Below are 84,737 nucleotides of genomic sequence, written 5' to 3'. Positions count from 1 at the left end.
TGCGTGCCAGTTCGGAGGCTAGTTGCTTTTGTTCTTTACCCTGGCGGATGCCGTCCTTGACATATTCAAGAACTTGGAAGTCGCTCATATTTTGAGCCATTAAGGGAGAACAAACTCCCAGTATCAAAAATAGAAAAAAAGTACGAAAAAGCGTTTGTATTTTCATCGATCAATTCAAATTAGAAAAATTAGCCCACATGAATGTCTGCAGATTCAACATAACCAATAGGCATATCTACACAGGCACAGCCAAGCATATTCAACCGAACTGCAATTTTACTTTTACCATCAACACTGACCAATTCACCAACCAGTCCAGTCAAAGGTCCTTTCACAACACGAACTTTTTCGCCACGTGCCAAAGGAGAGCTATTCATACAAATAGCTTCTTCTGAATAATCAAGCATAAAACGGAAACGAGCCATCTGTTCATCAGGAATCACTGCCGGAGTACTTTCTCCACGCATCACCATATAACGGCTCACTGTAGAAAAGCTTAGAACTTCTTTACGTTCAGATGGATCAGCATGAACAAATACCATCATTGGAAGAAGAACAGATTCAACCATCTTACGACGGTCGCTCCATTGATGAATTTCCTGCTGAACGGGAACAAAAGAATCAATTCCCATCTTAGATAAACGCTCGGCAACTTTCTTCTCGTGATGCATTCGAACGAGTGCTACATACCAGCGTTTTGAGTGTGCTACGCCTTCCCCTGTCCCACTACTAGGCCCGGCATTTACTGATTTCGGTTTTGTTAAAATCATATTTTTTTACCCCATGTTCATCTGTTACTTCTTAGGTAACGGACAATACATACACAAAACATACACTACTGGAAAAATAGAAATCACACACATGACAAAGGCGTAAAATATGGAAAAGCCTAATACTCAACTAGAAATAGTTGGGATCAGGCAATAAAAAGCATAGAGCATGAAAATAAAATTATTTCATGTTCGGATAGTTTTTTGCCCTATGTTTCAGATAAAACGAAAAAAAGTGGAGGAATATTTGTTTTCTATTTGTGTTTTTGTCTATCTTTGCGTCAATTTTAAATCCGTTACCTAAGAAGTAACACACATATTTTACTTCTAATTATCAACACTTTAAATACAAATCACTTACTAATATTGCAGTTCCTAACGTAAGATAAATTCCCTTTATTTACCTCTGTACGTTCTTTAAGCCCGAAGCCTTTTAAATAGATTTGTGTGGTTTTTATAGATTTGTGTCCCAATGATTCACTAATCATTTCAATCGATACTCCCCGATACTTCGCGGTCGTTGCCCAAGAATGGCGAAGTGTGTAAGAAGTGACAGGAGACTTCAAACGTAAAGCTCTCGCTAAGTCCTTTAAACGGTTGTTGAATCGACGAAGGGCAGACTGGTATTCCCGATAAGCTCTTTCATCCGTCCTTTTTTTATCGCTACGAAGAATATCAAACAGATAATCCGGAGAATCAGGATGAGAATCCTGGTTACTACGAAGCCGGTTAATCATTTCCTTTGCAGTATCAAGTATTTCCACACTCATCGGAGTTTTAGTCTTGATACGGTTATACCGTAACACATTCTGATCTAAAGCTGATTTCTCCAGATGAGCTAAATCCGCGAATGACATTCCACAGAATTGAAACATCAGGGCAGCAATAGCCTGCGTTCGACGCAAACGCTCCGATTTGGGATCCTCATACAGAAGTCTACGTAATTCACCGATAGGCAAAGCTTTCTTTTGGCGAACATCTACTCCCGTATAAACATCATGAAACAACCGAGGCACATAAGGTGCACTACCCGCTTCTACTCCCCGGTTATAAATACTACGAAGCATACGCATATACGTAGAAATCGTATTAGGCTTCAAACCACACTCATAAAGATACTGCCCGTAACGTCGTAAACGTTCGCGGGTGACCTGTCTGAACGACACATTGGACGTGCCACAAAATTTGCTAAAAGAGAAAATAGCATTCTTATAGACATGCGCTGTAGAATGCCTCCCTTCCTTCCGCAAACGACCGATGTAGAACTCTGCACATCGGCTAAATCCATTTTTGTTCATCATTTGCATCACTAGTTATTTTATATATATACCATTTGGCAAGCGGCAAAAAAACAAATCTTTTTGCATACCTGGCACACGCTTACCAAATGTAGACTTATTTTTTCAGCATTATTAACTTTGTTAAAATTAGCAAATTATGGCTAGTAAAAAAACAACTCACAGAGAGTCTAAAACACAAGTAGAAAACGGTGCTCAAAACCTGAAAAAAGAGGGAAGAGCACATCAGAAAGGGGAAATCATCAGAAGAGTCAAACGGGAACAGTTGGAAGAGGAAAAAAGACAGGCGAAAGAGAAAGTATCAAGCACCAGGAAAGTATATCATTGCTGCGCTGACGAATAAACGGTAAGAGAATTAAAAAATATCCGGATGCCCACAAAAGGACACCCGGATATCACTCTCTTTTTACCTTCTGACTAATTACCTTTCTGAATAGTTTGCCAGATTGTAACATACCGGCTTAGTGCTATTACCTACACGGTAGATACCGAACTTGAAGTAATAACCATCATCGTCGTTACGTCCAATCATGATTTTTTCATTGTCTACAATGTGTTTACTAACCTTTTTCCCCTTTTCCTGATAGTCCATCTGCACATCGAGCATGCCCGGTTTTACAATCGTTTCCGCCTCTTTGCCATAAACTGTCCAGTCAATATGAATGCGGAATGTAATCCAGCAGTCTTTCGGAAAATCGGCATAAGGCATTTTGTAAGCAATGGTCGATGCTTTATAGTCTGATGTTACAGGTTTCATAATCGGTGTTTTTTCGGGATTTGCGTTGCAACGGTCGTCTTTATCCGTCAGCCACTTACGGTCGGAATTTGCTTTGATATAGAACCATCCGCCGGAGAACCCGAACGCCAATGGAGGATAGCCTCCTTGTTCCACGAGCCATCCGTTAGCCTTTCCGGCCTGATATACAGGATTTCCTTGCTTGTCTTTTAACGGGTTACCTTGTTTATCCAGCTTGGCAACTTTCTCGTGCCCTTCATTCTTTTTGAAAATCGTAGTCTTTTCCAGTTCAACGAACTCGTCAATCGTCAGTTTTTTCACTTCACCCTGTGGAGTCTGTACCAATGTACGATCCGGCATTCCATGCCATTGAGCAAAAATTGTCGAGACATCACTACCCAATGAAGAAGGAATATATACGGAAAACTCATAGTCGCGGGAAGCTCCTTGCGGACAAATGCCTTTCCCATGATGATATACGGTTTTAGTGATCTGCGCTTTCTGATAAACATCGGCAGGCAGACCTTTGAAATCATCGGAAGTTGCATAACAATAAGAGAATTCCGCACGCCCTTTTGTTTCCCCTTTGGCATATCCTGACAGGGTGTTATCATCTTCCTTCAATTCAAAACGATAAGAAGGCTTACCATTGAACAGACGTGTAAAGTCGCGTTGAATTGCATGAGACTTTTTCGTCCCTACTGCTACCCAGCAATCGTCTATAATTTGATTGACGCGTGCCGAATCCGCCTGCACATTTACCCGTTCGGTAAGCGGAACCAATGTTTGTGTATCTTTGGTTTGAGCGGTCAGTGCCGTACATCCTACTGCTACCACACAGATAGCAAAAATGTTTTTCTTCATTCTATTCGGTATTAAGTTTGTTGACGGTGCAAAAATACGAAAGGCAACCCCATCGGCTGCCTTTCTTTTGTCTCAAATGTTTTCACATTTGTGCAATTTTACTGTCAACACCCGCCTACAAGCCTAATTGGGCGCTTCGTCGTTATAATCTTCTTCAAGCATATCCACTTTCTGTATACTCATTTTTCCATCAGCGGTGACCGTTATGGAAAGCGGCATATATAAATCTGTCTGCGGATAACAAACACTCGCAGCGTAGACAATTCCCTGCGGAGTAGTCTTGTCATACACAATGCCTTCCAATATGGACTTAGACAGGAAGTTCGCATCAACTACCGATGAAAAATCATTCTTGGTAAAGGTCTTGTTCAACACGGTTTCGTTACCACGCGTCAGGTGCAACACTATTTTATTGTCGACATAAGTATCTCCCATCTCGTTTGTCACATGGGGCAGATTTTCATCCGGAGTACGCGAAACGAGGGAATGATAATCTTTTCCCTTAAACTTAAAGTCGGTTTCGCTCTTAGACGTCTGCATACGCTGCAATCCGTGAGCATCCACACTATCCATCATTGCCAGTGTCGACTTATTATCTGAAGATCCTTTTTTACCGCCACATGCACTCACAGCCACTGCCAACGGCAATAAAAGCCAATAAATTAGTTTTCTCATATGTAAGTTTTCTGTTTATAAATAGATAGCAAAGGAACAAAAAGAGCGGGATATTTACAAGTGTAACCGACATTTTTCCTACATTTGCAAGAAAGAAGGAATACTTTTACAACAATTACAGATTTAAAAACCTGCAAACCTAACACCATGCGCGAACGAATTACAACAATTCTTTTTCTCATCCTTGTCTACTGTACCAGTGGCAATGTATATGGGCAAAAAGTAAATTATCAGCAATTCGACAACATCTATCTCGGGACTGAAGCTTCGGTGATCAGTTGCTTCCTGCAAGATAGCGAGGGACTGATATGGGTGGGTTCCAACAAGGGGTTATTCAGTTATGACGGTTATTCCACACAACAGCATTTCACGTATGGAGAACGCACTAACACACGTATCTACTGCGGTATTATAGCAGACAATACTTATTTATATCTGGGAACAGATAACGGGATTCTTATTTACAACTATCGAACAGACCAATATGAGCAACCGGATACTGATTTTCCAACGGATGTCCGTACCATGGTGCTTCAGGGAGATACGTTGTGGATAGGTTCGTTGAACGGATTATATACTTATCAGTTAAAAAGCCGTCAACTGAATCACTTCGATAGCAAACAGAGTGGGTTGTCTCATAACACCATCTATTCCATCATTCAGACAAAGGACAATCAAATTTATATAGGTACTTACAACGGATTATGCCGCTATGTACAGGCAAGTGGAAAATTTGAAAACATCCTTTTGCCTGTTAACCGGGGAGGCAGCAATTTGTTTGTCAATTCTCTGTTGGAAGACACCACCCGACAATGTATCTGGATCGGGATGGAAGGTTATCTCTTCCAATACAATCCCACTACAGGAGAGATGAAGGCGATAGAGGTATTTCATAACAACTCCATCAAATCACTGGCACTGGACGGAGATGAAAATTTGCTGGCAGGTACAGACAACGGGCTTTATGTATACCAGAATGACAAAGAGCCTTTGCAGCATATCATTCACGATTCACGCAATATCCAGTCACTAACCAACAATATTATCTGGAACATATTCTCGGATCAGGAACATAATATCTGGCTGGGAACAGATTATGGCATTTCCCTGTCACGCTATAACAGTGCGCTGCAATTTGTACCGATTTCTCAAATCACAGGTACGGGAGACGGGAATCAGTTCTATTCCCTGTTCCGGGACTCCAAAGGATTCTATTGGTTCGGAGGTACAAACGGAGTGATCCGGTTCACCCATCCTGCAGGCAATAAACACGATGCTATCTGGTATAGAATGGGAGATAAAAAACATCCGTTATCCCACAACCGGATACGGCACATCTACGAGGATAGAGAACAGCAGTTATGGATAGCCACAGACGGAAGTATCAACCGCTATGACTATAATACCCATCAATTTGTACACTACAACATCGTAGACAGTACAGGAACTTATAATACCAACTGGGCTTATTACCTGTTTGAAGATACTGACGGGAAACTTTGGATCGCCACCTGTCTCGGAGGTATCTTTGTTGTGGACAAACATAAACTGATACAATCTGCCGGAAAATCGTATGTGGCCGATCAAAATTATTCCATTCATAATGGGCTGTCGGGGATGTTCATTAATCAGATTGTCCCTGATGCGGAAGGTAATGTATGGGTATTGTTATACAACAGCAAAGGGATAGACAAAATCAATGCCCGTACGCGACAAGTGACAAAGCTGTTTGCCGATGAATTAAGTGGCGAGAAGAGCCCGAACTACCTTTTACGGGATGAAGACGGCATGCTTTGGGTAGGATTTCACGGAGGAGTGATGCGTATCAATCCCAAAGACTCGAGTCAGCAAAGTATCTCTTTCGGCAATTTCAGCAATAACGAGATTCTGTCTATGACCTCTGTAAAAGAACACATCTGGGTTTCCACCACTAACGGACTTTGGATCATCGACCGGAGAACAATGGATGCCCGCCAGCAAAGCCTGACGGATAAACGTTTCACCAGTCTCATGTTTGATCCGGAAGATGGAAATATCTATCTGGGGGGTGCAGATGGGTTCGGCATATCCCGTCCCGAAATACAAGCCATGAGTCAGCCGGAACACTCCATTTTACTGACTGCCTTATATATCAACAATCAACTGATGTCTCCGCATACCGGAGAGAATATTCCCAACATCCGCTATACCGATGCTATCGAACTAAAATACGACCAGAACAACCTGGCTTTCGAACTTTCAGACCTCCCCTACTCGCTGGAAGAAAAACATGAATTCGTCTATCGGCTGGAAGGTATGGACAAAGAATGGAATTTCCTGCAATCCAACACGAATCGCATTACGTACAGTAATCTGGGTTATGGGGATTATCAGCTGGTAATCAGCAAAGTAGAAAAGAGCGGTTCTCCTTCCGAGCATCCATATATCCTGAATATTAAAATTCTCCCTCCATGGTATTACACACTTTGGGCAAAGATAGTCTACATTCTTTTATTCTTGAGCCTCATTGCCTGGGTTATCAATTTCTTCCGTGTCAAGAATCGTCTGAAAATGGAACGGATGGAAAAAGAGAAGATTCTGGAGCAATCACGCCAGAAAATGGCTTTCTTTACCAATTTGTCAAATGAATTAAAGACACCGCTTAGCCGGATTATCGCTCCTGTCAGTCAATTGCTCCCCGTTGCAGAAGAAGTGCATGAGAAACAGACACTGGAGGAGGTGCAGCGTAATGCAATGAAAATAAACTCATTGATTCATCAGGTATTAAACTTCAACCGGATAGAGGATAATAAAGATTCGCTGCTGATTTTGTCGCGCATCGAACTTGTGTCATTCAGCCATAGCCTGTTTTCTGTCTATGAGGAAAACAAACGGATCACATTCCATTTCGAAACGAATAAAGCCAAGATTTATGCTGATATGGATGCCATCAAACTTGGAGTGATTTTAGATAATCTGCTTTCAAATGCCGTCAAATTCACCCCGGATGGCGGAAGCGTCCGTCTGTCTCTTTTCTATCGTGAAGAAACGGAATTGTTGGATATTTGTGTTTCAGATACAGGAACCGGAATCCCGCAACAAGATATTCCCTATATCTTCCAGCGTTTTTTCCAGTCTCCACATTCCGGCAATAAGGAAGGTACGGGTATCGGACTTTATCTGGTCAAGACTTACACGGAGCTTCATGGCGGTCACATCAGCGGAGTCACCTCGGACGAAGGAAAAGGAACTTCCATTGGCCTGAATATTCCAGTTATCGCTGTAGAGAAAGAAGAGATTCCGGCAACACTGGTGAAAAAGCAGTTGGAATCGTTGCCTGTGCTTAAACCAATCGAAGCTGAATCGCAAGATGAGAAATTTCTGTCGAACATTATCCGCCTGATTGAGGACCATCTTTCTGAATCAGAATTGAATGTGAACGCACTTTGTGAATTATCCGGTATCAGCAATAAGCAGATTTACCGGAAAATCAAACAACTGACCGGAATGTCTCCAGTAGAATACATCAAGTCGATCCGTATGAAAAAGGCGGCCATGTTATTGCAACAAAAGAAATTTACCATTGCCGAAGTGATGTATATGGTAGGCTTTTCCAATCATTCTTATTTCTCCAAATGTTTTCAGGCAGAATTCGGAAAAACGCCACGTCAGTACCTTAATGAAGACCTGTAGAGGCATTTTGGGGCATTTCGTCCTATTTTTATCCTTATATGTCCAATCTGTGCTTTTATTGAAATGACCAATAAATTACTTTTGTTGCTGTCAATAAACCGATAAATTTGATAGCATGAAAAGACTGTTGATCCTTACCTTTATTTGTTTGATATCTGCCTTTGTCAAAGTGCAGGGCAAATCATCCTCTACACCTATTATATATATAGATGGAAATGGGGTGATGCGTTGGAGTGACACCCGCCGGGAGGCTTCCTTTTTCGGTGTTAATTATACGCTGCCTTTCGCCCATGCTTACCGTGCCATTGGATATTTGGGACTGGACCGCAAAGCTGCCATAGATAAAGATGTATATCATATCTCCCGTCTGGGACTGAATGCTTACCGTATTCATTTATGGGATGTGGAACTGACAGACGGACAAGGAAATCTCCTCGAAAACGAGCATCTCGACCTGATGGACTATCTGATTGCCAAACTCAAAGAGCGCAATATTCATATTGTGATTACCGCACAGACCAACTTCGGGAACGGATATCCCGAACGAAACATACAGACGGGCGGTTTCTCCTATCAATATGATAAATGCGATATGCACTCCCATCCGGAAGCTATCGTTGCACAAGAAACCTATCTTCATGGTTTGGTGAAGCACGTCAATCCATATACGGGGTTAGCCTACAAAGACGACCCTTCCATCGTAGGATTCGAGATCAATAATGAACCTTGTCATTCCGGTACGAAGAAAGAGGTAAAAGCCTATATCAACCGGATGCTCAAAGCGATCAATAAAACAGGAAACCGCAAACCTGTATTCTATAATGTAAGCCACAACGAATATGTAGTAGAGGCTTATTATGAAACTGCCATTCAGGGAACTACTTATCAATGGTATCCCATCGGACTAGTATCCGGACAGACACAGCAGGGAAATTTCCTTCCATCTATAGACCGCTATGATATTCCCTTTTCCGATAAAGTGAAAGGATTCGATAAGAAAACACGGATGGTATATGAGTTCGATCCGGCAGATATCATGTATTCTTATATGTATCCGGCCATGGTACGTACTTTCCGTACAGCAGGCTTCCAATGGATTACCCAGTTTGCGTATGATCCGATGGATATCGCTTATGCCAATACGGAATATCAGACTCATTTCTTGAATCTTGCCTATACGCCTCATAAAGCTATCAGTATGAAGATAGCCGCCGAAGCTGCACGCAGTCTGAAAAGAGGTGAATCATACGGCAGTTATCCACAGGACACTTTATTTGGTGACGGTTTTCGTGTCAGTTATACAGAGGACTTGAGCGAATTTAATAATGGAAAGAAATTCTATTATTCCAATCATACCGACACCCAGCCCAAAGATGCGTCACAACTTGTTTCCATTGCCGGTTGTGGCAGTTCTCCGATTATTCGTTATGAGGGAACAGGTGCTTATTTCATGGATTGCCTCGAACCGGGAGTCTGGAGACTGGAAGTGATGCCGGACGCGGTAGTAGTGAACGATCCGTTTGCCAAACCGTCACTTGATAAAGAAGTGGTTACCATCGCTTATGGTGCTTGGGACATGGCTCTGCAAATACCTGATTTAGGAATGGAATTTACCTTTACGGCCCTCAATCAAGGAAATCAGCAGAAAGGAGATGTGACAGACGGGATTATCCGCGGACTTTGTCCGGGTACCTATCTGCTGAAACGTAAAAACTGTACGCCCAAACAGAACTGGCAGGCAGACTCTCAATGGAATTCCATCCGCATCGGAGAATATGTGGCTCCTACTCCACGTGTGACGGATTATAAAGTCGTTCATACTCCATCGGAAACCACTGAAGCAAATAAGGATTTAACGATTAGTGCACAGGTGGTAGGAACCGAATTCCCGGATTCTGTGATTATCTACACCGATAAGATATCTTTTTGGAATGAGCACAATCCATATATCAAGATGAAACGTACAGGCGGATATACCTATCAGGCAACGATACCCGCTACAGAAATAAAGGATGATTGTTTCAGGTATAACATCATCGTATGCCGGGGCAACAGCACTCGCACTTATCCCACAGGAAATTCCGGTTACAGGAATTCATCATCGGGAATAAAGGGAAATCCACTGGACTGGAATTATACTTCCGGAGCCTATTGGACTACTCGTGTTGTTGCCCCAGATAGTGCGATACCACTATTGACTATTACGGACGCAGATAGCCGGATAGAAGCATACACGCTTCCCGAATGGAATGATCTCCAACGTACTTTGGTTGATTCTTCTCCGGTGGAAAAACCTTTGCTCCGGTTCCGGTTTACTCCTAAAGGAGAAAATCCGCACTATTTCCTCCGCACGTTCGTAAAGAACCTGATTGAAGAAAGAAAAGAAAGAGTAAAGGATTGTAGCGTTCTCTGTATCCGGGTAAATCGCACGAAAGCACTTCCGGAAGGATTCAGTGCCGGTTTCGTAACGTCAGACGGATATACTTATAAAAGCCCTTGTCCTGCTCCATCATCGGAGGGAATCATACGGATACCGTTGAAAGATTTACGCCAGACAGACACGGCATTGTTGCCGGTAGCTTATCCGACATTCTTGAAACAGTATTTCCATCCGGAAACGGAAATCGCATTTTTACCGGAAAGGATTGAGAAGTTGGAGCTATCAATGTCAGGAAACAAGAAAGGTTTAGTTGAGATTGAACTAGGAAATATCTGGCTGGAATAATCGTTCTTAAAGTTCCCCGGTGTCGAAGCCTTCGTTCCTCGGTGAGGAAAGGGTCGTTCATCGGTGAGGAACAAGGTCTTCCTCGGTGAGGAACGAATCTTCCGTCTGAGCCACGTTTGAAGCCTTCTGAAAGGGGGTAGCAAACGGAAGAGACAGAAAGAGAAAAGCCGCTGATTTTTAAATAAAAAGTAAAAATAAATCTATTATCAATAACACAGTAATTATGAACAGGAATATCTTAAATCTACGCCATCTGACTGTACTACTTATGTTATGTACAGCCTTTTTAGGAGGCATCATTCCTGCCTTCGCCCAACAAGGAGGCAAGAAAATCACCGGACAAGTGATTGACGAGAACAAGGAACCGATGATCGGAGTAAGTATCCTCATTGTCGGTACTTCTACCGGAACAGTGACCGATTTCGACGGTAATTATACACTCAATGTGCCACAGGGCAGCAAAGAGTTGCAATTCTCTTATGTAGGATATGAAACAAAAGTAGTACCTGTTCCTGCCAACAGTACTACTTTGAATGTCCAGCTGAAAAGTGATTCACAGGTATTGAGCGACGTTGTAGTAATCGGCTATGGTACGCAGCGTAAAAGCGACCTGACAGGTTCGGTGACTAACGTCAGCAGCAAGGATTTCAACCTGGGATTGGTCAGCTCTCCCGAGCAACTGATTAATGGTAAGATTTCCGGTGTGCAAATCATGTCCAACAGTGGTTCTCCTACTGCGGGAAGTACGATCCGTGTGCGTGGTGGTGCTTCACTGAACGCTAGTAATGACCCTTTGATCGTACTGGACGGCGTTCCTTTGGAACAGGGAGGCATCAGCGGTAATGACGGAAACTTCCTTAGCCTCATCAACCCGAACGATATTGAAAGTATGACCATTCTGAAAGATGCTTCTTCGACTGCCATTTACGGTTCGCGTGCATCCAACGGAGTTATTCTGATTACTACCAAGAAAGGAAGTTCGGATAAACTGAAGATTACATTCAGTACGACAAATTCCATCCAGACACGTACTAAGCTGGCTGATATGCTAAGTTATGGCCAATTTGTCAACACCATCCGTACGCAAGGAACGACTGCCCAACAATCTCTACTCGGCACAGCCCATACGGACTGGAATGATGAAATCTATCAGAATGCTTTCGGTACGGATAATAATCTTAGTATTTCCGGAAAAATTGCTAAAAACTGGCCATTTCGTATATCAGTAGGTTATTACAATCAAAGTGGTTTATTACGCACAGACAACGCAGAACGCTACACGGGAAGCATCATGGTAACCCCCTCTTTCTTCAAAGACCACTTGAAACTGAATATTAATGCGAAAGGGTCTATTAATAACAATACATTTGGTAACACGAATGCTATCTGGGCAGCTTCTACAATGAACCCAACCATCCCCGTTTATTCAGGACTGGATACTTTTGGAGGATACACGGAAGCAATAGACAATACAGGTGCACCAGCCAACGGTGCTGTAATGAACCCGGTAGGACTTATCAAAATGAATGATTCCCAAAGTAACGTAAGACGTTTCATCGGAAATATCGATGCGGACTATCGTGTTCATTTCTTCCCCGACTTAAAGCTGCACGCTACATTAGGTTACGACTATGCACAAGGTAAGGGAAGTGTATATGTTCCGGCAGAAGCTGCACAGAATTACACCACTTCCGGTCTGGATTACAGCTACGGTCCGCAGAAGAAAGAAAATCGCCTGCTGACTTTGTATGCCAACTACAACAAATTGGTAGAATCGATTAAAAGTAGTTTTGACGTAACAGCCGGTTACGATTATCAGTACTGGAAAGCTACGACTCCTCTTTACTACGAAATGAACACGCTGGGAGAAATACAAAAGACTTCAAAGGCTAAAGACGAACGCCATGTACTACTTTCATACTACGGTCGTCTGAATTATTCGTTCGATTCACGTTATATGTTAACCACCACCATCCGCCGGGACGCTACTTCACGCTTTGCCAAGAATGTACGTTGGGGTACTTTCCCCTCTGTAGCCTTGGGATGGAGAGTGACGGAAGAATCTTTCCTGAAAGATAATAAGGTATTGAGCAATCTGAAAATTCGTGCCAGTTACGGTGTGACCGGACAACAGGACGGTATTGGTAACTACAATTATCTACCTATCTATACTCAAAGCCAAAATGGTGCGGAAGGTATCATGGGAAATGAATATATTCATACGTACCGTCCCAGCTCTTACGTCCCTGACTTGAAATGGGAAACCACTACTTCATGGAATATAGGATTCGACTTCGGCTTTCTGGAAGACCGTATTACCGGTAGCTTTGACTACTACACTCGCCAAACTAAAGATTTGATTGCAACAGTTCCCGCCGCAGCAGGTACCACCTTCGACCGTAACATCACCACCAATGTGGGAAATGTGGACAGTCAGGGTATTGAATTCAGCGTAAATGCAACTCCTGTACAGACAGAAGACTGGAACTGGGATGTCAGCTTCAACATGACTTGGCAAAAGATGAAGGTAAAAAATCTGTCTTTATCTGCCGGAGCTGTCGCTACAAATACTTCAGTAGGTCCATATATCGACAGTTACCAAGTACAAACGTTAAGTGAGGGATACGCCCCTTATATGTTCTACGTTTATCATCAACTCTATGATGAAAAAACAGGAAAACCGGTAGAAGGTGCCTATCTTGATGTGAATGGAGACGGACAAATCAACTCTTCCGATTTATATCGTTACCACTCTCCCGCTCCGGATTACATTCTCGGTTTCAGTACTTCACTGCGCTGGAAAAAATGGACTTTGAGTACAAGCTTGCGTGCAAACATCGGCAACTATGTCTATAATGCCATGGCTATGAATGCCGGAGCCTGGGAAACAGTAAGCTACAACTCCTATCAATTGAATAACCTGTCTACAAGTTATCTGAAAACCGGATTCCAGACCCGTCAGTACTTGTCCGACTATTATGTAGAAAATGCTTCTTTCCTGAAAATGGATAATCTATCGTTGAACTATAATTTCGGTCAAATCTGCAAAGGATGTAGCCTGAATGTGAGTGCTATGGTTCAGAATGTATTCTGTATCACCAAGTACAGCGGTGTCGACCCGGAGGTTCCTAATGGTGTGGATAATTCCTTCTATCCACGTCCGCGCACCTTCTCACTGAATGTAGGTTTCAACTTCTAACTATTTAAAAACAAGCGAATCATGAAAAAGATATTATATACAGCCTTCTATTTTTGCAGTGCATTATTGCTGAACTCCTGCATAGGCGACTTAGACCAATATCCGCATGAAGACGAAACATCTTCTACGATATATACCAATGCTGAAAACTATAAAGCCGTTTTAGGTAAGATATATGCTGCCATGGTGACCACCGGACAGGAAAAAGGGGGTGATCCGGACTTGAGCAGTAACAGTGGACAGGATTATATACGTTGCTTCTTCAACCTGCAGGAATGTGGAACAGACGAGGTGGCCTCTACCTGGTTGTCGGGTGATAATGTGAGCGGATTGACTTATTTAAGTTGGGATGCTAATGATCCTTGGGTATCGGACATGTACTATCGGATTTATTATAACATAGCATTATGCAATGAATTTCTCCGTAACGCAACCGATGAAAAGCTGGCAGAATTTAGCGAACAGGATCAAACTGAAATCCGCCATTACCGGGCTGAAGCTCGTTTCATGCGTGCTTTATTCTACTACCATGCAATGGACTTATTCCGTAATATCCCGTTCATAACAGAGAATGACCCGACTGTCGGTTATCTGCCTCCACGTTATACGTCTGCACAAATTTTCAGTTATATAGAATCTGAATTAAATGCCATTACAAATGATATGCTTAGCAAAGGGAATTGTCCTTATGGACGTGCTTCACAAGGAGCCGCCTACACATTGCTTGCCAAACTTTATCTGAACGCAGAGGTGTATATTGAAACGTCGAAGTATACAGAATGTATCGCTGCCTGTCAACAGGCTATCGCACAGGGATATTCATTGGAAGATGACTACAGCAAACTATTCAATGCGGATAATGATAAGCGTACTGCCAACGAAATTATATTCACCTTACCTGTGGACGCCACACATACCGTATCTTGGGGTTCTTCCACATATATTGTCTGTGGTGCCGTAAGCAATACTTCCGACAAACAGATTCCTGAAAATTATGGTGTGAAAAGCGGTTGGGGAATGTTCCGTGTACGCGGAGAAATTCCGGCCTTATTTAGTGGAACTGATGATAAGCGCTATATGTTCTTCACTGACGGACAAACACAATACCTGGATGTGATAGATAATCAGGCAAACGGATATTTTGTAGAAAAATGGACTAACCTGACAGATGCCGGAGCAACCGCTTCCAACACTGCAGATGGTGGTGTAAATACAGATTATCCTTTATTCCGTTTGGCAGACATATATCTGATGATGGCGGAAGCTGTGGTACGTGGCGGAACGGGTAGTGATAAAGGAACCGTATTGGGATATATCAATAAGCTGCAAGAACGTGCTTATGGCGACGACTCTCATAATAAAGCGGAAGCCGACCTGACACTGGACTTTATCCTGAAAGAACGTGCCCGTGAACTTTATTGGGAAGGATACCGTCGTACCGACTTAATCCGTTTCGGGATGTTCACTACCGACAAATATCTGTGGCAATGGAAAGGTGGTGAAAAAGGTGGCGTAGCTGTAAATAGCAAGTATAATATCTATCCGATACCGGCTACCGAACTGACGGCTAATCCCAATTTATATAATGAAAATTATTAATCATCCTCTAATACAAACGATATATGAAAACAATAAATAGTCTGTTCCTTTCATTGGCGGCTCTCTTTATATTGAGTGCCTGTGAAGATGACGCAGATAAATATTATTTATCGAGCCTGACAGAAAATGAATTGATAGCTTCTACAAACAACATTGTATTGACGGAAGATATCGCACAAAAAAATGTTCTGTCACTGGCATGGACCGACCGGACATTGGCTATCAACAATCCGGATTTCAAACCAACCAACTTATTGAAAACAAGTATACAGGTTGCATTAAACGAAGATTTCTCCGGAACGATCGTTGAGTCTACCGAAACCTCTCTTTCCAAGACTTACAATGGAGCTGAATTAAATATTGTCACCAATAATCTGGGGGGTGAAGCCAATGTAGCCACTAAATTCTATTTCAGACTGAAAGGAACAACGGGAAACAACATCGAACCGGCATATAGCAATGTGGAAGTAATCACCATCACTCCTTATGAACTGGATATGCGTTTTGCCAGCATGCTGGATCAAAACGGCACAGACACCGGTATGAGTTTATTTTCAGTAAATACAGATGGTGTATACAAAGGATTTGTAGGAGTAAATGCCTGGTACAACTTCCTGATTAAAGAAGCCAACGGAACGATCTGGAGAAATGACAACGAAACCGGAATGCCGTTCCTACTAACTACAGCAGGGGATTGGAAATGTTGGTTCCCAGGAGTTGGAGGTTGCTATTATATCACAATTGACACGAATAATAAGCAATGGAACGGAATACAAATACCAACATTGAACGTCAGTGGAGATATCGATGCAACAATGGAATTTAACCAAACGAGCAGAAAATGGACAGCTACATTCAATGCTAATGCAGCCGGAAGTATGACTATCCAAATCAGTGGAACGGGGAAATTATACGATCATACATGCGCCAATCCGAATGATAACGGTGGATACGACATTGATGACACGAAGGCTAAAGATACTCCTATGGCATTCAGCGGCAGCAGCACAGCGTTAAATCTCGGAGAAACAGCCGGAGACATAACAGTTAATGTGCCACAGGCAGGAGAGTGTACGCTTTCTATCGATCTAAGTAACCCTCAACAATGGACTGTATCAGTAGAAGAAGGTTCTGCAGAACCGGAGCCGGAACCGGAAGAGGGACAATATTTGTATTTACCGGGAATTGGCCAAGGTAGCGACTGGACATACGATCATAAAATTGAAGTGTACTATAAGGAAGAACAAAAATATGCAGGTATAGTGGATGTCAACTCACAATGGGGAAGTTATGCAATGACCCTGTTCTCATCAGGAGATGCATGGGACACCAGTAAAATGTACACCATCGCCAATGATGATTCGGAAAGTACGGCAGAAAATGGAACTCTTGTAAATGAAAGTGCAAAGAATATTCCTGCACCTGCTGCCGGTCTTTATCTGTTTGACGTTTCATTAAAAGAGCTGACTTATAAAACTTATGCAGTTGGAAATAACATCTATTGTTATTATGGAATAGAGGGGGATAACAATTTATATCCTATCGCCACAACAGGAACTGCCGGAGAATATTCGGGAACGATTACGTTATCACAAGATTCTAACTGGGGAATCAAGTTTTATATAAAAGATGACTGGACCGGAGCGTATGGAGGAAGCAATGGAAAACTATATTATAACAGTAACGAGGGTATCCCATTGACTGCCGGAACTTATACTATCACAGTCAATCTGATAGACGGCACTTATTCCGCTTCTAATAAATAACCTTTAGATAACAGTATATAATTATGAAACGATTCAAAAATATATTGATGGCTTCCGCACTACTGTGCGGAGCCTTCTTCACAGCCTGTGACGACAATGATGATAAACCGGTATTTCCGGAAAATCAAGATCAAGCCTATGACATGTCCGGTTTTGCCAAAGGAGCCGATGTCAGTTGGTTGACAGAAATGGAAAAGGAAGGTTACAAATTCTATGATGCTGAAGGAAACGGACATGAATGTATGTCACTACTCCGAGATCTGGGCATGAATGCCATCCGTCTACGTGTATGGGTAAATCCCGATCAGGGATGGTCGGAAGAGGAAGGTTTCTTTAATCCGGGAGGATGGTGTGATAAAGACGATGTAGTGACTAAGGCATGGCGCGCCCACAACTTAGGCTACCGTATTATGATTGATTTCCATTATAGTGATATTTGGGCGGATCCGGGACGGCAAGAGAAACCGGCAGCTTGGGCCGACCTATACTTTGATGAATTAAAACAAGCAGTAGCCGACCATACCACTGAAGTATTAAGTGCAATCAAAGCAAGAGGCATCGATGTGGAATGGGTGCAGGTGGGCAACGAGACACGTACAGGCATGTTAAAACCCGACGGAGCTGCTAGCAGCGGAAAAACTGCCAACTTCGCTCAACTGGTAACAGCAGGATACGATGCCGTTAAAACAATCTATCCGGAAGCTAAAGTTATCGTACATATTGATCAGGGCAATAATCCCAATCGATATATCTGGCTGTTTGACGGTCTGAAAGCTGATGGGGGAAAATGGGATGTAATCGGTATGTCTCTTTATCCGGAACCGGATACCGAAGACTGGCGACAATTAAACAATGATTGTATTGCTAATATGAAAAGCCTGATTGAACGGTATCATACACCTGTCATGATGTGTGAGCTTGGTATTTACTGGAATTATGAAGAAGCTGAAGAGTTTTTTACCGATTTCATGACTAAAGCTAAAGAAATAGATCAATGCCTCGGTGTTTTCACTTGGGAACCTCAAAGTTACGGTGGTTGGAAAGGCTATCACAAAGGCTTGTTTGACGATACCGGTAAACCCACTAACGCATTTAATGCTTTCAAGAGATAAGATTATTGAATCATTTTTTATAACTTTACCCCGAATCCAAAATATTTTATACCTGAAAAGCAAAAATGAACATGAAACACCAAAAACAGTTATTAGCTGTACTTTTGATGGGCACCGCTTGCACATTGCAAGCGCAACGCAGTGAGACGCTGCTCGAGAAAAACTGGAAATTCAGTAAAGGAGATTTTAAAGAGGCTAGCCAGCCGGAGTTTAATGACACAAAATGGGAGTCGGTTGTTATTCCACATGACTGGGCGATTTTCGGTCCATTCGATATGAATAATGACCTGCAGAATGTAGCTGTGACACAGAACTTCGAGAAAAAGGCTTCCTTGAAAACAGGACGTACCGGTGGGCTCCCTTATGTAGGCACCGGATGGTATCGAACCAGTTTTGATGCTCCTGCCGATAAGGAGGTGACACTGCTCTTTGATGGCGCCATGAGCGAAGCACGTGTCTATGTAAATGGAAAAGAGGCTTGTTTCTGGCCTTTCGGCTACAACTCTTTCCACTGTAATGTGACGCCCCTAATGAATAAAGACGGAAAGAACAATACGCTGGCCGTACGTTTGGAAAATCGTCCGCAGTCCTCGCGCTGGTATCCGGGAGCAGGTTTGTATCGCAATGTGCATCTGATCGTGACAGACAAAGTGCATGTGCCTGTATGGGGAACACAAATCACAACTCCTCATGTTAGTAAGGACTTTGCAGCCATACGTCTTCAAACGAAGATTGACAATGCGGGTGAGAAAACACAAATCCGTGTAGAGACAGAGATTCTTTCTCCGGACGGAAAAGTGGTTACCAGCAAAGAGAATACGAACCGCATTAATCACGGACAACCATTCGAACAAAACTTTATTGTAAATGCGCCCGAGCTCTGGTCACCGGAAAGTCCGTCGCTCTACAAGGCTGTTTCCAAAATTTACGCAGATGATAAACTGGTGGATACTTACACGACCCGTTTCGGTATCCGCAGCATTGAATATATCGCTGATAAGGGTTTCTATCTGAACGGAAAACACCGCAAATTCCAAGGGGTATGCAATCATCATGATTTAGGTCCGCTGGGTGCCGCTATTAATGTGGCAGCACTTCGCCATCAGCTTACATTGCTGAAAGATATGGGATGTGATGCTATCCGTACTTCTCATAATATGCCGACTCCCGAACTCGTAGCGTTGTGTGACGAAATGGGATTTATGATGATGATTGAACCGTTTGATGAATGGGACATCGCCAAGTGTGAAAACGGGTATCACCGTTATTTCAATGAATGGGCGGAACGTGATATGGTAAATATGCTCCATAATTATCGGAATAATCCATGTGTGATTATGTGGAGTATCGGTAATGAAGTACCGACCCAATGTAGCCCCGTCGGCTATAAAGTGGCTAAATTCCTGCAAGACATTTGCCACCGAGAAGATCCGACACGTCCTGTCACCTGCGGAATGGATCAGGTTACTTGTGTACTTGCGAACGGATTTGCAGCAATGATTGACATTCCGGGACTTAATTACCGTACCCAACGCTATAAAGAATCTTATGACCAACTCCCGCAGAATCTGATTCTGGGTAGTGAGACTGCTTCTACTGTCAGTTCACGTGGGGTATACAAATTCCCGGTAGAGGATAAGAAAAGCGCCAAATATGAAGACCATCAATGTTCATCTTATGATGTGGAAGCCTGTTCATGGTCAAATATTCCGGATGAGGACTTTGCACTGGCCGACGATAACCATTGGACAATCGGACAATTTGTATGGACAGGATTTGACTATCTAGGTGAACCATCACCTTATGATACGGATGCATGGCCCAATCACAGTTCCATGTTTGGTATTATCGACCTTGCCAGTCTGCCTAAAGACCGCTATTACTTGTATCGCAGTGTATGGAACAAGGATGCGGAAACCTTGCATATTCTGCCTCACTGGACATGGCCGGGACGTGAAGGTGAAGTGACTCCTATATTTGTATATACCAACTATCCTACAGCCGAACTGTTTATCAACGGTAAAAGTTATGGTAAACAAAGCAAGAATAATAGTTCGTTGAAGAACCGCTATCGTCTGATGTGGATGGATGCTGTATATGAACCGGGAGAAGTAAAAGTAATAGCCTATAACAAAGATGGAAAAGCAGTAGCGGAAAAAGTGGTTCGCACTGCCGGAAAGCCTCATCACATCGAACTGGTCAGCAACCGTAACGAATTGACTGCAGACGGAAAAGACTTAGCGTATGTGACTGTGAAAGTTGTAGACAAAGATGGTAACCTATGCCCTACTGATAATCGTCAGATAAACTTCTCTGCAAAGGGAACCGGTAAATATCGTGCTGCAGCCAATGGCGACCCGACAAATCTGGAACAATTCCATCTTCCGAAGATGCATACTTTCAACGGAATGTTGACAGCTATCATACAAGCTGGTGAAACTGCCGGAGAAATTGTATTTACAGCCAAAGCAAATGGAGTGAAAGCCGGAAATATTCGTATTCAAACGAAATAAGGCATACGCTTTATAATATCTGATAAGCCACCGGATTTCTTGACTAAAGAGAAGTCCGGTGGTTTTCATATATAATATACTGGACTTTTCACTTTTACGAGAAAAGAGGCAAGTAAATACAGGTTAATGTCTATCTTTGCCAAAGAAAACGTTACAGATATGTCGCACAGGATTCACTTCCTTATTTTTACAGGTCTTTTACTGATGTTCTGTTCATGCCGGAAAGAAAACAGGTTTGAATGGCAAGTAAATCAAAGACACATGGAAGTATCTCTGAACAAAGAATCTGATTCGCTCTATGTCATTCATTTGAATACAGACCAACCCTCCCACTCTGTTTGGAAATTGCCTTATCCTGTCTATCAATTTGATTATGGAGATGTTACAGGAGACGGGATGCCGGAAATTATTGTGGGGGTTATCAAGCCTACCCGATTCGATCCCAAACCTGACAAGCGGTTATTCATTTACCGGATTGCAGATGAAGCGTATATCCGCCCACTTTGGTTAGGTTCGAGGGTAGCACAACCTTTGGAAGATTTTAGAGTGATTCGTGAACATACTCCTGTATTGATACGTACCATGGAACGGGAACGAAGTGGAAAATTTCTGATAGCGGAATATGCATGGAGAGGTTTTGGTCTGGATTTTAAGGGATATCTGAAACGCGAGACAGAAGAAAAGGAGGCCAAACGCATTCTTGAACGTTAACGTTAGATACTATCATTTATATATAGTAATTTATAGAATAATGAAAAACATGAGACGACTATTATTACTGTCCTGTACACTAATTCTTATTCTCTGCGGATGCAAGAACAAGAACAAAAACACCTCAACGGCATCGGCACAAGATACTGTTATGACTGCCACCTCATTATTGACCGATACTGTTCTACCTCAATCTATTGATTTGAAGCAGGATATCAGTCGTTACTCTTTTCAGGAGTTACGTTTATTACGTAGTTATCCATACGCTATACATGGTTATCATTTTATGGAAGCGGACATCAATGCTTTCTTCTCGGCCAATACGAAATGGTATAATGATCTTGTCTGGAAGTTATGGGATGAATCGGAGGCAGACGGAGAGAATAAATTTCCGGAAAACTATGATGAAGTCAAACTGACGGCTGAAGAGAAGGCTTTCGTAGAACGCATCGATGCTCGCATGGCAGAAATGCGTCAGCAACAGTTTACTCAACGAGACTCTTATTATTTAGGAAATGCAAATAATATAGTCAACCTGTTCCAATTCAAAGATATAGACGAGGCATTACTAGCCAAGTTGCAACAGAACAACTTTGCCATTACAGAAGGAAGTAACTTACAGTTGTTTCATGCTTACGAAGAAAATGATTATCGCCAAGTGCCCAATTTCATCACCACTGACTTATATTTACAGGCATTTCACATGTATTTCTCTTATGTACTGAAAAGTCTGGAGAAACAACACATCATTCCTACTTTGGAAAGACTATGTCTATCACTCAACGCAACTTGCATAAGCATCTCCCGCCAGACAGAAGACGAATCTCTGAAAGATATGGCAGAATATGCCGCTACTTTTTATGCTATCCCTTATTATTTGCTGACAAAGGAAACGCCCAGCCTCCCTGCTAAGTATCAAAAAGCATATCAACAGGAAATAGAACATATTAATGCACAAGAAGATGATTTCTCGGAGTTTCTTTCATACAAAGATGCATACTTCCCATACAGTCTTTTCAAACCACGCGGACATTATACCCGTGAACCCCAATTACAGGCATACTTTCAGGCTATGATGTGGCTTCAAACTGCCTGCTTTTGCAGAGAACAACAAGAACAGCTCAAACAAGCAATCTTTCAGGCTACCGTACTATCTAGTTATAAGGATATGACCAGGACACCACTAATGGAACTATACCAACGCGTCTATACACCACTTACTTTCCTGATGGGTGAGACTGATAATCTTTCTCTTCTCGATATTGTACAGATTCTGAAGAAAAATAAAGCAGAATATACTGAAGATGCATTGACTCCGGTTCAAATAGAAAAGGTGAATCAAGCGCTCATTGAACTGGCAAAAAGCAAGAATAGGATCAAACCTAAAATAGAAATCTCCTGCCGGGACAAAATCAACTTTATGCCACAAAGATATCTGGCAGATAATGAAGTACTTCAGGAATTGGTAGATGTCACCCCAAACAGCAAACGTGCTTATCCGAAAGGATTGGATGTCTTTGCCGCTTTCGGAGTAAACTCCGCCGAGACTTTACTGACTGATTTTTACAAAGAACCGGGCAACTGGAACCAGTATACCGGAGAATTACAAAAACTGAAAGATAAATTCAAAGCTTCCCAGCCTGCACAAGTATCTGTCTACGAATTATGGATGAAAAGTCTGTTCACCATGCAGAAAACGGACAAGAGCCAGCCGGGATTTATGCAAACACCCGAATGGGGATACAAGAACCTGAATACAGCTCTGGCATCTTGGGCTGAATTGAAGCATGACGCGATCCTTTACGGAGAACAGCCCATGGCTGCAGAATGTGGAGGTGCCGGACCTCCTGATCCGATCGTAGTGGGGTATGTAGAACCGAATCTTCCTTTCTGGAAGAAAATGTCAGGGATTCTGCAAGCCACCCAACTGGTTCTGCAACAAAGCAATTGCCTGACGGATGACTTGAAAGGAAAGACAGAGCAGTTGCAGGACTATGTCAGCTTTCTGATTCAAGTAACAGAAAAGGAACTGCGGGGAGAAAAACTGACCGAACAGGAATATCGCACTCTTGAGTATATGGGAAGTAGTATAGAATATTTCACTCTGTCTGTGCTCGATCCGGATTTACATCTGGATAACTGGTCATTAGTGCAAGGTCCGGACAAGTCGATAGCTGTAGTGGCTGATATTTATACACGCAACGTGAGGGGATGTGATAAGAATGGAGTACTGCATGTGGCAACAGGAAATGCCAACAATATCTATGTGATAGTAGAAATAGAGGGTAATCTCTATCTTACCCGTGGTGCCACATTTAGTTACTACGAGTTTGTCCAGCCACTGGATACCCGGCTCACGGACGAAGAGTGGCAGAAAATGCTGGAAGAAAAGAAAGCACCTGCCGTCCCGGAATGGATGAAAAATATCCTGCTGGAGAAAGAACCTAAAGTAGATGACAGAGTTTTTTATAGTTCAGGATGCTAATATCCTTTTCCCGAATTAACCGGATTATAGGTAGTATAGGTCTGTTATTGCTTACTGCCTGCCAGCACCCGTCAGAAGAATGTCTCTCTATCGCTTTCACCGGAGATGTTCTTCTGGACAGAGGGGTACGCCAACAGATTCAACGGGGAGGTGTCGAAGATTTATTTGCGTCGGTAGCTCCTCTCTTTCATCAAATGGACGCTACGGTAATCAACCTGGAATGTCCCGTCACTTCGGTTCGTTCACCACTACACAAGAAATATATCTTTCGCGCGGAACCGAGATGGATGGAAGAATTGGTTAAAGCCGGCATCAGTCATGCGGCTTTAGCGAATAATCATACTATGGATCAGGGGCGAAACGGATTGACAGATACTTATCAGCATCTCTTATCGGCAGGAATCACTCCGATAGGATATGGTAATACTTCTTCCGAGAGTTGCCAACCTGTAGTGATAAAGAAAGGAAAAATTAAAGTAGCACTCTTCAATTCAGTTACACTTCCTTTGGAGAATTGGGTATATTTAGAAAATGATCCCGGTATTTGCCAGCAAACCACGGAAGAAATAGAAGAGGAAATCAAAAACTTCAAGCGAGAGAATCCCGAAAGTTATGTGGTCGTAATTCTCCATTGGGGAATCGAATATCAATCTTCCCCTACTCTGAGCCAAAGAAAGGGAGCACACCGACTCATTCGTGCAGGTGCGGATGCTATCATCGGACATCACCCGCACGTCATTCAGAAAGAGGAATATTTCAATGGTAAGCCTATTTTCTATAGTTTAGGCAACCTCGTGTTCGACCAACGAAAACCGGAAACATCACAAAGCCTGATTGTGCAGCTTAATTTCACCTCTATAGGATATAGTATACAACTTCATCCTGTAACAATTAATAATTGCAAACCGGAATTACAATAATCAGACAAAATCAAAGAGGATAACTGCCAACATTATACTTTACCAACAAATATCATCATCCCTCTATCTTGAAATCTGACTAGATTTTGCACATTAAATAGCTTTCCAGAAAGCTTGGAAATCGCGGTATCTACCGTAACAAACCAGTTCATCTCCTTCTTCTACTTTCTCATTTTCCGATAATTCATTCTTCACATGAAGTTCGGTCAGAGAAATACCCAGGCAATTGGTTATCTTATTTGCCCGTTTCAAGCCTATCATTTTCAGATGAAATTCTTCATCCAGATTTAACTCATTCACAAAATATCCTACAAATTTTTCTGGAACCGTGAACTTCACAACATAATAATCCTGATCAATGCGGAACCCTTCCATGTTTGTGCCGAAATCGAGCAGTTGCACCAGACTACGGGCAGCATCTTCTTCCGGAGTCAGGATTCTTTCAAGATCAAAGGCTTCAAGCACTGCTTTATGTACTGCATCAATAGCACGGGCAAAGATGCGGGGAACCTTTTTCTGCTTCAACAGAGCAACAACACGTATCGATGCACCAAAATTCTCACCAATCGCTACAATCACTATATCCACACTATTCAACGGTAACACTGACAATGATTGTTCGTCAGTGGCATCAATGACAAAAGCTGTAGCAACCTTATCTTTGATTGAATCTATACGACTTTCACTAATATCCGCACCAATAATCTCGTGTCCTAACGCAGACAATTCCTCGGCCAACACATGACCGTAATTTCCTAAACCGATAATAATATACTTCATATCTTTAGTTTATTATAATGTTATCACTCGGATAACGGTATTTTGTATTCTTTTTCTGTTTTACAATTCCCAACATCAATGTTATCAATCCCACACGTCCGATAAACATCAACAAGGATACCAACAACTTACTGGCATCACACAAATGAGGGGTCAGATTCAGACTGGATCCCACAGTACTAAGTGCAGAGACACATTCGAAAGTCAATGCCATGATGGAAACACCCGGTTCGAGTATGCTCAATGTGAAAATAAAGATGAATAACACTCCCAATGACATGACTACTGTTGCGTTGGAACGCCGGATTGAATCGTAAGACAATTCCCTGCCGAACACTTCTACCCGTTCAGTACCACGCAATACGGCTACAAGATTCAGAACCACGACCGCAAAAGCATTCACTTTCACACCACCTGCCGTAGATTGTGAACCACCGCCAACCCACATCAAGAATAGATAAACCAATAAAGTCTGCACGCTCAACGATGCCAGATCGACACTACTGAAACCGGCTGTTCGCGGACAAGTGGCATTAAAGAAGGCTTGAGTCCATTTGTCTGCCAAAGGCATACCGGCAAAGGAAGCATTCCACTCAAAAGCAGCAATAGCTAATGTACCGATTAATAAAAGCAGGAAAGTCATGATTAACACAATTTTCGTATTCAGGTTATAGAGATGCTGCATTTTGTGACGATCCAGTTTGCGTGTACAGACCAATTTCCAGAAACGACGCAGGTGATACAATACAATATCCTTGAAATTGACAAGAATGGGGAAGCCGATCCCCCCGAAGATTATCAGTAAAGAAACAGAAATAAACAGTCCATTATGATTGGTCATCACCATCGGATTCCCTAAATTACCGGAAAGTGTAGAAAAGCCTGCATTACAAAAAGCTGATATAGAATGGAAAGCAGCAAAACCTAACTCCCCTTCCAAAGTCATTCCCAACGTACCGTGAATACTAAACCAAATCGAGGCCATGCCAATCCCTTCAATCACTAAAGTAAAACCTAATATATATAGTAAGGTAGACAGTAATGAGCCTAACGAATTGGAACTAACCATATCACGCACAACGAGCTGATTGTAAATGGAAGTGTTCCCCATGAAGAACATGGCAAAGAAGCTGGTTAATGTCATCACTCCTAATCCGCCGATCTGAATCAATAGAATTATGACAACTAATCCGGAAGTGGTGAATGTTGTAGATACATCTACCGGAACCAACCCTGTAACACATACGGCACTGGTAGCCGTAAATAAAGAGTCCACCCAAGTAATGCCATTCACCGTGCAGCGCGGAAGCATCAACAAGCCTGCTCCAATCAGGATAATAGCCATAAAACTGACTGCCAATATCAAGGACGGATTGGTACGCCGTCCCAACAGGCGCACCAGCCCATTGGACAAGTTGAGGAAGGAAAGGACTAATAGTAACAGGAGATGATAAAACTTCCCATGCAAGAATTCCCAAATCTGCAAAATAGCTCCTTCTTCTTCCGGACGGTGAAAAATGACGGGTATTAGAGTGAGATATAACAATCCGCTTAATATCCAGGCCAATCGCCGGTATTGTTTTTTAGTATTCCGGTATTCCAGTGAGATATGTAAAGTTACATCAATCAGAAAGATGATCCAGACTGTTTTATACAATGTCTGCAAATTCGCCACTTCATCTATGGATAAGGGAAAGCCGTGTTCATATACTACTCCGACAATCAACAACAGAGATGCCAGATAGGTGAGTGCTTCTACCAGTCCCAACAAGATACGTACATAGGGTTTTAGCAGTTTATTCTGATACAATAAAAACTTATGATAAATCTTCATATCATCTTTTTTAACAGGGTCGTGCAAACTTAAGTAAAATAACAATTAGAACCGATTCTTTGTTGACAAAATTTTCTGAATATTAAAAATTTGAGTACTTTTGGCAACAAGAAACTAAAAAACTACAATATTATGAGTGAAAAAAGAAAACGGTATATTTTACCCGAAGAAGAAATTCCACACTACTGGTACAACATTCAGGCTGATATGGTAAACAAACCTATGCCTCCGTTACATCCGGGAACCAAACAACCACTGAAAGCGGAAGACTTGTATCCGATTTTCGCTAAGGAACTGTGTCATCAGGAACTGAATCAGACCGATGCATGGATCGAAATACCGGAAGAAGTGCGCGAAATGTATAAATACTATCGCAGTACTCCGCTAGTTCGTGCTTACGGATTGGAAAAAGCACTCGGTACTCCGGCTCATATCTATTTTAAGAATGAGAGTGTCAGCCCTATCGGTTCACATAAGTTGAACTCTGCATTGGCACAGGCTTATTATTGCAAAGAAGAAGGGGTGACCAACATCACCACTGAAACCGGTGCCGGACAATGGGGAGCCGCTCTTTCTTATGCAGCTAAGGTTTTCGGTTTGGAAGCTGCTGTTTATCAGGTAAAAATCAGTTATGAACAGAAACCGTACCGCCGTAGCATTATGCAGACTTTCGGAGCACAGGTAACCCCTTCTCCATCCATGTCTACCCGTGCCGGTAAGGATATTCTAACTAAACATCCCACTTATCAGGGTTCGTTGGGAACAGCTATTTCGGAAGCTATCGAACTGGCACAAATGACTCCCAACTGTAAATATACGCTCGGTTCTGTACTTAGCCATGTTACTCTTCACCAGACTATTATCGGACTGGAAGCTGAAAAACAGATGGAAATGGCAGGTGAATATCCGGATATCGTAATCGGTTGTTTCGGAGGTGGTTCCAATTTCGGAGGTATCTCTTTCCCATTCATGCGTCACACGATACAGGCAGGAAAAAAGACTCGTTTTGTTGCTGCCGAACCTGCTTCTTGCCCGAAACTGACACGTGGTAAGTTCCAGTATGACTTCGGTGATGAAGCCGGATATACTCCGTTGCTACCGATGTTTACCCTGGGACACAATTTTGCTCCGGCCCATATTCATGCCGGTGGTCTTCGTTATCATGGTGCAGGTGTCATCGTTTCACAGTTGCTCAAGGACAATCTGATGGAGGCAGTAGATATACAGCAATTGGAATCTTTCGAAGCAGGTTGTCTGTTTGCACAGTCTGAAGGTATTATTCCGGCTCCAGAGTCCAGCCACGCTATTGCAGCGGCTATCCGCGAAGCTAACAAATGCAAGGAGACAGGAGAAGAAAAAGTAATCCTGTTTAATCTTTCCGGACATGGCCTGATTGATATGGCTTCTTATGATAAGTATTTGGCCGGTGACTTGGTAAACTATTCATTGACTGATGATGATATTCAGAAGAATTTAGACGAAATAGGAGATTTAGCTAAATAAATAACCTGTTAGTTTCAAGTTTCACCACAGATTACATAAAAGAAACATCGATTCTGCATTGATAATCTTTGAATTACAATCAAATCCGTGCTAATTCTATGATCTGTGGTGATTCTTTTCCCACACTCCTTATTAATTTTCTCTATTGAGCATCTCCATATATTCACTGGGAGACATTTTTTCCACACTCGCAAAATAACGGTAAAAACTGGAACGGGAGGTAAAGCCGCTCAAAAACATTAATTCCTTTACTGTAAGGTCTTTTTTCAGCTGTGCCTGTTCTTTAAAATACTGCAAACGGTAGAAATTAATATAATCTCTGAAACCGGAAAAGCCATCATAATGAAGAGCCTTATTGAGTCTGTTTTCATTCGTATTCAAATCATTCAAGAAATCCTGTAAGGAATATAGAGGATTAGTAAACGATTTACTATGTTTCATAAGACTTTGCATCTGATTGGATAGTTCAAGAACGACAGGTGAAACTGCAATTTCCCGAATGGCTTCTATTTCTTCCATCTCCAGCTCTTCTACAGGCTGGGGAGGTAAAGAAAGCGGATTCTCATTACGCAAATATAGTATATTTAAAAAAAGGACGGGAAGGATTACAATATAACCGAACACGTTAAAGCATAATCCACTAGTACCCAGCATCAGCCAAATATAGCCGGACATGATGATAGCAAAACACATCATATAAATCGACATTGCCTTACTCTGTTTACGTCGGACTGGGATCCATCGTCTCATATATGGAAAGAGGAAATTTACGGAAGGAGTAATTACACTGATTATAAACAGCATCAGCCTTACCCGTACATCCTGTTCTCCAATATTCTCCCGAATGGAGGCAAAAGATTTTAGAGTAGTATAGTGACCGTTGAAAAACTCATAACAACAAGCTATACATGTGATCAGCAAAATAGGAATACATAAACTGACGACTCTTGAAAAAGTCATCCATCCCGGTTTCAATGAGGCTATAGGAAAAATAGAAAAGAATTGAAAAAAGACAATCACCCGGACAATATGCCATATCGAAAGATGATTCATCGGAACTTCAGTAAAACGCGGAATCGTCTCCTCACCTCCTCTACTGAAAATCCACATCCATTCCAGATTATCACACAAAAGAAGAAGGGACAGAGTGATAGCCAATACTCCCCATGCTTTTGTAAGTCCATTATTGTCTGAAGAACGTGAATAAACAAGTATTCCCAATACCAAGCCCACAATATCCAGCAACAATTCAATGCAGAGAACAATTACGTTTACCATGTTTTTTTGTTTTGAGCGACAAAAGTAGTCTTTTCGCGAAAAGAACGGGAGCATCCCACTTGCAAAAAGCGTCCCAATATAGGGAGATTAGCTAAAATGGGAACTATTTGGGGGTAATATATTTCAGACTTTTCACCTTTACTAATACTTTTGTGGCAGCATTCACCCCAAACAAGAATAAATTATAATATGACGCGCTACTTAAAGAATATGGAAAAGGAAATCACTATCGAAAATCAGGTAGAGGAAATTGCAATAATTGCCCAATTCATCGAAGAATTAGGCATATCATTACATTTACCTTCCGGCATTACAATGAGTCTCAATCTTGCTATTGAAGAAGCAATAAGCAATATTATCCATCACGGTTACCCTCAAAATCAAAAAGGTGAAATCATATTGAAAACTTCCGTGGCACCCGGACTACTGATTGCCCAAATTATTGACGATGGTATTTCATTCGATCCCACAAAATCTGAAAATGAAGCATCAGGAGATGCACTATCTCTGGAACAGCAACTGACACAAGGTTTGGGGCTCTTTCTGATTCGCCGCACCATGGATAAAGTAGAATATCATTCGACGGACAGTCAAAACGAACTAATCCTGACTAAAAAAATAGACATGGATTTCAAACCGGAAGCAACTCTTAAAACGAACTTATGTAAAATAGAGGAAGTTATCATACTCACTGTTGAAGGACGATTGGACACTGCCAATACGAACGAATTCAATGCTCTCATCCAACCTCTGCTAAGCATTCAGAATCCTAATATAATAATCAACTGCGAAGGATTACTATATATCAGCAGTTCCGGTTTAAGAAGTCTGATAACCCTCCAGAAAAGTGTAAAGCAACACAGCGGACAACTTGTATTGGAAGCTATGCGTCCGGAAATACGGAAAATATTCGATATGACAGGCTGTTCCGGCCTTTTTATCATTCGTTAATCCCACTTATAATGAGAAAAGCATCTATTATTTGCTGTATCTTGCTATCTCTGTTCTTTCTGACAGAACCGGTGAATGCGCAGTCGATTAACCTCACACCTAAATGGACGGCACAAGCACAATTTGCAGGCTATTACGTAGCTGACAAACTAGGATTCTACAAGGAAGAAGGACTTGACGTACACGTAGTACATCCTTCGCTTTCGGCAAGCTCTTTTTCTTTCCTGCAGAAAGGATATTCGCAAGCGGTAGTTATGAACCTATCGTATGCCCTGACTGAATATTTTGCAGGTGCACAGGTAGTCAATATCTTGCAAACCTCACAGGAAAACAGCCTGATGCTTGTCAGTCGTTCACCACTCAAGGGTATTTCATCTTTGCAACATAAGAAAATAGGGGTATGGAATCATCTTAGTCAAGAACTACTGGATCAAATAGCCAACAAATATCAACTCCAGGTGGAATGGATACGTTTCAATGGGGGAGTCAACATTTTCCTATCAAAAGCTGTGGATATTTGCCTCGTAGGAAGCTACAATGAGTTTCTACAACTGATTGAAGCCGGCATCAAGACGGATTCTATTCATATCATGCGTTTCTCGGATTATGGATATAACCTGCCGGAGGACGGACTTTATGTTAGCAGAGAATTCTATCAGAAATATCCTCAAGCAGTACAGAAATTAGCCCGTGCCAGCATGCGTGGCTGGGAATGGGCAAATGAACACCGCGAACAAACATTGGACATCGTAATGGAACAAGTGCATCAACACAACATAGGAACCAACCGGTATCACCAACGTAAAATGTTGGATGAGATACTAAGGTTACAAACAAACAAGAAGAGCGGGCAACGTCCCTATCGGCTAAGCCGGGAAGAGTTTAATCTGGCAACAAGTATTTTGTTGCCGGATCAAACTCAAAATTCCAATGATATCCGTTATGAAAATTTTGTAAAATAATAGACATTCATTCATGAAATACACATTCTCCCATTCTTTTGCAACCCGGCTAAGTATCTACGTACTATCTTTTACGTTAATTATCTTTGCTACTATCATGGCGTTATTTTATTATTATAGCCAACAGAAAGTAACGGGCTTTGCAATCGAACGCACTCATGGACTATTAAGTAACATTGCTACAGAAATCAGCGGTCAGCTACTGTCTGTTGAGACGACTGTCAACCAATCTGTCTGGGTCTTGGAAAAGAATATTGATCACCCGGACTCTTTACACAATATTATAGAATCTGTTGTAAGAAACAATCAGTTCATCGTCGGAAGCGGCATAGCTTTCGTTCCCGACTATTACAAAGAAAAAGGGAAATATTTCATGCCTTATGCTTCTTTCAAGGATGAAATAAATGGAGAAATAACCTATCAGGTATTGGGTAGTCAGAATTATGACTATCCATGCATGGATTGGTATCTTATTCCCCAGTTACTTAAACAACCTTATTGGAGTGAGCCTTACTATGACGACGGAGGGGGAAACTTCATCATGAGTACTTATGCCAAACCTCTGTTTGACAGCAAAGGGGAACTATATGCAGTTTTCACTGCCAATATATCCCTGACACAATTCACTGATACAATCAGTCTACTGAAGCCTTATCCTTCCAGCTACACCTATTTAATTAGCCGCAACGGAAGCTTTCTGACTCACATGGACCGAAGCAAGATCATGAATGAAACGATATTCTCCGAAGCTTTCGCCAAAGAAAATCTAGCACAGGAACAGATCGGACACGAAATGCTGGCAGGACATACCGGAACTATGCGCTTCAATAATAAAGGAGTCGACTCGTATGCATTTTACACAACCATTCCTCAAATAGGATGGTCGGTATGTACTGTTTGTCCAAGCCAGATTATTCTTCAGGAATTGGATAACACCTCACGGAAAATCATCTATACCTTTATGGTTGGTATGATAGCTTTATTTCTAATCATATACAGCATTATCCGACGCCTTGTCAGTCCACTGGAGAAATTCTCCGAATCAGCCCGGGAAATTGCGACCGGACGGTTTGATGTTATCCTGCCGGAAGTACATTCCAAAGATGAAATAAAGGATTTACATGATTCACTTGTCTTCATGCAACACTCTTTATCTACCTACGTAGGTGAACTAAGAGATACCACTGCCAGCAAAGAACGGATTGAAAGCGAGCTTTCCATAGCACGGGAAATTCAAATGGGGATGCTTCCTAAAATATTCCCTCCTTATCCCGAACGCAATGATGTAGATTTACATGCTATACTCCATCCCGCCAAAGAAGTAGGTGGAGACCTTTATGATTTCTATATGGATGGCAATCACCTCTACTTTTTAATCGGAGATGTTTCGGGGAAAGGAGTGCCCGCCTCTCTATTTATGGCTATCACCCGTAGTTTATTCCGCACCTTGTCACAACAGGTACTTTCGCCGGCTAAGATTGTGACGGATATGAACAACTCGATTTCTGATAATAACGAATCCAACATGTTTGTTACGCTTATTGTCGGAATCCTTGATTTGGAAACAGGTAAACTGAAACTGTGTAATGCCGGACATAATCCTCCCATATTGATTCGTCCGGACGGACAGGTTTCTTTCCTTGAATTCAAAACACAGATATTTGTCGGTATCATTGAAGAATTTGCCTATACCGAAGATGAAACAACATTGGAGAAAGGAAGTAAACTGTTCCTCTACACCGATGGAGTGACAGAAGCTGAAAATACAGACAAAGAACTATATGGAGACGAAAAGTTATTGAAAACATTGTCTGATAATAGCACGTCTGATGTACGCACCACTGTTAATGGTATAGTGGACTCTATAGCAGAGCATGTCAAAGAAGCAGAAGCCAGCGATGACTTGACTATTTTACTTATTCAATATGAACCCGGGACAACAAACAATTAAGCACATATCATTATGGAAAGAGAAATAAAGATCTCAAACGATTTAAATGAAATTTCAGTTTTAGCCAGTTTCATCGAAGAACTGGGAGAGGAACTTTCTTTGTCATTTGAAACGACAATGAATATTAATCTGGCATTGGAAGAGGCCGTAGCCAATATAATTATGTATGCCTATCCGACTCAAGAACAACACACCATCCTATTAAGAGTAACTTACAGCGAAAAACAACTCGTTTTCCTATTAACGGACAAAGGAGCCTCTTTTGATCCGACACAAGTAGACGAGGTAGATGTTACGCTTTCTTTGGAGGAACGTCCAATCGGGGGGCTGGGAATATTCCTTATACGAAGCATTATGAACGAAATATCATACCAACGTATCGACAATGAGAATCACCTCATTATGAAAAAAGACATTTAACGCGGGGCGGAAAGATTGTATAGTTTTCCGGTCAATTCATGGGGTATATCAAAGATTTCACTATCTTTGATGCCATTATTAATCTTATGAACTAATAATGAGCAGCCTTAACAAAATAACAATCTGTCTACTTTTTCTATGTGCAGGAGTTAATTATGCTTTTTCTGATATTCCGGAGCAAATCAACTTCTCCTATATCTCTATTAATGAAGGATTGTCACAAAGTACCGTATTCTCTATCGATCAGGACCAACGAGGCAATATGTGGTTCGCAACTTATGACGGAGTAAACAAGTACGATGGGTATTCATTTACAGTTTATCAGCATAATGAAGATGATCCGAACAGTATCGCTAATGATATTTCCCGAATCGTAAAGACCGACAGTCAGGGACGGGTTTGGATCGGTACACGGGATGGTTTGTCATATTATGACGAAGAGAAAGACAAGTTCAGGAATTTCTTCTATGAGAAAAAAGGCAAGAAACAGCAAATCAATGGTATTGCAGAAATCTCGCCTGAGCAGTTGCTTATAAGTACACAGGAAGGTCTGACTATGTTCGATATTAAAGAATCACGATTCGTTGATGATTCTTTTAGCACAGCCATGCATAAGATAGTGGCTTCTGCTCTTTACCGGAATGGTGATATTATCTATATCGGTACCCCTGTTGACGGGCTTTACAGCTATTCCATTCCCCAAAAGAAACTGGAGAAAATTAGTCCGATAACAGGAACTAAACAGATTCAGGCCATTTTACAGCAATCCCCTACCCGCATCTGGATAGCTACCGAAGGAGCCGGTCTACTTCTACTCAATCCGAAAACGCAAAAAGTAAAAGCTTATCATCATTCTTCTTCCAATCCTAAAAGTATCAGTTCCAATTATATCCGTTCCCTGGCACTGGATTCGCAAAATCGCCTATGGATAGGAACATTCAATGATTTAAACATTTATCATGAAGCAAACGATTCTTTCGTTTCTTATAGCAGCAGTCCGGTAGAAAGCGGGAGTCTGTCACAGCGTTCGGTCCGCAGTATCTTTATGGATTCGCAGGGCGGAATGTGGCTTGGAACATATTTCGGAGGACTAAATTATTATCATCCGATCCGCAACAGATTCAAGAATATTCAGCGTATTCCATATAAGAATTCTTTAAGTGACAATGTAGTCAGTTGCATTACCGAAGATAAGAATAAGAACTTATGGATAGGAACGAATGATGGTGGATTGAATCTATATAACCCAAAGACACAACAATTTACACACTATATTCTACAGGAAGACGAACGGGAAATCGGTATTGGTTCCAACAATATCAAAGCCGTATATGTAGATGAACAAAAATCACTTGTATATATAGGAACACATGCGGGTGGTCTGACTGTTCTCCACCGTAACAGTGGACAAATGGAAAGTTTTAATCAGCTGAATAGCCAGTTGGTCAATGAAAATGTATATGCCATTCTTCCTGACAAGGAGGGTAGTATTTTATTAGGAACTTTAAGTGCGCTGGTTAGTTTTAATCCGGAGAAACGGAGCTTTACCACCATAGATAAAGAAAAAGACGGTACGCCATTTACTTCACAACGAATCACAATCCTGTTCAGAGATTCCCGTAAACGTCTTTGGATCGGTGGCGAAGAAGGTATATCAGTCTTTCAGCAGGAAGGGATCGAAATAGAAAAAGCTCCTATTCTTCCGGAATCATCTGTAACAAAGATGTTTACCAATTGCATTTATGAAGCTGCCAATGGCATCATTTGGGTAGGTACGCGTGAAGGTTTCTACAGTTTTAATGAAAAAGAGAAGAAAATCAAACGATATACAACAGCTAACGGTTTACCCAATAATGTGGTCTACGGTATTCTGGAAGATACCTTCGGGCGTCTCTGGGTAAGCACCAACCGCGGTATCTCCTGTTTCAATCCGGAGACAGAGAAGTTCCGTAATTTTACGGAATCCGACGGGTTGCAGAGTAATCAGTTTAATACTTCTTCATTCTGCCGCACCTCTAATGGGCAAATGTACTTCGGGGGTATCAACGGTATCACAACTTTCCGCCCGGAACTCCTACTGGACAACCCTTACACTCCTCCGGTAGTTATCACTAAACTTCAACTGTTTAACAAGACAGTCCGTCCGGATGATGAAACCGGTATCCTGACTAAGAATATCAATGAAACAGAAAGTATCACGCTAAAATCATGGCAAACAGCTTTCACTATTGAATTTGTGGTATCCAACTATATTTCAGGTCAACACAATACTTTCGCTTATAAATTGGAAGGATATGATAAAGAGTGGTATTATCTGACAGACAAACGTACTGTCTCCTACTCCAACTTGCCGCAAGGTACTTATCATTTTCTGGTGAAAGCAGCTAATAGTGACGGAAAATGGAATACCGTACCTACAATGTTGGAAATCATAGTTCTCCCTATATGGTACAAGACTTGGTGGGCAATCATGCTTTTCCTTGCTGTTTTTATCGGCTTTATCACTTTCGTCTTCCGCTTCTTCTGGATGCGGAAGAGCATGGAGGCAAAACTGGAGCTCGAGCGCAAAGACAAGGAGCATCAAGAAGAAATCAACCAGATGAAGATGCGCTTCTTCATCAATATTTCCCATGAACTTCGTACGCCGTTGACTCTTATCTTGGCTCCTTTACAAGAAATAATCAATAAGATCAGTGACCGTTGGACTCGTAATCAACTGGAATATATCCAACGTAATGCTAATCGTCTGCTACATCTTGTGAACCAACTGATGGATTATCGCCGAGCCGAATTGGGAGTTTTCGAGTTGAAAGTTAAGAAAGAGAATGCGCATCAACTAATACAAGATAATTTCTTGTTCTATGATAAACTGGCACGCCACAAAAAGATTACTTATACTCTCCATTCTGAATTGGAAGATAAAGAGGAACTTTTTGATCCTAATTATCTGGAACTGATTGTTAATAACTTGCTTTCAAATGCTTTCAAATATACGGAAAGCGGTCAAAGCATCACTGTGACATTGAAAGAGGAGAATAATTGGCTGGTACTGCAGGTTAGTGACACCGGCATCGGCATTCCTATCAACAAACAGGGAAAAATATTCGAACGTTTTTATCAGATAGAGAGTGAGCACGTAGGAAGTGGTATCGGTCTTTCATTGGTACAACGTCTGGTAGAATTACACCATGGCCGTATCGAATTGGACAGTGAAGAGGGCAAAGGCAGCACTTTCTCTGTTTATCTGCCACAAGACATAAATACCTATAAGTCCTCCGAACTGGCTTCTAATGACAGTCTGAATGAGGAAGGTCAGGTATATTCCACCAATTCGAAAGAAATGTATTTCATTGATACGGAAAAGATCGAAAGCGAAACGATCGAAGCCGGTGACAAGAAGCGTGGCACTATTCTTATTGTAGAGGACAATAATGAAATCCGCCATTATCTTAGTAGCGGACTTGCCGAACTTTTCAATACGCTGGAAGCCGGGAATGGTGAAGAAGCTTTGGAAAAACTGAAAGACAATGAAGTTGACATCATTGTAACTGATGTCATGATGCCTGTGATGGATGGTATTAAATTATGTAAGAATGTGAAGCAAAATATCCGTACCTGTCATATTCCCGTGATTATCCTGTCTGCTAAAAGCGAAGTCAAAGACCAGATGGAAGGTCTGCAAATGGGTGCGGATGATTATATCCCGAAACCATTCTCGCTGGCTATCCTGACTACGAAGATACAGAATATGATGCGTACCCGCAGACGTATGCTTGAACGGTATTCTAAATCTCTGGAAGTGGAACCGGAAAAGATTACGTTTAACGCCATGGATGAAGCCTTACTGAAACGTGCCGTAGCCATTGTAGAAAAAAATATGGATAATATTGAATTCTCTACTGACGAGTTTGCCAGAGAAATGAACATGAGCCGTTCTAATCTACATCTCAAATTGAAAGCTATTACAGGCGAATCGACTATTGACTTTATACGAAAGATCCGTTTCAATGAAGCGGCCAAATTATTAAAAGATGGTCGCTACACGATAGCAGAAGTCAGCACAATGGTAGGTTTCAATACACCTTCTTACTTTGCTACGAGTTTCAAGAAGTATTTCGGATGTTTGCCTACGGAGTATATTAAGAAAATAAAAGGATAAATCAGTGAATTCCGAATATGAATCTGCTGGCTTGAGATTTATGTTCATTTCGGTTCGGAAAAGAACATAAAATGCTATTACTGACAATAATACATTACTATGCAGCTTTCAATTTATTCTCTTATTAGCATTATTTATCTTATTACCAAGCGAGCTTTCGTTTGACTATAGTTGAACGAACGCTTGACTTTAGTTAAACTATCGTTCGACTTAAGTCAAACGAAAACTCATTAGGCAATGAAATTAATATCAATAGGGAAGCTATTACTTAAAAGTAGCCAATAAGATCATTATTGTATCTAAAAGGAGTAATATTCTACATAACGAATACTGAAAGCTAATTCCCGAAAATCTTCAACCTTTAAAGAAGAAATACATTCTTTACCCCATACAAACAAAAACATTAGACAAAAATGAAAGACTATTCAACAATACCAATAGTCGTAAAATTGTCATACTCCATATATTTGCAGAGAGATCATCATTAATTAAAAAACAAAAAAAGTATACTATGAATTCTTTAAACAAATTGTACTCCTACCTACTTTTATCATTGACCAGCATTCTTTTTGTGAATGCCCACCCGACAATTATAAAACAAGATATTGACTGGCCCCAATTTATGAGTCAACAAGATATGATATGGGAAAAATTGCCTGAATATTGGTATGATTCCCCCTTTTTAGGTAATGGGAAACTAGGATTAATGATCTATAAAGAACCCGGGGAAAACTACATACGCTTAGAAACAGGGAACTGTGATGTACACGATCACCGTGCCAAAAGAGACGTTTTTGGAATCCCCAGGCTGCTCACCGGACATTTCGCATTACGCCCTAAAGGAGAAATTATCAGCGGGCAAATGCGTCTTGATCTTTGGAATGCCGAAGCATCAACAGATATAACAACAACCAAAGGAGTCATTCATTTAAAGACGATTGTCCATGCTGATGACATGATTATCATAGTGAAAGCAACTACCGAAGGAGATGAAAATAATTTTAAATGGGAATGGATAGCTGCCGAAGCTAATAGCCCACGTTATCTCATTTTTAAGAGACGGGGACAAACTAATAAAATACCTCAAGATTATGAGCTCAACCCTGCACCAACAATCAGTCGAAATGGGAATATTAGTTTATCCGTTCAAAAGTTATTAGCAGGAGGTCAGACAACAGTAGGCTGGCAAGAGACTCAACAATCTAAAAAAGAACGGACTCTATGGATAAACCTGACCCATACATATCCTCAAAACAATTCCAATGAAATATGCAAAACAGAAATTCAGAATGCTATGCATAAAGGATATGATTCACTGCAATGCACGCATCGGAAATGGTGGAATGACTACTATCCATCCAGCTTCATTACACTGCCTGAGGCACAAAAAGAAAATTTCTACTGGATTCAAATGTATAAACTGGCTTCTGCTACTCGTGGTGACCGTGTTTTAATAGATAATACAGGTCCATGGCTTACAGAAACACCGTGGCCAAATGCCTGGTGGAATCTGAATGTGCAACTCACATATTGGGCTCTGAACGCCTCCGATCATCTGGATTTAGCAGCTTCACTAGAAAATGCTCTTTATAATCATGTGGATCAATTACGCCTTAACATCCCTGCTCCGTATCGCCATAACTCATTAGGTATCGGAGTTGCCTCCAATCTTGAATGTATGACAAGTGAAGTTGGAATTCCGGGAAAAGGCAAGGCACAAGTAGGATTACTTCCTTGGGCTTGTCATAATCTCTGGCTCATTTATCGCCACAAGATGGATGACGACGTATTAAGACACAAATTATTTCCACTACTAAAAGAGTCAATCAACTATTATCTGCATTTCTTAAAACAAGGAAGCGACGGAAAATTGCATCTTCCTACAACTTACTCACCCGAATATGACGTCGTTGAAGACTGCAATTTTGATCTTGCATTACTCCGCTGGGGATGCCAGACATTAGTAGAATCGGCGCATAGATTAAAGATCCAAGATCCGCTAATTAATACATGGAAAAATGTTCTCCTTAACCTCACTCCATATCCTATGGATGAGAACGGGTTACTTATCGGAAAAGATATGCCGTATGCTTTTTCTCATAGACACTACTCCCATTTGCTTGCTATCTACCCTCTATACCTTATCAATAAAGAACAACCGAACGATATCGAAACTATAGAGAAATCATTGGCTTTCTGGCAAAGTAAACCTAAAGCCCTGCTCGGTTATTCATGTACAGGCGCATCCTCCATATCCTCTGCTATCGGTAAAGGAAACGATGCACTTACATATCTAAATAAATTATTTGGTAAATACCTTAGCCCTACCACCATGTATAAAGAAAGCGGTCCCGTTATCGAGACACCTCTGTCTGGTGCGCAGTGCATCCATGATATGCTTTTACAAAGTTGGGGTGGTAAGATTCGCATTTTCCCTGCAGTTCCTGATACATGGCAGGATGTTGCATACTGTGGCCTACGCACAGAAGGAGCTTTTAAGGTATCTGCCAGCCGGAAAGATGGAAAGACGCAGTTTATTCATATAAAAAGTTTAGCAGGTGAACCTTGCATAATAACAACAGATATGCCTAATCCTATTTTCAAGGGAGAACGAACCTTTACAGTGAACTCATTCGATAACACATATCAAATCGATTTAAAGAAAGGAGAGGAAGTCTTAATTTACCCACAAGGAGTGCCACAAAATTTTGTTATTTCCCCAATTATAAAATCATCCCAAAATTGCTTTGGGCTGAAAATTGTCCAATCTAACACCTAAAATTATCCCAAATACAGCATTAAACTATGCCTAAAAAGGATGGCATTATGATATCTAATAGTCTATATCATAGAGTTAAATCCCCATTATTAGACAAAAATAACATATGATTCAACAAGATTAATATCAAAAAATCATTTTTGAACAAAGCTTGAACAAGACGAATCGCTCGCAATAAATAATCAAGTTATATTTGCAAACAGTAAAATAAAACTTTTAATAATTAAAACCTAATAAAGTATGAAGAACATCTTTTTTATTTGTTTATTCGCTCTGCTTTCATTTACAGGATGCACAGATGATGAAAATATTCTGGGGGCAGAAGAAGGAGGAAACATTGAGTCACTTCCTAATAATAAACCGAATGATGTACTTAACGCAAGGCTTTTTGAAGTAATCAACCTTGATTATCCGGGATTGGAAAAAGTAAAATCATATTATGAAGCAAACGAATATTACTATGCTGCATATGAATTATTAAAATATTATCGGAACAGATCCGATATCAACAATCCCAATATAAATCTGATTAATCCATCAATAACAGCTTTTGAGCAAAATATAGCAGATCAAGCATTGGATAGTCGTTTTTATGTGCGCAATTTCAAAGAGTCAGTAGATGCTAATGGAAATGAAGTTTATTATTCATTTAAAAAAGATGGAAAAATAGACTGGAGTTATATCCCTAGTGGAATGACAGATCAGGAATTTAAATCACAGATCCATCGTCACCAATGGATGCTTCCCCAAGCCAAAGCATACAGAGTCAATCAGAATGAGAATTACATTTCTTCTTGGATAACAGTATATAATGACTGGTTAAATACATTCCCCTGCCCCGAAGGTACCGTAGATAAAGATGCTGTACAGTGGTATGGGCTTCAACCTGCTGAAAGAGTATTGGACCAGATTAATATTATGCCTCATTTCATCCAATCAACGAATTTTACTCCCGAATGGCTTTCTACTTTCCTAACTGCATTGGCAGATGAAGTGGAATGTATTCGCAAGAATTATTTCACGGATGGAAGTAATATCTACGTAACTCAAGTACAAGCTGTTACAACTGCAGGAATGTTAATGCCAGAATTCAAGAACGCAACAGAGTGGTTGAATGAAGGTTCATTAAAAATCAGCGAGCAAGTAACTGCACAATTTCTTGCAGATGGAGTACAGGTCGAACTAGACCCCAGTTATCATATAGGGGTTGTTAATGACTTATATAGCATTTATAAGCTAGCCCAATTGAATAATAAACTTAGCTTGTTTCCTTCCAATTATACAGAACTGCTTAAGAAAGCCGCCCGTTTTGTAGTGGATATTATTTATCCCAACTACACTATAGATAATTTCAACGACACGCGTTCTGTTTCATGGACTAAAAACGTATTGCTGAAAAACTTCAAGAAATATATGGAAATGTTTCCTGATGATAAAGAAATACAATGGATGGCAACTGAAGGAAAACAAGGAACGAAACCTACAGAACTGGTTCAAATCTACGATGCTTCGGGATATTATATGTTACGTAGCGGATGGGAAAGCAGTGCAACCATGATGATTCTGAAGAATAACAATAATCCGGAAAATAAGTGGCACTGTCAAGCTGATAATGGAACATTCGGGCTTTACCGGAACGGTCGGAATTTCTGCCCGGATGCAGGGGTATATACATACGGAGGAACATCATCCAGCAATGCCGATCGTGCAGCATTTGCAGCAACCAAGATGCATAATACAATGACAAGAGAAGAAAAGGATATAGCAAAAGGTTATATGAGCGGAAAATTTCTGAAACAAGAAACTAGAAAAGGAACTAATATTCTCGTTACAGAAAATAAATCTTATAGTGATTTAACACATCGCCGTGCTGTGTTCTTTGTAGACAATACCTTCTTTGTTCTTGTAGATGAAGGTTATGGAGAAGGTTCCACTCCTTCTGTGAATTTAAGCTTTAATTTATGCCCGGACACCAAAGACGTAGCGATTGACGATAAAAGTGCAAACTACCAATATGGAGCTCATACCTTATTTACAGATAACAATAATATGCTATTCAAAACATTTGTTGAGACTAAGACAGGTTACAGTGCTACCAATAGCACCGCCTATACTTCGAATAAAATAGAAGAAAAGACCCAACGCAGATTTTATCGGGTAAATATCACAAAACCTGAAAATGGCGCAGCACGTTTCATCACTGTGATTTATCCATTCAAAACAGTAGCTGATTTTGAAAAGATAAATATTGATGCCAAATTCATAGATAATACAGAAACAAGCGCAGGTACATTCCATGAAAATGGCGCTTCAGTCGAAGTTACTATCGATGGACAAAAATACGAGTTATCCTATACATTATAATTTAATTAATATATCTAAGAACAATGAAATCTAATTTACGAAACCTGACTTCAAGATTCTTTGCAATCTTAATGACAATAGGGTTATGTATCACAGGCATCTCTTGTACAGATCCTGAGACAACGGACTCTACGAAGTTTGCGATCTACTATGCCGGCGTTACTGACATAGGTCCCTCTATGAACTTTAATATGTCCGGGCCTACTTACATCGGAGGTACTCCCTCAGATTTTGCTATTACTCGTGTTACCCTCAATGGAGAAGTATATGAAACGAGTAGCTTTCAGATTTCAGATCCAAGCACAGGAGCCATAAAGCTAACTGATACGGATAATTTACCTGTTGGTACTTACTGCATTAGCATATCTTGTATATCTAACGGCAAGTATTATGAGTTCAAGGATGTAATAACAGTAAATATGCTAGCACCGGTTCCAGATGGTATATCGGTAGATCCTAGTGAAGTTACAGTTGATTTTGCAGACATTTATAAAGAATCAGCCAGTGCTCAGGTAAAGACAGAAGAAGGAACTCATGTACACATTAGCAAGTATGAAATCATTCAAGAAGAAGGAAAAGAATACTTTGCCATTTCCAAAACCGGAAAAATCACGGTTAATGACAAGTACGAAGGAGAAATACTCCCAGGTAAATACGTATTGAATCTGAAGTTAACAACAGAAGCAGGAGCTGGTATTTATGAAAATGCAGTTACATTCAAGATCATTTCCAGTCCTCTCACGTTAACATATAATCCCAGTTCTGTGAAAGTGGAGAAAGATGAAGCATTTACATCTAGTGTACCCACTCTTAAAGGATCAACAGATGGACTGACATATAAGATTAAATCTATTTCACCTGAAACCTCTGCCATCACTATAGATGAACAAACCGGTGTTATTACACTTGCTGGTAAGAATGGACTGGAGATCGACAATAGTTATAGTGTAGTCGTTACAGCAACTAATCAATACGGTAGCAAAGATTTCGATGAAACTCCTTTTGTTATTAATATAGTGGCATTTATCAATCCTATCACCAAACTTCAATATGCTAATCAAGAAAAGGTACAAGGTGTAGCATTTGAAATTACTCCGGAAGATGTGGATGGAGACGAACTTACATACTCATTCGTTGATTTAGACTCCCGATTGACCGATAAACTGAATATAGATCCGGTAACTGGTGCTATTTCGGCTAAGAAAGGTAATTCAATAGAGGTAGCTACATACACTATTACAGTAAAAGCCAAGAACAACAAGAGTGAGCAAACAGCAACCTTTACATTGAACATTACAAGAAATCCTAATAATTTCACATTCATACGCTATGGAAACAATTTAGGACTTACTCCTGAAGAGAATTATGCAGATCAATTTGATTATGATAAAAAAGCGACACTCTTGGCTGCAAAATTAACTCCGAAAACAGATATTCCAGAAGGACGTCCGGTTAAATGGGAAGTTAAGATACAAAATACAACTGCATTAAGTGGTACTACTATTTCAGAAACAGGAGAACTTTCATTTAGTGAAAATAAGTGGAATAGTAATTATGGTGTTAGTGTGCTCTTTGTCACTGCAACAGTAGGTGAAGGTGAAGAGGCTGTCTCCAAAACTGTACCTGTCTTTATACGACAAAACAAAGACAAGAACGATATATTCGTTGAATATACTCCATTCGCAGTGAAAATGAATCCAGCTAAGGGTGGTACGACGCCAGCTCCAGTAGTAAAATTAAGTGGTTCACCTTATACAGACTACACCAAATTCCTGATGGACTATCGTAGAGATTTCTATTATTACAGCTTCATAGGAGATCATGTTGACGGAATACAATCAACTGCAGGTAGTTTCATGTATGGCTTATGGACAACATATTATAATACAATAGGAAAAACACCTAATTATAGTGCCAGAGGTCCTATGTCTTACTATGACAATTCTCAAAATACGAACCAAGCTTTAGGATATGTTAATAACAAAGATTTATCTGTTGTGATCAATCCGGGCAAATGGAAAGATACGGAAGGAGTATATGCCAATGGTGTATTTATCGGAAGAATGTCTTTCGTCACTGACGGTACACAGAATGACCTTGCAAATGACGCTACAACCAAAAACCAGATATTCCCATTAGCTATTTGGTTTGATGAAAGTTTCTAATTTAAATCTAATAAAAATATGTACAATATAAACTTTAATACATTGAGCAAAAGAGGGTATCTTACCCTCTTAGCTCTCTTGATTGCAATCACTGCGTTTGGCCAGGAAATCACTGTAAACGGTGTGGTTATCGACGAAACGGATACTCCGCTAATCGGAGCAACGGTTCAAGTTAAGAACTCTCAAAAAGGGGTAGTTACAGATTTTGATGGAAAATTCTCTATTAAAGCCAATAATAATGCAACATTAATTATCAGCTATATTGGTTACAAAAATCAGGAGATTAAAATTAAAGGTACTAAAAACCTGAATATAAAGATGGAACCAGACAATGCAATGCTAGATGAAGTTATTGTAGTTGGCTACGGTAGCATGAAAAAAAGCGACCTGACAGGCTCTGTCTCTTCTGTTGCAGCTAAATCCATAGAAGGTTTCAAAACGGGTTCTGTAGTGGAAGCTCTTGGAGGTCAAATTGCCGGTGTGCAAATCACTCAATCGGATGGTACTCCCGGTTCAGGTTTCGACATCAAGATTCGTGGTGTCGGCACAGTAAATGGAGACTCTTCCCCACTTTATATTGTCGATGGTTTTGAAGTTGGTGATATTGATTATCTTGCAAACTCTGATATCGAATCAGTTGAAGTTTTAAAAGATGCTTCCGCTTCTGCTATTTATGGTGCACGTGCAGCCAACGGTGTTGTTTTGGTTACAACCAAATCCGGTAAGGAAGGAAAACCTGTTATTACTTATAACGGTTCTGCCACTTATCGTAACATTCCAAAGAAACTGGATATGCTTAGTACATACGAGTTTGCAGCATTACAGGTGGAACTCAATCCAACTAAATATGGTACAACTTACTATCAGGAAGGAAACGATTCTGATGGAAATCCCTACCGCCATCAAACACTGGAGGATTATCTGACCGACCCAGGTATCGACTGGCAAGGTGAATCTTTCAAACCGACTTGGTCTCAAAACCATGATTTTAGTATCAGTGGAGGTACAAAAGAAACTAAATATGCTGCTTCATTCTCACATTTCGATGAAAATGGTATTTTTAAGAATAGTGGTTATAAAAAGAATTCAGCAAAATTACGTATCAATCAAAAGATTAATAAATTTATTACTTTCGATGCTACAATCAACTATGCAAATACTGTAAAAGAAGGTATCGGTACTTCAGGAACAGGAGGAACACTGAATATGTTATCCAACATTCTTCGATTCCGTCCTACAGGGGGTAATAGTGTTACCAACGAAGAGCTATTGAACTCCGTTTTTGATCCATTGGAATTAAGTGAAAACGCAACTTACTCACAAATCAATCCAATCAAACAAGCAGAAGCTGTAAAAGACTGGAGACAAGCAGAATTGTGGGGAGCTAATGCATCATTAAGTATTCAGTTGATGAAGAACCTCACTTTCAAAGCCGCAGCGACTTACAATACAACTAATACAAGGAGAGACATCTTCTATGGCGCAGAGTCAAGCCAAGCATACCGTAGTGGAGGTGTTTATGGTTCTACACAAATGCAGAAAGACCTGCGTTGGCAGAGCAGTAATACATTAACTTACAAACATAAAATCAATAAGAAAAATTCATTTGATGTTATGTTGGGACATGAGTTCGCATTCAGAAGCTCTGAACTTTTATATGGACAAGCTAAAGATTTCCCATTTGAAAATTTAGGTAACGATAACCTTGGAATCGGTGCTACCCCTAGTAGTGTATCTACTTCAAGAAGCGATAAAAAGCTATTATCTTTCTTTGCACGTGGAAATTACAACTTTGACAACCGTTATCTATTTACAGCGACGATTCGTGCTGATGGTTCTACCGTATTCTCTGCAAAAAACAAATGGGGATATTTCCCATCATTCTCTGCAGCATGGCGTATATCAGAAGAGAAATTCATGAAAAATATCACTTCGATATCAAATTTGAAACTCCGCCTTGGATGGGGTACAGTAGGAAATGACCGTATCACAAACTATTTGTCAATGGACTTGTATACATCAAGCAAATATGGAGTAGGTCAACAACTGGTTACAGTGCTGGATCCTAAACAGTTGGCTAATAAAAATCTGAAGTGGGAAGGTTCTACTACCGCTAACCTAGGTATTGATGTAGGTCTTTTGGAAAATCGCCTGAATTTGACTGCTGATTTCTTTCTAAAAAATACAAAAGACCTGTTGCTTGAACAAAAATTAGCTTATGTAACCGGATTCAATTCTCAATGGCAGAATATTGGTAAAATAGAGAATAAGGGTATTGAATTGAACATCAATTCTACTAACATAAGAACCCGCAATTTCTTATGGCAGACCGATTTCAATATTTCGTTCATTAAAAATACATTGAAAGCATTGCAAGACGGAACATCATACATACAGTCGGCAACTAAATTCAACAGTAACTTCAATGGAAATGACTATATTTCAATTGTCGGTTCTTCTCTTGGACAAATGTATGGATATGTTTTCGATGGAGTATATCAAACATCTGACTTCAACATGTTACCTGATGGAACAATGCAACTGAAACCTGGAATTGCAGACATAAGCCAACATGCAGGAAAAACAGTTGAACCAGGTATGGTGAAATATAAAGATATGAATGGAGACGGTGTCATTACAACAGATGACCGTACAACTATTGGAAATGGTCAGCCAGACTGGTATGGAGGTATCACCAACACCTTCAATTACAAAAACATTGATTTCAGTTTCATGCTCCAGTTCCAATATGGTAATGATATTTATAATGCGACTCGTATGTTCAATACACAATCGCAAGACGAACGCAGCAACCAACTGGCAGAAGTAGCTGACCGATGGACTCCGACACATGCTTCCAATCGCGTTCCTTCTGCTAAAGGGTATGTGAAATATGAATTATACTCACGCTTCATCGAAGACGGTTCATTCTTACGCTTAAAGAATATCACATTGGGATATACTTTCCCTAATAAATGGACTAGAAAAGTATACATTAACCGCCTGCGTGTATACGGTACGGCACAGAATTTATTCTGTCTGACTAAATATAGCGGCTATGACCCGGAAGTGAACATGAAAAGCAGTCCACTTATGCCTGGGTTTGACTGGGGAGCTTATCCTAAGAGCAGAGTATTTACATTTGGTGTAGAGGTTCAATTCTAAACAGAAAAAGACAATGAAAAATTTCAAATACTACTTGTGCACATTAGCCTGTGCAATCGCAGTTTCATCCTGTTCGCTAGATGAAACCAGCTATACAGAGATTGAGAAAGGAAACTATATGAATAATGCAACAGAAGCAGAAAATGTGCTTTTGGGTGTATATCGCAATATGGTTCAGGAGGGCATATATGGTTTCCATTTATCGCTTTATTTCACCATCCCCAGTGACATTGCTAAAGTAACGGGTAATAGTACTGATGGACTTCGTCTTATTCCATCAAACGCTTATACCAGTTCCCAGACTGAAATCGCAACTACATGGGCAAACCTGTACAGTGCTATCTATAGTGCAAATGATTTTATCGAATCTTTGCAGCAAAAAATAGGTACCTATGACGAAACTAATTATAAAAAGGCAGCAGTTTATATGGCGGAAGCACGTTGTCTACGTGCCCTATACTATTTCGAAGTAGTACGCTGGTTCGGACATGTAGCATTGATTACCAATACAGAACAGTCCAGACAACATCCATCTACTTTCACACAAGCTGATCCTGCAGATGTATATAAATTCATAGAAGCTGATTTGCAATATGCCATTGATAATCTGCCATATGCAATAGATGATAATATACGTTCCGATAATAGCTTCCGCCTTTCCAAAGGTGCGGCATTAGGATTGTTAACCAAAGTATATGCCACTTGGGCAGGTTATCCCATTCATGATACAAGCAAATGGGAAGATGCTGCAAAAACTGCAAAAATTCTAGTTGAGTCGGGCAAACATCATTTGCTCGACGACTACGAACAATTATGGAAAAACACCTGTAATGGTGTTTGGGACGAAGAAGAAAGCTTGATTGAAGTAAGTTTCTATGCTCCTACTGTTACCGGAGTATCAGCCAATGATCCTTGCGGACGTATTGGAAAATGGAACGGAGTACAAGCAAGTGGTATTAGAGGCGTTCGTAATGCTGGTAACTGGCGTGTCATTCCTACTTTTTTACGCGACTGGAAAGATCGTGAAAGCGATAAAAGATGGGGATTGTCTTTTGCGGATTATAAATATGGTAAGTCCACTAATACCGGTGAAGATGGAGTGAAGATTGTGATAAACAGTAGTGGTAATATTGAAGACGCCATCAAAGATGATGCTAAAGATGCATTGAAGAAATCATACGTTGATAATGTATGTCCGAGAAAATGGGATACAGAAGACTACGTTAATAGTGCCAACTACCTGATCGATGCCAATCTTTCCAACATCAACTGGTATATATTGCGCTATGCTGATGTATTACTTCTATATGCAGAAGCCTTGAATGAATGGAAACAAGGTCCGACAGATGATGCATACAGAGCCATTAATATGGTACGTAGACGTGGCTTCGGACTTCCGGTAGATACAGACAACAGTAAATCGGATTTATTCGGTATGTCTTATGAAGAGTTCCAAAAAGCCGTACGTAATGAACGAGCTTATGAATTGGCATTCGAAGGACACCGCCGACAAGATTTGGTTCGTTGGGGAATTTACTACGAAAGCATCAAACAGACAGCTCAAGACTTGGTAAACTGGTATAGTGGCGGCGATGGATATTATGTATGCGTTGACTACACTAAGAAGAACAAAAACGAGTTACTTCCTATACCACAACAAGAGATGGACTTGTGTACTCAGTTTAATCAGAACCCTGGATGGTAACTAATTGTACCTTCATATAGTAATGAAAGCGCTATAGAAAAAAACTATTTTTTCCTGTAGCGCTTTCATCATAATTATTCATTTATCCCCTCACCTTCCACATACCATGAAAAAGAATATTTGTATAATCTCTCTTCTTGTATTATTTATTACCAGCCAATCTGCTTTTTCTCAAATCTATTCATTTGAGGATAACAAAATCCCCGGAGATTGGAGCATAAATAAAGGTACACTTAATATCTCTGCTGAAAAATACAAATTAGGCAACCAATCACTCCAAATCAACTGGAAACAAGGAACAATCCTTACACTTCAATCACCGTCCGGAATTTCTGAAGCTTGCCAAAGTAAAAACGGAGGGATTAATGTATGGATTTATAATAAATTTCCCATCAACGAACATCTAATTTTCTCATTCAAAGATACTAATGAAAAAGAAGTCTGTCGATTTCCTTTTCTACTCAATTTTAAAGGCTGGCGGTGTATTTGGGCCAAATTTCAAGGAGATATGAATATGCCACTTAAGAGTAATATAAAGTCTGTTGAAATGCAATTCCCACAAGAGACAAAAGAAGGGGTCATTTTCATTGATTATTTAGAATTTACACCAAAAGTTTCCTGGCAAAATATGTCAGATGCGCAATATAAAGTTAACCGTAAGGATTATAGTTTAGTCTCTGATTTTGTAAGCTACAGAAACACCACACCTCAAGTAAAGAAAATTATTACTGCTGAAGATCAACAAATAAAGATTATCGCAGACAGACTTACGACATGGTATCTCGGAAGCGGACAACAATCATCAGACAAATGGATAAAGATGAGAGAAGACAATGAAGAAGTATTTATCCGAACCGGTCTCAAAGCTGCGCAGAAAATTAAGATACAATATAATGAAGACAATACCCCCAAAGGAGAACCCTTGTTTCCAATGGGTGCCCCTACTACTATAGAAGGGCAGCAATTGAAGAAATTCCGTACGATTAATGAAAACATACTGCTTCCATTGGCACTTGACTATCGAAAAAATCAAAACGTTCAGAGTCTAAAAAAAGTGCTTTATATTTATGACTGGTTCAATGATCAAGGCTGGGCAGACGGTAGCGGGATGGGGACTTTATGTTTTGAGAAACTACGAAGTTCCGGCTATTTCCACTCATTTTTTCTGTTAAAAGAGCAACTTTCTCCCGAGTTATTGGAACGTGAACTTCAAACTTTAAACTGGTTTACAATGTTTGGTACATGCTATCAAACTCCGGCAAATGCCGGAGAGGTAGCAGATAATCTACGAGCACTGGCTATTCCCAAACTCATTTATGCATTATCTATTAACGATAAACAAAAAAAGCAAGTCGCACTGACCGCGTTTAAAAATTATATGGATAATGCTTTAGGAATAGCTCCCGGATTCTTCGGAACATTTAAACCAGACTTTTCCGGTTATCATCATAGAGGACCCTATAATAGTGCCTATTATCCTCATGCACTTTATGCAGGAGCATTAATAGCCTATTTATTACATGACACTCCTTATGCATTATCCGAATCAACTTTACATAATCTGAAACAAGGCTTATTAACTTTTCGTTTCTTCTGTGCCGGTTTAAATGTACCTGCCGGAACCGTAGGGCGTTTCCCAAAAGGACAACAAATTTTAGAAACACTGTTACCTGCATTTGCTTATGTATCTTTATCATATAAGGAACCAGACAAGGAATTAACAGCTGCTTTTAAACGAATTCTGGAGTCTGGTAGTAATAGACAAGCTATAACAAACTACGTAAGTAATGTAAACTCCAACCTCGCATATACCAGCACAGTAGGAGAAATTGAATTATTAACCCAATTGGCATCTACTTCCATTTCCAAAGAAGAAAAAGTCAATGGGACATTGTTTATGCCTTACTCCGGTCTATTGATTGCCAAAGACAGTTTATTCCATTTCAACATAAAAGGATTCAGCCGCTATATTTGGGATTTTGAGTCTTCAGCAACAGAAAACACAAAGGGACGTTATTTATCCTATGGTCAAATAGAATATTTTGATTTAAAGAATAAATATAAGTCTTTCAATCCGGAAGAGAGTGATTTCGACTGGAACTATATCCCTGGGGCTACTACAAAAGTATTACCGGAATATGTATTGCAAGATAAAGGCGGATCAAGTTCCGGGCATCGCAATTTTTCAGACGAGACATTCCTCACGGGTGTCCATGGTTCTAAAAAAAGCGCAATGTTTTCTTTCAGAATGCATGATATTACTTATGACAATTCCTTCCGGGCTAACAAGTCCGTTTTTGTATTTGAAGACTTTTTGCTCTGTCTGGGATCAGATATCCAAACCAAAGACAAAAGATACCCTACAATTACAACATTATTTCAATCATTTGATAAAAACACAAGTAAAGAAAGAATAGATGAAGGGTATATTCTCACAGATCCTTCACTCATGTATGTAGTAAAAGGAGGAGCTGTACGGACTCTTTGCGAAGGAACCCACACAAGAGCCTATATAGAACATGGAGCACCAGCTATAGACGCTAAATACCAATACTACATACTGAAGCAAAAAAATAAAAAAACAGCTAAAAGACTTTTATCAAATCATAGTCCGATAGAGATAGTAGCTCAGGATAATGATGCACATATCATTCGTCACAAAACGGCAGGTATCATTTGTGGTGCCTTATTCAATCCTCTAAAAACATATACCGAGCAACTGGTTACTCAAGTAAATATTCCTCTCTCTTACATATTAGAAAAAGAAGAAGAGAACGATTCTTTCAGACTTTCCATCTGTGAACCGGATATGCGGAGAGCATCACGTGCACACATGGGCTTACTAACCGAAGAAGATGTTGTACAGGAGGAAAAAGCTTTCAATACGCAATTAACAATCAATGGAATATATAATGTTAAATGCCTTCAAAAGTCGATAAAGGTATCTCATGACAAAGAGAAAAATAAAACTTACGTAACCATCTCCACTATCCGGGGAAAAAACTACACTCTTTTATTACATCAAACCAATATCTGATATGAAACATAGATTAATAACATTACTGCTTATTTGCTTTTATATATTAGATTCTAATGCTCAGAGTGACCTGACATTATGGTATAAATCACCTGCAAAAGTATGGGAAGAAGCATTACCTGTAGGCAATGGACGTCTTGGAGCCATGATTTTTGGAGAACCCCAAAAAGAAAGAATACAGTTTAATGAAAACACTCTCTATAGTGGGGAACCTGAAACACCAAAGGATATAAATGTAGCATCTGATCTTGGGCATATACGCCAACTGCTTAACGAAGGAAAAAATACAGAAGCGGGAAATATCATACAACAAAAATGGATCGGCAGACTTAATGAAGCTTACCAGCCTTTTGGAGATCTTTATATAGAATTCGCTTCCAAAGGAGCGATCACTGATTACATCCATTCGTTGGATATGAATAACTCTATTGTCAGTACTTCTTATAAACAAAATGGCATAGCAATAAGAAGAGAAGTATTCGCTTCGTATCCGGCACAGGCCATTATTATTCACCTTAGTGCTTCTAAACCAGTATTAAATTTCACTGCCCATTTAGAATCACCGCATCCTGTAACCCTAGATTCCGACTCGCAAGCTATTTATCTGAAAGGACAAGCTCCTGCACATGCCCAACGAAGAGATATAGAACACATGAAGCGTTTCAATACTCAACGATTGCATCCGGAATACTTTGACCAAACGGGACATGTCATACAAAAAAAGCAAGTAATTTATGGAAATGAACTGGGTGGAAAAGGTACCTTTTTCGAAGCATGTCTCCTTTCAAGCCATAAAGATGGGAAGTTAGTGATAGAGAACAACCAATTCATTGCGCAAGATTGCAGCGAGGTTACATTAGTATTATATGCTGCTACCAGTTACAATGGACTACACAAAAGTCCGAGTAAGAAAGGTAAGAACCCACACCAAGAAATTAATAATTATAGAAAAATAAGCGAAAAGCACTCGTATCAAAAGTTAAAAGAAGAGCATATAACTGATTATCAATCCTTATTTAAGCGGGTATCTTTCAACCTTCAGACGAACAAACAACTAAAAAATATACCTACAGACCAACGACTAAAATTCTTCAAGAAAAAAGAGGATCAAACACTTATCACACAACTATTTCAGTTCGGACGATATTTAATGATAGCCGGTTCACGTGGTGAAGGACAACCTCTAAACCTGCAAGGATTGTGGAATAATGAGGTATTACCTCCATGGAATTCGGGATACACTCTGAATATCAACCTGGAAATGAATTACTGGCCGGCAGAAGTCACTAATCTGTCTGAATGCCATCAACCATTATTCAAACTCATAGAAGAAATTGCAGATAAAGGAAAAAATCTGGCACGCGATATGTATGGTTTGAATGGTTGGGCTGTCCACCATAACATTTCAATATGGAGAGAAGCCTATCCATCAGACGGATTTGTATACTGGTTCTTTTGGAATATGTCCGGTCCTTGGTTATGTAATCATATATGGGAACATTATTTATATACCAAAGATATAGACTTCCTGAAGAAATACTATCCTATACTAAAAGGATCAGCAACATTCTGCTCGGAATGGCTGGTAGAAAACAGTGAAGGAGAATTGGTAACCCCAGTCAGTACTTCCCCTGAAAATGCTTATCTTATGCCAGATGGTATTTCTGCATCTGTATGCGAGGGAAGCACAATGGATATAGCAATTATCCGTTCTTTGTTTTCAAATACAATAAATGCATCAAAAATACTTCAGACAGACTCTCTATTCTGTGCAGAATTAACCCAAAAAGTAAACAAATTGAAGAAATATCAGATCGGTAGTAAAGGGCAACTTTTGGAATGGGATAAAGAATATATGGAGAATGAATCCCAGCACCGACATGTATCACATCTCTTCGGATTATATCCTGGATGCGATATTACAGATAATACTCCAGAACTATTTGATGCCGCACGAAAATCTCTAAACGCCCGCGGCAATAAAACAACCGGATGGAGCATGGCATGGAAAATTTCTCTTTGGTCACGTTTGTACAATTCTTTAAAAGCTTATGAAGCATTAAGTAATCTAATTAATGATGTTGATTCTGACACTAAAGCTGAAAATCAAGGAGGTTTATACCGTAATCTGTTAAATGCACTACCCTTTCAGATCGATGGAAATTTCGGAGCAACAGCCGGTATTGCTGAAATGCTATTGCAGAGCCATAAGGGAAATATTCATCTACTTCCTGCTTTACCTCCTACATGGGAAAAAGGAAATATAAAAGGACTAAAAGCAAGAGGAGGATTTACTGTAGATATGGAATGGAAAAAAGGTAAAATAACTGTTGCATACGTCACTAGCCCGTATGAACAAACCACTAATATTGTCTACAAAGATATGATAAGAAAGACTCATTTCAATGCAGGTGAAAAGAAAAAGATTTCATTCAAATGATAAAATATAGGGCTGAAATCCCCTTTAAAAGGACATACTTGACAAAATTAATAGTTTTTTCAACAAAACTAATAGTCTAAAATCTGTTTCAATGTCCTTTTCAACATTCGTATCATTAAAAATAAAATAGTTCGCATACTTTTGCATCAGTACAAAACTTCTAAAAACAATCACTTAAAATGAATAACATGAAAAAGAAACTTGTTCTCTTTGCTTCGGTTAGTATTGCACTCGTGTCGTGCCAGACAACCCCAAAGGAAGACTACAGTTGGATAAAAAAAGGACTGGATGTAGCTTCTGCCCAATTACAACTTTCCGCTGAAGAGGTTAGTGGTACAGGGATGTTGCCACGTTCCATCCGTACCGGCTATGACATGAATTTCCTTTGCCGCCAGTTGGAAAGAGATTCATTAACATTTAAGGATTCACTACGCGCACAACCCACTGCTGACCAGCTAGGCAAACGTCGCCTCTGCAACGTTTATGACTGGACGAGTGGTTTCTTCCCCGGTTCATTATGGTATGCATACGAACTGACAGGAAACAACACACTGAAAACTCAAGCAATCGAATATACAAATCTTCTGAATCCGGTGCGTTATTATAAAGGTACACATGATTTGGGATTTATGGTCAACTGTAGTTACGGCAATGCAGAACGTCTTTCACCTAACGATACAATCGCTGCAGTGATGAAAGAAACTGCCGATAACCTCTGTGGTCGTTTCAACGATTCCATCGGCGCTATTCGCTCATGGGATTTCGGAACATGGAACTTCCCGGTTATTATCGACAATATGATGAACCTTGATCTTCTGTTCAATGTAGCAAAAGCAACAGGTGACAATAGATATAAAGACATCGCTATCAAGCATGCCATGACTACAATGCATAATCACTTCCGCCCGGATTATACTTGCTGGCATGTAGTAAGCTATAACAACGACGGAACAGTGGAAAACAAACAAACTTTCCAAGGCAAGAACGATGACTCTTCATGGGCACGGGGACAGGCATGGGCTATATACGGATATACCGCTTGCTACCGCGAAACGAATGACAGCATATTCCTGAACTTTGCAAAGGACATAGCTGATATGATTATGAACCGCGTAAAAACGGATGATGCTATTCCTTACTGGGATTATGATGCTCCTGTAACCAAAGAAACTCCACGTGATGTATCGGCCGCTTCTGTTACTGCTTCTGCAATGATCGAACTAAGTACGATGGTTCCCGACGGACAGAAATATCTGGATTATGCAGAAAAGATTCTGAAAAGTTTGTCAAGTGATGCATATCTCGCAAAAGTGGGTGACAATCAAGGATTCATTTTGATGCATTCCGTAGGTTCACTGCCGAATGGTTCTGAAATAGACACTCCACTGAACTATGCTGACTACTATTATCTGGAAGCATTGAAGAGATTCATGGATCTGAAAGGTATCAACTATAAAGATATCTAATACATTAAATTATAACACCTATTATATCATGAATAAAACTTTAAAGTACATCGTTCTGCTTGCAATCGCATGTTTCGTAAGCAAGGGTTACGCCCAAGAACTGAAAAGCGAAGTCTTTTCTCTCCTTAACCTGGACTATCCGGGACTGGAGAAAGTAAAAACTTTGCATCAGGAGGGTAAAGATGAGGATGCTGCCAAAGCATTACTGGACTATTACCGTGCACGTACCAACGTAAAAACTCCGGATATCAATCTGAACAAAGTGACTATCAGCAAAGAAGAACAGCAATGGGCGGATGACGGATTGAAACATACATTCTTCGTACATAAAGGTTATCAACCTTCTTACAATTATGGAGAAGATATCAACTGGCAATACTGGCCGGTGAAAGATAATGAGCTCCGCTGGCAGTTGCACCGTCACAAATGGTTCACTCCGATGGGTAAGGCTTACCGTATATCCGGTGATGAAAAATATGCTAAAGAATGGGCACACCAGTATATCGATTGGATTAAAAAAAATCCGTTAGTGAAGATGGACAAGAAAGAATATGAGCTGGTAAGTGATGGAAAAATCAAAGGCGAAGTAGAAAACGTACGTTTTGCATGGCGTCCCCTGGAAGTGAGTAATCGTCTGCAAGACCAGACTTCACAGTTCCAGTTATTCCTTCCCTCACCTTCTTTCACTCCGGACTTCCTGACAGAATTCCTGGTGAACTATTACAAACATGCTGTACATATCCTTGCTAATTACTCGGATCAAGGCAACCATTTACTGTTTGAAGCTCAACGCATGATTTATGCAGGTGCCTTTTTCCCTGAATTCAAAGATGCTCCGGCTTGGAGAAAAAGTGGTATCGACATTCTGAACCGTGAAATTCACGTACAAGTATACGAAGATGGCGGACAGTTCGAACTTGACCCACATTATCATCTGGCAGCTATTAACATTTTCTGTAAAGCCTTAGGTATCGCAGATGCTAACGGATTCCGTAAGGAATTCCCCCAAGATTATTTGGATACCATTGAAAACATGATTATGTTCTATGCAAACATTTCTTTCCCTGATTACACTAATCCATGTTTCAGCGACGCCAAGTTGACAACAAAGAAAGAAATGGTGAAAAACTACAAGTCATGGAGTAAACTGTTCCCGAAGAACCAGACAATCAAATACTTTGCTACAGAAGGAAAAGAAGGTGCATTGCCGGATTATATGTCTAAAGGTTTCCTGAAATCAGGCTTTTTTGTATTCCGTAATTCATGGGGAATGGATGCTACCCAAATGGTAGTAAAGGCAGGTCCGAAAGCTTTCTGGCACTGTCAGCCGGACAACGGAACATTTGAACTTTGGTTCAACGGTAAGAATTTGTTCCCGGATTCAGGTTCGTATGTATACGCCGGTGAAGGCGAAGTAATGGAACAACGCAACTGGCACCGTCAGACTTGTGTTCACAACACAGTAACCCTGGATAATAAGAATCTCGATACAACAGAATCTGTTACTAAGTTGTGGCAACCGGAAGGTGCTATCCAGACTTTAGTAACTGAAAATCCGAGTTATAAGAATTTGAAACACCGCCGTTCTGTTTTCTTCGTTAATAACACTTACTTTGTCATTGTAGATGAAATGGTAGGTAGCGGTAAAGGTTCTATCAATCTTCACTATCAGATGCCGAAAGGAGAAATTGCCAACAGCCGCGAAGACATGACATTCCTGACACAGTTTGAGGATGGAAGCAACATGAAACTGCAATGCTTCGGCCCTGCCGGCATGAGTATGAAGAAAGAACCGGGATGGTGTTCAACAGCTTATCGCAAACGCTACAAACGTATGAATGTATCATTCAACGTAAGAAAAGACGGTGAAGAAGCTGTACGTTACATCACTGTTATCTACCCGGTTAAGAAAAGCGCAGATGCCCCTAAATTTGACGCTAAATTCAAGAACAAAGCGTTCGATGAAAACGGTCTGGAAGTAGAAGTGAAAGTAAACGGAAAGAAACAGTCATTAAAATACAAACTATAAAAAACCTCAAAGTCTCTCCCTGCCCCTTTTCTTGGGAGAGGCTTCTTCATCATTATGGAAAACTATTACACCTCCTCTACCCTACTCCTCCCATTGGCAGCATTAAACCTCGTTTCTTGCAACAGCCAAAAGAAAGAAGAAGTCAGACAACCGAACATTATCTTCATGATGACGGATGATCACACCACTCAAGCGATGTCCTGTTATGGAGGAAATCTAATCCAAACTCCTAATATGGACCGGATTGCCAACGAAGGTATTCGCTTTGATAATTGTTACGCTGTCAATGCTCTTTCGGGACCTTCACGCGCTTGCATCCTCACCGGCAAGTTCAGTCACGAGAATGGTTTTACCGATAATGCAAGTACATTCAACGGCGATCAGCAGACATTCCCCAAACTTCTTCAGCAAGCCGGATACCAGACTGCCATGATCGGCAAATGGCACCTCATCAGCGAACCGCAAGGTTTCGACCATTGGAGTATCCTTAGCGGTCAACATGAGCAAGGCGACTATTACGATCCTGATTTCTGGGAAGACGGAAAACATATCGTAGAAAAAGGATATGCTACAGATATTATTACCGACAAAGCAATTAAATTCCTCGAAAGACGTGACAAGAACAAGCCTTTCTGCATGATGTATCACCAGAAAGCCCCACACCGTAACTGGATGCCTGCTCCCCGTCATTTGGGTATATTCAACAATACCACTTTCCCGGAACCGGCTAATCTGTTCGACGACTACGAAGGTCGTGGAAGAGCTGCTCGTGAGCAGGATATGTCTATCGAACACACGTTGACAAACGACTGGGATCTCAAATTGATGACTCGTGAAGAGATGCTGAAAGATACAACCAACCGTCTTTATAGTGTATATAAACGTATGCCTATTGAAGTTCAGGATAAATGGGATTCTGTATACGCCGGGCGCATTGCCGAATACCGCAAAGGTGACTTGAAAGGCAAATCTTTAATCAGCTGGAAATATCAACAATATATGCGCGATTATCTGGCTACGGTTCTGGCAGTAGACGAAAATATCGGCCGACTACTGAATTATCTCGAAAAGATTGGTGAACTGGACAATACAATCATTGTCTACACCTCCGACCAGGGTTTCTTCCTTGGCGAACATGGCTGGTTTGACAAACGCTTCATGTATGAAGAATGTCAGCGTATGCCTCTTATCATCCGTTACCCGAAAGCAATCAAAGCAGGAAGTGCCAGTAATGCAATCAGTATGAATGTAGACTTTGCTCCTACCTTCCTAGACTTTGCCGGAGTAGATATTCCGTCAGATATTCAAGGAGCTTCTTTGAAACCGATATTGGTCAACGAAGGAAAAACCCCGGCCGACTGGCGTAAAGCAGCTTATTACCACTACTACGAATATCCTGCAGAACACTCTGTAAAACGTCACTATGGTATCCGTACACAAGATTTCAAGTTGATTCATTTCTACAATGATATTGACGAATGGGAAATGTATGACATGAAAGCTGATCCGAGAGAGATGAACAACGTCTTCGGCAAACCGGAGTATGCTAAAGTACAAGAAGAGCTGATAGAGCTGCTTCAGGATACTCAAAAACAGTACAAAGATACTGACCCGGATGAAAAGGAAAAAGTCCTCTTTAAAGGTGATCGTCGGCAAATGCAAAACCGCTAAGAAGAGGACATATCAATAAGAATTAATATGCTTCATAATTAGTTTACATAATAAATTTAGGCACGGATTACACGGATGAACGCTGTTGTTTTACCTCATCATCATTCTAAAAACCGTGAAATCCGTGTAATCCGTGCCTCATAACCGAATAAATTAGATAAAACCATGGATAGAAGAAAGTTTTTAAAAAACACAGGCTGGTCTTTCCTCGGATTGGCAGCTTCAGGCAGTTTACTGGGTTCTTGCACAGCTGGAAGCAAAGAAGCAAAAAAAATTATGCCGTCAGCCAGTAACCTCAAAATGTACTGGGGCGACTTACACAACCATTGCAACATCACATATGGACACGGCGACATGCGCGATGCTTTTGAAGCAGCGAAAGCACAATTGGATTTTGTCAGTGTCACTCCTCATGCTATGTGGCCGGATATTCCCGGAGCAGATGATCCCCGCCTGAAATGGGTAATCGATTACCACACGGGAGCTTTCAAACGTTTGCGTGAAGGCGGTTATGAGAAGTACGTAAAAATGACGAATGAATACAATAAAGAAGGTGAATTCCTTACTTTTGTCGGATACGAAGCCCACAGCATGGAACATGGTGACCATGTTGCATTGAATTATGATCTTGACGCACCGCTTGTGGAATGTACTTCTATCGAAGACTGGAAACAGAAGGCAAAAGGCCACAAAGTATTTATCACTCCGCATCACATGGGTTATCAGGGTGGCTATCGTGGTTACAACTGGAAATGCTTTACCGAAGGAGATATTACCCCATTCGTAGAAATGTATTCCCGCCACGGTCTGGCAGAAAGCGACCAGGGAGACTATCCTTATCTACACGACATGGGTCCGCGCCAATGGGAAGGAACCATTCAATATGGTCTTGAATTAGGTAACAAATTCGGTATTATGGCTTCTACCGACCAACATTCCGGTTATCCGGGAAGCTATGGCGACGGTCGTATCGGTGTCATGGCTCCGTCATTGACTCGCGACGCTATTTGGGAAGCTCTCCGCACCCGCCACGTATGTGCCGCAACCGGTGATAAAATTATTATTGACTTCCGCCTCAACGACGCTTTCATGGGTGACGTAGTTCGCGGTAACAGCCGCCGTATCTATCTGAACGTCACAGGTGAAAGCTGTATCGACTACGTGGATATTGTCAAGAATGGACAGATTTTAGCTCGCATGAACGGCCCTCTGACTCCGATTGCTCCGGAAGGTGATACGGTACGTTGCAAAGTTAAAGTTGATTTTGGTTGGAATCGTGAAGAGAAATACGTACATTGGCAGGGCAAACTGTCAGTAGACAAAGGACAGATCCATAGTGTAACTCCTTGTTTCCGTGGCGCAGCGTTCACTTCTCCGCAAGAAGGTGAAACTGAATTCCACACGCATGTCAACCGTATTGTATCCGTTGGCGACAAGGAAACGGAATTGGATATGTACAGCAGCAAGAATCCGAATACAACTACAGCAGCCATGCAAGCCGTCATTCTGGATGTGGAAATGCCCAAAGACGGCAAGATCATTGCCGAATTCAATGGCAAGAAGTTTGAACATACATTGGGCGAATTGCTCGAAGGTTCACGCTCACACTTCATGATCGGTTGGTTGAGCGAGGCAATCCTCTTCAATCGTGCTATGCCGGAAAGCTGCTTCACTTTGGAACACTACATGGAAGATAAAGAGCCGCAGCGTGATACGGATTACTACTATGTACGCGTTCGCCAACGTGACGGACAATGGGCTTGGAGTTCACCGATTTGGGCAGAGAGAGTGTGATTTTTTTAAGTATTAAGTATTATGTATTAAGTATTACTTGGTGATATGGAAAAAGAATACGCTATAGGAATTGACCTTGGCGGAACTTCTGTAAAATACGCCCTAATTGATAATGAAGGCGTATTTTACTTTCAAGGGAAGTTACCGTCGAAAGCCGATGTATCAGCAGAAGCTGTCATCGGACAGTTGGTTACTGCTATCAATGAGGTAAAAGCTTTTGCACAAGAACAAGGCTACAAAATCAATGGTATAGGAATTGGTACACCAGGCATCGTAGATTCTACAAACCGTATTGTTCTAGGAGGTGCGGAAAACATCAACGGTTGGGAAAACATACATCTGGCAGACCGTATTGAAAAGGAAACCGGACTCCCGGCTTTATTGGGAAATGATGCTAATCTGATGGGATTAGGAGAAACAATGTATGGAGCCGGACAGGGAGCCACTCATGTTGTTTTCCTAACAGTAGGAACAGGCATTGGCGGTGCAGTAGTCATTGATGGCAAATTGTTCAACGGTTATGCCAACCGGGGGACAGAACTGGGGCACGTGCCTCTCATTGCCAATGGCGAACCTTGTGCCTGTGGTTCCGTCGGCTGTCTGGAACATTATGCTTCCACTTCTGCTTTGGTACGCCGTTTCAATCAACGGATAATAGACGCAGGTATCTCCTACCCGGATGAAGAGATTAATGGAGAACTGATCGTCCGCCTTTACAAACAAGGAGATAAGATTGCACAACTATCGCTGGAAGAACACTGCGATTTTCTGGGACACGGAATTGCAGGGTTTATCAATATCTTCAGCCCTCAAAAGATTGTAATCGGTGGAGGACTTTCCGAAGCCGGAGACTTTTATATTCAAAAAGTAAGTGAAAAAGCCCGCAGTTACGCTATTCCCGACTGCGCCGTGAATACTCAAATCATAGCTGCCGCTCTTGGAAACAAGGCCGGAAGTATTGGAGCTGCTTCACTCTTTTTCAAATGAAAACAAAAATAAATGATAGTTGATAGTTGATAAATGATAGTTAGTAAATGAAAGTTATTCCAACATACAAATACTCAATCATCATTAATTATCAACTTCCATCTATCAGTTATCATTTATCAACTATCAACTATTTAAGATTATGAGAAAAAATTTAGGAATGCTGGCGCTGATTATGGCGTTCTGGTTTACCATCTCGTTTATCACCAATATTCTAGGTCCACTCATTCCGGATATTATCCACAACTTCAATCTAAGCGACCTGGCAATGGCGGGATTTATCCCGACTTCTTTCTTCCTGGCCTATGCCATCATGTCTATCCCTGCCGGATTGCTCATTGACCGTTTCGGTGAAAAGCCGGTATTATTCGGTGGGTTTCTGATGCCGTTCATCGGTACCATCTTGTTTGCCTGCATGCACACGTATCCAATGTTATTAGCTTCTTCTTTCATCATCGGGTTAGGAATGGCCATGTTACAAACGGTATTGAATCCACTCCAACGTACCGTAGGAGGAGAAGAAAACTATGCATTTATCGCTGAATTGGCGCAATTTATGTTTGGCATTGCTTCTTTCCTAAGTCCTCTGGTATATACTTATCTGATTCGTGAACTTAATCCGGCGACATATACAGCAGGTAAGGGTTTCTTTATCGACTTGTTGGCCGATGTCACTCCACGGGAAATGCCGTGGGTATCTCTTTATTGGGTATTTACAATCCTGCTATTGGTCATGCTGATTGCTGTCGGTGTATCCCGTTTTCCCAAAATCGAATTGAAAGAAGACGAGAAAAGCGGATCTAAAGATTCATATCTGGCTTTATTCAAACAGAAATATGTATGGCTGTTTTTCCTGGGAATCTTCTGCTATGTAAGCACGGAACAAGGAACTTCAATCTTTATGAGTACCTTCCTGGAACAATACCATGGAGTTAACCCGCAAACAGACGGTGCACAAGCCGTGAGCTATTTTTGGGGATTGATGACAGCCGGTTGTCTGGTAGGCATGATCCTACTCAAGTTGATTGACAGCAAACGATTGTTACAGATTTCCGGAATTCTGACGATCATTCTATTATTATCAGCATTGTTCGGAAGTAAAGAAGTATCTATGCTTGCTTTCCCAGCTGTTGGCTTCAGTATCTCCATGATGTATTCCATCGTATTCTCATTAGCACTGAACTCTGCGTCACAGCACCACGGTTCATTCGCAGGTATACTATGCTCGGCAATTGTAGGTGGTGCCGGTGGTCCGATGATTGTAAGTACGCTGGCAGATGCAACATCACTTCGCACGGGTATGCTCTTTATCCTTGTTTTCGTAGGATATATCACCTTTATTGGTTTCTGGGCACGTCCACTGATTAATAACAAGACTATTCGTCTGAAAGATTTATTCAAACAACGCTGAACAACAAAGCGATGAATAATAAAAGCAAAGTTATATGATGAAACAACGAATATCTATTTTCCTCTTGTTCACCCTTTTGCTATTCGCCAACGGGTATGCACAAAAAGGAATCATGCATCTGACTCAACAGACCTTGATGCATGAAGTCCGCGAAACGCCTTCGCCCCTGGACGGACAGCATATTACCGTCAATCCTCCGCGTTTTATGTGGCCGGATAAGTTCCCGCACCTCGGTGCCGTATTGGACGGAGTTGAAGAAGAGGACTACAAACCGGAAGTAACCTACCGCATCCGTATCGCACGCGACCCCGAATTCAAATCGGAAGTGATTACCGCCGAAAGAAAATGGGCCTTTTTCAACCCATTCAAACTCTTTGAAAAAGGGAAATGGTATTGGCAACATGCCTACATTGACAAAGAAGGAAAAGAAGAATGGTCACCTGTTTATCATTTTTATATAGACGAACACATACGTACATTCAGCCCTCCTTCTCTACAGGAAGTATTAGCCAAATTACCAAAAAACCATCCCCGCATCTTGCTTGATACCGAAGATTGGGATAATATCATCGAACGGAATAAAAACAATCCGGAGGCACAGGCTTATATCCGAAAAGCCGATAAATGCCTGAACCACCCGCTGAAACATCTGGAAGAAGAAATTGATACAACCCAGGTTGTCAAGCTGACAAACATTGTTCAATATCGTTCTGCCCTGATTCGGGAAAGTCGTAAGATTGTAGACCGTGAAGAAGCAAATATCGAAGCCATGGTACGCGCTTACCTGCTAACGAAAGACGAGGTATACTACAAAGAAGGTATAAAGCGGCTTTCCGAAATTCTTTCCTGGAAAAACAGTAAATACTTTGCCGGAGATTTCAATCGTTCTACTATTCTGTCCATGAGTACTTCAGCGTATGATGCATGGTACAATCTGTTGACTCCGGATGAGAGAAAACTACTTCTAAGAACGATTCGTGACAATGGAAAGAAGTTCTATCATGAATATGTCAATCACTTGGAAAACCGCATTGCTGATAATCATGTCTGGCAAATGACTTTCCGTATCTTGAATATGGCGGCATTTGCTACGTATGGTGAGCTACCGATGGCTTCCACCTGGGTGGATTATTGCTACAATGAATGGGTATCCCGTCTTCCGGGCCTCAACGCTGACGGAGGATGGCACAATGGTGATTCCTATTTCCAGGTTAATCTTCGCACATTGATTGAAGTTCCCGCTTTCTACTCCCGTATCAGCGGATTCGATTTTTTCGCTGATACGTGGTATAACAACAATGCATTTTACGTCATCTACCAGCAGCCTCCATTCTCAAAATCTGCCGGACAAGGCAATTCACACGAGAGCAAGATGAAGCCGAACGGTACACGAGTAGGTTATGCGGATGCCTTGGCACGTGAATGTAATAATCCGTGGGCGGCCGCTTATGTACGTACTATTCTGCAAAAAGAACCGGATATTATGGAAAAGACTTTCCTCGGAAAATCCGGAGATTTGACCTGGTATCGTTGTACAACCAAGAAAACTCTCCCCAAAGAAGGACATACTCTTGCCGAGCTACCCATGGCGAAAGTATTCAATGAAACAGGAATCGGTACGATGAATACTTCTTTGGGAGATATAGACAGGAATGCCATGTTATCGTTCCGCTCCAGTTCTTATGGTTCCACTTCCCATGCACTAGCCAATCAGAATGCTTTCAATACATTCTATGGGGGTAAAGCCATTTTTTACAGCAGCGGACATCGTACTGGTTTTACGGACGATCATTGTATGTATTCTTACCGTAACACCCGTGCACACAACAGTATTTTGGTAAATGGAATGACTCAAAAGATTGGAACAGAAGGATATGGCTGGATTCCGCGTTGGTATGAAGGAGAAAAAATCGCTTATATGGTAGGAGATGCTTCCAATGCTTATGGCAAAGTGACTTCTCCCCTATGGCTGAAACGTGGCGAACTATCCGGTACGCAATATACGCCTGAAAAAGGATGGGATGAGAATAAATTGGATATGTTCCGCCGTCATATCATCCAATTGGGAACTACCGGAATTTTCGTGATTTATGATGAGCTGGAAGGAAAAGAAGCCGTAACATGGAGTTACCTTTTACATACTGTAGAATTACCGATGGAAATACTGGAACTGACCAATGAAGTGAAAGTAACCGGAAGAAATAAAGCCGGTGGCATCTCTGTTGCTCATCTTTTCAGTTCGGCAAAAACGGAACAGGCAATGGTAGATACTTTCTTCTGTGCTCCGACCAACTGGAAAAATGTAACGAATGCACAAGGAAAAGCGGTGAAATATCCTAATCACTGGCATTTCTCTTCTACAACAGTTCCTTGCAAAACCGCCCGTTTCTTAACGGTTATGGATATACATGGAAATAATCGCCCGGATATGCAGTTAGTTCGCAAAGGCAATACCATTCAAGTAGGTGACTGGACTATCACTTGCAACCTTACGGAAAAAGGAAAAGCCGCTATTCACGTTAGTAATAAAGTGGAAAAAGTTTCCTTAAACTATGATGCAGGTAAAAAGGAAGGTGCGACGACTGTTATTGACCAAGTAAAAGGGAAACAAGTTAGTAAAGTGCTGACAGACTATTTGCCTGATTTTGAAATTTAATCAATGCTCTTTATATCAAAATCAGCCCCTTCTTTTTTGATTATCAAAAGAAGAAGGGACTGGTTTTATAGTTATACGGATTTATAAATCATAAATAGACAATCTCGGATATTTCGAATAAAGTCCGGTATTCTGCAACTCTTCCTTTTCAGGAATGCGGAACAGATAATATTTACTATTCGGAACAAAAGGAGTATTATCTGGTAAACTAATAATAGTATGTCCCTTAACCGATATTTCTTTGCCACCCACAGTAATCTTTCCATCATATTCCTTACGTTCCACTGATTGTTGGTTACGGATAAGGTCAGTCAAAGCAAAACCTTCACCCCACAATTCTTTACGACGCTCTTTCCATATTTCCTGTATCAACGCATCACCGGTTTCCGTAACTGCATGCGCAGTTTTACCTTCCTTCATACGGGCATTACGCAAAGTCTGTAACAACTGTTGTGCTTCACCCTCTTTACCTGCTAAATGAGCAGCCGCTTCAGCTTTAATCAAATACATCTCCGAAGTACGCATCAATACTAAATCCGCCAACATATTGTCGAGGTCTTTAAATATGAATTTCTTATTCAACATAGCCCAGTCTCCATAAGCCGTCTGTCCCCAATCGAATAAATCCTTACGGTAGTCACCATCTTCAAACTCTTCCTTGAAATAAGGATCGGCATTGAGGTTTGTATAACCATCGGATGTGCAATCCTTGAAATAAAACAGATAACAGGGCATATTATCGTCAATTGTACATGACAATCCCCACATCCACTCTTTATTGGTATAATCATTAAAGCCACTCTTATATTCATTCTCATTCATTAAATAAGAATTGATAGCTAAAGCATCCGTCGCATAATCATACGCCTTCTGCCAGCTACGAGCATATAGATGAGTACGTGCCAACAAGCCCAATGCAACAGAATAATCAATCTGATACTGGGCATTCGCATCATTCCCATGTGAATAGTTTTCAGGAATAAACAACAAGGCATCTTCCAAATCACTCAGAGCTTGAGCAAAAACTTCTGATACACTAGAAGCAGGTTTTCCTGTCAAAGCTACTTCGTTATCTGTTGGTTCAGTATATATTGGAGCGCAAACAGCATTCGGATCTTTGTCGATGGCAAAAGAATAATGTGTAGCCAAAATCATATATGCGTACCCACGTGTAGCCAATGCCTGTCCTTTGATCCTGGCCTTATCTTCTTTAGTTCCCGCCACATCGTCTATATACTTCAATATGCCGTTACAATTATTAATCGGATCATACATCAAATCCCAAAGCACGCCATTATACTCGCCGCGTGAATATCCGTTTGTCAGGTTATAACTGCCGGAGAAACCATAGCTTCTTGTTCTGACAGCGTCTGAACCGGCAAAATCGTCATTCAACATTATGGAACCCATACCAATAGATGCATAAGTGGAGCCCGTATTAAAGATATAGTTCCATGCGCCCCTCAACACACGTTCCGCATTCTTCGTATCTTTATATACATTCGGAGCATCCAATGAAGTGGTAGGAGTAGTATCTAAATCACATGACACCACTGCACATACCATCAAAATAAGTCCACATACATTTTTAAGTTTTATCTTCATTGTTGTATTCATTTTAAAGTTTTACATTGATACCAAATGAAATTGTCTTCATAGCCGGATAACGGAAAGAAGCCATACCACTGACCGGCTGTTCCGGATCAAGTCCCTGCTGCTTACTGAATGTCAGCATATTTTCACCTTGCACAAATACGCTTGCATCTTTCAAAGTCAGTGGGTGCAACCATTTCTTCGGTAAGTTATAGTTGAGTGTTATTGTTTTTAAACGAAGGAAAGAACGATCTACCAGCCAACGTGTAGACGAGGAAGTAAACTTGCTTGTACCATCCTGTGTCAACCGGGGAATATTTGTATTTGTATTTTCTGGTGTCCAACGGTTCAAGAGTTCTTTACTCATACTATCTCCATTACCACCGTTTACTCTCATCAGCATCGTTATATCATTATTATAGATTTTTCCACCGATACCATAAGAGAACAACATAGATAATGACAGATCTTTCCATGTAAGATCTGACTGGAAACCTCCACTTAATTTCGGCAAAGAGCTACCAGCTTTTACCTTCTTATCAGAAGTCAGAGCCGAATAGTCATCTGTTAAATGCCTCATGCCGTCAGCATCATAATAAGCCCATTGCGCACTTCCGGTTTCGGGATCTACACCACCCCATTCATACAACCAAAAGTCATACAATGAACCACCCTGTACCCATTTCTTACTACCTTGCCACATTACTTCCGTGGGCAACTGCACTATTTTGTTTTTATAAGTCGTCATATTAACCGACAACCGCCATGTCCAGTCACGAGTCAATACAGGTGTAGCATTTACAGTAAATTCCCAACCGTAGTTTTTCAATTTTCCAATATTGGCATCAATAGAACTAAAACCGGAAGAAAGTACTAAATCACGGCTGAACAGCAAATCTTTGGACGCACGGTTAAAGTATTCAATCGTACCATTGATGCGGTTATTCAAAAAACCGAAGTCCAAACCGACATTAAAGTTCAAGTTCGTTTCCCACGACAAATCAGGAGTTGCCAGACGAGAAGCGTGAAGAGTAGTCTCACCCAAGAAGCTACCGATACCGTATAATTCTTGATACGCATAATAACCCACATTATCATTTCCCTGAGCACCATAACTGGCACGAATACTTAGGTTTGACAGCCATTTGTCAGCAACACCTTTCATAAAAGACTCCTGATGAATTTTCCAGGAAGCCCCAAACGACCAAAATGTTCCCCAACGATTGTCGGGATGAAAACGTGATGATCCATCAGTACGCATGGACGCCGATAAGAAATAACGCTGATTGAAAGCATATTCGGCACTTCCGAAATAACTAAGTAATTTATACTGATCGCTATTTCCACTGAAACCTGTCAATGTAGAAGCTGCGTCCGGTTCAAAAAAGCCATCAGTAATGACACCGGAACGTGATCCTCCGAAGTTGGAAGTATTGTACTCATAATATTCTTGACCTGCCATCAAACGAATATTGTGGAGTTCTTTGAATTTATGCTCCCAATTTACCACATTATTGAATGTCATACCTGTAGTCCGATAATTGCGCTTACTAACCGAACCTACCAAAGGTTCTTTTCCATAAGTGGGATTAGTATAATCATGCGAAAATTTACTGTTGTAATCTATGCTCAAAGACATCTTATAGGATAATCCCTTAATCGGAGCAATCTGCAAATATCCGCGTACCGAAGCCGCATCCCTCTTTATCTCATTCTTGTCATAGGGCATAGATTGAACAAAATTATAACCGCGGTAAGAACTCTTGCGATAATTTCCGTAATCATAGATTTTATTTCCATCGTCACCGAGCAAATACTCACCGGTATCGGGATTCCGCTCGTAAACCGGATAGAATGAAGGTAATGAACGTGCAGCCAATACAATATTACCGATTGCAGTATCATCCTGCTTCGGATAATCCTGAATAGAATGGGTACCCGAAACGTTCAAACCCACCTGTAACCAGTCACGCAGATCGGAAGTGATATTAGAACGCAATGTATAACGCTTGAAGCCAGAACAGATATATGCCCCTTGATCGTCCAGATACCCCAACGAGAAGTAATATTTCGTATTCTTACTTCCACCTGAAATTCGAGCACTTAAATCCGTATAGTGTGCGTCTTGCGTTAAAGCATCCTCCCAACTGTCGTCCCACAATGGTGTAGCTCCTGCCACCAATTTACCATCTACCCCAACCGGCTGGACATATTTGCTTCCATAAGGATTAATGCCAATAGCAGATATTAACTCGGATGAAGATCGCTGTGCAGCATCTTCTGCCGAATGACCATCGTTTATATATTTATTACGCATAGCTTCCCATTGCAACATAAAATAATCATTGGTACTTAACTGGTCATAATCTCTTACCGCACGACTTGAAAAACCGAATTTAGCAGACAACTCGATAACCGGAGCAGACTCGACTCCCTGTTTGGTGGTAATCATGATTACACCGTTTGCAGCACGCGATCCATACAACGTAGCAGCCGCAGCATCTTTCAACACAGTAATAGAAGCAATATCCTGTGAAGAAATGGAAGACAAAGCACCGTCGTAGGGAACGCCATCCACTACGTAAAGCGGAGTGGTAGATGCATTGGCCGAACCAATACCACGGATATAGATACTAGCATCTTCTCCGGGTTGTCCACTCGTTGAGAATGATTGTAAACCTGCCACACTTCCTTGTAATGCTTTTGAGACACTACTTACTTGTGATGACGCAATCAACTTTTTATCAACAACTCCAGCCGAACCGGTAAATGTAGATTTCTTAACAGTTCCGTAAGGCACAGTAATGATTACTTCATCAACAGCCAAAGAAGTTTCTTTCATCTCCACATTGATCGTAGTACGCCCTTTTACCGGAACCTCCATTGTTTCACAACCAATATACGAAAAGATAAGAGTTCCTTTACTATCCACTTTCAATGAATAATTGCCATTAACTGAGGTTACTGTGCCCTGCTGTCCATTGCTACCTTTCACAACAATAGTCACACCTGCCATTTCCTCTCCATGAGTAGAAACTTTTCCTCGTACAGTGACATCCTGCGCGTAGCTAGCCATACATAGGAAAAGAGCACATAAACAGCCGATACTTTTAATAAAGGCTACATTCAAATAAGAAAACAAAGAATTGGGAGCATGATAATTCATTTGCATGTTATTTATGGCTTATAGCCTCCCCGGATTGAGCAGTAAATAAAAAAAGGCATGGGAGTCTGTACTTCTGCTTATCCCGAACTCAGGCTCTCGCATTGCCCATCTACAAGGATAAGCAACACAGCTAGCCCACGCCAAGACGAGATATACAGAACATTATGCAAAGCACAATGTTTGATAACACATCCTTAGTGAACGCTTCCGTTGCCTTATCTTCTTGTAGATTTCAAATTTGCGAGATTTGAGTTCAGAAGATAACGTTTGGTAAACGCCTTTCTTAAATAAAAAAAACACCCCACCGCCCCCTCCGGAGCTAGCTGGATATCGCAAATATAGAAAGTTAAATTAAGAACTACAAACTTTATTTCACTTTTTTCCTTTCTATGAGCGTTTTGAACTAAATTCATAGTTACAAGGATTAATCTAACGCAATACTATTTTTAGTAACTCTTCTTGGAACTGCTATTTTCTTCATTCCTATGAATTTACGTTCAACAGTTGTGGAACGTAAACTAGAATGCAGTTCAAAGTATTATTAATAAAAAACAGGAAGTTAAATACTGCATTAAGACAGCTTACCTCTTACTAACTATTGGAAGCTACCATTTAGTTCATCTCCGCTCCTATTAAAACATTTTTGGTGCAGTCGACCTACCCTAATTGTTTTTTCAAACATTAGTTCTTCCAAAAATGTTATATTTGCAAATTGGAATCAGATTAAAAAAACAAAATATGAAATATATCGGAGCACACGTTAGCGCATCCGGTGGCGTTGAATTCGCCCCCATTAATGCGCGCGAAATAGGAGCAAATGCTTTTGCATTATTCACCAAGAATCAACGTCAATGGGTAAGTAAACCTTTAACGAAAGAAAGTATCAACCTCTTTAAAGAGAATTGTGAGAAGTACGGTTTCCAACCGGAATATATCCTGCCACATGACAGTTATCTTATAAATCTGGGGCATCCGGAGGAAGAGGGACTTCAAAAAAGCCGTGCCGCTTTTCTGGACGAAATGAAACGTTGCGAACAGCTTGGTTTGAAACTTCTAAATTTTCATCCTGGTAGCTCTCTCAATAAAATATCAACAGAAGATTGCCTGTCGCTTATTGCAGAAAGCATCAATCTTGCTTTAGAAAAAACAAACGGAGTGACAGCCGTTATTGAAAACACAGCCGGACAAGGTAGTAATTTAGGAAGCGAGTTCTGGCAACTGAAATATATCATCGACCGGGTAAACGATAAGAGCCGGGTAGGTGTTTGCCTCGATACCTGTCATACTTATACTGCAGGTTACGACATTGTCAATGAATATGATAAAGTTTTTGATGAATTTAACAAGGAAGTGGGATTCAACTACCTCCGCGGTATGCACTTGAATGATTCTAAAAAAGCATTAGGCACCCATGTTGACCGCCACGACAGCATTGGTGAAGGATTGATTGGCAAAGTTTTTTTTGAAAGATTGATGCAAGATTCCAGATTTGATAATATTCCGTTAATACTCGAAACCCCAGATGAAAATAAATGGAAAGAAGAAATTGCATGGCTAAGAAGTATGGAATAATGAGATAAAAAGACTGGAAAATACAAGTTATAGAACATATTTTTGAAAATTATTCAACTTTTCTATGATTGTATTGAATAATATATATATCTTTGCACCCGTAAGCTTTTGAACTTTAAAGAGCTTACGGGTTTCTTTTAAAACAAAACGAACTAAATTATTGCATAAACAAAAAACAACACATATGAAGAAATTTTGGTTAGCATGTACAGTGATTATTGCAATGGGTGTAAGCAGCTGTGTAGACAGTGATAAAGACTTATACCAAGAAGCTCCAGGAGCAGAAATTAACCCCTCTAACTTTTCTACTATACAAAAAGTACAAGTAGAAATTGACTATTCTAATTCTGAATCAAGAGTTCCTTTCTCCATTTATGATGGAAATCCATTGATTGAAGGTGAAAACACTACTATTCTAAAAGAAAATGTTCAGCCATTAGATGGTGCATGGACAGATGAACAAGGCAAATTCACTACAACAATAGAATTGCCGGCTTATGTATCTAATGTGTATATCGTTTCTACATCACCTTTTGCCAGACAGGCAATACCCGGAAAAATAGTTAACGGTGTTTTAAAGGTATCAGACACAGATGAACAGCCTACGACTAGAGCGTCTTATAAAGAATCAACAAAATTTGATGGAAATCGGTTTAATAATCTAGGATGGAATACTAATCTCGGCTCATTTGATAAACGTAGTGGGGTTATTGATTATGCTTATAAAGGTAACGATCCTAAACTCACTTTGAGTAAATCTGAAATGAATGAATTGCGTACTACTGTAAATAAAGTATTAAATACATTAGGAAGTTGTCCAGAGGGATTTCGCACTCCTGCCGATTTATATGTTGAAAAAGACGAAACAGCCGTAGTTCTAACCGCATTAAAAGGATGGACCTGTTGGAACAGTTCATTAGGCTACTACTATTACCGACTTGACCAAGCTCCTGCTAGCCTGAAAGATGCAAAGGTATATGCTATATTCCCAAACACTCAAATGACTTGGAATAACGGAAGCCTTCAAGCTTCTCCACAAGGCGTAAAAGAAGGCACTGCTGTACAGCTAAAATATTTTGATGATCCTGAACATCCGGAAGGGACAAATTTCCCCAAAGGATATAGCATCGGTTTTGTTCTAGCATGTAACGCATGGAACACCTATTTTACAGGCTTCAATAGCTATACCCAAACCGCAGGATTTTATGCTAGCTCCACCAAAGGATTTAGCACTAAAGTGAATAGCAATATAGATGTACGTACGGCTATGTTTAAAGATAAAAACAACAACATTGCTATCGCTTTTGAAGATTTCATGGATGACCAGAACTTTACAGATGTTGTGTTCTCCTTAAAAGCCAATCCTGAAATCACCAATGTTCCTCCTGTAGATGAAGATTTAAATACAACCATCGAAAAGACAGGTGTATACGCATTTGAAGATGAATGGCCTAAAGCTGGTGATTACGATATGAATGACGTATTGGTTCAGTATACTTATCAAAAAGTTTTCAATATATATAATGAAATTTTAAGCGAATCATTTACGCTTAAAACTTTATATAATAAATCGACTGTATTTACTAACGGATTAGGTTTCACTCTTTCAAATGAGGGAAACGCACAGTCAACTGAATACTTTATTAGAAAAGAAAATGAAAAGGACTTTACTGTAGCTTCGGGAGCTGACAAATTTACTCGTGAAAGTAATGCAATCATATTGACTGATAACGTCAAAACAAACCCGAATGCCGAATATAAAGTAACATTCAAATACGGAGATAAAAACTCGAATAAAAAGCAGGAAACATCAATCGATGCATTCATATACCGTCCTAGTAAAGAAGGTAATCGCCTGGAAGTTCATAGTCCAATGCAAAAACCGACTTCTAAAGTAGATACTTCCCTCTTCGGACAATATGACGACCGTTCAAAACCTAACGAAGGTATCTACTATGTATCGGATCAAGAGAATATTTACCCTTTTGCATTCTACCTGTCAAATGCCAATGTAAATGATATTGCAGAATTAAAAAACTTCGATAAAAACGAGAAAAAACCTATCAGTGAAATCTATCCTAAATTTATAGACTGGGCTAAATATGGTACAAACCCCGATTGGTATAAGAAAAAATAAGTATTTAATATACTGAAAGAATAGCTGGAAGAATCTCTCTTTCAGCTATTTTTATATATCAAGGACCAGAATCTAAAGATGAAATACTTAATAAATATTCGCCATACTTACTAAAGGTTCATACAATTTTTCTATATCCTGTGAGTCCATTTCTATTTGAACCTGATCGCCAGGCATTAATTTCTGCCCCTTGGGAGGCCAGTTCTTACGATCACGATGTATATTAATGATCATACAACGTTCTGGCAAACGAAGTTCGTCCACCATCTTTCCATCCAAATAGGAGCCACTCATTACTTCTACAGATAGTGTATAACGGGGTTCTTCCGTAAATGCCGGTGAATGAATCATATCGTCATACAAAATAACATTAAACGGCTTGATCTGAAGCATTTCCGTAAAGTAATAAGTTAATCCCCCTACAACAATGGAAGGATAAAAGACTTCCAAATGCCCTGTAATCTCGGTTATTAGTACAATAGCTGTCAAAGGGGTACGGATTACTGCTACAAGGAATGCAGACATACAAATCAACATGATATAGCTGATATTTTCATAAGCAATAACACCTTGTTGAACCATAATCAATCCTACTATTTGTCCAAGAAGTCCTCCCGTCACCAGTGTCGGGATAAAACTTCCTCCCGGTAAACCCGAAGAAAAAGAAAAAGTGCTAAAAACAAAATGCAATAACATCATGCCAACAATCCAGAGGATATGTGTGTCCGGATGCATAGCTTGTGATAACAAGAACTGTTCGCCTCCTCCGGTCAGATTAAACTCGGCCATAGAAATTAGAAAAGCTATAAAAAGCAAATACAGCATCTTCACGTATTCCGGATGCTTAATGCCAGGGTAAATACGTTTCACCTGAAGAGTGGTGACAGAAAAGAACTTTCCAAAAACAGAAACGACTGCTGCCAACAAAAGAAACAATTTCACTTGTCCCCAGAAAGTCATTCCCGGTACAATAGCATCAATATGAAAATAAGGATTAATCGGGAAAATCCAACTGGCAACTCCACCTGCCACTACTCCTGCCAGAAGTGTGGTAATAGCTGTTTTAGGTGCATCGAACCGCTCGATAGATTCGATCACCAACAATGACGAAGCCAATGGGGCAGCAAAAGCTGCCGCTAACCCGGCACCGGCACCAGCGGACAATAACTGTTTCCGTTCACCGCTAAGCACCCTCCCCCATTTGGATACCAGATATCCTACATACGAACCTATTTGTACAGAGGGACCTTCACGCCCCAAAGACAATCCGGTACTTAATGCAAGTATTCCACCTACAAACTTTGCCACCAATTCCAGAAAAGGATGTTTATAATCAACCCTCCCATTGATAACTCCACGTGTTTGTGGAATACCCCCACCGGTAATAAGCGGCATTTTCTTTACCAACCAGGATACGAATACAAGTATTCCCCACATCAAAAGAAAAAGAGGTATGTACCAATACCATTTGGGACGAGAATCAAAGAAATCGTGACGGAGATTAAAGAAAAACTGTAATAGGTAATGATAAGGCACAGCTACAAGTCCTGTCAGTAATCCTACGAAGATACTGACAAAGTACAGTCGGGCATCAATCAACTTCAGTTTAAAAATACGCCAACGACCTTTATCTTTTATCTTTTTTATCAGTCGAAACATTCAGCCAGCCTTACATTGTTTTTATACGTAGGACATACAACAATCAAAACCCTGCTGTGGTTTTCGAACTAATGAAGATTTAATTTCTAATTATTTTCCCATCATATTCAAACGAAGTATAGCATGCACCATAAAATAAGAACCCAGTGCATTATAATCAGTGTCACGAATGGCAGTAGCGGTTATCGTGCGTATCATGGAAATGTCCTGATGAAGAATATCATATATTTTGAAGCGGATTAGTAACTGTTTCCTCTTCAAAAAGGCTTTTGACAGCTGGCAGTTCCACATGAAATTTGCTTTGGCATAACCCTCATAACCATATCCGGTACGGAGAAAATAAGTCAAGTCATTATATAACTCCATCCCCCAGGGAAGATAAAGCTGCAATTCGGTCCCTGCCTGATAATCAAAAGTTTCAGTACGCTTCTCCCGTACGTCATTATAAGAATTGTTATAAGTCAGGCCAACAAGCCCTGTAAGTTCCATTTGGCGGGTACGATAAGTAATCCGTAGACGTTCGCGTCCCGTTAAATGCTGTACGGAAGTTTTCACCGGTTCTTCTTTATTCAAGGTTGTATAGCCATTCTGATTCCGGTATTGCAGATAGGAGTAAGTACGAAATATCCAGTTACGATTCTTAAAAGGGGTATTGAGAGAAAAAGAACCCATGGCCCGCCAATTACCATTCATATTGACCGGAGACGTAGTTCGTACACCAGTTTCACTATCATAAGTCACCTGATTGGTTACATTGTTAATGGTATTCTCGAACAAAGCGGTAGCTACCATATTTCGCTGATGTCTGGTATTGTAAGAATTGAAATTCAGCGTAAAAGTATTCATATATGAAGGCTTCAACGAAGGGTTTCCGACACGGATATTCAAAGGGTTGGTACGGTCGGTCACAGGTTGGAGATCACGTATATTAGGCTGTTTCCCTTTTCCCCTATACACAATTTGCAAACGGGTGCGTTTTGAAAACTTATAGCGGAAATTGACAGTAGGCGAAAAATTCATGACCGTTCTTTCCAACTGATCTTCGGGAGCATCACTCAACAATGAATGGCTAACAGACTTTTGAGGTTCAAAATCAACACCAATATTATAATTGTACTTTTTTTGCGAGGTACGTATCGCAAGATTTACTAAATGATTACTATATTGATTCTCAAAACGGTTACTGGATTCTTCATCAAAGTCAGGAGCAAACTCTTCCAATTCCTTATCCCAGTCATAGACAAAGCGATCAGAATTGTTCACTCTATACTGATAACTGTAACGCAGTTGCAGGAAATGCCGCCACGGTAATGGCTCTACATACACCAACTGCACCCGGTAATTGAATCCGTCAACATCATCCTCTATTTTCTGATTCTGAATCTTCTTCGTATTATTTTTGAAGTACCGGGTAGTAGAAAGGTTCGTCCGCTCTGTAGCTGAAGCATTAGCACCATAGTCTACCTTCAAAGCAACATTTCTCCCCAGACGACTCAATTTCCGACTAAGCTGCAACATCAGTGCCAGATTATACCGGGAATTATGATTAGTGCCGGAGGACTCTCTCTCATTCAGCAACACATCATTCCCCCACCCTTCCTGAAAGCCATTATTCTCTCTATCATTGGCTGCGAAACGATATTGAGGACGGAAAATCAATGTAGTAACAGAATCCATTTTCCATTCAAGAGAAGCATTGGCTACCAGTTCGTGATTCTGTTGCCGGCTATGACTTGTGCCCAGATTGATTGATTTATCTTCCCGGAGAAAGTTGTCGACTGTGGTACGGCTATCTTCCAAACGATCGGTGCCAACATATTGAATATTTGAACGTAATTTAACGCGCTTCCAGTCATAAGTTGCATTAAGCCCCAATGAGCGGGAGGTAGTCAGTCCCATCCGGCTACGGATATTGCCTGTTGAACTGGAAGATTCATTCTGTAATTCCGAGAATCCCTGGTTATTGGTATTATTCAGATTCCCGATAATGGTTAATTGAGAGTTTTCACGAAAACGGTTCAAGGTATTGGCTAATTCATAACGGTCTTTACTTCCATATCCTCCCATAAAATTCTCCATCCAGCCCCGTTTCATATTTTTTTTCACAGACAAGTCCAGAATCATCTCTTCCTCTCCGTCATCTATTCCCGTAAGACGTGCCAAATCTGATTGACGTTCATACGCTTTTAACTTCTCCACCATCTCCACAGGAAGATTTTTAAGAGCGGCTTTCGGATCATCAAAGAAAAACTCTTTACCGTCCACCAAAATCTTTTTTACTTCCTTGCCATGTATCAGCAACTTACCGTCTGCATCTATTTCACCTCCCGGAAGCTGTTTTACCAATTCTTCAAGCATTGAACCTTCGGGAGTACGATAGGCAGAAGCGTTAAATACCGTTGTATCCCCCTCTGTCACCGCCATTGGAGCCTGCCCCACTACCACTGCTTCATCCAAAGCATAACTTTCCGGAGTCAGATTTATATCCCCCAATTCATAAGAAGAACTTTTGCTGGAAATGGAAACGGGATGAAAAACCGGCTTATATCCGATATATGAAACCTGTAATAATAAAGACTTCGCTTTAGTTGCATGATTAGGAATGGAAACGGAAAGTTGAAATTTACCGATAGCATCCGTAGCGCCGCCGCCCAACAATGTACTATCCGGTAAAGCTAAAAGCCGGACCGTAGCAAACGGTACCGGCTGATAAGTTTCAGTATCAATCACACGACCGGAAAAACGTTCTTTGCCGGACTGAGCAAAAACAGTCAAACTAATCAGTAACAAGACATAACAAGTAATCAAACGGTACTGAAAAGAATAAATATGGCTGTCTATGTTCAAATTGTGTTGATTTAGTAAAATAAAACTATAATAAAATAAACCTAATCTTTATTTCTGGTCTGAACGCGGACTACGAGTTCTTTGTCCCTGGTGGTGTCCTTGTCCAGGTTTCTGTCCTTTTCTGCGGTCAAACTCTTTCTTAAACTTATTAGCATTCATCTTTTCCTGCTGATAAATCTTCAGAATCTGCTTCTGCGAAAGTATCTTACTGAATTCATTGTAATACTTTTCACGAACATCCAGCATTTTACGGCTTTGAGTAAACTGATTCCGCAACATGGTTGCAATCTGGTCGTCAGTCATGGACGACCGTTCCTGCTTAGCATTGGCATCCATCCCTTGTTTTTTCGCTTTTTCGGTTCTCGGTTTGGACATCATACGACATTCGCGTAACTCTTTCAGATATTTCTCATAAACCGGAGTAAACTTGGTAGCTGTTGCATCATCCAGCATCAGTATTTTCACCATCTGGTTAGTCTGCATCTGCACCATTTGTTCCGGTGTAGGGCGCTGTTTCTTTTCTTTGTTATCTGTATTCTGTGCAGACAAAGTCATCTGGCTTCCCATCAATAGGACAGCCAAAATTACATAAATAAATTTAGTCTTCATAATCTTCACGTTTAAAATAATAATTGAGTTACTTAATTCAAAAATATATCATTTTCAGAGAAGTTGACGAGCTCCTCCAACTCCTCATCCGATAGTTCTTTAATCCATTTATCTACAGATTCTGTACCATTAGCTAACACTTTCGAAGAAGACGTTTTCGCCTCATCTGCCTGTCTCAAAGATGGAACAAACAGAAATCCGATCAATACTGCCGCCATGGTAATCACCGTAGAAATAATCAGCTTCATGTGAGATTTCCGCTGTTGCTTCACTCCGGCGCGTTCCATCACCTTTCGTTGCACGTCCTCGAAGAATCCATCGGGGGTACGGTAAGGTGTCCGTTTACCAATATCGTCAAAATCAAAATCCTTTTTCATCATTCTATCTGTTTAATATATATTCCTTAATCTTCTCTTTCGCATAGTGGTAATTCACCTTTAGTGTATCCACTTTACTATCCAGTACACGGGCAATCTCTTCATATTCAAGTTCATCGTAATAACGTAAGTTGAATACAAGCCGTTGCTTTTCAGGCAAACTTAGAATGGCTTCCTGAAACTTCACTGCCAACTCATTTTCATAATCAATATAATCGGAAGCCTTCAACTTGCCCATCAACTCTTCCTGAACATCTTCTGCAGAAACAACTCCCTCATCTTTACGACCGTTCAGCAAGCGTAAACTCTCATTCGTGGCAATCCGGTAAATCCAAGTTGACAGTGAACTTTCTTCGCGAAACTGATCGATATGCCGGAACACCCGGATAAAGACTTCCTGAAGCACATCCTCCGCATCTTCATGAGATACGACCAGTCTACGGATATAATTATATATCGGTACCTGAAAAGAGTCCATCAACATCTTGAATCCCCGTTCGCGATTCGAGGCACAAGCTTCACGAATTTTATTCTCGTTTATCATCAATTCTTTTTCTAAGCTTTATTAGTTAGAACGCAGAAGAGCCGGGAAGTTAAATACGGGAATCCGCATTTTGCTTTTATTAACAAGAAAGAGTAAGAGAGAAGCTGCGCATAAGATATAGAAAGTGCCTCCATATCCTTTGTAAAGGCGATGAAGGCACTTTTAGTAGTTTATCTATAAGTTATAAACAAGAAAATGATTACCAGAACTTATTGTGTTCCACACTATATTCAAAGCCCACGGCTTTCAACTGATTCACTAATTCATCCTTGTCCACATTCATATCTTCACAAAGTTCGTCAAGTGAAGAATAACAATCACGTAACTTCATATTGATGACGCTGAACAACATCATCGGATCTTTTGGTAATTCCATAACATACAATCTTTTAAACCGGATGCAAAGGTACAGCAATCTCATTGAATGACAAAACAAATCAATCACCTATTTCTTCTATCTTCAAAGAGATCTTTTCTATCAGTTTACTGATTTCCTCTTCCAATGGGATCACGTTGAAGTCCTTCCAAAAGTTCTCATCATATTTGAAATAGGTGTCAGAGAAGATGGTACGGGTGGGCAATCTGTCTGTACGGGGAAATACGACCACTTGTTCGGTATCCACCTTGCAAGTAATCATCTCAAACCAGATATGAAGATCCCGGCTGCCGAACAGCATTTTTGTCCGTTTCACTTTGAAATGAAGATCTCCACGGATATGGTGTATGTAATAAGTCCCTTGCCACGGTTTATAAGAAATTGTATATACCACCTTTTGAGGAATCATTCGCACGTTACGCGTACGCCTTTCGACAAACATACCTGCCGCATAACAGCAAAGAGGAAAATAGTAACGACGAAAAAGTTCCTCAAACGCTTTCATGTCACCTCCTTTTATCTTTTTTAGTATGAGCAGTTCATCCAGCATCTTTATGATTGACCTCAAATATAAGAAAACTATCCCTGTTTCAATTCGATTGCTTTTTTAATTTATCCACTGCGTGCTCTAAAGATATCACTCGCTTTCTGGCTAAGCAGGCGACGTCCCTTCACCACCCTTACTTTGTCATGATTAGTATTTCTATTAGTGTAGGCTGTTTTGGACACATCGATCACAGCCTCCGATATACCAATATACCGACGCCCTTTCTGTACAGTCTCCCGATAAAATCCCGTCAGCATATCACGCTTATCACTATAATTTAGAGGAATCTTACTGATTGCCTTCTCTACAATCATACGTGGATTTTCAGCAAACACCACCACTTCATTCAGCAGGTTGGCATGAGGTGTCAGCCAAACCGTCAACTTAGAGGGTGTTTCTTTCTCCAGAGAGATATGATTATTTACATAACCTATATGTGAAATCTCCAGTTCGCGCGACGCTTCTGTTTTTTTGATTTTCAAAGCAAATTCTCCTTCCGCATTCGTCACAGTGCCGATATTACTGCCATGCACAGATACATTTACGTTCTCCAGAGCTTTTTTATTTTGCTTGTCTTTCACCATACCAACGATTGTTAGATAATCTCCGGCATCTCCTTGCGCCCACACAGGAAAGCTACAAAGCAGCAAACAAACTGACAGCCATCCAACCAAGTGTTTTTCTACATTCTTCATACTGATGCTTTTTAAAGGTAAATAAATTACGTTTCTATTTATAAGAGCGCTCAGACTGGAAAT

48 protein-coding genes and 3 pseudogenes are annotated in these 84,737 nt (G+C 40.6%); 33 read left to right on the top strand and 18 right to left on the bottom strand.

Annotated elements, in window-relative coordinates; all coding sequences use genetic code 11:
• Positions 1-188: 188 nt before the first annotated feature.
• Together I2I13_RS18530 and I2I13_RS18525 are read right to left on the bottom strand one after the other, a co-directional pair.
• Positions 189-770, bottom strand: coding sequence for a UpxY family transcription antiterminator (locus tag I2I13_RS18530; protein WP_032846245.1), 582 nt, complete (start codon positions 768-770; stop codon positions 189-191).
• A 353-nt stretch (positions 771-1,123) separates the two neighbouring features.
• Positions 1,124-2,071, bottom strand: coding sequence for a tyrosine-type DNA invertase cluster 3b (locus tag I2I13_RS18525; protein WP_272224992.1), 948 nt, complete (start codon positions 2,069-2,071; stop codon positions 1,124-1,126).
• A 136-nt stretch (positions 2,072-2,207) separates the two neighbouring features.
• Here I2I13_RS18525 and I2I13_RS18520 point away from each other — a divergent pair, with 136 nt between their 5' ends.
• Positions 2,208-2,411, top strand: coding sequence for a hypothetical protein (locus I2I13_RS18520; protein ID WP_195650180.1), 204 nt, complete (start codon positions 2,208-2,210; stop codon positions 2,409-2,411).
• Positions 2,412-2,489: 78 nt separating this feature from the next.
• Here I2I13_RS18520 and I2I13_RS18515 read toward each other — a convergent pair whose 3' ends face one another.
• Positions 2,490-3,668: a heparin lyase I family protein gene (locus tag I2I13_RS18515; protein WP_195650179.1), complete on the bottom strand. Its 1,179-nt coding sequence runs from the start codon at positions 3,666-3,668 to the stop codon at positions 2,490-2,492.
• Between the two features lie 123 nt (positions 3,669-3,791).
• The gene (locus I2I13_RS18510; protein ID WP_195650178.1) at positions 3,792-4,343 is read right to left on the bottom strand and encodes a DUF4738 domain-containing protein; all 552 of its coding nucleotides are present in this window, start codon (positions 4,341-4,343) and stop codon (positions 3,792-3,794) included.
• A gap of 147 nt (positions 4,344-4,490) precedes the next feature.
• On the opposite strand from I2I13_RS18510, the gene I2I13_RS18505 reads away from it, so the two are divergent.
• From I2I13_RS18505 to I2I13_RS18460, 10 genes are all read left to right on the top strand, one after another.
• Positions 4,491-8,015 (top strand): two-component regulator propeller domain-containing protein, encoded by a 3,525-nt coding sequence (locus tag I2I13_RS18505; RefSeq protein WP_195650177.1) that lies wholly within the window; start codon positions 4,491-4,493, stop codon positions 8,013-8,015.
• Between the two features lie 115 nt (positions 8,016-8,130).
• A complete protein-coding gene (locus I2I13_RS18500) occupies positions 8,131-10,740 on the top strand; it encodes a cellulase family glycosylhydrolase (protein WP_195650176.1) in 2,610 nt (869 codons plus the stop codon).
• Positions 10,741-10,963: 223 nt separating this feature from the next.
• Positions 10,964-13,939, top strand: coding sequence for a TonB-dependent receptor (locus I2I13_RS18495; protein ID WP_195650175.1), 2,976 nt, complete (start codon positions 10,964-10,966; stop codon positions 13,937-13,939).
• 21 nt (positions 13,940-13,960) lie between these two features.
• Positions 13,961-15,538, top strand: a complete 1,578-nt coding sequence (locus I2I13_RS18490) for a RagB/SusD family nutrient uptake outer membrane protein (RefSeq protein WP_195650174.1) — start codon at positions 13,961-13,963, stop codon at positions 15,536-15,538.
• Between the two features lie 23 nt (positions 15,539-15,561).
• Positions 15,562-17,304 carry a DUF5114 domain-containing protein gene (locus I2I13_RS18485; protein ID WP_195650173.1) on the top strand — a complete coding sequence of 581 codons (1,743 nt, stop codon included), beginning with the start codon at positions 15,562-15,564 and terminating at the stop codon, positions 17,302-17,304.
• Between the two features lie 23 nt (positions 17,305-17,327).
• A complete protein-coding gene (locus I2I13_RS18480) occupies positions 17,328-18,416 on the top strand; it encodes a glycosyl hydrolase 53 family protein (protein WP_195650172.1) in 1,089 nt (362 codons plus the stop codon).
• Positions 18,417-18,481: 65 nt separating this feature from the next.
• A complete protein-coding gene (gene galB / locus I2I13_RS18475; RefSeq protein ID WP_195650171.1) occupies positions 18,482-20,929 on the top strand; it encodes a beta-galactosidase GalB in 2,448 nt (815 codons plus the stop codon).
• 261 nt (positions 20,930-21,190) lie between these two features.
• Positions 21,191-21,640 (top strand): nuclear receptor-binding factor 2, encoded by a 450-nt coding sequence (locus tag I2I13_RS18470; protein WP_148367964.1) that lies wholly within the window; start codon positions 21,191-21,193, stop codon positions 21,638-21,640.
• A 49-nt stretch (positions 21,641-21,689) separates the two neighbouring features.
• Complete coding sequence (locus I2I13_RS18465; RefSeq protein WP_195650170.1) at positions 21,690-24,125, top strand: DUF3160 domain-containing protein; 2,436 nt, start codon at positions 21,690-21,692, stop codon at positions 24,123-24,125.
• Positions 24,119-25,045 (top strand): CapA family protein, encoded by a 927-nt coding sequence (locus tag I2I13_RS18460; protein ID WP_148367966.1) that lies wholly within the window; start codon positions 24,119-24,121, stop codon positions 25,043-25,045. Before I2I13_RS18465 ends, I2I13_RS18460 begins: the two co-directional genes overlap by 7 nt.
• A gap of 93 nt (positions 25,046-25,138) precedes the next feature.
• Here the strand turns inward: I2I13_RS18460 and I2I13_RS18455 are convergent, their stop codons facing one another.
• On the bottom strand, positions 25,139-25,825 hold the full coding sequence (locus tag I2I13_RS18455; RefSeq protein ID WP_148367967.1) for a TrkA family potassium uptake protein: 687 nt from the start codon (positions 25,823-25,825) through the stop codon (positions 25,139-25,141).
• Positions 25,826-25,829: 4 nt separating this feature from the next.
• On the bottom strand, positions 25,830-27,659 hold the full coding sequence (locus tag I2I13_RS18450; RefSeq protein WP_148367968.1) for a TrkH family potassium uptake protein: 1,830 nt from the start codon (positions 27,657-27,659) through the stop codon (positions 25,830-25,832).
• A gap of 132 nt (positions 27,660-27,791) precedes the next feature.
• Here I2I13_RS18450 and I2I13_RS18445 point away from each other — a divergent pair, with 132 nt between their 5' ends.
• Entirely contained in the window at positions 27,792-29,162 is a 1,371-nt protein-coding gene (locus I2I13_RS18445; RefSeq protein ID WP_195650169.1) for a TrpB-like pyridoxal phosphate-dependent enzyme, read from the top strand.
• 132 nt (positions 29,163-29,294) lie between these two features.
• On the opposite strand, the gene I2I13_RS18440 is transcribed toward I2I13_RS18445, so the two are convergent.
• A complete protein-coding gene (locus I2I13_RS18440; protein ID WP_148367970.1) occupies positions 29,295-30,440 on the bottom strand; it encodes a helix-turn-helix domain-containing protein in 1,146 nt (381 codons plus the stop codon).
• Between the two features lie 210 nt (positions 30,441-30,650).
• Between I2I13_RS18440 and I2I13_RS18435 the strand changes: the two genes are divergently transcribed.
• The 19 genes from I2I13_RS18435 (at position 30,651) to I2I13_RS18345 (ending at position 68,552) form a co-directional block, all read left to right on the top strand.
• Complete coding sequence (locus tag I2I13_RS18435; RefSeq protein ID WP_229128671.1) at positions 30,651-31,391, top strand: anti-sigma factor antagonist; 741 nt, start codon at positions 30,651-30,653, stop codon at positions 31,389-31,391.
• Between the two features lie 11 nt (positions 31,392-31,402).
• On the top strand, positions 31,403-32,353 hold the full coding sequence (locus I2I13_RS18430) for an ABC transporter substrate-binding protein (protein WP_148367972.1): 951 nt from the start codon (positions 31,403-31,405) through the stop codon (positions 32,351-32,353).
• 13 nt (positions 32,354-32,366) lie between these two features.
• Positions 32,367-34,304: a SpoIIE family protein phosphatase gene (locus I2I13_RS18425; protein ID WP_195650168.1), complete on the top strand. Its 1,938-nt coding sequence runs from the start codon at positions 32,367-32,369 to the stop codon at positions 34,302-34,304.
• Between the two features lie 12 nt (positions 34,305-34,316).
• Positions 34,317-34,724 carry an ATP-binding protein gene (locus tag I2I13_RS18420; protein WP_004325354.1) on the top strand — a complete coding sequence of 136 codons (408 nt, stop codon included), beginning with the start codon at positions 34,317-34,319 and terminating at the stop codon, positions 34,722-34,724.
• Positions 34,725-34,821: 97 nt separating this feature from the next.
• Positions 34,822-38,883, top strand: coding sequence for a two-component regulator propeller domain-containing protein (locus I2I13_RS18415; protein ID WP_195650167.1), 4,062 nt, complete (start codon positions 34,822-34,824; stop codon positions 38,881-38,883).
• Between the two features lie 511 nt (positions 38,884-39,394).
• Complete coding sequence (locus I2I13_RS18410) at positions 39,395-41,662, top strand: glycoside hydrolase family 95-like protein (RefSeq protein ID WP_195650166.1); 2,268 nt, start codon at positions 39,395-39,397, stop codon at positions 41,660-41,662.
• Between the two features lie 240 nt (positions 41,663-41,902).
• On the top strand, positions 41,903-44,026 hold the full coding sequence (gene hepC / locus I2I13_RS18405) for a heparin-sulfate lyase HepC (RefSeq protein ID WP_195650165.1): 2,124 nt from the start codon (positions 41,903-41,905) through the stop codon (positions 44,024-44,026).
• A gap of 23 nt (positions 44,027-44,049) precedes the next feature.
• Positions 44,050-46,191, top strand: coding sequence for a surface glycan-binding family protein (locus tag I2I13_RS18400; protein ID WP_195650164.1), 2,142 nt, complete (start codon positions 44,050-44,052; stop codon positions 46,189-46,191).
• An 18-nt stretch (positions 46,192-46,209) separates the two neighbouring features.
• Positions 46,210-49,356, top strand: coding sequence for a TonB-dependent receptor (locus I2I13_RS18395; protein ID WP_195650163.1), 3,147 nt, complete (start codon positions 46,210-46,212; stop codon positions 49,354-49,356).
• 13 nt (positions 49,357-49,369) lie between these two features.
• Positions 49,370-51,061: a RagB/SusD family nutrient uptake outer membrane protein gene (locus I2I13_RS18390; protein WP_195650162.1), complete on the top strand. Its 1,692-nt coding sequence runs from the start codon at positions 49,370-49,372 to the stop codon at positions 51,059-51,061.
• Positions 51,062-51,167: 106 nt separating this feature from the next.
• The gene (locus I2I13_RS18385; RefSeq protein ID WP_195650161.1) at positions 51,168-54,098 is read left to right on the top strand and encodes a chondroitinase family polysaccharide lyase; all 2,931 of its coding nucleotides are present in this window, start codon (positions 51,168-51,170) and stop codon (positions 54,096-54,098) included.
• 1 nt (position 54,099) lies between these two features.
• Complete coding sequence (locus tag I2I13_RS18380; protein ID WP_195650160.1) at positions 54,100-56,538, top strand: glycoside hydrolase N-terminal domain-containing protein; 2,439 nt, start codon at positions 54,100-54,102, stop codon at positions 56,536-56,538.
• A gap of 179 nt (positions 56,539-56,717) precedes the next feature.
• Positions 56,718-58,004 carry a DUF4995 domain-containing protein gene (locus tag I2I13_RS18375; protein WP_195650159.1) on the top strand — a complete coding sequence of 429 codons (1,287 nt, stop codon included), beginning with the start codon at positions 56,718-56,720 and terminating at the stop codon, positions 58,002-58,004.
• Between the two features lie 28 nt (positions 58,005-58,032).
• Entirely contained in the window at positions 58,033-60,033 is a 2,001-nt protein-coding gene (gene hepC, locus I2I13_RS18370) for a heparin-sulfate lyase HepC (protein WP_148364554.1), read from the top strand.
• 54 nt (positions 60,034-60,087) lie between these two features.
• Positions 60,088-61,704 (top strand): sulfatase, encoded by a 1,617-nt coding sequence (locus tag I2I13_RS18365; RefSeq protein WP_195650158.1) that lies wholly within the window; start codon positions 60,088-60,090, stop codon positions 61,702-61,704.
• A 165-nt stretch (positions 61,705-61,869) separates the two neighbouring features.
• Positions 61,870-63,498 carry a Tat pathway signal sequence gene (locus I2I13_RS18360; protein WP_195650157.1) on the top strand — a complete coding sequence of 543 codons (1,629 nt, stop codon included), beginning with the start codon at positions 61,870-61,872 and terminating at the stop codon, positions 63,496-63,498.
• A 45-nt stretch (positions 63,499-63,543) separates the two neighbouring features.
• On the top strand, positions 63,544-64,485 hold the full coding sequence (locus tag I2I13_RS18355; protein WP_195650156.1) for an ROK family protein: 942 nt from the start codon (positions 63,544-63,546) through the stop codon (positions 64,483-64,485).
• A gap of 142 nt (positions 64,486-64,627) precedes the next feature.
• The gene (locus I2I13_RS18350) at positions 64,628-65,896 is read left to right on the top strand and encodes a sugar MFS transporter (protein WP_167511733.1); all 1,269 of its coding nucleotides are present in this window, start codon (positions 64,628-64,630) and stop codon (positions 65,894-65,896) included.
• A 34-nt stretch (positions 65,897-65,930) separates the two neighbouring features.
• On the top strand, positions 65,931-68,552 hold the full coding sequence (locus I2I13_RS18345) for a DUF4962 domain-containing protein (protein WP_195650155.1): 2,622 nt from the start codon (positions 65,931-65,933) through the stop codon (positions 68,550-68,552).
• Positions 68,553-68,633: 81 nt separating this feature from the next.
• Here I2I13_RS18345 and I2I13_RS18340 read toward each other — a convergent pair whose 3' ends face one another.
• Positions 68,634-70,157: a RagB/SusD family nutrient uptake outer membrane protein gene (locus I2I13_RS18340; RefSeq protein ID WP_195650154.1), complete on the bottom strand. Its 1,524-nt coding sequence runs from the start codon at positions 70,155-70,157 to the stop codon at positions 68,634-68,636.
• A gap of 13 nt (positions 70,158-70,170) precedes the next feature.
• Positions 70,171-73,317, bottom strand: coding sequence for a TonB-dependent receptor (locus I2I13_RS18335; RefSeq protein ID WP_229128670.1), 3,147 nt, complete (start codon positions 73,315-73,317; stop codon positions 70,171-70,173).
• 732 nt (positions 73,318-74,049) lie between these two features.
• Between I2I13_RS18335 and nfo the strand changes: the two genes are divergently transcribed.
• Together nfo and I2I13_RS18325 are read left to right on the top strand one after the other, a co-directional pair.
• Positions 74,050-74,883 carry a deoxyribonuclease IV gene (gene nfo / locus I2I13_RS18330; protein WP_195650153.1) on the top strand — a complete coding sequence of 278 codons (834 nt, stop codon included), beginning with the start codon at positions 74,050-74,052 and terminating at the stop codon, positions 74,881-74,883.
• A 184-nt stretch (positions 74,884-75,067) separates the two neighbouring features.
• A complete protein-coding gene (locus I2I13_RS18325; RefSeq protein ID WP_148364550.1) occupies positions 75,068-77,020 on the top strand; it encodes an LruC domain-containing protein in 1,953 nt (650 codons plus the stop codon).
• Positions 77,021-77,107: 87 nt separating this feature from the next.
• Here the strand turns inward: I2I13_RS18325 and I2I13_RS18320 are convergent, their stop codons facing one another.
• The 9 genes and pseudogenes from I2I13_RS18320 to I2I13_RS18280 all read right to left on the bottom strand — a co-directional run.
• Positions 77,108-78,679, bottom strand: a complete 1,572-nt coding sequence (locus tag I2I13_RS18320) for a ClC family H(+)/Cl(-) exchange transporter (RefSeq protein ID WP_148364549.1) — start codon at positions 78,677-78,679, stop codon at positions 77,108-77,110.
• Between the two features lie 90 nt (positions 78,680-78,769).
• Entirely contained in the window at positions 78,770-81,526 is a 2,757-nt protein-coding gene (locus I2I13_RS18315) for an outer membrane beta-barrel protein (RefSeq protein WP_195650152.1), read from the bottom strand.
• Between the two features lie 48 nt (positions 81,527-81,574).
• A complete protein-coding gene (locus tag I2I13_RS18310) occupies positions 81,575-82,135 on the bottom strand; it encodes a hypothetical protein (RefSeq protein ID WP_148364547.1) in 561 nt (186 codons plus the stop codon).
• Between the two features lie 32 nt (positions 82,136-82,167).
• Positions 82,168-82,512 (bottom strand): hypothetical protein, encoded by a 345-nt coding sequence (locus I2I13_RS18305; protein WP_148364586.1) that lies wholly within the window; start codon positions 82,510-82,512, stop codon positions 82,168-82,170.
• A 4-nt stretch (positions 82,513-82,516) separates the two neighbouring features.
• Positions 82,517-83,056: an RNA polymerase sigma factor gene (locus I2I13_RS18300; protein ID WP_004302175.1), complete on the bottom strand. Its 540-nt coding sequence runs from the start codon at positions 83,054-83,056 to the stop codon at positions 82,517-82,519.
• A 199-nt stretch (positions 83,057-83,255) separates the two neighbouring features.
• Positions 83,256-83,432, bottom strand: coding sequence for a DUF4250 domain-containing protein (locus tag I2I13_RS18295; protein ID WP_004302174.1), 177 nt, complete (start codon positions 83,430-83,432; stop codon positions 83,256-83,258).
• A 61-nt stretch (positions 83,433-83,493) separates the two neighbouring features.
• A pseudogene (locus I2I13_RS18290) lies at positions 83,494-83,886 on the bottom strand (carboxypeptidase-like regulatory domain-containing protein); the annotation flags it as partial.
• Positions 83,872-83,982 (bottom strand): annotated as a pseudogene (locus I2I13_RS18285) (RNA polymerase sigma-70 factor); the annotation flags it as partial. The pseudogenes I2I13_RS18290 and I2I13_RS18285, both read right to left, overlap by 15 nt.
• An 82-nt stretch (positions 83,983-84,064) precedes the next feature.
• Positions 84,065-84,674 (bottom strand): annotated as a pseudogene (locus tag I2I13_RS18280) (carboxypeptidase-like regulatory domain-containing protein); the annotation flags it as partial.
• Between the last annotated feature and the right edge of the window lie 63 nt (positions 84,675-84,737).

This window comes from Bacteroides sp. D55t1_190419_B8, assembly GCF_015558905.1.
In the GTDB taxonomy this organism is placed as follows: Bacteria; Bacteroidota; Bacteroidia; order Bacteroidales; family Bacteroidaceae; genus Bacteroides; species Bacteroides vicugnae.
Note: the sequence above shows the minus strand (reverse complement) of the source record. Positions and strands in the feature narration are given on the sequence as shown.

Coding starts and splice junctions, on each gene's coding strand:
- I2I13_RS18530 (WP_032846245.1), bottom strand. CDS start 770: ATGATTTTAACAAAACCGAAATCAGTAAATGCCGGGCCTAGTAGTGGG.
- I2I13_RS18525 (WP_272224992.1), bottom strand. CDS start 2,071: ATGATGAACAAAAATGGATTTAGCCGATGTGCAGAGTTCTACATCGGT.
- I2I13_RS18520 (WP_195650180.1), top strand. CDS start 2,208: ATGGCTAGTAAAAAAACAACTCACAGAGAGTCTAAAACACAAGTAGAA.
- I2I13_RS18515 (WP_195650179.1), bottom strand. CDS start 3,668: ATGAAGAAAAACATTTTTGCTATCTGTGTGGTAGCAGTAGGATGTACG.
- I2I13_RS18510 (WP_195650178.1), bottom strand. CDS start 4,343: ATGAGAAAACTAATTTATTGGCTTTTATTGCCGTTGGCAGTGGCTGTG.
- I2I13_RS18505 (WP_195650177.1), top strand. CDS start 4,491: ATGCGCGAACGAATTACAACAATTCTTTTTCTCATCCTTGTCTACTGT.
- I2I13_RS18500 (WP_195650176.1), top strand. CDS start 8,131: ATGAAAAGACTGTTGATCCTTACCTTTATTTGTTTGATATCTGCCTTT.
- I2I13_RS18495 (WP_195650175.1), top strand. CDS start 10,964: ATGAACAGGAATATCTTAAATCTACGCCATCTGACTGTACTACTTATG.
- I2I13_RS18490 (WP_195650174.1), top strand. CDS start 13,961: ATGAAAAAGATATTATATACAGCCTTCTATTTTTGCAGTGCATTATTG.
- I2I13_RS18485 (WP_195650173.1), top strand. CDS start 15,562: ATGAAAACAATAAATAGTCTGTTCCTTTCATTGGCGGCTCTCTTTATA.
- I2I13_RS18480 (WP_195650172.1), top strand. CDS start 17,328: ATGAAACGATTCAAAAATATATTGATGGCTTCCGCACTACTGTGCGGA.
- galB (WP_195650171.1), top strand. CDS start 18,482: ATGAACATGAAACACCAAAAACAGTTATTAGCTGTACTTTTGATGGGC.
- I2I13_RS18470 (WP_148367964.1), top strand. CDS start 21,191: ATGGAAGTATCTCTGAACAAAGAATCTGATTCGCTCTATGTCATTCAT.
- I2I13_RS18465 (WP_195650170.1), top strand. CDS start 21,690: ATGAGACGACTATTATTACTGTCCTGTACACTAATTCTTATTCTCTGC.
- I2I13_RS18460 (WP_148367966.1), top strand. CDS start 24,119: ATGCTAATATCCTTTTCCCGAATTAACCGGATTATAGGTAGTATAGGT.
- I2I13_RS18455 (WP_148367967.1), bottom strand. CDS start 25,825: ATGAAGTATATTATTATCGGTTTAGGAAATTACGGTCATGTGTTGGCC.
- I2I13_RS18450 (WP_148367968.1), bottom strand. CDS start 27,659: ATGAAGATTTATCATAAGTTTTTATTGTATCAGAATAAACTGCTAAAA.
- I2I13_RS18445 (WP_195650169.1), top strand. CDS start 27,792: ATGAGTGAAAAAAGAAAACGGTATATTTTACCCGAAGAAGAAATTCCA.
- I2I13_RS18440 (WP_148367970.1), bottom strand. CDS start 30,440: ATGGTAAACGTAATTGTTCTCTGCATTGAATTGTTGCTGGATATTGTG.
- I2I13_RS18435 (WP_229128671.1), top strand. CDS start 30,651: ATGGAAAAGGAAATCACTATCGAAAATCAGGTAGAGGAAATTGCAATA.
- I2I13_RS18430 (WP_148367972.1), top strand. CDS start 31,403: ATGAGAAAAGCATCTATTATTTGCTGTATCTTGCTATCTCTGTTCTTT.
- I2I13_RS18425 (WP_195650168.1), top strand. CDS start 32,367: ATGAAATACACATTCTCCCATTCTTTTGCAACCCGGCTAAGTATCTAC.
- I2I13_RS18420 (WP_004325354.1), top strand. CDS start 34,317: ATGGAAAGAGAAATAAAGATCTCAAACGATTTAAATGAAATTTCAGTT.
- I2I13_RS18415 (WP_195650167.1), top strand. CDS start 34,822: ATGAGCAGCCTTAACAAAATAACAATCTGTCTACTTTTTCTATGTGCA.
- I2I13_RS18410 (WP_195650166.1), top strand. CDS start 39,395: ATGAATTCTTTAAACAAATTGTACTCCTACCTACTTTTATCATTGACC.
- hepC (WP_195650165.1), top strand. CDS start 41,903: ATGAAGAACATCTTTTTTATTTGTTTATTCGCTCTGCTTTCATTTACA.
- I2I13_RS18400 (WP_195650164.1), top strand. CDS start 44,050: ATGAAATCTAATTTACGAAACCTGACTTCAAGATTCTTTGCAATCTTA.
- I2I13_RS18395 (WP_195650163.1), top strand. CDS start 46,210: ATGTACAATATAAACTTTAATACATTGAGCAAAAGAGGGTATCTTACC.
- I2I13_RS18390 (WP_195650162.1), top strand. CDS start 49,370: ATGAAAAATTTCAAATACTACTTGTGCACATTAGCCTGTGCAATCGCA.
- I2I13_RS18385 (WP_195650161.1), top strand. CDS start 51,168: ATGAAAAAGAATATTTGTATAATCTCTCTTCTTGTATTATTTATTACC.
- I2I13_RS18380 (WP_195650160.1), top strand. CDS start 54,100: ATGAAACATAGATTAATAACATTACTGCTTATTTGCTTTTATATATTA.
- I2I13_RS18375 (WP_195650159.1), top strand. CDS start 56,718: ATGAATAACATGAAAAAGAAACTTGTTCTCTTTGCTTCGGTTAGTATT.
- hepC (WP_148364554.1), top strand. CDS start 58,033: ATGAATAAAACTTTAAAGTACATCGTTCTGCTTGCAATCGCATGTTTC.
- I2I13_RS18365 (WP_195650158.1), top strand. CDS start 60,088: ATGGAAAACTATTACACCTCCTCTACCCTACTCCTCCCATTGGCAGCA.
- I2I13_RS18360 (WP_195650157.1), top strand. CDS start 61,870: ATGGATAGAAGAAAGTTTTTAAAAAACACAGGCTGGTCTTTCCTCGGA.
- I2I13_RS18355 (WP_195650156.1), top strand. CDS start 63,544: ATGGAAAAAGAATACGCTATAGGAATTGACCTTGGCGGAACTTCTGTA.
- I2I13_RS18350 (WP_167511733.1), top strand. CDS start 64,628: ATGAGAAAAAATTTAGGAATGCTGGCGCTGATTATGGCGTTCTGGTTT.
- I2I13_RS18345 (WP_195650155.1), top strand. CDS start 65,931: ATGATGAAACAACGAATATCTATTTTCCTCTTGTTCACCCTTTTGCTA.
- I2I13_RS18340 (WP_195650154.1), bottom strand. CDS start 70,157: ATGAAGATAAAACTTAAAAATGTATGTGGACTTATTTTGATGGTATGT.
- I2I13_RS18335 (WP_229128670.1), bottom strand. CDS start 73,317: ATGCAAATGAATTATCATGCTCCCAATTCTTTGTTTTCTTATTTGAAT.
- nfo (WP_195650153.1), top strand. CDS start 74,050: ATGAAATATATCGGAGCACACGTTAGCGCATCCGGTGGCGTTGAATTC.
- I2I13_RS18325 (WP_148364550.1), top strand. CDS start 75,068: ATGAAGAAATTTTGGTTAGCATGTACAGTGATTATTGCAATGGGTGTA.
- I2I13_RS18320 (WP_148364549.1), bottom strand. CDS start 78,679: ATGTTTCGACTGATAAAAAAGATAAAAGATAAAGGTCGTTGGCGTATT.
- I2I13_RS18310 (WP_148364547.1), bottom strand. CDS start 82,135: ATGAAGACTAAATTTATTTATGTAATTTTGGCTGTCCTATTGATGGGA.
- I2I13_RS18305 (WP_148364586.1), bottom strand. CDS start 82,512: ATGAAAAAGGATTTTGATTTTGACGATATTGGTAAACGGACACCTTAC.
- I2I13_RS18300 (WP_004302175.1), bottom strand. CDS start 83,056: ATGATAAACGAGAATAAAATTCGTGAAGCTTGTGCCTCGAATCGCGAA.
- I2I13_RS18295 (WP_004302174.1), bottom strand. CDS start 83,432: ATGGAATTACCAAAAGATCCGATGATGTTGTTCAGCGTCATCAATATG.